Genomic DNA, 115,343 nt, shown 5'->3' with positions numbered 1-115,343 from the left:
AACGCAGTAACAGTTGCTCCAACTGCAACATTGACATTCGAGGACAGTTCTAATTTAATGCAGGGTAATAATTCTGATGCAGTCAATTCAGGTAGTATTAATTACGTGCGTAAAAGTCTGGATATTCGTCAGGCTGATTATGTTTATTGGTCTTCGCCTGTTAAGGGACAAACTTTGGGAGGTGTTTCGCCTCTTACAGCTAGTGATAAATATTTAGCTTTTAACGGTACAGGCTGGGTAGTAACTCCTAAAACTACTGTTATGGCTGTAGGCATAGGATATATTATTCGTGGTCCGGAAGGAACTTCGAATACAGTAAAAAGCCCATTTGCAGCCACTTTTAAAGGTACACCAAACAATGGAGACATTACGACCGCACAGGTATTTCCGTCTGGAAAATATTTTTTGCTTGGAAATCCGTATCCATCAGCGCTTGATGCAGATGAATTTATCTACCAAAATCGAGATGTACTACAAGGAACTCTTTATTTCTGGACACATAATACACCAGTAGTCCTGGGTGGTTATTACAGATATAGTACCGAAGATTATGCAAGTTACAATTTGAGTGGAATGGTTGGAACCGGTTCTGGTACAAAAGCCGGATCAGGAACTCCAAGCGAGAAACCATTGGGTAAAATAGCTGCAGGCCAATCTTTTATGGCAGGTTTTAGCTATCCTGGACAAATTAAGTATAACAATTCAATGCGTAGTGACGGTAATACTAATGGTCAGTTTTTTAAACCTGGTAAAACAGCAAAAACAACAGCCAGAGAAAAACATCGTGTATGGTTAAACATGACTAATACAGAAGGTGCCTTCAAACAAATGATGGTAGGATACATTGAAGGAGCTACCAATGATTATGACAGAGGATACGATGGAACTTCATTTGATGGAAACAAATACATTGATTTTTATAGTATAGAGGGTACGCGAAAATTTGTAATTCAGGGACGTGCATTGCCTTTTGTTGATACTGATGCAGTTCCGTTAGGTTATAAAAGTGCTATTGCAGGTGATTTTACTATCTCTATTGATCAGGTCGATGGTGTTTTTACAAAACAGCCCGTTTATCTGGAAGATAAGAAGACAGGTAAGATTAATGATTTGACAGCAGCAAATTATACCTTCACAACCGAGATAGGGACTTTTACAGATCGATTTGTATTACGTTATACCAACAAAACACTTGGAACAGGTGATTTTGAAAATGTCGAAAATGGACTTTTGGTTTCGGTAAAAGATAAAGTAATCAAAATAACTTCAGCAAAAGAAACTATTAAGGAAGTTACTATTTTTGACATAAACGGAAAATTGCTTTATAACAATATAAAGATAGGATCTGCCGAATTTCAGCTATCAAATCTACAAGCAGCCAATCAGGTTTTATTGGTAAAAATTATATTGGAAAATGGATTTACAACTACCAGAAAAATTATATTTCAATAAATAGAAATTTTTAATATACGGAAAAGAGGCGCATTATGCGCCTCTTTTTTTTGCACTATTTTATTTATTTAACATTAAAATAATCATAAAATATCACCAAAAAAGGGTATTGTACTTTTTTATAAAGCCACTTAAATTACGGTTAATTATTATAATTTATTTATTAACCAGATATTTTCAATTTTGATTAAATATTTAATTTTTTTATTTGTTCTACTTAATTTTATTGATAGAGCAGAAGTTTACGGGCAACAAGGGAAAGTGGACTTAACTTTTAATACGCTTGATGATGGCTTAATTGGTGATGGTTTTGATAATACAGTGCGTACCTTAACTTTGCAAGCAGATCAAAATTTAATTGTTGGTGGTGATTATTTAAATCTTAATGGAATTCCGTCTTCGTATTTAACTCGTTTAAAACCAGATGGGTCAATTGATGACACTTTCAACACAGGAAGTGGTTTCAATGGTAAAGTATATACTACTTATATTCAGCCTGATGATAAAATTATAGTTGGAGGTAGTTTTACCTCTTTTAATGGAATTAGTTGCGGAAGACTGGTTCGTTTAAATTCAGATGGCTCGTATGATATGTCATTCAATACTTCGATAGCTGCTACAACGGGAATTATTTATGAGATTTCGCCGCAATCTGATGGGAAAATTATAATTGTCGGGAGTTTTACAAGATACAATAATGTTACAGTCAATAGGGTTACCCGTATTCTTTCAAATGGCAATTTGGATACTTTTTTTATGACAGGTTCTGGTTCTTCATCAAATATTACTAATAGCAGTGTTTTATCAGATGGAAAAATTTTGCTAACGGGGAATTTTACTTCTTTTAATGGGACTCAAAGCAATAAAATTGTTCGTTTATATAATGATGGACGTGTCGATACGAGTTTTAATATCGGAACTGGTTTTGATGACGATGTAAGCGCTATGGCAGTTCAGTCCAATGGTAAAATTGTTTTAGGCGGAAAATTTACGAATTATAATGGAGTTGCTGCTAATAGAATTATTAGGTTGAATGATGATGGAAGTGTAGATGGTAGCTTTTCATCAGGTTCTGGTCTGAGTGCGGGTGCAGTTCAGAAAATTAAAATTGACACTTTTGATAATATTATGATCGGTGGTTCGTTCACAGGTTCTTATAATGGTAATGATGTCAACAGAGTTTGTCTTTTAAATTCCCATGGCGTATTAAAAACAGATGTAGATTTTGGTTCCGGACCAGCCTCAGCATCCGTTTTAGCATTGGTGAATGACCTGGAAGGTTCTTGGTATATTGGAGGTTCATTTTCCATTTTTGATGGACTGAATCAGGGTAGATTGGCTAAAATCAATTCAGATGGGGAATATGATACCGGATATTTATCAGCTGGAATCGGTTTTGATAATTCGGTTTTAAAGATTTTATCTTTAGAGAATAAGAAAACAATGGTATTTGGCAATTTTAAAAAATTTAATGGCGCTTTTGTTTCCAGAATTGCCCGTCTTTCAAACGAAGGGTTAGTAGATCTTAACTTTAATAATGGACAATTAGGGGCTAATAATTTAATTAAGACTGCAACATTACAATTGGATGGAAAAATTATTTTCGGAGGGAATTTTACAAAATACAATGAAAGCCTCACAAATAGGCTGATTCGGATTTTACCTGATGGAGCAGTTGACGATACATTTGGTATTGGTACAGGTTTTAATAACCAGGTTTATGCTATAGCAGTTCAATCTGATGATAAGATACTTATAGGTGGGAATTTTACCAAATATAATGATACGCCTTCAGGCAGGCTAATTCGGTTATTGCCAAATGGTTCTCGCGATCCAAGTTTTAATGTGGGTCTTGGCGCTGATGCAATTATAGAAATGATCTTAATTCAATCAGACAAGAAAATTTTGGTTGGCGGGCATTTTTCTAGTTTTAATGGTCAGTCAATTTCCCGCTTAGTTCGATTAAATCCGGACGGGAGTATAGATTCTGGATTTAATATCGGAAATGGATTTGATAAATACATATACACAATGGCATTACAGTCGGACGGGAAAATTATCATAGGAGGAAATTTTCTTAATTATAATGGAGTTTCACAAAAGAGAATAGCCCGATTAAATACTAATGGTAGTTTGGATACTACTTTTGAATCTGGTTCCGGTTTTAGTAAAGGTGATGTAAGGAGTATTCTGGTTCAGCCTGATAATCGAATTTTAGTTGGAGGTACTTTTTCCGGGACATACAAAAACTATAGTTCTATGCGACTTCTTCGTTTATTGAAGTCAGGTGATTTTGATCCCTCTTTTGATGCACGTCTCAATAATAAACTTTACACAATGAGTTTTACCGCAAATCAGCGACTGATGATTGGTGGAGATTTTAATTCGGTTTCGGGTATATCCAAACATCGAATAGCAAGGTTAAAACTTTGTCTGGAAGCTACAGTCTGGGATGGTACGAATTGGTCCAATGGTTTTCCATCAGGTGGAAAAGAAGTTACTTTTAAAGAAGATTATCCCTCTTTAATCTCCGCAAATGTATGCAGTTGTACTATAGATTATGGAAAAACAGTTACACTTTTAAGTAGTAATACTTTAGTTATAGAATTTTCTTATTTAGGTTTTGGAACATTAATTTTAGAAGATACAGCCAGTTTATATCAATCAGATGATGAAATGATTAATACAGGAATACTTCATCTTAAAAGGAAGACATCTCCAATTCTTAAATCTGATTATACCTATTGGTCATCACCCATAAACAACCAAAATTTACTTGATGTTTCTCCTAATACGGCATCAGACAGTTATTATTCTTTTTTAAATTATGCATGGAAAAGGGAAAGTCCTTCCAGTAATATGATTTTAGGTAAAGGATATATTATTCAGGGACCCAAAAATTTTTCTCCAACTATTCCTGATAAATATGAGGCTGTTTTTAAAGGCGTTCCTAATAATGGAATAATTAATATAAATGTTGGACCAGCAAACATTTATAATTTGATAGGAAACCCTTATCCGTCAACGCTCGATGCAGATATTTTTTTAAATGTAAATAGAAAAAATATCAAAGGAACCCTATATTTCTGGACTCATAATACGCCTTATGTTAATAATAAATATACACAGAATGATTATGCGGTGTATAATCGACTTGGAGGTGTTGGTACCCGGGCGGCATTGGCATCAGGGATTAATGAAACTGTTCCGGATGGAAAGATTGCTTCAGGACAAGCTTTTTTTGTAAGGAGTTTAAGCGAAGGTGTTATTGAATTTAATAATAGTATGAGGACTACCGAAAAAAACTCCATTTTTTTTAAGCCTGCAAAGATAAATGATGTAGACAGTAAACATGAGATGGAACGACATCGTATATGGCTGAATCTGAAAGGATCAGGAGGTATTTTTAAACAGATTTTAATTGGATATATCGACGGAGCAACCAATTTATATGATAGTGATTATGATGCAGAATCTTTTAATGCTAACCAATTTGTAGATTTTTATAGCATTCTGGATAATAAAAAATTAGCAATTCAGGGTAGAGCTGTGCCTTTTCAGGAAATTGATTCGATTTCATTAGGTTATATGAGTGCAATTGATGGTGAATTAAGTATTAGTATTGATCATAGAGATGGAATATTTGAAAATACTCCTGTTTTTATTGAAGATAAATTGTTGCATATTGTTTACAACCTGAATGAAGGTACTTACTTATTTACAACTCAAAAAGGAACTTTTAATGATCGTTTTGTACTTAGATATCTTGATACTAAATTAAATACAAAGGACTTTAATAAATCAGATCTTTCGGTCGTAATTTCAGTGAAAGATAAAATCATCAAAGTCACTTCTATTAAGGAAATTATTCATGAAGTTGGAGTTTTCGATATCTCCGGAAAACTTCTTTTTAATAAAAAGAATGTTAATGCTATTGAATTACATATTTCTAATTTGCAATGCCAGAATCAAATTTTAATTGTGAAAACAATTTTAGAAAATGGTTATAAGACCACAAATAAAATTCTGTTTTGAAAGTGCATTTTGCAAAATTTCAACATCCATTTGTCATTTGATAAGTGGATTTTTTTTACAATATTTTTTCTGAAAAATGTTTTTCTGAGACGTTTTTAAGAGTGTTTTTTTATTTGAAGGAGAAAATTCAGCTAAAAAAACACTGTTTTTAACAAAAAACATAATTTTTTGTGTAGATGATCAACATATTTTAAATGATGAACTACATGAAAAAAATATATTTATGCGAAATTACTTAAAAACGTAAGATTTTTAGCTTATAATAAGCTGTTTTTTAGGTGTTTATATAAAATTTTGTAAATTGATGTATCTTATTTTTATGGTATTTTGAGCTTGTAAAAAATCATTAAATGATCATTAGAATTATTAATAACAAGCCAAAAAAAATACTTTTTAGAATTCCCAAGTCTATTAAAAATATTGATTAGTTAAATTTAAATACCACTTTTAAGGAAAAGAAATATTTTTTAATCACTCTTTTTTAACATGTTTCTGGACTACATTTTTGTATGTTCCCGTGTCATTGCTATGGTATTTAAATAGTAAAAAATAATTTTCATTTGAGTTTGAATCTAATTTTCTAACGATTTAAAATACCATATTATGAAAAAAAAATTACTCATTTTATTGGTTTGTTTACCCTTACATTTTTACGGACAATCTACGACTTTTTCAAATCCTGGAAATTCAACATTCGTTAGTCCGGCCGGGATAACTACACTTACTGTGCAAGCTTGGGGAGCAGGAGGAGCAGGAGGAGGATCAACAACAAATTCTGATGGGGCGAGAGCGGGTGCCGGAGGCGGCGGAGGAGCTTTTGCAAGTGCTACATTAACAATACCCTCCGGAGCTAGTTTACCCATTATAGTGGGTGCAGGTGGTACAGGAGTTTTGGCTAATAATGGAAATGCGGGAGGGTTTTCTACAATTACAGGATACACGGGACTTATTTATGCTGCAGGTGGTTTTGGAGGTGCTGGAAATATCTCTGGAGGAACTCCTCTTGGCGGAAGTGGAGGAACAGTTGCAGGATCTCAGGGAACTACAAGAATTGCCGGAGGAAATGGAGGGAATGGAGCGACAGGTGCTTCTGATGATGACGGAACTCCTCTTAGTTCAGGTGTTGGTGGTGTTGGAGCAAATGGAGGAGGTGCAGGTGGTACACCAATAAATACTTTTTTGACAACAAATAATGGTAATCCGGGTACTGCTCCTGGAGGTGGGGGTAGTGGATCACGAACTTCTTTCTTTTTTGGTTCGAATAGAACAGGAGGAGCGGGGGGAGCAGGAAGAATTATAATATCTTATACTTGTCCTACTTATAGTTTGACCAGTACAGTGGCATCAGCTGTTAATGTTTGCTCAGGAACTTCTTCAGAAATTACATTGACAGGGATATTACCTGTTGGGCTCTATTCAGTATCTTATGAAATCCAAGGTGTTGCACAGACACCAGCTCCAATGAATGTTACAGTTTCCGGTACAGGAACCTTTGTTGCGACAGGTTTTACAACTGTGGGAAGCAGATTTATAACAATTACAGCATTAACTTCTGGATCAAGCGTAATAGCTTCTGAAAATTGTACTTCAGCTATTAACTCTAATAATTTGGCTACTGTTACTGTAAATTCATCAGGCACAGCTCCGATAGCTTTAGCAGGAACCGGTGCAACGTGTAATCAGATTACGGCTAATTGGCAAGCTGTAGCTGGTGCTACTTATTATGAGCTTGATGTATCTACGGTAAATACTTTTGCCACTTTTGTAACAGGTTATAGTGCTCGAAATGTTGGAAATGTACTAACATTTAATGTAACAGGTTTGGGTAATGCTACTTATTATTACAGAGTAAGAGCATTTAACGGTAACTGTGTTAGTGCTAATTCTAATACCATAACATATGCAACTGCAGTGGTTCCTGGCACGCCTACAGGAATTACTACTTCTGGAAATAGTTGTACACAGTTCACTTTAAATTGGAATATAGTTCCAGCGGCGACGAGTTACACTGTTGAAAGAGCCACTAATTCGGGTTTTACTACAGGGTTAATTACATTTACAGGAATTACAACTTCACCATATATAATAACAGGCTTAACTGCAAATACTCAATATTGGTATAGAATTAGATCTGTAAACGGTTGTGGTTCAAGTACAAATGCTACTGGAGCCAGTCCAACAGTTACTACTTTAAATACTGCTCCAAACGCTCCAACAGGTGTAGGTTCTGGTAGTATTCAGTGTTTACAGTTTAATGTAACATGGAATGCTGTTGCAGGTGCGTCTGGTTATGTGGTCGAACGAGCTACAAATGCTGGATTTACCACAGGTTTAGTTACATTTACTGGTATTACAACTTCACCTTACACAGTAACTGGCCTGACTCCTAATACAGATTATTGGTACAGGGTTCGAGCTGTAAATGGTTGCGGTAACAGCAGTTTTACTAATGGCTCTCCAGTTTCTATAAAAACTTCTAATTCAAATCCTTCAGTTCCTACGGGAGTTGGTGCTTCAACAACTACAGTTTTCTGTACAGAGTTTACAATGACCTGGACTGGTTCAGCATTAGCGATAGATTATACGGTACAAATATCTACAAATAGTGGTTTTCCTGCTACGGCAGCTACTCAAACTTTTAATGGAATAACAGCAAGCCCTTATACTTTTACTGGTTTGACAGCAGGAACGCAATATTATTATAGAGTTAGAGCTAATAATGGGTGTGGGTCTAGTGGTTATACTGCTGGGATTCCTTCTTCCAGAACAACGTCATCTTTACCTGTTGCACCAAGTATTTCTCCAACCCCATCCGTAATTTGTCAAACAGATGGTGTTACTCTAACTTCTAGTGCTTCTTCAGGTAATGTTTGGTCTACCGGAGAAACAACACAAAGTATTTATGTGACAGCTGCGGGGAATTATACTGTAAAAGTAGTTAATTCAGGAGGGTGTAGTAGTTCCAATTCGACACCGGCAACAGTTACAGTTCAGGGCTTGCCAACTGCGACCGCCGGTGGTAGTCAAACGATATGTTCTAATCAATCTGTAATGGTAAGTGGAGCGGCAGCAACTAACGGTACTATTAAGTGGACATTTAATGGTAGCGGGATATTAACTAATGATACAACATTAACACCTACTTATACCCCAACTTTAGGTGGAACTGCGAGAACTGTTGTTTTAACGATGACAGTTACAAGTATTAATTCATGTGCGCCACAAATTGCAACGGCTACTTATACTGTAAATATTCAGGGAGCACCAACTGTATCAGTATCAGGGTCTCAAAGTATATGTGCTAATGGAGCAATGACAATTGGTGTAGGTGAAGCTAATGCAACAAATGGGACTATTTTATGGACACATAATGGTGCAGGAACAATTTCGGGAGCGACAACATTAACGCCAACTTACACAGCTGCAGCAGCAGATGCCGGAAAACAAATTACACTAACAATTACTGTAACTGCTTCACCAGCTTGTTCTACAGTATACGCAGTTATAGATACTTATCCGGTTATAGTACGAGAAAATAATACAGTAGATGCTGCATCGTCATCACCAATAATTTGCAATAATGCAATCATGCCCAATATAATACATAACACAACTGGAGCAACCGGAATTGGTACACCGTCAAATTTACCGCCAGGGGTTACGGCGAGTTGGTCATCTGATGTTATCACTATCACAGGTCAACCAACAAATCCCGGTACATTTAATTATAGTATACCTTTAACAGGTGGTTGTGGAATAGTAAATGCTATTGGTACAATAAAGGTAAATTCGATATTAAGTACGCCAATTATTGATACAGTGCTACATCCAACATGTGTTAGTGCAACAGGAAGTATAGATTTAAGTGGATTACCTACTGCAGCATGGCAAATTACACAAAATAACGGTACAGTTTTTCAGAATTATTCTGGCTCAACAGCTAATTTTACCGTTCCTAATTTAGTTCCTGGGACTTATAGTTTTACGATACAGGAAGGTGCGAATTGTCCGTCACCACCAACGGTAAATATTGAGATAAAAGCACCAGAGACAAATATTTGGGATGGAACTTCTTGGTCAAAAGGTAGTACTCCTATAATTTCTGACATTATAGAGTTTGCAAGTAATTATGAATCAACAGGTGATTTATCGGGTTGTTCCTGTAAAGTAAATGCAGGGAAAGAAGTGACAATAAAGTCTGGTCATACATTATTTATCGATAATGAAGTAATAGTCGAATCTGGAACAAATGCGAAACTAATATTCGAAAATAATGCAAGTTTAATACAAAAAAACAATGTTGTTAATACTGGAAATATTACTTATAAGCGAACAAGTCCGCAAATTCGCCAGGCCGATTTTGTATATTGGTCCACCCCTGTTAGCCCACAAAAACTCATTGGTGTTTCACCATTAACGGAGTATAACAAGTATTTTAGATTTGATGGAACAGGTTGGGTGGCTACAGATAGAAATACAAATATGGTTGTTGGCAAAGGTTATATAATTCGTGGTCCGGAAAATTATTCTAATATCAACAGGGCAGATTACACAGCTTCTTTTAGTGGTGTGCCTAATAATGGAAATGTGACCACTGAAACATTTGATAGTGGTAAATATTACCTAATCGGAAACCCATATCCATCAGCATTAGATGCAGATCAATTTATTGAAGACAATCCAATTCTGGTGGGAACCTTGTATTTCTGGACACATAATACTCCGGTAACGTTAGGAGGCTATTATAGATATAACGTAAATGATTATGCAAGTTATAATTTAACTGGTGGTATTGTAGTCAAAAAGGCAGCATTAACCGGAACATCAGCTCCAGGAAACAATAATGACCCACCACATGGTAAAATAGCGGCTGGACAAGGTTTTTTCGCTGGTATGCGATTACCTGGTACAATAACGTTTACTAATTCAATGCGTTTTGGTGCAAACAACCAGTTTTTTAAACCAGCGAAAACTTCGAAACCAACGATTATAGAAAAAAATCGCTTATGGCTTAATCTCTCCAATACCGAAGGCGCTTTTAAGCAGACTCTTGTTGGATACATTGGAGGAGCAACTAATGACACTGATAGAGGATACGATGGTGTCACTTTTGATGCAAATAAATATTTGGATTTTTATAGTTTAAATAATGGTAGTAAATTAGTAATTCAGGGTCGTGCTGTGCCTTTTTTGGATACTGATACTGTACCATTAGGATACAGAAGTGCTATTGATGGAAATTTCACCATCTCTATCGATCAGGCTGATGGGAAGCTAACTAATCAGGCTATTTATTTAGAAGATAAAGTAACCAATTCTATTCATGATTTAAGAAGTAGCGATTACACCTTCGCAACAGCAATAGGAACTTTTAATGATCGCTTTGTATTGCGTTATACTAATAAATCATTGGGAACAGTTGATTTTGAAGATGTACAACAGGCTGTTTTGGTTTCTGTAAAAGATAAAACTATCAAAGTGACATCAACCATAGAAAATATTAGCGAAGTTTCCATTTTTGATGTCACAGGAAAGCTTCTTTACCATAAAAAGAAAATTAACGCAATGGAGTTGCAAATATCCAGTTTGCAATCTTCAAATCAGGTTTTATTGATTAAAACAATTTTAGAGAATGGTTTTGTGGTAGATACCAAAACCGTATTTTAGGTTTTAAATCCCAAAAAAAGCAGTTGAACCTTGATTTCAACTGCTTTTTTTATTTGAATTAAGCCGATTTTGCTAAATTCTCATTGGTATTCTGAATCGCTTTTTCATTTTTATAATCAATCCATTTTTGCCCTTTAAATTTTCGCATCATAATATCAAAATGGCGCATAATAAAAACATTATAAGCAGCTTTGGATAAATTGGTAATGTTTTTTGGAAAAGCGCGTAAACTCATGGAGAATCCCGGAGTCAAATATTTCATGTAATGCCAATATCCTTCGGGCATATACAACATCTCACCGTGTTTAAGATTGGTGATATAACCTTCAGCATTTTTTAAGGCAGGAAATTTTTCATAATCAGGATCATCAAAATCAATGTCTTCTCTCGAAATCAATGCATGAGGCACTTTATACATATACTTTGACTGATCAGGAGGAAAGATCATGCATTGTTTTTCCCCATGAAAATGAAAATGCAGTATATTAGAATAATCAATATCAAAGTGCATGAATACTTTTGAGTTTTGTCCGCCAAAAAACAACATTGGCATCTGCTTAACAAGTTTTAATCCAATGTCAGGCCATAAAAAGTCGTTTTTTAATGTTGGGACCTCCTTCATTAAATTATAAAGGAAAATACGATAGTTTGTAGGTTTGGATTGTAAAAGAGTGATATAATCGCTCATTTTCATTTTAGTATGCGCTTCGTTAAAACCATCTTCATGATTAACGGGTCTGTTATCGTATAATGGAACGACAGTATCACCGGCGATTTCATTGATGTAGGATAATTTCCATTTATGATAAGCTGGCCAATCTTCTGTCAGCTCTTCGATAACAACTGGTATTTGTTTTTTGACGTATTGGGAAATAAAATCAGCTTTTGAGATCTTTTTTACCCTTTCGATTTGTTTTAAATTCATCTCTATTAAATAAAAAAATTGCTTATAACGCAGGTTATAAGCAATTTAAAAATATTTTTCGAGATTTATTAACTCATTTAATTAAATTTTTGATTTAATCGAAGCTTCAAGATTTCTTTCAATCGTATGACCAGGTCTTGACCATTTTGGTTTTTCGCCTAATGGAGCAAACTGAGAATCGGCTGCTTCAACTGTTTGTGGTTGTGAAACCTTAACGAATGGTTTCTGCGGAATCAATCCTAACATTTCAAACATTTTCATGTCTTCGTGTACATCCGGATTTGGAGTTGTAAGTAGTTTATCGCCTGCAAAAATAGAATTGGCACCAGCGAAAAAGCACATTGCCTGTCCTTCACGACTCATATTAGTTCTTCCTGCTGATAAACGAACCTGAGTATCTGGCATTACAATTCTGGTTGTTGCTACCATACGAATCATTTCCCAGATTTCTACTGGTTTTTCTTCTTCCATCGGAGTTCCTTCAACAGCAACTAATGCATTAATAGGCACAGACTCTGGTTGAGGATTTAAAGTCGAAAGTGCAACAAGCATTCCGGCTCTGTCTTCAATACTTTCTCCCATTCCAATAATTCCTCCACTACAAACCGTAACATTCGTTTTACGAACATTCTCGATAGTTTGTAAACGATCTTCGAAACCGCGAGTAGAAATTACATCTTTATAATATTCTTCAGAAGTATCTAAATTATGATTGTAAGCATATAATCCTGCTTCTGCCAATCGTTGTGCCTGGTTTTCAGTAATCATCCCAAGTGTACAACAAACTTCCATATCAAGTTTATTAATGGTACGAACCATTTCTAAAACCTGATCGAATTCTTCACCATCTTTTACGTTTCTCCAGGCAGCTCCCATACAAACACGAGAAGATCCGCTTGATTTAGCGCGCAAAGCCTGAGCTTTTACCTGGCTAACACTCATTAAGTCATTTCCTTCAACGCCAGTGTTGTAACGTGCAGCTTGTGGGCAATAACCACAATCTTCAGGACAGCCTCCGGTTTTAATAGATAGTAAAGTAGATACCTGAACTACGTTAGGATCGTGTTTTGCTCTATGAATTGTGGCTGCTTCATATAGCAGGTCCATCATAGGTTTGTTATATATGGCGATTATTTCGTCTTTTGTCCAATTGTGTTTTGTAATGCTCATCGATGCAATTTTTTGATGCTTCAAAAGTAGTTAAATTGTTCTAATCAACCAATGTGTATTTCTGTAAATGAATATTTGACAGTTATTTTCAAAAAAGAAACACTCTAAAATCATAGAATTATACTTTTTCATGACTTTAGAGTGTTTAAATTGCCGATTTATTTAAAAAAATTAATCGGCTGCATATTTATTATTCCAGTATAACATCATCATTAGGGTGACAATTACTGATGATGCGACTCCTTCAAAAAGCAAACAGATACAATAAGTTGGTACAGAAGGATTTCCTCCAAACATAAATGTTTCTGATAAGCCTTGCACATAAGAATCTCCACCTCTTGCATAACTATAAACTAGTAATCCAAAAACACTCATGCATACACCAACTACAGAAGTTGTCATTGCTGACACTGCATTAGATACAAAGTTGGTCTCTCCTTCGCGAAGGTTCATTTGCATGGTTCTGTTTACCCCATAAAATATAAAAAACACATTTAGGGTACGCAGGTAAAACAAATCTGCAAGTCCTAATAAATTCATTAATAAAAAATAAATGCCTATTCCGAGGAAAATCAAAAAACCGTTGGTAATTTCTTTAGGTAAATTCATAGTGGTTATTTTTAAAGAAGTTAATAGTAAATGATTGACAAACAGAGTTGTATATCAAATTTACTAAAAAAATAACTACGATGATTTAAAATTGAAGAAAAGTATGTTCGAAAGCTTCCTAAAGCTCACAAATAAAAGCCAAAGCATCAGTCTTATCCTGATTTAATTGGGCTTTTAGTAAATCAACCGAACCAAATTTTTGTTCTTCACGAAGATAATGTAATAATGAAACTTCGATTTTTTCGCCATAAATATTAGCATCAAAATCAAAAAGATTCACTTCGATTGTTTGTTTTTCTCCGTTTACTGTCGGATTAAAACCAATATTCATCATTCCAAAAACTTCTTTTTGACCAATTAAGGCTTTTACGGCATAAACACCATTTTTCGGAATTAATTTATAATCTTCTTCAATGTGAATGTTTGCTGTGGGAAAACCTATAGTTCTTCCTAATTGTTTTCCTTTTACAACTTCACCGGTTAAAAAGTAATTATATCCCAAATAATCGTTGGCCAATTTCATATGTCCTTCATTTAGGGCTTTTCTGATTTTGGTAGAACTTACAGAAACATCCTGAATTTCCTGTGCAGAAATTTGCTCCACTTCAAAACCATATTCTGCACCAAAGGCAATTAAGTCATCAATATTGGCGGTTCTGTTTCTTCCAAAACGATGATCATGTCCAATAATTATTTTCTGAATATGAAATTGATCTACTAAAATGGAATGCACAAATTCTTCGGCAGTTAATCTTGAAAAACTTTCGTTAAAAGGATGAATGACAAGATTTTCAATTCCGGTTTGTTCTAAAAGTTTAGATTTTTCAGAAATGGTATTTAAAAGTTTAATTTCTGATTTTTCCTGTAAAACCATTCTTGGGTGCGGAAAAAATGTAAGAACTAAACTTTCGTATTTCCCGTTTTCAGTGTTTTGAGTAATTCGTTCCAGAATTTTTTTATGACCAATATGAACACCATCAAAGGTGCCAAGAGTTAAAATCGTTTTCTTAGTCGAATGGAAATCGTTTATAGAATGAAAGAGCTTCAAAACAAATAATTTAAGATGGTGCAAATTTATACTATCTATTTGAAATTTTACCAACGCATAATTGATTTTTGATACCATTTTGGTTCTTTTTAGTGAAAAACGGCTGACTGGTCGACTAAAAAGGATTAAATGTCGTTTATATGTAAGAAATTGATTTAATTCTCTTAATTTTGATTTTTCAAAATACCATTGAGTATGAAAAAACCACTACTTTTTTTATTTGTTATTTTTTGTTGTGTCAAGATTCACGCTCAAAATGATGATTTATGGCAAAAAACAACCTCAAACTCTACTTTAAATAAGAGGCTAAACTCATCTGATTCAGAAAAATTATACTATAAACTGAATTCTGATTTCTTAAAAAGCAAACTTGCCGCAACAACTGGAAAAGCTTCAAAAGCAATCACTTCTGAAATCACCGTCCCAAATTCTAATGGTGTTTTAGAGCGTTTTAAAGTTTGGGAATCGTCTAATTTCGAACCTGAGCTACAAGCAAAATATCCTGAAATAAGAGCGTATGAAGGAAGTGGTTTAGATGATAAATCGGCAAAAATACACTTTAGCGTTTCGCCTATTGGGCTGCAAACCATGATTCTGCGAGCAGATAAGCCAACAGAATATATAGAAGGGAATCCAGAAGATAAAACAGAATATGTTTTGTTTACGTCTACAAATACCGATAATTCCGGAAGACTTGTTTGCAAAACGACCGATTTAATTTCTGATAGAAATACTACTGCAAAAACGGTACAGGCGGCTTCAAATGCAAAAATATTTAAGACAATGCGTCTGGCATTGTCGTGTACGGCAGAATATACAACTTATTTTGGAGGGACAAAAGCAGGTGCATTGGCCGGAATGAATGCGACTTTGACGAGAGTAAATGGTGTTTTTAATAAAGATTTGGCCGTAAAAGTGGTTTTGATTGCAAATAATGATGCCGTAATTTATACAGATGCTACTACAGATCCTTATTCTAATGCTTCAACCGGAGCTGATGGTGACTGGAATCAGGAAGTGCAAACCACATTAACCAATGTAATTGGTAATGGGAATTATGATTTAGGGCATTTATTTGGCGCTTCGGGCGGTGGTGGAAATGCAGGTTGTATAGGTTGTGTTTGTACAAATCCAACAACAAATAATCCATTAGCAAAAGGAAGTGCCTATACGTCACCTTCAGACGGAAAACCGCAGGGCGATACTTTTGATATTGATTTTGTTGCCCACGAAATGGGGCATCAATTGGGAGCAAACCACACTTTTTCTTATGATGCTGCCGAAAGAACTAATGTAAATGTTGAGCCCGGAAGTGGTTCTACTATTATGGCTTATGCCGGTGTAACAGGCGATTATGATATTCAAAATGCTTCTGATGATTATTTTGCTTATGTAAGTATTTTACAAATTCAAAATACTCTTGCAGGGAAAAGTTGTCCGGTAAATACAGCTATTACTAATAATCCACCAGTAATTAGTGCCGGTCCTGACTATACGATTCCAATTAGTACTGCTTTTGTTTTAACAGGCACAGGATCTGATCCTGAAGGTAATTCGATAACCTATAATTGGGAAGAAAACGATAATGCCACAACAACCTCTGGCGGAAATAGTATTGCGTATCCAACAAAACCTGACGGACCTCTGTTTCGATCAGTCGTTCCAAATAGTTCAGCTGTTCGTTATATGCCAGCTTTCAGTTCAGTACTTCAAAATAAATTGACTACAACCTGGGAATCTGTTTCTTCTATTGGAAGAACGTTGCATTTTACCTTAACAGGAAGAGATAATGCTGCCGACGGAGCAGCGCAAACCTACACCGATGCTATGGTTGTAAATGTAGCTTCTTTTGCAGGACCATTTGCAGTAACTTCACACGTAAGTGATGGAGTTAGCTGGTGGCAGGGATTAAGCGAAACGGTAACATGGAGTGTAAATAGTACCAATACTTTAGAAGGTTCAACGGCAGTCAATATCAAATTGTCTACAGATGGTGGTTTGACCTTTCCGATAATTTTGGCGGCTAATACGCCAAATGACGGTTCTGAGACAATCACGCTTCCAACAAGTGTGCCTTCGTCTAAAAATTGCAGAATCCTTATAGAGCCAACAGCAAATATTTACTATGCAGTAAACAGCAAACCATTTGCGGTAGGTTTTACTTCAACAATAAATTGTAATTCGTATAGTTTTGGAAGTTCTTTTTCAATTCCGAATACCACAACTTTTGTAACCCGAACGATTACTGTTCCTGCATCTACAGCAACTGTTTCAGATGTAGATGTTGCGGTTAATGTGACACATGCAAAATTTTCGGATCTTGAAATTCAAATGGTAAGCCCACAAGGAACTATTGTGCGATTGTTTAATAAAAATTGCGGGTCGACAAATTCAACTTTAGCAATGCAATTTAATGATTCCGGTGCTGCTTTAGATTGCAACCAAACGACAGAACAAATTGTTATTCCGGTTGATTTATTAAGTGCTTTTAACGGGCAAAATGCTGCAGGAACATGGACTTTAAGAGTTCGTGATGCTGTTGTTGGAAATTTCGGAACTTTAAATTCTGCTTCTATAAATATTTGCGGACAAACCTATACTTTGAGTACGCCTGATTTTGAAAATATCGATTTTGTATTGTATCCAAATCCAAACAAAGGAAGTTTTAGCATTCAATTTGAAAGTAAATCCAATACCGGAGTTAAAGTTTTTGTACATGATATTTTAGGTAAGAAAGTTTATGAAAACACTTTTGAGAGTACATCAAACTTCAATCAGAATATTCAATTGCAAAATGTTTCTGCCGGAATTTATCTGGTAACCGTTGTTGACGGAGACAGAAGAACGGTTAAGAAAATTGTGGTGAATTAATTTTTGCCCGCAAATTTAGCGGATTTAAACGGGTTGACACAGATTAACAATTAATAAAACCTGTATAAATCTGTTTGAATCCGCTAAATCTGTGGCTAATCATTCCTAAGAATTCGCCATAGCCATGCAAACAATACTAATTTTCGTTCCCGGAATTTTTAGTAAGGCGCGGGAGCAGGCTTCAAGCGTAGCTCCGGTTGTCAGGACATCGTCGACAATTAGAAAATGTTTGTTTTGATTTTCTTCAGAAAAATGAGCGTCGAATATATTTTCGATGTTTTCTGATCTTCCTAACAGATTTTTTTTCGACTGCGTTTTGGAGTATTTCTTTCGGTATAAAACAGTATCATCAAAAGTAATGTTTAAACCTTCGGCTAAGGCTTTTCCAAAAGTGGTGACCTGATTATAACCGCGTTCCCTGAATTTCTTTTATGTAGCGGAACCGGAATTACAACATCAAAAGGAATTTCTAAATTCAATCCTTTTAAATCTTCTACATACCAATTTCCCAAAACAAAACCGATCTCTTCACGACCCTTGTATTTTAGATTGTGAATGAGTTCCTGTATCATTCCTTTTTTATTGAAATATAAAAAGGCAGAAGCATGCTGGATCTCAATTTTACCGTAGAATTTCTTTACAGCTTCATTTTTGGTGTCTAAATGATATTGAGTAAGAGGCATTTCATGACGGCAATGTGTACAGATTATATCTTCATTGGACATTAAAAGTGTATGGCATGCAGCACAAACTTTGGGGAAAAACAGGTTAATAAGGTAATTAAACACAAATAGAAAGAATTTAGTTACAAAACTAACGAAATCAATCCTTCAATCTTTATAATTTTTCTTTTTTTTAAACGTACTTTTTATATTTTTGCATCACTATGGCAAAACAAGAAGATTTATTTAAGAATGTGGTTTCGCACGCAAAAGAGTACGGATTTATATTTCCGTCAAGCGAAGTATACGATGGATTGAGTGCAGTGTATGATTACGCACAAAATGGTGTCGAGTTAAAAAAGAATATCCGTGAATATTGGTGGAAATCAATGGTTCAGATGAATGAAAATATTGTCGGCCTTGATGCTGCAATATTAATGCACCCAACAACCTGGAAAGCGTCAGGCCACGTTGATGCCTTCAATGATCCGTTAATTGATAATAAAGATTCTAAAAAAAGATATAGAGCTGATGTTTTAGTTGAAGATCATGCTGAAAAGATCAATCAAAAAGCTCAAAAAGAAATTGAAAAAGCAAGAGCTCGTTTTGGAGACGCTTTTAATGAAGAAGAATTTGTAACAACAAATGCGCGTGTAGTAGAATATCTTTCGAAGTATAAAGAAATTTTATCGAGGCTTGCAAAAGGAATGACTGATGATCTTCAGGACGTAAAAGCTTTAATAGAAGAATTAGAAATTGCTGATCCTGAAACAGGTTCTAAAAACTGGACAGACGTAAAGCAATTCAATTTAATGTTCGGAACTAAATTAGGAGCTTCTGCAGATTCTGCAATGGATTTATATTTACGTCCGGAAACGGCACAAGGTATCTTTGTCAATTTCCTGAATGTACAGAAATCAGGTCGTATGAAAGTTCCTTTTGGAATCGCTCAAACGGGTAAAGCGTTTAGAAACGAAATTGTTGCAAGACAATTCATTTTCCGTATGCGTGAATTCGAACAAATGGAAATGCAATTTTTTGTGCGTCCGGGAGAAGAAATGAAATGGTATCACTACTGGAAAGAAACACGTTTAAACTGGCATTTATCTTTAGGATTAGGAAAAGAAAATTACCGTTTTCACGATCACGAAAAATTAGCACACTACGCAAATGCGGCTGCTGATATTGAATTCAACTTCCCATTCGGATTTAAAGAATTAGAAGGAATTCACTCGCGTACCGATTTTGACTTAAAAGCGCACGAACAATATTCTGGTAGAAAACTACAATATTTTGATCCGGAATTGAATGAAAATTACGTTCCGTATGTTGTAGAGACCTCTGTAGGACTGGATCGTATGTTTTTAGCTGTTTTTGCAACATCGTTGCAAGAAGAAGTTTTAGAAGATGGATCTACAAGAACAGTACTAAAATTACCAGCTGTTTTAGCACCAACAAAAGCTGCCGTTTTACCGTTGGTTAAAAAAGATGGATTGCCTGATATCTCTAAAAAAATCATCGAAGATTTAAAATGGGATTTCAATGTGGCCTATGATGAAAAAGATGCTGTCGGTCGTCGTTACAGAAGACAAGACGCTCTTGGAACTCCATTTTGTATTACAGTAGATCACCAAACGATCGAAGATGAAACAGTTACTATTCGTCATAGAGATACAATGAAACAAGATCGTGTGAAAATTTCTGAATTGAGAGGTATTATTGAAAACGAAGTTTCGATGAAAAACTGGTTAATGAAAATGTAATTTTTTTTAATTAACACTATATAAATCCCAAATTCCTTAGCTGGAGTTTGGGATTTTTTTATTTTTGGAAAGTGCATTTCGTCGAACTTTTTTGCATTTCATCGCTAATATATTAACATTTTTATTTAATGTATTAACAATGAAATGTTTAGAAAACAGAAATGCGTAAATTTAATTGGCCGTAAAACATAAATTTAAACTTGAAAAAGTATTCTTATATCATAATTGATGATGCTGCTGAAAGTATTTTGAGAACCAAAACAATTGCAGAAGGTTTTTCAGAATTAACTTTTGTGGCATCGGCGACTAATTATCAAAATGGTTTGCACTTAGTTTTAGAACATAAACCTTCTTTCGTTTTTTTAGAAATTGACCCGGAAGACTTATCCAGCAATTTATCGCTTGCGTTCATCAATGAATTGTACAGATATTTGTCCGTAATACCTAAAATTATAATTACTACTACAAGAAAAGCGCTGGCTTTTGAAGCGATTCAATATGGTGTTTTTGATTATTTATTAAAACCTGTAACCTCTATTGACTTACTTAAAACGACTTTGAAATTAGAAAAGGCATTTTTAGAGGCTAATACTGTAGAAATCGTGAGTGAAATTGTTTCTGCTGTAATTCCTCAGTCAGAAGTTTTACATGTTGTCGAAAAGCCCTTAATTATATGTATTAAATCATATGGTGACTATCGTTATCTAAATGCAGCAGATATCGCCTATTTTCAGGCCGATAATAATTCGACAGATATTTATCTTAATTCAGGCGAAATGGTCACTGCTTTTAAAACTTTAAAGCATTTTGAGAGTATTTTATCCCATCCGTTTATCCGAATTCATAACAGTTATATCATTAATCAAAATTATATTGCGAGAATTCATAACGGGAACTCAGTTTGTTACATAAAAAACGCTAGCAAAAAGATTCCATTTTCTAAAACCTATAAATCAAATGTCGATATAATTATCGCCAATTTCGCAGCAGGAAATTATATAGAAGTCTAAAAATTAGACGTTTACATCGAATTAACGCCCATTGACTATCATTTGGGCATGTTCTACCATAAACCGCATTTTTCATATCTGTTTTTTTTGATTCCGTAACTAGTTTTACATCATCGATTCTACCCAAAGAATCGACTCCAAAAACAAACAATCAATAAAAATACCTCATGATTATGAAAAAGACAGCTTTAACATTCGGATTATTTTCTTTAGTAATGGTAGCAACTTCTTTTGCACCTCAATCTTTATCTATAAACGAAGATGCTTCAGTTCAGGACAATAAAACTACTATAGCTCAAGAAAATATCATTCCACCTGATGGAAGTATTGTTGGAGGAAACAAAAAGCGTGATTTTCACGGAGTAACAGAAAAATTAGACATTAACGGAAGTATCGTTAGAGGAAATAAAAAATTAGATTTGTAATAAATTTACATTATAAAAACAAAAAGGTTGTCAATCTATTGGCAACCTTTTTTTGTGTCAATAGTTTTGCTATTTTTGATGAAATTGTAAAACATCATTGAGAAAAAATTACTTCATATTGTTTTTTTCCATATTGTCTTTTCTTAGTTGCACTGAGAAAATAAACAAGAATGATGACTCTTCATCTGTAAAGGATAGTCTTAAAATTTATCTGTCATTAGCCCAAGATGATAAGCTACCACTGGATTATAAAATCAAATACAGTGAAAGGGCCTATGAATTAGTATCGAATCAGACTAATGATTCTTTAAATCGGGTAAATCTTTTTAAAGTTGCGAACCGGTTTTATAATAATAACCACTGGAATAGCTTTAAAAGAACAGTTCTTGTAGCCTTAAACAGATCGCAAGCAGCCAAAGATTCTGTTTTTATTGCAAAATCATATACGTATCTGGGCGATTATTATAGCAGTCGTGCAATTTCTGACAGCGCCTACATGTTTTACTTCAAAGCCGAAAAAATTTATTTTCAGTTACAAGATAATTCGAATTTGGCGACAACGCGCTTAAGCAAGGCGTATCTGCAATATGCAGAAGGGGATCTTTTAGGAAGCGAAAAAGCCGTTTTTAATGTGATGAAAGTTTTAGACACCCAGAAAAATGCTGAAATTGTGTACGAATCCTATAATTTGCTGGGTGCGATTTATAACGATTTGGAGGAATATGATAAAGCGCTGGAATTTCATAATAAAGCACTTTTAAGTGTTGATCGTAAAGTAATACCTGCTGAATTTCAATCAAAAGCAACTTCGTTAAATAATATTGGATATGTATATAATAATATTAAAAATTATAGAAAAGCCAAGTATTTTTATGAAAACGCTTTAAAAGAGAAGGATTTAAAAACAGATAAGCCATCTTTATATGCCATGCTAATTGATAATTTGGCGTACGCTAAATTCAAGCTCTTAGAAAAAAAAGATCTTCCAGACATGTTTTACAGATCGCTTAAATTTAGAGACAGTCTAAAACTTACTACTGGATTGATTTCTAATAAACTTCATCTTTCTGAATTCTATGCTTTTAATAAAGATACGGCCAATGCAATAAGATTTTCTATCGAATCTCTTCGGGAATCCAAAAAAATGAATAATTCGAGAAATGTTTTGCAGTCTTTGAAACAGCTGGCTTTGGTTGATCCAAAAAAAGCATCTCTCTATTCTGAGGAATATATTCGCATTAATGACAGTCTTCAGAAAGGAGAACGCCAAATGGGAGACAAGTTTACCCGAATCGAATATGAAACCAACGAAATAAAAGATCAAAATTCGAATCTACAGGAAAAAAACAGGGCTTTAGTATATGTTTTTAGTATTTGTACCTTGTTAGGTTTGTTTTTCTATGTTTATAAAACGCAGCAAGCAAAGAACAGGGAATTACTTTTTAAGCAACAACAACAAATTGCGAACGAAGATATTTATAATTTGATGATCTCTCAGCAAAATGATATTGAGATGACCCGAATTAAAGAAAAGAAAAGAGTTGCTCAGGAACTTCATGACGGAGTTTTGGGCAGAATGTTTGGTGTGAGAATTAGTCTGGATAGTTTAGATAAAATAGATGAAGTACAAGCGACTCAAAAAAGAAAAAAGTATTTAACAGAGCTAAAACATATTGAAGAAGACATTCGCGAAATTTCGCACGATTTAAATAGAGAAAAATCAGAATTAATTAATAATTTTATCGCGATTTTAAACAAATTGTTTGAAAATCAACAAAACATCTACGATTCTAAATTAATTACTTGTTTTGACCCTCATATAAAATGGGAGCTGGTAAGTAATATAGTTAAAATTAATTTATACAGAATTATTCAGGAAGCGCTTCAAAACTGTAATAAATATGCTGACGCTAATACCATTACAGTAGAGTTTAAAAGTGAAATTGATTATTTAATTTTGTCGATTTCAGATGATGGAAATGGTTTTAATACCAAAAGAACGAAAAACGGTATAGGATTACATAATATTCAATACCGGGCAAAAGAGTGTAAGGGCACAGTTACGATAAAATCTGCCAAAGGAGAAGGAACAATTCTCACCATTAAAGTCCCAATAGATCAAAAAATAAACTTACAAAAGAATGACATTTAACCTAACAACTCCGATTTCGCCTTTAATAAGCCGAAATATCTTAATTGTTGATGACCATCCTTTTATAATTGAGGGATATAAAAATGCAATTACACGATATAACCCGAAGGAATATGATTTTGCTATTTCTCAGGCGTATGATTGCAGGTCAGGATATGATATAATTGAAGACGAAGCAGCCCCAAATTTTGAAGTGGCTTTTTTAGATATAAGCATGCCGGCTTATGAAGAAAAGGATATCTTTTCAGGAGAAGATCTGGCTAAACTTATCATGAAAAAAATGCCTCATTGCAAGATTATTTTGCTAACGATGTATACAGAATTACTGAAAATAAAAACGATTATCAGAACTATAAACCCAAATGGTTTGATAATTAAAAATGACCTTACTTTTGATGAGTTGCTTTTTGCCTTTGATAAAGTAATGAAAAATGAAAAATATTACAGCCAGTCTGTTGTGAAAATGCTCAACCAGTCGGCACATAATTCAATAGAGATTGATGAATTCGATAAGCAGATTCTGTTTCATTTATCAAAACAAACTCCCGTTACAGAAATGCCGCAATATATTCCGATTTCTTTGAATGCGATTGAAAAACGAAAAGTGAATTTAAAAGAATTGCTTAAAATAAAATCGGGTTCTGATGAAGAATTAATCAAAGAAGCTAAAAGCAAAGGACTTTTTTGAAATTTTAGATTTTAGATTAAGAACTCTACTTAATAAAAAATATCCCAACGGGTTTCGTAAAATCTGTTGGGATATTTTTTATCATGCAGTTACCTGCGATTTAATGCTAAGATTATTCACTTAAAGCATCCCAACCGCGAGCTTTCAAAGCAATTTTAGTATTGGCGCGTGTTACCAAATGGATTCCTTCGCTTTCATCTGCCATATGTCCAATAATCGAAAAGTTTGGATTTCCTTTTATTTTGTCGAAATCGTTAATGTCAATTGTAAATAACAATTCGTAATCTTCTCCACCGTTTATAGCTACTGTTGTACTATCAATATTAAATTCTTCGCAAGTTGAAATAAACTGAGGATCTAAAGGCAATTTATCTTCATATAAATTGCAACCCACTTTTGATTGTTTGCACAAATGAATAATTTCTGATGACAATCCGTCAGAAATATCGATCATCGAAGTTGGTTTTATTTCGAGAGCGTGTAATAAGGTACGAACATCTTTTCGCGCTTCCGGTTTTAACTGACGTTCGATCAAATAACTGTACATATCTAAATCAGGCTGACTGTTAGGGTTTACCTGGAAAACCTGTTTTTCGCGTTCTAAAACCTGTAATCCCATATAAGCTGCACCAATATCACCGGTTACAACAAGTAAATCGGTTTGTTTAGCCCCATTTCTGTAAACGATCTCCTCTTCATTAGCTTCACCAATTGCAGTAATGCTTATAATTAATCCTTTTTGCGATGAGGTTGTGTCACCACCAATAACATCCACTTTATATTCTTTTGCAGCGTGTGTAATGCCTTCAAAAAGTTCTTCTAAGGCTTCTAGCGGAAAACGGTTAGAAACTGCCACAGAAACCGTAATTTGAGTTGGTCTGGCATTCATCGCACAAATGTCAGATAGATTTACTACTACTGATTTGTATCCTAAATGTTTTAAAGGCATGTATGCCAAATCAAAATGTACCCCTTCGATCAGTAAATCAGTCGAAACGACTACTTTTTTATCCTTAAAATCAAGGACAGCAGCGTCATCGCCAATACTTTTTAAAGTCGACTCCTGAGTAACATCAAAATTTTTGGTTAAATGTTCTATTAAACCAAACTCGCCTAATTGCGCTATACTGGTACGTTGTGGATTTTTATCTTCGATCATTTCTTTTAAGTTCCAAAGTTTCTAAGCCGCAAAGGTACAAAGGTTTTATGTATTAATCCCGATGAATAACACAACGACCAAATTATCTGTAGAAACGCAAAATCATCGTTTCATACTAAAATGTGCTTTGAAAACCTGATTTATTCCATCCTGGATATAAAAAACCTGAAACCAATAATCAGTAGAAGGAAGCGGATTTCCGTTGTAATAACCATCCCAGCCAGGACCTGCAGGACTTAGCCGTTTTAGGAATTTGCCATAACGGTCGAATATATTTATATAGGCATCAGGTTGAAAGGCGAGATCAGGAATATTCCAGGTATCATTGTAACCATCGTTATTTGGAGTGAAAAATTTGGGGTATTTGAGTACTTTGGCAATTAGAATCTGGTCATCACAGTTTCCCTTGATATCTTTTACAGTAATAACATGCTCTCCCGAATCGACATTAGAAAAGACATTGTTGGTTTGAAAATTACCATTATCCAATTGATATTCATAGATTCCAAAGCCGTTTGTGAGTGTTACAATAATGTCAATAGTGTCTTCAAAAGAATCAGTTACAGCAACAGTTGCAATTGCGGGACTGGATTTTGTGACCGTAACAATGGCGGAATTATAACCACAATCGTTACCAATATTGGGTGTTTTTTTAGTACTAACAACGGTGTACGTTCCTTCCTGAATTGCCGTATAATTGGGTCCCGTGCTTATTTTGTTTCCGTTTAAAAACCAGTCAATTGTGTAAATATCCGGATTAAGTCCTGAATTTAATTGGGCTGATCGAAGTACACTTCCTGTTTGATAATCGACACAGATTATTCTGTCTTCTAAGGTTAAATCTTTTAACGGATAAATGGTAATATTGAAATCATCTTGTGAATTGCAAGCAGGATTTGCCGGAGCTGCAGCATAAATATACATTTTTTGACTTGTGTTTATTTGTTGTCCGGCCAAATAGAGCGTTCCGGTTCCATTAGGACCGCTATAATAATTTCCAATTGATAAAGGAGGCAATGTATAGCTTTGACAAATGGCAATATCAGGGGTGCTGGCCAAGATAGGTGTTGGAGAAATGGTAACTGCAAAATTCTTTTCGCTGGAACAAGTCAGTCGATTTCCTGTAATGGCAAACACGTAGATGATTTGTGAGGCTCTTATAACAGTTCCAACCGGAATAATTGGCCCTTTTCCTCCCGGTTGTGAATAAAAATTACCTAGTTTTAATGGCGGTAGTGTGTAGCTGTCGCAGACATTTACATTATTAAAATTACCAACATCTAATCCATTAACACTAACTTTAAAAAGAGTTTCATTTTGACAATTTGTGAAATCTGCCCATTCGTTATAGATATAAATAGTTTGATTGGTAGTTATAGAAGTGCCTTCAGCAATTTGATTTCCCAAACCATGAGGGCCTCCGCTGGCGGTGTAATATTTTCCATTTTTTAATTTGGGTAATTTAAAATCAGTGCAGGTAACAACATCTGTAAAACTATCAACGGGAGGGCGCGGCCTGATTTCGACTACAAAACTATGCTCATTGGTGCAATCTGTTCCAACGGAATAAATATAAATAGTCTGTGTTTTAGTAATGACATCGCCTGCTTTTAATGGAAGTCCGCCACCATTGGTTTCGGTAAAGTAATTGCCATTTACTAAAGGCGGTAACAGGTAACTTTGACATTCCAGTCTGTTGCCGGGTTTATCTACTGACGGAAGTGGTTTTATAGTAATCTGGTATTTTAGATTATTGGTGCAATTTGGTGCGGTTGAGGTAGCAGCGTAATAGTATACCGTTTGCGAACTGGTAATATTTGTTCCCGCCGGAATGTTATTGCCCTGTCCGCCAGGACTGTCATAATATCCGCCAATAGAAACATTAGGTAAAGTGTAGCTTCCGCATTCAGTAATTGGAATATACGTCGCCGAATTAATAATATCGATTTTGAAGGAATGTTGATTGGTACATCTTCCATCATTGGCAAAAACAAATAGTGTTTGAGTTGCTGTTATAATTTCTCCGGAATTTAAACGAGTTCCTAAACCTCCTGATAATGTATAATAATTACCGTTTGTTAAAGAAGGAAGAACAAAAGAATCGCAAGTCACCACATTGGCAGGCTTATCAATTAGAGGTAAAGGATAAACGATAAAAGGTACGGGTTCATCACGACAAACAACACCATTGATTACGGCGTAATAGTAAATAGTCTGATCTGTTGTAAATGAAGTTCCAGCCGGAATAGGATTTCCACGTCCACCTGCTTCTGTAAAAAAACCGCCAGCGACTACTGTGGGAACAATGTATTGGCCACAAGCTTCTTTTGGAAAATCAAATTCGTAAATAAGGATTACGTTAAAGAAATTTTCATTGGTACAATTGTTTGTAGCATTTGGACCACTATAAATGTAATAGGCACCACCTTTGGTAATAACGTCTCCTGCATTCAATTTTGTTCCTGTTCCACCCGGACCCGTATAATAATTTCCGGCTATTATTGGTGGTAGTGTGTAACTGTTGCAGGCAATAACATCCGGAATATCGTCGACCGTAGGTAGTGAATTAATGGTTATATTGAAATCGACTGTCGTGTAACAAATCGAGCTTGAAATATGTTCTATTCTTACCCAGATTCTTTGCGGAGATTGAGATAAAGTAGTAATGAATTCCGTTGGGTCTTGTATTCGATTAGTCGCACTGCCGGCGTCTATTTGGCTTCTGTAATAACTAATTTTATAATCTGACGCATTTAATCCATTAAGGATTGCTGTTTCTTGTACCGTTAAATTTATTAAGACTCTTCCTGATCTCGTGTCACAAAAAGTCAAATCTGGTGGTTTTATAGCATTAATCGGATTTGTAACTAATAAATCAAACGGAAGTAAATTATTGCATAAAGAATTTGCGTTTGAAAAATGTACCGCTTTTATATAAATCGTTTGATTGCCAGTACTGGTATAGGTAGTCAATTGATTATTCGGAATTGCTGGCCCATTTGAATTAGCAGCAGCCAGAGAATCAAAATACAAGAGATAATATTCTGAGGAATTAAGTCCTAATGTGCTCAAATTATTCTGTGTTAAGTCATATTGATAAGTGGCGTTTCCGTTATAACAAGCGATTAAATTCTGTGGAGATTTAATTACTAAATCTGATATGACCACTTCATCTTTAATGACACAACCAGAAAGTGTAGCCGTTACCCCATAAGTTCCTGCTTTAGTAACAGTCAAAGAATTACTTGTTTGTCCTGCGATTATTGTACCATCCAAAGTCCAGACATAGTCATAATTACCTGTAAGCCCGGATTGGAGTATAATGTTTTCGCCTTCGCAAATAGTTCTGTCCGGACCTAAATCCATAGCAGTTATAAAACTGCCGCCTTTTATAAAAACTGCCGAATCGTAACCGCTGTCGTGATAATCGCCAATTGCCAGTTTGATGCTATAAGTTCTATTGGGAATTACAGTCGATGAGGCTGTTAAAATTTTAGTTTCGCCCCTCATATTTATGGCAGATTCTCCCGGATTGTTTACATTATAACGGTCAAACAAATTTGCATTGGCAGATAAACAAGAAGAATTATATTGTTCGTCCCGAATATTCTTGACAGAAACTGGCATAGTTGTTCCCGGAACCACGGCAAGATTGGTAGAAATTCCAGTTGTTAAATCAGTCAGTATAAAAGCAAAAACATCACTAAAGCCACATTGAAATTCTCCATATTCATTGGAAGCAAAAAGGAAGTCAAAACTAAAATTGGTAGAAAGAGGAGTAAAATCAAATTGAATAAAACTAACATCCGTTATAGGAACAACTTGTCCGTTTTCATCACTTATAGTTTGTAAATCACTATCATTGGCAGTGTTCAATTGACTACTTTCATTGGCTCCCGTATAGATTCCTTCGGTATATTTTGCAATTCCGTTCCGAATAATAATTCCGCTTGAAATGGGGAAGTTCGGATCAGTATTATTGAACTTACCAATACCCTGATGTGATGAGAATTTAAAGTTGCTTTCGTTTGCGCAGGCGTTCTGCATTAATTCTTCGCGAATCAGTTGGGGTATACTCAAGTTTGTAGTGTCGACTATGATTCCCTGCGATGTACCTATAGTCGAATAAAATAATAAAAGTAGAAATAGAGGTGTTCTCATAATTCTGATTTTATTAATTTGGGTTTCTAAAGATACGAATGATTTTACTTACAACACAATGAATTTCAATGTTTTATGTTCTTAAGGTAATTTTGATTTATTATTTTGAATATAATTAATACTATCTGTAAAAAATAATTTTTCCTGCTGACAAACTGTTGTCACCGACCCTCAATACTTTTGAAGTATTAAATAATTAAAACTTTAAAATTATGAAAACACTAGCAGCCCAAGTAATTACTCCTGAAGATTTATTGAAACACTGGCAAGGACATCGCGCCCTTACAAGACGTGTGATTGAAGCTTTTCCTGAAAAAGATTTCTTCGAATTTTCGATCGCGGGAATGCGTCCTTTTTCTAAATTAGCCGATGAACTTTTGGCGATTGGAGCTCCTGCATTAAAAGGAATTGTGAACAAAGACAGTAAGCCTTATACAGAAGGAACTGAAAAGTTGATTTTTAAAGCGCAATATCTTGAAAAATGGGATGAAGCAACAGCAGAAATCAATGAATATTGGCAGAAATTAAGTATTGAAGATTTTAATGAAACCTTTAATCTTTTTGGTCAGTATGAATTCCCGATTATTCAGAATATCTTATATTTTATTGATAATGAAGTGCATCACCGTGGACAAGGTTATGTGTATTTAAGAGCTTTAAATATTGAACCGCCTTTTTTCTGGGAAAGATAAATCAGTAAATTATTTCAAACTTAAATAACTCCATTCAAAGTATCATATAAATCAAACGTTATGAGTCTAAAAAAAATAATGACCAATTATGCCGCTTACAATTTATGGGTTAATCAACAATTTGTAAACTGGCTTTCGACAAAATCAGATGAATTGCTGAATACAGAAGTGGCTTCAAGCTATACAAATATTATTAAAACGCTTAATCATATTTGGAAAACAGAACAATATTGGTATTCAATAATAGCCGAAATTGTTCTGCCTGATAGAGAAGAAAATGTTGATTTAGATAAGAATGTGATATTTAATGGTTTGATAGACACCTCTACAAAATTGGCAACATTTATTGCATCATTATCAGAGGAACAATTGGCTAAAACAATCAAAATTGAAAATCCTTGGTTTCAATGTGAATTACCGCTTAGCGATTATTTACTGCAAGTAGTGAATCATGGTACTTATCACAGGGGACAGATTGTTACGATTGGTCGAAATGTTGGGATAACCGATGCATCCAACACGGATTACAATTTTTATAATGTTGTAAAAAACCAATAAACTAGCTAAAAAAAACTCCGAAAGAATTTAAGTTTTCTTTTGGAGTTTTTTTATAAAAGCCTTTTTCTGTTGATTTCAAGTAATTCCAAAGCCCGGGTTTTGAGCCTTTCAGGTTCCAGGATTTTAGCATAATCGCCAAACATTAAAAACCAGCGTGGAAAACCACTTTCGATGTCGCGACACATAAAAGTCATTTCTATTTGACCGTCTACTTCTTTCTCTGAAATATAACCATGATATTTTCGCTCCGTTTCCAGATATCGGGCTATTTTCTTTTCGATCAAAATTCTAACTTTTGTGGTAGGAATAGTTTCTGTTTTAGTCAAATAGGTTTCTAAAGAGTCATGTTCTATCGTAAAATCACATTCAGTTTTCTGAATTCCCTGAATTCTGTCGGTTCTAAATTGTCGGTAATCTTTTCTCAAATGACAATATCCTAAAAAATACCAATTGTTATGATCATGAAAAACACCCACAGGCTCAATGTTTCTTTGAGTTGTTTCGTCTCTTTCTACGGTTTTATAGGATAGTAAAATTTGTTTTTTCTCTGCAATACTTTCAAAAAGAACAGCCAAAGTATTAGGAGAATTATCATTAAACATAGGTTCTGCCGTTTGCATGACCACTTTCGATTCAATATTGGAAAGCCAGTCTTTATCTGTACTTCGTAAAACCGATTTTAACTTAAACATCGCCGATGCATAATGACTTCCTAAAGAAGGATCCGTAAATTTCTGCATCAGTTTTTCTGCTGCAATAAAACTGCTGACTTCTTCGCGTGTAAACATAACAGGAGGTAATCTGTAACCGTCCATTAAAGCATAACCGACACCAGCTTCGCTGTAAATTGGAACTCCGGATGCCTCCAAAGTTCGAATATCCCTGTAAATGGTTCGTAAACTAACTTCAAAGCGATTGGCCAATTCCTGTGCTTTTACAATTTTTTTTGATTGTAATTGAATGAGGATTGCGACAATTCGGTCAAAACGTTTTGGAGATTCGTCAAGCATTTTTTTTGAGGTACTAAGGTTCTGAGTTGCTGAGGTTCTAAGATTTTAAGATTCAAAGATACAAAGGTTAGTAAAATAAAAAACCCGACAACTAAAGTTATCGGGTTATAATTTCTTTGCGAACTTTGCGGTTAAACTTTCAAAGTAAGCGACCTGAATCAAATTAAAACTTGTATAATAATCCAAATTTAGGCTGTGCAAAGATGTTATTGAATAAATTGATATTTAATTCGAAACTGTTTGATGAGGATCCATTTTCCGGATTTGCATTATTGTAGGTTAAAATATCTGCCAAAACAAAGGTTGCAGCAAATTTCTGACTGAAAAAGTAATTTAATCCTATGGTAATGTTAGCTTTTATTCCGTTTGTAGTATTATCATATCGAACAGGATTGCCTACAATATTATATTCGGCTTTTGCATGGCTATAACCAAGGCCTGCATCGGCAAATGCTTTGAAACGTCTTGAGTCAGCTTCAAAAAAGTAATATCTGGCAAAAGCGCCAATGCCAAAAAAACTTGTTTTGCCATCATTTACATCAGTTTTCCCTCCTCCAAAATCTAAATCTCCTCCAACTGCAAAGTTATCGGCAATCAAATACCCAAATTTTGGATTGATAGAATATGCGTTGGCATCATCACTTGTACTGATTGAAATACCTCCTTCAATAAACATATCTCCTTTTTGAAATCTTACACCTTTTGCTGAGTGCATTTCTTCTTCAGCTTCTTGTTGCTGAGCATTGACAAATGAAAAAGTAAACAGTGTTGCCATAATTAAAAATCTCGTTTTCATAATATTTAGTTTTAAAGTTGTAAGATTAAAGTTATATTTTTTGTTGTAAAATTTATTTTAATCTCGACGAAATGCATTAAAAACCAGACGATTAAATATTTTTATAAGTATTTACTTATTTTTTGTAAAATAAAAATTCGGCATCGTAAGCAAATACGGGCTTTCCTGAAATGAGGAACCAAATCACACTTTTCTCAAAAAAATATTCATACTAATTAGATTGTTAATTTAATTATTTTGTTATTTTTAAATCCTTAAAAAATATCGAAAATGGATAACGAATTGTCATATTCTAAGCAAGAAGAGTTAAAAAATAAGCTAAGAAGAGGTGTTTTTGATGCAGAAACTGAAATCAATAATTTGATTGAATCAGGATTTGAAGAGGAAAAAGCAAAAGAAGTATTATTGAAAGTGGTTAAAAGCTATAAAGAAGATCTTTTTTATGAAGCTAAAGAAGCAAAAGAAAATGAAGAGAAAGGTAATATTGCTGTTTTTGCTGTCATTTTTTCTTCTCTCCTAATTGCAATGTTTGGGGGACAAAGCGGAATCATGGTTTTAGTTTCCTTATTGGTGGCTTGTTTAGCAGGATTCTACGGTTTTCCAAAAAATCCAATACCGGCGGTGGTTGGTTTTGCTGTGGGCGCTCTGCTTATGCCTTTTGCCGTTGGTTTTTATCTTAGAGGACGCGATACTTTTTTAAACCTAGAACTTTTTATTCCAATGATAATGGCTTTTGGTCCTGCTTTTTTGATAAAGTACATTTTGTCAAGATTGATACCAGCAAATGATTAATTTTTAAATTTTAAACCCCAAATAAAATGATTAGAAATTACACCTTTGATGAGGCTTATAAGAGATTTGAGCCTCACGATCACAAATGCACCTACTGTGGAGAAGCTGAAATGGAAAACATGAACGACTGTTATTTCGTACCTCTTTTTGTTGAGGGTGACAGAACTAATATAGTCGTTTACAGATCAGTAAAATATTCTAAAGTTTTAATCGGAATTCCTAGATGCCGCTCCTGCAAAGACATTCATTACGATGCAAAGAATAAGGCTGTTACAATTTCGGTTGTTTCGGTTATCTTATTATTAGGCCTTTTGCTTTATAATTTTATGAATTTAAATGCATTCGTATTTATACTTGGAATTTTTGCTACTATCTTCGGAGGCATTTACGGATCGTCAAAATTAGCAGAAAGATATGTTGCCAATAAAGGAATTTATACTTTACAAGACGGAGCTGAAACCAATGAAGTCGTTCGCGATTTGGTTATAGCAGGCTGGTCGTTTACCATGCCGACTGCTTAAAAATAAAAAACCCGATAACGAAAGTTATCGGGTTTTTTATTTTTATGGTTTAAGCTTTAAATTTACGGAAGGATTGAATCATTTCGTAAATTCCAAATGCGATAAAGATTTTTCCTAGAATAAAAATCAACCAACTCCACCCATTTTCTAAATATGTTCTGTCATTTTCCAGTGGATTATAAAAATCTGTTACCAGAAAAAATCTAAATGCACCAACAAAGAATTCATTTATTTTTTCACAATTAAAAGTAGCTGAGTTTTCAATTCTGTATAAAATTGTATACCATAACAATCCAGATAGTAATGTAAAACCCAACGACCAAAACCAATTTCCAAAATTTGAAGACCATTTTGTTGCCCAAAGAATGGATGTGTCTTTAAAGTTTGTAAATAAACTTAATTCTTCATAATGCGCTGACAGTTCATAATTTCTATAAGTATTAAAATCAATTTTGTTTTCAGTTTTTTGAAGCTCTTGTTTGATTCCTCTTAATGTTCTTTTCCATTCTAATATTTTAGATTTATCTTTTAAATAAGATTTGTCTAGAACTTTATTTATTTTCATTTCATCAAAATAAGCTCCTCCTCCAAATTTTACTTCATACAGTTTTAAAGTGTTAAATTCAGCATCCGTAAAAGAAGATGATTTATCGAAAGTGGATCTGTCAATATTCAAAAAATTTATTTTGGAGTTATTGAAAAGAGAAAATCCATTAAATTCACATGCAACAAATTTTAAATGTGAATTTGATAAATTTTCACATTCTTCAAACCATGTTGTACTTAAAAAATCACATTGATCAAATTCACATTTACCTATAAATGTGGATTTATCAAATTTTACTTTCTCAAAAGTGTTTTTAAAGAACCAATTATGCTTATATACTTCACTTGAAGACTTTAATTCATTGTGATTATATTTTATTGTACTATTTAAAAATGTAGTCAGATTATAAAATGTATTTTTTTTAAAGAAGATATTTGAGATAGTTGAATTGTTAAAAATAGTGTTTCCATATTCATTTAGTTCTATTCCAAAGGTGTTGTTATAAAAATGCAATCTTCCACTAACATGATTTATATGTTCGAATAAAAAGAATTTATTTATAGTCGTATTGTTTATTGAAAAATCAGTATTTAATTCTGTCTTCTTACTATTTGGGAAATTAGAAAACTTAAAAGTTTCAAATATTCCATTTTGACCATGTTTAGCATTTATATTTAATGATTTTATTAATATAGTATCGTTGAATAGTAATTTTTTTAAACTACAATTATTAAAATTAACTTCACAGTTAAAAGTACAATTATTGAATGTGATGCTTATTTTTGCATTTTGAATATTTTTAAAACTAATACTAATACAATTAAAAATACAATTACTAAAACTTATACCCTCAGGATGTATTTTTTCAATTACTAAATCGTATTCTTGTAAGTCAAAAATTTCATTATTGTAGATGTCAGTTTCTTCAAGTTTTTTATAAAATGCTTCTTCCATTTGGTTTATTTATAGAGTTATACCAAATCTAAACAAAAAACCCAACAACTTTCGTCATTGGGTTAAATCTATATTCTTTGCTCTTGCCTCTATTTTCTAAAACAATAATTAGTCGTTCAATTTCAAAACAGCCATAAAAGCTTCTTGTGGAATCTCAACGTTTCCAACTTGTCTCATACGTTTTTTACCTTTTTTCTGTTTTTCCAAAAGTTTACGCTTACGCGAAATATCTCCACCATAACATTTTGCGGTAACGTCTTTACGAAGTGCTTTAATTGTTTCACGAGCAATAATTTTGGCTCCAATTGCCGCCTGAATCGGAATGTCAAATTGTTGTCTCGGAATCAATTCGCGTAATTTCTCGGTCATTTTTTTACCGATGTTATAAGCGTTGTCTTCGTGAATCAAAGCTGAAAGTGCATCAACTGTTTGTGCGTTCAAAAGTACATCCAGTTTTACTAATTTAGAAGTTCTCATTCCGATAGGAGAGTAATCAAAAGAAGCATAACCTTTAGAAACTGTTTTTAAACGATCGTAAAAATCGAATACAATTTCCGCCAAAGGCATATCAAAATTCAATTCAACTCTTTCTGTAGTCAAATAGGTTTGGTTGGTAATTTGACCGCGTTTTTCGATACACAAACTCATTACGTTTCCAACGAAGTCAGCTTTTGTAATGATGGTAGCTTTTATAAAAGGTTCTTCAACTCTGTCTAAACGAGATGGTTCAGGCAAATCAGAAGGATTGTTTACAACAAATGCAGTTTCCGGATCTTTTTTGGTGTAAGCCAAATACGAAACGTTAGGAACTGTAGTAATTACAGTCATGTCGAACTCACGCTCTAAACGTTCCTGGATAATTTCCATGTGAAGCATTCCTAAAAATCCGCAACGGAAACCAAATCCTAAAGCAGCTGAACTTTCAGGAGTAAAAACTAACGAAGCATCATTCAATTGCAATTTCTCCATAGAAGAACGCAAATCTTCATAATCTTCAGTATCAACAGGATAAATTCCGGCAAATACCATTGGTTTTACATCCTCAAAACCAGTAATCATATTGGTTGTAGGTGTTTTAGCATCTGTTAGAGTATCTCCAACTTTTACTTCTTTGGCTTCTTTAATTCCAGAAATTAAATAACCAACATCACCAGCAGAAATTACATTTTTAGGAACCTGATTTAATTTTAAAGTTCCAATTTCGTCAGCAAAATATTCATTACCAGTGGCCATGAATTTAATTTTTTGCCCTTTTTTGATTTCTCCATTCACCACTCTGAAGATTACTTCAATTCCACGAAACGGATTGTAAACCGAGTCAAAAATCAAAGCTTGTAATGGTTCGTCTTTATTTCCTTTTGGAGCAGGAATTTTTTCGATAATGGCAGCTAAAATATTTTCAACACCAAAACCTGTTTTTCCGGAAGCATGAATAATATCTTCCAATTTACATCCAAGCAAATCGATAATATCATCACTAACTTCTTCCGGATTAGCACTTGGTAAATCAACTTTATTCAAAACCGGAATAATTTCCAGGTCATTTTCTAATGCTAAATATAAGTTCGAAATAGTTTGTGCCTGAATGCTTTGTGCAGCATCAACAATCAAAAGCGCCCCTTCACAGGCCGCAATAGATCGTGAAACTTCGTATGAAAAGTCAACGTGACCAGGAGTGTCAATTAAATTTAAAATATATTCCTCGCCTTTATAAGTGTATTCCATTTGTATGGCGTGACTTTTAATGGTGATTCCACGCTCGCGCTCCAGGTCCATGTTGTCAAGCAATTGTGCTTTTTCTTCACGAGCTGTAACGGTTTGTGTAGCGCCCAATAATCGGTCTGCCAGTGTACTTTTACCGTGGTCAATGTGTGCAATAATGCAAAAGTTACGTATCTTCTTCATTTTATTATTTCAATTCTCTTATGCGAGTTTTAGTAATTTCCGGATATAAATTTGCCCTGTAGCAATTGCAATAGAGCATGTTATTAAGGCGCAAAGATAGCGCAAAGTTTTGGATTCTGGAATGTAGTTGTCTGATTGTTGGATTCTCTAATTCAAAACAGTCTTTAAAACTCAAAATTAAATCCCTTTTGAGTCAGTTTCTTGTAAATATCAGGATCAAATTTGTATAATTTTGCAGCCCTGTGCGAGACATCTTGTTGTTTTTCATCTAAGGCAACCAACAGTTTCATATGCAGAATTTTTCTTCGGAAATTTGATTTTTCCAACTCAATTCCTAATATTTCTTCATACAAATGCATTAATTGCAATAAAGTAAATTTTTCGGGCAAAAGATTGAATCCAATTGGTGCCTGACGAACTCTGTTACGAAGTTGCATTAAGCTAAATTCAAGGATTTCATTGTGGTCAAATATTAGATTCGGAATTTCATTGATCCTACACCATTTTGCTTCCCTCACTGCTAAACTGGCTTTAACATCATAATCTTCTTGATTTACAAGAGTATAATATCCAATAGTTACAATACGACGATCTAAAACCCTTTTTGGATTTGTAAATGCTTTTAGCTGCTCCAGATAAATATTATCAAGACTGGTAAGCTCATAAAGAATTCTGTGTGCGGCATCATCGGCGCTTTCTTCTCTTTTCATCCAGCCGCCAAGCAATCCCCAGTTTCCTTCGCTTTCTCCTAAGGCGTGCTGTACTAAAAGGACTTCAAGGCTTCCTTTTTTAAAACCAAAAATTACGCAGTCAATTGAAATTCCATCAACTGCTGGTGTCGAGCTATTTAAAATAGTGTCGATTTTAGAAATTTCTTTAGGGGATAATGCTGCCATTCTTTGCTTGTATAAGCGTTATTAAAATTCAAAATTGAAACCTTTTTCAGTAAGCTTATTATAAATCTCCGGATCAAATTTATATAATTTTGCCGCTCTGTGCGAAACATCCTGTTGTTTTTCATCTAAAGCAACTAACAATTTCATATGCAGAATTTTTCGTCTGAAATTCGATTTGTCCATTTCGATTCCCAAAATCTCTTCATACAAATGCATTAACTGTAATAAAGTAAATTTTTCAGGCAAAAGATTAAACCCAATCGGTGCCTGACGCACTCTGTTTTGAAGATGTTTCAGACTGTAAGCCAGAATTTCGTTGTGATCATAAATTAAATCCGGAATGGAATCAATCTTATACCATTTGGCATCAGCTGCTGTAAAACCCGCTTTTATATTATAATCTTCTCGTTTTACTAAAGCATAATATCCGATAGTGATAACACGACGAAGCGGAAAACGATCCGGATCTCCAAATGCTTTTAATTGCTCCAGATAAATATTATCGAGACCCGTAAGCTCATTCAATAAACGATGCGCTGCATTGTCTGTACTTTCCTTTTTGTAAATCCAACCTCCGGGAAGTCCCCATTTTCCTTTACTAATTCCTTCGCCATGTTGCACCAAAAGAACTTCTAAACTTCCTTCATCAAAGCCAAATATAACACAGTCAATCGTGATCGCATTCATTGCGTTTTGTTCAGTTTTTATGACGGAATCGGCATCTACTTTTTTATCCATATACAACAGAAATTTTGACAAATTAAACAAATTAAATGCATAAGTGGCTTTATTGATTACTTAATATTTTTTTAACAAATTAAAAAATTGATAATCAGCAGCTTGGAATTTTTAAAAAAATGGATTCTAAAATTGTAATTCCTTAAATGATTGATTATCAAAATGCTACTTCGATATTTTTTCAATATTATTTATTTCATTTTTGATTAAAAACTTATCAAATCAATAAAATCGAATCTCTATAAATCCGAATTAGAAAAAAATATCCTTAATATTTTGCTAAAATAGAAAAAAAGTTTTACACTTGTAGTCAAATTTACCATAAGATAAGTTCAAAATGACTATAAGTTTTAAAAGAACAATTTTAGAAGTAATAAAATCAACTGAAAACAAGCTAAACAATAGTTGTTTTTGGTACCCTCTCAATGAAACTTACACTTTAATATATAACCATAACTAACTTAATTTAACCAACTTTTTTTATTATGAAAAGCAAATATTGTATGAAAACAACATTGTCCTCGTTTTGTACGGCGCTGTTGTTTAGCTTATTTATGATACAGTCGGGTTTTGCACAGGCGCAATCCCGATCTGTAAGTGGAAATGTAACATCGACCGTTGACGGAATGGGAATTCCGGGCGCCAGTGTTGCAGTGCAGGGAACTAAAATCGGTGCCACAACTGATTTTGACGGGAACTACAAAATAGAAGCAAAAACAGGCGATGTTCTGGTGTTTACTTTTATTGGATTCAAAAGCCAGAAAATAACGGTAGGAACGCAACAAGCGATTAACGTTAAATTGGAGGAAGAGACGGCAGAATTAAAAGAAGTAGTCGTAATAGGATACGGTTCGCAAAAGAAAACGCTGGTAACAAACGCTGTTACTCAGGTAAGTGGTGAAAATCTTGTGAAAACAAATACGACAAACGCGCTTCAGGCATTACAAGGACAGGCAGCCGGACTTCAGGTTACGTCTACTTCAGGACAACCGGGAGAAGGTTTGAATGTTGTGATCAGAGGTGCAGGTTCTACTTCAGGAACTAGTCCGCTTTATGTTGTTGACGGAATATTGACAGGTGATATTTCTTATTTGAATAATTCAGATATAGAATCTATTTCTGTTTTAAAAGATGCCGCTTCAGCTGCAATCTATGGCTCACAAGCTTCAAACGGAGTTATTTTGGTGACAACAAAAAAAGGAAAAAAAGGTGCAGGAGGACAAATTACATTTGATCAATATTACGGTATACAATCTGTAGCCCGAAAAGTAGATTTGCTAAACGCAACAGAATATGCTGTTATGTTAAACGAAGCCGCGGTAAACTCAGGGAAAAATCCTTATTTCACAAATGATCAAATTGCAGGATTAGGATCAGGAACAAACTGGATGGATCACATGCTTACTGATAATGCTGCTACTAAAAACTTCTCTTTTGGAGCATCAGGAGGTTCTGATACTTCTGTTTATTCTACTTCATTGTCTTATTTAGGACAAGAAGGAGTTGTAGGCGGAAAAGATTTATCAAACTACGAGCGTTACAATTTCAGATTCAACTCAGAACATAAATTGTACAAAGATGTAGTGACTTTAGGTGAAAACTTAAGTTTCGCATACGTTGATAAAAACGGAATTGGAGTTGGAAATCAATACAACAATTCATTAAGAAGCGCTTTTCAGGCAACACCATTAATGCCAATGTACGATGCTGATGGTAATTATTATGATACTACAAATGATACTGAGCCTTGGTTAGCAGGTGCGGCAAATCCGTATGCGTTAATGGTTTACAATAATCAAAATGAAAGTAACAACCAGAAATTATTAGGAAATGTTTATTTGCAAATTGAGCCAATAAAAAACCTAACATTAAAAACAACTTTAGGTCTTGATTATTACGCTGGAGAAGGACACTCGTATTCACCCGTGTATCAATTGTCAATTTATGCTAATAGCGCTTTTGACAGAGTGAATCAAAACATGAACAAAGGTAAAACCATCACATGGGATAATTTGTTGACTTATAAATTTGATGCTGCCGAAAATCATCACTTTGAAACTATGTTAGGTACATCTGCTATTAATTATGATGGAACAAGTGTATCTGCTACTAATTCAGATGTAATTTTTAATGATTTAGAACACGCATGGCTAAACAATACAACCAATAAAGATGGTGCAAAAATGTCAATGACGGGTTTGAAACAAGAGACTAAAAGAATGTCTTATTTTGGAAGGCTAAATTATAATTTTAAAGAAACTTATTTATTAAATGCAACTTTTAGAATGGACGGATCTTCTGTTTTTTCTAAAGAAAACGAATGGGGTTATTTCCCTTCAGTTTCTGCGGGATGGATTGTATCAAATGAAGAATTTTTGAAAGGTTCAAATGTGATCAACTTCCTTAAATTGAGAGGAAGCTGGGGACAAGTAGGAAATCAAAATGCAAGAGCTTTCCAATATCTTTCCACTATAAAATCAAACAATACCAATTATATTTTTGGAGATACAGAAGGTGTTCTTACGCCGGGGGCTTATCCTGACAGACTTTCAAATCTGGATTTAAAATGGGAAACTTCAGAGCAAATCGACTTTGGTTTTGATGCCAGATTTTTAGATAATGCCTTAAGTGTAACTTTTGATGTATACAACAAGAAAAGTAAAGACTGGTTGATTTTGGCTCCAATATTGGCAACTGCCGGTGCAGATGCTCCATTTATAAACGGAGGAGATGTCGTAAATAAAGGGGTTGAGCTAAGTCTGAACTATCAAAATAAAATAGGCGATTTTAATTATAGCATTAGTGCAAACGGTGCTTACAATAAAAATACAGTTGGAAAGATTCCGAATGCCGATGGTATTATTCACGGATTAAGCAATGAACTTTATGATAATGCAGGTGAATTCTACAGAGCACAAAACGGTTTACCGCTAGGTTATTTCTGGGGATATAAAACAGGAGGTGTTTTCCAAAATCAGGAACAAATCAATAATTACAAATCGGCAAGTGGTGTAGTTTTACAACCAAATGCAGCTCCCGGAGATCTTATTTATACGAACGTAAATGGAGATGATAAAATAGATGCTTCTGATAAAACCAATATCGGAAAACCAAATCCGGACTTTACTTTTGGTTTCTCTTTGTCAGCAAATTACAAAGCTTTTGATTTTTCATTGATGGCAAATGGTGTTGCAGGTAACCAAATTGTACAATCGTACAGAAATCAGGCAGGCGCTTACGGAAATTATACTGCAGCAATTTTAGATCGTTGGCATGGTGAAGGTTCATCAAACACAACGCCGCGAGTGACAGAAGATAACAGAAACTTTACCCAGTTTTCTGATTTATACATTCAGGATGGTGATTTCTTAAGAATCAGTACAGTAACATTAGGATTTGATTTTGCCAAAATGAAACAATCAAAACCATTTTTTGCAAGCCAGTTTAGACTTTACTTCTCGGTATTAAATCTATACACTTTTACGAAATACGATGGTATGGATCCTGAAATTGGATTTGGATCTTCAAATGATGACCAGAAATTTTCATCAGGTGTTGATGTGGGTTACTACCCAAGACCAAGAACATTCATGATGGGATTAAATGTTAAACTTTAATAAATAAAAAAATGAAAAATACATATTTATATATTTTCTGTTTTAGTTTATTGTCTCTGGGTTCTTGCAGTTTAGAAACAGAACCATTGACACAATTAACAGATACAAATTTTTACAAAACTACAGATGATGCTTATTCAGCACTTGTAGGTTGTTATGATGGTTTACAAGTTGCTACCGGAGCATCGGGCTTGGGTGTTCCGGTAATAAGCGAAGTAATGTCTGATGATTGTTTTGGCGGAACGGGTAATTCTGATGGCTTCAATTATGCTGCTATCGATGAGTTTGATATTACACGTTCTCCATCAGATGTTGATATGCTGAATGGCAACTGGATTGCGTACTACAAAGCACTTTATCGTTGTAATGTTTTCTTGTCAAAACTTGATCAGATTGACTGGAAAGGAAATACGACTTTAAGAAACACGTACGAGTCTGAAACCAAATTTATCAGAGCTTATCTTTATTTTGAAATGGTGCGTTTGTGGGGAAACGTACCATTATTAACAGCGCCTTCTTCTGAAAATGTTCCTCAGGCAAATCCGGATGAGGTGTATAAAGTCATAGCACAAGATTTGGTTTTTGCTGCAGAAAATTTACCTGCAACAGCATACAACGCAACAACTAGCGGACGTATTACAAAGTGGGCTGTAAAATCTTTACTGGGACGTGTTTATTTGTATTACACTGGTTATTATGGAAAAAGTGATTTAGTAGGTGTAGTTACTAAAGCTCAGGCTTTGGGTCATTTAGAAAATGTTATTGCCAATAGCGGACATGGTTTAGTGGCAGATTTCTCTACTTTATGGCCAGCAGCTTCTGTTGATAAATATGCAGGTGAAAGCAACAAAGAAATAGTATTTTCTATAAAATATACTTACACAAGTGATTATAACGGAAATACTGATGGTAACCATTGGCTCGTAATGTTTGGCATGAGAGAATTCTCGTCTTATCCATACGGTCGTGGATGGGGAGTTACAGTAAACTCTAAATTATACAAGGTTTACGATGCAAAAGATACCAGACGTGTAGCAACTGTGATTGGAATTGATGAAGAAAAAATTGCTTTTGATAAGAAAAACAATCAAAGAGAATATACAGGTTACTACAATAAGAAATATACACCAATGGTGGATAAAGACGGAAAAGATCTTCCGTTAACGATGGGTAGCCAGTTTTGGGATATTAGTCAATTTCAGGATTATGTGGTATTGAGATATGCTGATGTTTTATTAATGGCAGCAGAATTAGGAAGTGGAAATGCTCAGGCTTATTTTGATGAAGTAAGAAAAAGAGCTTACAAAGAGAATTTTACAACTTTACCGGTAAATGCTGATAATATTTTGAAAGAAAGACATTTAGAATTTGCTCTTGAAGGTGTTAGATATTGGGATTTACTCCGTCAGGGTATTGGAACTGCTTCTTCTACAATTGCTGAAACTACGACTTTATTAAATGGTGGAGTTGCCGGAACAAAAACAATTACGGCTGCTAAAATTCAGGCGACAAAAGGTTTGCAACAAATTCCGAATACTCAGATCACATTGTCAAATGGGGTTTTAAAACAAAATGCCGGTTGGTAATTTTAATTAAAAAATGAAACACAATGAAAAATATTAAAATATTAATTACATCATTTTTGATGTTAGCAGCGCTGGTACTAGTGTCATCTTGTTCGCCAGAGTCTTACTCATTAGACGCTGTTACCGATAAATCAGATATTAAATTTGAAATTACTCAGGATTTTGCTGTAGATCCGGGAGGAAATACTGTAATACTAAAAAACACAACTCCGGGAGTTATCCTGACATGGGATTATGTTACAGGAAAATCAAACAAAGCAACAGAAACGGTTAAATATGCTTTTAAAGGTAATTATACCATTAAAATTTCTGCTGTTACGGATGCAGGTATTGTTCAGTTAGATCCAGTAACAGTAACAGTTACTAAAGACAATTTGAATTATGTGAACGATCCTCTTTGGACGGCTTTATCAGGTGGAGTGGGTAAGAAAAAATCATGGGTAGCTGATAATGGTAAATATGGTTTAGCTCCAGGGGCAATGTCTTATGCAGATCCAAGCACAACAGTAGAATGGGGTAACTTTACGCCAAACTGGGAACCTGAAGGAAATGCTAATTCAAGTTCAGATGCTGATATGCATTGGGGTAGATATATGACATTTAGCCTTGATGGCGGACCTTTTATGACAGTGCATGAAAAAGACGGAACTGTTATTCAGAATGGAACTTATTTCTTAGACATTAACGCACATACTTTAACGACTACAGGAGCAACAATCCTAAGACCAGACAACTACATTACAAATGCAAGTAACTGGAATAACAATATTAAAGTATTGAAACTTACTGATAATCAGTTGAGAATTGCGATAATGAGAACCAACAGTGAAGGTCCATGGTGGTATATCTGGAATTTTGTTGCCAAAGAATATGCAGACAGCTATGTTCCGCCGGTTACCGTTCCGGTTGTTGACGAAGGTTTTAATCCAAAATTTGCTCCGGGCGAATTACTAACGATGCTTACTGGTGGTGTAGGTGCGGGAAGAGTTTGGAATTTAGACGGAAATGGGAATCCTGTAGACTGGATTGGAAAAGGAAAAGGCTGGACAACAGGCGCATCAAGCTCGTACAATTGGGGTTGGAATGATGATTGGGCAGCCGTAGCGGCTAATTCATGGATCCGTTTTGATCAATGGGGAGGTAAACTAAACTATACAAGAAGCCAAAATGGTGTAGTAACAACCGGACTATTTACTATTAATAGTGAAACCAATGAAATTAATTTAGGGACTAATACACTGATTCAAAACTCAACCAGTTGGATGAACCCAACTACCAATGTTATTAAAGTAGTTAAAGCATATAATACAAGTTACCTTCAAAAAGGTATCTGGTTAGGGACATCATATGATGCAGGCAAGGACGAATGGTTTGTTTTTCATTACATAATTCCTTAATTTTTAAGGGTTTATTGTTGCAAAACAAAACCATAATTACTTAAAAATATAAAACAACCGGTAGGTGATTGACACAGTCACCTATCGGTATGTTTATATTTGTTTTTCAAAATTATAACATCCATCAAAATGAAGAATAAAAGAAAATATTTAAGTAGTGGCCTGTCATTATTACTATTGGTTGGAATTTCATTATTCTCTTCCTGCAATAAAAAAGAAGCTTTCAGTAACCGAAAAGTTTCTTTTAATTCAGATTGGAGTTTTCATCTTAATGATAGCATCGTTGATAAAGATACTATTGGATCTTCAACAAAATGGAGAACCTTAAATGTTCCACATGATTGGAGTATTGAAGGCAAATTTGATGAAAAAAGTCCTGCCGGTTATGGTGGTGGATCGCTTAATGGAGGATTAGGATGGTATAAAAAAACATTTAAAATATATAAAGAAGATATAAATAAAATAATATCAATAACCTTTGATGGCGTTTACAAAAACAGCGAAGTCTGGATAAACGGACATTATTTAGGTAAACGTCCAAACGGATATATTGGTTTTCAATATGAGATTTCTCCCTATCTAAATTATGGAGACAAAAACAACGAAATAATTGTTAAGGTTGACAATTCAAAACAACCCAATTCACGCTGGTATTCTGGTTCCGGAATTTTTAGAAATGTCTGGTTAGAAACCACAGATAAATTACACGTTGCACAATGGGGTACGTATGTGACAACGCCAAAAGTTACGGCTGAAAAGGCTTCGGTTAATATTGAAACTACAATTCAAAACCAAAATAAGGAAGCGAAAAAAGCAACGATAACAACAACTATTTTTAAAGAAGAAACTAAAGTAACATCAGTTACTCAAGATATAACGATTGGTGCAAATGCCAATGCGACAATCAAACAAGCTACAGAAATTGAAGCGCCAGTTTTATGGTCTGTTGAAAAACCAGAATTGTATACAGCAGTTACTCAAATTTCGCTTGACGATAAAATGGTAGATCAATACAAAACCAATTTCGGAATCAGAGATTTTAAGTTTGACTTAGATAAAGGTTTTCTTTTAAACGGAAAACAGGTTAAAATAAAAGGAGTTTGTATGCACCATGATTTAGGACCGCTTGGTTCGGCAATCAATACGCGCGCCATCGAACGTCAATTAGAAATCTTAAAAGGAATGGGTGTGAACGGAATCAGAACTTCTCATAATCCACCTGCTCCGGAGCTTCTTGATCTTTGCGATAAAATGGGTTTCATTGTCATGGATGAAGCTTTTGACATGTGGAAACAATCCAAAACCAAATACGATTATGGCAATGACTGGGATCAATGGCACAAAAAAGATTTAACAGATCAACTACTTCGCGATCGAAATCATCCAAGTATTTTTATCTGGAGTATTGGAAATGAAATTCCACAACAGTGGGACGAAAGCGGTGTAAAAATTGCCAAAGAATTAGCCGAAATTGTACGTCAATATGATAAAACCCGACCACTAACTGCAGCGATGAATCCGCCGGTAAATATGAATATTGATGAAGTAACACTTCAATTTGAAAAAAAGAATGTTCAGATTAATCCAATTGCGGCTTCTGGAGCTTTAGATTTAATCGGATATAATTATGCGCATCAAACGTATGAACATCACAAGGAAAATTTCCCAAAAACACCTTTTATCGCAACAGAAACCACTTCAGGATTAGAGACTCGAGGTTATTATGATAATGTTTCTGATGTTGTAAAAAAATGGCCGGTAAGATGGGACCTTAAATTTACAGATGGAAATCCAGGAAATACCGTTTCAGCTTATGATCAGGTTCAGGCGCCTTGGGGTTCAACGCACGAAGCAACCTGGAAAGTGATTAAAAAACATGATTATCTATCCGGAATGTATATTTGGACCGGTTTCGATTATATCGGAGAACCAACTCCGTACGAATGGCCGTCGGTAAGTTCGTATTTCGGAATTGTAGATTTAGCCGGTTTCCCGAAAGATGTTTACTATATGTACCAAAGTGAATGGACAGACAAAACCGTTCTTCACATTTTCCCACATTGGAATTGGAAAGCCGGACAAACTGTTGATGTTTGGGCATATTATAATAAAGCGGATGAGGTTGAACTTTTCTTAAACGGAAAATCGGTCGGAATCAGAAGCAAAAAAGGAGATGATTTGCACGTAATGTGGAAAGTTCCTTTTCAGGCCGGAACATTAAAAGCAGTTTCGCGTAAAAACGGAAAAACTGTTTTAGAAACTGAAATCAAAACTGCCGGAAATTCTGAAAATTTAAAATTAACAGCAGATAGAAGTACCATTAAAGCCGATGGAAATGATTTGTCATTTGTGACTGTAGATATTTTAGATGAAAAAGGAATATTAGCGCCAAATGCAAACAACGAAATTAATTTCTCATTAAAAGGAAACGGAAAAATAGTAGGCGTTTGCAGTGGAGATCCTGTAAGTCATGAATCATATAAAGGTTCAAAACATACTGCTTTGAACGGAAAATGTTTAGTAATTGTTCAATCGGATATAAAATCTGGAAGATTGGAATTAACCGCTAAAGCGAATGGATTAAAACCCGCAACAATTGTAATTACAACAGAATAAATACAACTATATAATAAACACACAATGAAAAAAATACAAATAGCTTCCTTGTCTCTGTTTGCAAGTTTGCTGCTGACGCCAAAAGCATCGGCACAAATTCAAAATGCAGATGTGCTAAACGCTCCAATAGATATCAGTAAAGATTTCCAGAATTATCTGAACACTTTTTATTTTGCTGATGAATTGACAAATTTTGATCCTGCAAGCGGAAAAGGAACTATAAAGTATTTGAGATACAATTACAAAACGCGCCAGGCTTTCAATAATATGATGATGAAACCTGATGTGGAAAAACCAAACGAATTCCCAACTACAGAATATGAAGTTTCTCCGGAATTGCCATTCGAAATTCAGTTTGTTTCCGATAGAACTATCCGAATCAAAACGACTTCAGGCCCGCAATTTCATCCACAAAAAGAATCTTTGATGCTGATTAACGGTGTTGCGCCAAATCATCCGGAATTATGGAAATATTCTAAAATCGAAGGAGGTCACAGTTATACCAGCAAACATGGAAGGGTTGAAATTTTGATCAAACCATGGCACGTAAAAATCTACGATGAAAACGGGAAATTGTTAACCAGTACGCTTCACGATACTGATTTTAAAAACACTTATACGCCAACACTTCCGTTTTCTTATGTTCGCAGAAACAGCGATTATTCAAGAAGTATGGGCGCAGCTTTCAGCTTAGAACCAGACGAAAAAATATTTGGTTGTGGAGAATCATTCACACAATTCAACAAACGCGGTCAAAAAGTAGTTTTATGGACAGATGATGCAAACGGAATCCAGAATGAAACGATGTACAAACCGGTTCCATTTTATATGAGTAGCCGTGGTTACGGCGTTTTCATGCACCATTCAACACCAATTACAGTTGATTTTGGAAAATATTTTGGAAGTGCCAACGAAATGTACATCGGTGACGATGAAGCCGATTTGTTTTTCTTCATCGGAGAACCAAAAGATGTTTTAGATCAATATACAGATTTGACCGGAAAAGCGGCAATGCCACCGCTTTGGTCTTTCGGATTCTGGATGAGCCGAATCACTTATTTCTCTGAAAAAGAGGGAAGAGAAGTAGCAAAAGATTTACGCAAATACAAAATCCCAACCGATGTAATTCACTTTGATACCGGTTGGTTTGATGTAGATTGGAGAAACAATTATGAGTTTGCAAAAGCCCGTTTCCCGGATGCTCAAAAAATGATGTCTGATTTGAAAGATGACGGGTTCCATGTGTGTTTATGGCAATTGCCGTATTTCACACCAAAGAATACGTTGTTTAATGAAATCATGGATAAAAACTTAGCTGTTAGAGATCGCAAAGGAAACCTTCCTTACGAAGATGCTGTTTTAGACTTTTCAAATCCTGAAACTGTTACCTGGTATCAATCAAAATTGAAAAAATTATTTGATCAGGGCGTTTCTGTTTTCAAAGTTGATTTTGGAGAAGCTGCTCCGCCAGACGGAATTTACCATTCAGGAAGAACAGGTTTTTACGAACACAATTTATATCCATTAAGATACAATAAGGCTGTAGCCGAAATTACACAGAAAGAAAAAGGATATACTTTAATCTGGGCCAGAAGTACCTGGGCTGGATCTCAACGTTATCCATTACATTGGGGAGGAGACGCCGAAACTTCAAACGGTGCAATGTCTGCAGAACTTAGAGGCGGACTTTCATTAGGTTTAAGCGGATTCAGTTTCTGGAGTCATGATGTGGGAGGTTTTGCAACAAAATCGCCAGAGAATTTATACAGAAGATGGGCGCCGTTCGGAATGTTCACTTCACACGTAAGAAGCCACGGAGAACCTCCGCGCGAACCTTGGTTATATAGTAAAGACTTTTTGGAAGGATTTAGAAAAGCAGATAATATGCGTTATGAATTGATGCCCTATATCTACGCTCAGGCGAAAGAAAGTTCTCAAAAAGGTTTGCCAATGATGCGTGCCTTATTTGTAGAATATCCTAATGATCCGGGAGCTTGGTTGGTAGACAATGAATATTTATTTGGATCAAGTATTTTGGTTGCTCCACTTTTTGAAGAAGTAACAGAAAGAGATGTTTATCTTCCGGAAGGAACCTGGATCGATTACCAAACTAAAAAAGTATATCAATCGGGTTGGCATAAAATCAAAGCGGGCGAAGTGCCAATTGTAGTTTTAGTAAAAGACGGAACTGCTTTGCCTCACATCGCTTTAGCACAATCTACAAAAGATATGGATTGGAGCAAATTGACTTTAAAAGTTTATGCAAGTGATGCTACAACTTCGGCGAAAGCCAAAGTCTTTTTACCTGATGGAGATGCCGTTCAGGAAATCACAGTAACTAAAAAAGGGAATAATTTTGAAGTTGCAGCAAATGTATTAAACGGAAAAACCACTTTTAAAACGGAGTGGATAAAATAAAAAATAGTTGAGAGTAATTTTAACACATAGAAACATAGGTTTTTAATATCTAAAAGAAGATAAAAAGAAACTCGTTTCTTCACACATAGCTATGTTTGTTTAAACAAGTGAAACGCCTTTTATAAGTTCAGTAATCTATGTTTCTATGTGTTTAAAAATCGCATTACTATATTAAAAACAAGTTTTTGTTGAGTTTTTAAATCGGGCGAAAGTTTAAATTTTGCCCGATTTATTAAAAAATGAATTAAGAAAAATATCATGAAAAAACACCTGATTCTTCCCGCTTTATTACTTTCAGTTTCGATTGGATATAGTCAGAAAAATAAAAATGCTTACGAACTGGCTTCGCCAAACGGACAAAATAAAATCAAATTTGAGCTGGTAAAAAATGCGCCAAAATATGCTGTTTCTCACGGAAAAATCGAAGTGATTTCTCCATCAGATATGGGATTTGTATTGAAAGGAAATGAAAATTTGAGTTCAGATTTTGAAATTAAAAACGTAAAAAATACTTCTTTCGATGAAACTTGGGAACAAGTTTGGGGAGAAAAGAAAAATATCAGAAACCATTATAATCAGCTTGTAGTTGATTTACAGCAGAAAACAGGAAACAAAAGAAAATTACAAATTCAGTTTCGCGCTTTCGATGACGGAATCGCTTTTAGATATGTGTATCCAAAACAAAATGTAAAAGACAGTATTTTCATTATGGATGAAAAAACGACTTTTAATTTGAAAGAAGATGGAAAAGCATGGTGGATTCCGGCAAACAGAGAAAACCGCGACGAATATCTTTTTAAAGATGCGCCGGTAAGTACTTTAGATACCGTTTTGACACCACTTACAATTGAAAGTAAAAGCGGATTGGCGTTGAGTTTTCACGAAGCCAATTTGGTAGATTTTGCCAGTATGACTTTGGTGAATACAACCGGAACACAATTAAAATCGGATTTGGTGCCATGGTCTGATGGTGTAAAAGTGCGTGTAAAAGATACGTTTACTTCTTCCTGGAGAACACTTCAAATTGGAGAAACTCCGGCAGATTTAATTACTTCGTATCTGATTTTAAATCTGAATGAACCTAACAAATTAAAAAACACCAGTTATTTTAAACCGTATAAATACTTCGGAATTTGGTGGGGAATGCATATCGGGAAATATTCTTTTTGGGAAAGTGATATTCAAGGCGCAACAACCAAACATGCCGAAGAATATATTGATTTTACTGCCAAAGAAGGATTTCATCATTTATTGATCGAAGGCTGGAACAAAGGCTGGACGCCGGCTTGGTATCAAAATAAAATGCACATGTTTAGTTTTACAAAAAGTGCAGATAATTTCGATATTGATAAAGTGGTAGCATACGGAAAGGCAAAAGATGTGGAACTTATGGGTTACCACGAAACGGGTTCAAACTTGATTAATTATTTAAAAGAAGTTGACGAAGGTTTTGCTTTGTACAAAAAACTTGGAATTCATACGGTTAAAATTGGTCATGTAGGTTCAAAATTAAACATGAAAGAATGGCACTTTGGGCAATTTGGAGTGAATTATTTCAGATATATTTTAGAAAAAGCAGCACAATATGATTTGGCTGTTTTGTATCACGAATCAATAAAAGATACCGGAGAACGCAGAACTTTCCCAAACATGGTTTCGAGAGAAGCAGCGCGCGGGCAAGAATACAACGCCTGGAGCGAAGGAAATCCGCCAAACCATTTGACGATTATTCCGTTTACAAGATTGCTTTCGGGACCAATGGATTTTACTCCGGGAATTTTTGATGTTGAGGTAAAACAAGGATATCCGGGAAAAAGAGTTCATGGAACCGCCGCACAACAATTAGCACTATATGTAACGATTTATGCGCCAATCCAGATGATGGCCGATCTTCCTGAAAACTACGAAGGGAAACCGGCATTACAATTTTTAAAAGATGTTCCGACAGATTGGGAAGAAACAAAAGTATTAGAAGGAAAAATTGGAGAATACATTACTACAGTTCGTAAAGACAGAAATAGTGCCGATTGGTATTTAGGAACCATCACAAACGAAAACGCAAGAGAGGTAAATGTTTCGTTATCTTTCTTGGATCCAAAGGCAACATACGAAGCGCAGATTTATGCTGATGCCGAAGGAACTGATGAAACGCATAATCCGGCTGCAATTGCTATTTCTAAGAAAACGGTTAAAGCGTCAGATTCTCTAAAACTACATTTAGGAGGTGCTGGAGGAACAGCAATTCGATTTAAAAAACTATAATTATAAACATTTCAAATGAAAAATTTTTCAGCAATATTATTTCTCTCCTTTCTTCTGATCAATGTAAAATTGATTGGACAAAACACAACTGCTGAAAATAGAATCATAAAAGTAGATTATAACAAAACTTCAGGAGCATTAAATACTATGTTTAAAGAATGCGTTGGTGCCGGAAGAGCCAATGAAGGTTTGAGAGCCGATTGGCAACAACAATTGGCAATGACCAAAAAAGAATGCGATTTTAAATACATTCGAATGCATGGTTTATTGTCTGATGATATGGCGGTTTACCGTGAAGATTCAAAAGGGAATCCGGAATACAATTACCAATATATTGATGCTTTGTATGATTTTTTATTGAGCATTAAGATCAAACCTTTTGTTGAATTAGGTTTTATGCCGTCAGCTTTAGCAAGCGGAAATCAGACTATTTTCTGGTGGAAAGGAAATGTAACGCCTCCAAAAGATTATAAAAAATGGGAAGATTTAATTCGAAACCTAACACAACATTTCAAAGAACGTTATGGAGACGAAGAAGTAAAAACCTGGTATTTCGAAGTTTGGAACGAACCTAATTTATCGCCTGGTTTCTGGACAGGAACTCAGGATGAATATTTCAAATTATACGAATATGCAGCACGAGGAATAAAAAGTGTCAATCCAGCATATAAAGTTGGCGGACCAGCAACAGCCGGAGCAGCTTGGGTTCCGGAAACAATTGAATTTTGTGCTAAAAATAATGTGCCGCTAGATTTTATTTCGACACATACTTATGGAGTAAAACAAGGATTTCTGGATGAATTTGGAACTTCGGGAACGGTTTTAAATAAAGAAGAATCGAGTATTAGCGGTGATGTTATTAATTCGCATAAGCAAATTTCAAATTCGGCTAAGCCAAAATTAGAGTTGCATTATACAGAGTGGAGTACATCGTATACTCCGGCAGATCCTATTCATGACAGTTATCATTCGGCGGCGTATATACTCCAAAAATTAAAACAAGTTGGCAATGCGGCAAACTCCATGTCATATTGGGTTTTCACTGATATTTTTGAAGAAGCGGGTCCGAGATTTACACCTTTTCACGGAGGTTTCGGATTATTGAATACGCAGGGAATTAAAAAACCTGCTTATTTCTCGTATGCTTTCCTGAATAAATTGGGAGAAACAGAACTTCAAAATAAAGATACCTCTTCCTGGGCAACCAAAAATGCTAAAGGCGATGTTCAGTTATTGTTTTGGGATTTTACCAATACGCATCCGGGTGATAAGGTTTGGAATCAGACCTATTACATTCAGGATTTGCCTTCTCAATCAAAAGGGATTGTGAAAATTGAAGTGGAAGGACTTCAAAAAGGGAAATACAATCTGGAAATTTATAAAGTAGGGTATAAAATAAATGATGCTTACGCGGATTATTTAGCTATGAACAAACCAAATCAACTTACTATTGATCAGGTAAAGAAAATAAAAGAGCATAATAATGGTGCGCCAATTTTAACTGAAAAAGTAGCAATTGATTCAAAAGGAACCTACCGTAAAGATTTTAAAATTAACGAAAATGATGTTGTGTTATTCAATTTCGTCAAACAATAAACTATTAAAAAACCACAAAAAAATAAATAACAAGTATGAAAAAGAAAATGATATATCTACCGGTTTTTATGGCTTTTGCATTGCTTACTTCTTGTAAAAAAGACGCACAAAGTGAAAATTCAAATGTTGCTCAGACAGAAGAGCATCAGGGTAAAGAAATCAGTTCAGAGTTTGATGCAGAGATAGACAAATTGGTTTCTCAAATGACGTTGGAAGAAAAAATCGGAATGTTGCATGGAAACAGTATGTTCAGTACGGGAGCTGTAGAACGTTTAGGTATTCCCGAATTAAAAATGGCTGATGGACCTTTAGGTGTTCGTGAAGAAATTTCGCGTGATAATTGGGCTCCAGCCGGTTTAACCAATGATTTTGCCACTTATTATCCTGCAGGAGGAGCATTAGCTGCAACTTGGGATGCGGAAATGGCGTATACCTTCGGAAATAGTCTTGGACAGGAAATGCGCGCCAGAGATAAAGACATGTTGCTTTCTCCGGCAATCAATATGGTGAGAACGCCACTTGGAGGTCGAACTTATGAATACATGAGTGAAGATCCATTTTTGAATAAAAAAATTGCGGTGCCGTTAGTTGTTGGTTTACAGGATAATGATGTTATGGCGTGTGTAAAACATTTTGCAGCCAACAATCAGGAAACCAATCGTGATTTTGTTGATGTTCAAATTGACGAGCGCACACTTCGCGAAATTTATTTACCAGCTTTTGAAGCAGCTGTAAAAGAAGGGCATGCGTACGGTATTATGGGAGCCTACAATAAATTCAGAGGCGAATATTTATGTGAGAATGATTATATGCTGAATAAAATTCTTCGTGATGAATGGGGTTTTAAAGGAATTGTGGTTTCAGATTGGGCAGCGGTGCATTCTACAGTAAACTCTTTAAAAAGTGGTTTAGATATTGAAATGGGAACACCAAAACCTTTCAATGAGTTTTTCCTTGCGGATAAATTAGTTGCTGCAGCAAAAGCAGGCGAAGTATCTGAAACAGAAATTGATATTCATGTAAAAAGAATTTTACGCGCGTTGTTTCAGGTAAAAGCTATTGGCGCTGCCAATAAAAATCGTGTAAAAGGAAGCATTTCTACAGAAGCACATTATCAGGACGCTTACAAAATTGCAGCCGAAGCAATTGTTTTATTGAAAAACGATAATAACGCTTTGCCTTTAAAATTAGACGGAGTAAAATCTATTGCTGTAATTGGAAACAATGCTACAAAGAAAAACGCTTTAGGCGGATTTGGTGCAGGAGTTAAAACGAAAAGAGAAATTACGCCTTTAGAAGGTTTGAAAAACAGATTGCCATCATCAATCAAAATTAATTATGCCGAAGGATATTTGGAGCGTTATGATGAAAAGAATAAAGGAAAATTAGGTGATATTACATTAAACGGACCAGTAACAATCGACGAATTAGATCCGGCAAAAGTTCAGGAAGCGATTGAGGCTGCGAAAAAATCTGATGTTGCGATCATTTTTGCGGGTTCAAACCGTGATTATGAAACAGAAGCTTCTGACCGTAGAACTTTAAAATTACCTTTTGGACAAGAAGAATTAATCAAAAAAGTACAAGCCGTAAACCCGAGAACAATTGTCGTAATGATTGCCGGAGCTCCTTTTGATGTCGATGCAGTAAGTAAAAAATCTCAAGCTTTGGTTTGGAGCTGGTTCAATGGTTCTGAAGGAGGAAATGCTTTGGCAGATGTATTATTAGGAAAAGTAAATCCGTCAGGAAAATTGCCTTGGACAATGCCTAAAAACATTATGGATTCGCCGGCACACGCAACAAACAGTTTCCCAGGCGGAAAAACAGTAAACTATGCTGAAGGAATTTTAATAGGATACCGTTGGTTTGATACTAAAAACATTGAACCGTTATATCCTTTCGGATACGGATTATCATACACAACTTTTGCCTTTGAAAATGCTAAAGCGGATAAAACTTCTTATGCTGAAAATGAAACTATTTCTGTTTCTGTCGAAGTAAAAAACACAGGAAAAATGGATGGAAAAGAAGTGGTACAATTATATACGTCTAAATCAGATTCAAAAGTAACCCGCGCTTCCAAAGAATTAAAAGGTTTCAAAAAAGTGTTGGTAAAAGCTGGAAATTCTGAAACAGTAACCATACAACTTCCGGTTAAAGAATTGGCGTATTACGATGTGGCTTCTAAAAAATGGGTTGTAGAAACCGGAAAATACACTTTGAAAGTTGGAAATTCTTCAAGAGATATTAAAAAAGAAATTGCGATAACTGTCAAATAAATAGATTGTTACATTAATTGTGTGGGTTTTAATAGCTTAATGGCAAGTGGTACTTGAAAAGTTATTTTCTCAAATGCATTTAATGATTTTAGAATAATAATTAGAAATCACTTAACTAACTATAAAAACCAAATAAAATGAGCAAAATAATAAAACGTTACCTGTTAAACGCAATTTTGTGTTTGTCCTGGGTAAGTATTTTAGCTTGTAGTTCTGATAAAGAAGCTACTCCTGATGATCCAAAACCAGCCGCTAAAACACTTACCGTTGATCTCAATAAAATTGATTTTCAAAGCCCGGCAAGTACTTCAGAATTTATCGTTACAACAAATAGCACGAATTGGTCAGTTGCTGCATCAGAGGCAAGCTGGTTGAAATTTACTCCGGTTACAGGCGTGTCGGGCAGAACTACAATTACTGTTACAGCTTCTGAAAATACAACTTCTGTAGCACGAACAGCTGTTCTGACAATTAGTTCAAGTGAAGTAGCATCAATACAAGTCGCTATTTCTCAGGCAGGCAAAACAGGTATTTATCCAAGTTATAATACAAATCCAATTGCTGCTGACGGAACCGGAATGAGTAGTACTGCTGTTCAATTGGCTGCAAAAATAAAACTGGGCTGGAATATCGGAAATACGATGGAAGCCACTGGCGGTGAAACTGCCTGGGGAAATCCAAAAATAACAAAGGCTTTGATTGATGCCGTGAAAGCAAAAGGTTTTAATGCCATCCGAATTCCGTGTTCTTGGAATCAATATCTGGAAAATACAGCAACTGCTAAAATAAAAACCGATTGGTTAAACCGAGTGAAAGAAGTGGTGCAATATTGTGTAGACAACGATATGTATGTTGTGGTGAATATTCACTGGGACGGCGGTTGGCTTGAAAATAATATTACCGAAACTAAAAAAGAAGAAAATAATGCCAAACAAAAAGCTTTTTGGGAACAAATTGCAACAAGTTTACGCGGATTTGATGAGCATTTATTATTCGCCAGCGCCAATGAACCTGCCGTTGAAGACGCTGCTCAAATGGCAGTTTTAACATCTTATCATCAAACATTTATTGATGCTGTTCGTTCGACTGGGGGAAAAAATGCCAATCGTGTGTTGGTAATTCAAGGACCTACAACCGATATTGAAAAAACCAATAAACTAATGCTGACTTTGCCTACAGATAAAGTGGCGAATAAAATGATGGTTGAGGTTCATTATTACACACCTTGGAATTTTGCCGGTTTAACCAAAGACGAATCCTGGGGTAAAATGTTTTACTATTGGGGAACTGGTTTTCATTCAGCAACAGATACAGAACGAAATGCAAATTGGGGTGAAGAAGCAGATTTAGAGAAAAATTTCAAATTAATGAAGACTCAATTTGTTGATAAGGGAATTCCAGTTTTGTTAGGAGAATTTGGAGCCATTCGTCGCACAACACTTACAGGAGATGCTTTAACCTTGCATTTAGCGTCAAGAGCCTATTATCTAAAAACAGTCGTAAAACAAGCCAAAGCAAATGGTCTATTGCCATTTTATTGGGACGAAGGAAATACTGGAGACGGCGGTTTTGGTCTTTTTAAAAGAGCTGATAACACCGTTTCAGACACGCAAGCGCTAAACGCAATGATTGAAGGATTGCAATAAATAGCATATATTTGATTTACAATTTTTACCGAAAAGTTCGCAAAGCAAGCGCAATAACCGCAATGCTTTGCGAACTTTGCGTAATTCCTGGCGAACCTTGCGGTTAATTTTAAAGTTAAAAAAAATGAAAAAATATACAACCTTTATTTTAGTACTGGTAAGCATAATAGCAAACGCCAATGTAAAAATGCCGTTATTATTTTCTGATGGAATGGTACTGCAACGCAATAAGGAAATTCCGGTTTGGGGTTGGGCCGATGCCAATGAAAAAGTCGAAGTTCATTTCAACAAACAAACCAAAACCATAATTGCCGACAAAAACGGAAAATGGATGATTCGGTTAGCTGCAGAAAAAGCCGGCGGACCTTTTGAATTGACCATTACAGGAAAAAATAGAATCGTTATAAAAGATATATTGGTCGGAGAAGTATGGATTTGCAGCGGACAATCTAATATGGAATTTCAAGTTTCGAAAACGGTAAATGCCGAAAAAGAAATAGCCGATTCTGATTATCCAATGATTCGTCATTTTGGTGTAGCGCAAGATCTAAGCGGATTACCAAAAGACGATTTAAAAGCCGGAAAATGGCAGGTTTCTAACAAAGAAAATGTTGGCAATTTTACAGCCGTTGGATATTATTTTGCTAAAAAATTATACGCCGAATTAAAAATCCCAATCGGAATTATAAATACTTCCTGGGGCGGAACCAATGTAGAAACCTGGACAAGTCGTGAAGCTTTTCAAAAAAGTGAAGATTTCAAAGCCATGATTGCCGATGTTCCAACATTGAATGTCGATTCTATTTCAAAATTGTACGCCAGACAAATGAAAGAAAGAGTTGAAAAAATTCAGGGAACTCCGGTAAGTACAAAAAATGAAAATTCCTTCAAGGAAGCAGCATTCAATGATTCTAATTGGAGTGAATTAAACACACCGGCTTTATGGGAAAACCAGCCTTTGGGTGATTTAGACGGCATTGTCTGGATGCGAAAAACAATAACGCTTTCAGCAGAAGATATTAAAAATAAAGCCGTTTTAAGCCTTTCGAAAATAGATGACGAAGATATAACCTATGTAAACGGAATCGAAGTGGGCAAAAACACCCAATGGGATTTCAAACGTGTTTATTCAGTTCCGGCAAATGTTTTAAAAGAAGGGCAAAATGTTATTGCCGTAAGAATTGTCGATAATAGTGGAGGTGGCGGAATCTACGGAGATGCATCTGATTTAAAACTGACTTTAGGAAGTAAAACAATTCCGCTTGACGGGAAATGGAAATTTAAAGTTATTGTCGTAAAAACGTCATTATCACCAAACAGCTATCCATCCTTATTATATAATGCGATGGTAAATCCGTTGGTGCCGTATGCAATTCAAGGCGTTTTATGGTATCAGGGCGAAGCCAATGTTTGGAGAGCAAAACAATACAAAAAAGCGTTTCCGTTAATGATTACAGATTGGAGAACAAAATTCAAACAAGGCGATTTTCCTTTTTATTTCGTTCAATTGTCCACTTTTGACGAGTACAAAGGCAACAGTAAAGTCGGAAGCCGTTGGGCAGAACTTCGCGAAGCACAATCTGAAACTTTAAAATTGAAAAACACCGGAATGGCCGTAACCACAGATATTGGTAACGCAAAAGACATTCATCCAACCAATAAACAAGATGTCGGATTGCGTTTGGCAGCAATTGCGTTGAACAATGTTTATGGTAAAAAAAGAGTTTACAGCGGACCAACTTTTAAATCTCAGGAAATAAAAGGAAACCAAATTATCCTGACTTTCGATAATATTGGCAGTGGATTGTCAACTTCAGACAATTCCCAAGACGTAAAAGGATTCGAAATCGCAGGTACCGACAAAGTTTTTCATTCCGCGAAAGCGATAATTAAAGACAATAAAATAATCGTTTCAGGCGAAAATGTTCCAAATCCCGTTGTTGTTCATTACGGATGGGCAGACGATGATACCGAAATCAATCTTTTTAACAAAGAAAAATTCCCGGCATCGCCTTTCAGAACCGATAATTGGGAAATGATTACGGCTAATGAGAAATATAAGGTTAGTAAATAGTGAATAGTAAATAGTGAATAGTAAATAGTGAATAGTGAATAGTGAATAGTGAATAGTGAATAGTGAATAGTGAATAGTTTATCTCTATATACATCAAAAAAAACAATAAAACGTAACTAAAAATGTTCCATCGGAACAATTCATTGGTAGAAACGAAACGGATGAAATCCAATTAATAATAATATCAAGATAATGTTCCGTAGGAACATAGGATCGGTAACATTAAAACGCAGCAAAATGAATTCAAGCCTCATAAAAAAAACATTTCTCATTTTACTTTTTACCTCTTGTTACATAAACATGTCGGCACAATCCAATCATGTTTTGTGGTACAATCAACCCGCTGAATTTTTTGAAGAAAGTCTCGTTTTAGGAAACGGAAAACTTGGTGCAACTGTTTTTGGAGGCGCCAATTCAGATAAAATCTATCTGAACGATGCTACACTTTGGTCTGGTGAGCCCGTAAATGCGAATATGAATCCGGAAGCTTACAAAAATATTCCGGCAATTCGTGAAGCTTTAAAGAATGAAAATTACAAACTTGCCGATGAATTAAATAAAAAAATAGAAGGTAAAAACTCAGAATCTTACGCGCCTTTAGGAACGTTGGAAATCAATAATTCTGAAAAAGGAAAAGCTGTAAATTATCATCGGGAACTTGATCTTTCGAATGCAATATCAAAAGTTAGTTACGAAATGGCGGGTATAAAGTATACGCGTGAATATTTTGTATCAGCTCCGGATCAAATTATGATAATCAAACTCACAGCCGATCAAAAAGGAGCTTTAAATCTTGATGTTAGTTTAAAAAGCCTTTTAAAATCAAATACCGAAGTGCGAAATAATATTTTGGTAATGACGGGTGCTACGCCAATTCACGAAAATCCCGGATATACTGTTTTACCAAAATACCTTAAGATAAATGAACGAGGAACAAGATTTACAACTTTAATTCAGATAAAAAAAACAGACGGGAAAATTACAAGTTCCAGAGAATCTCTAATTTTAAAAGATGCGACAGAAGCCATTATTTATGTTTCTGTTGCAACAAGTTTTAATGGTTTTGACAAAAATCCTGCAACAGAAGGTTTAGACGACGTAACCATTGCATTGCAAAATATGAATAAAGCACTTGCAAAACCGTTCGATAAACTAAAAGAATCTCATATCGCAGATTATCAAAAATTCTTCAATAGAGTGAATTTGGATTTAGGAAAAACCACTGCGCCAGATTTACCAACAGACGAACGTTTACTGCGTTATGCAGATGGAAAAGAAGATAAAAACCTCGAAATTCTTTATTTCAATTTTGGACGTTATTTGTTAATTAGCTCTTCGCGAACTTTGGGCGTTCCGGCAAATTTGCAGGGAATTTGGAATCCTTATTTAAATCCGCCTTGGAGCAGCAATTACACGATGAATATCAATCTCGAAGAGAATTACTGGTTGGCAGAAAACACCAATCTTTCTGAAATGCATTTGCCGCTTTTGAGTTTTATAAAAAACCTTTCGGTAACCGGAAAAGTTACGGCAAAGACATTTTATGGTGTAAACGAAGGCTGGGCTTCAGCACACAACTCTGATATTTGGGCAATGACAAATCCGGTTGGAACTTTTGGAAACGATGATCCAAGCTGGGCTTGCTGGCCATTATCCGGTGCTTGGCTAAGTACGCATATTTGGGAACATTATGTTTTTACCCAGGATAAAAATTATTTAAAAAACGAAGGATATCCGATCATGAAAGGTGCATCTGAATTCTTTCTAGGCTGGATGATGACGGATAAAAATGGAAATTTAATAACATCGCCATCAACTTCGCCTGAAAACAAATTCATCGCACCAGATGGTTTCATTGGCGCAACGATGTATGGCGGAACAGCTGATTTAGCAATGATCAGAGAATGTTTTGATAAAACGATCAAAGCATCAAAAGTTTTAAATACAGATGCAGACTTCAGAGCAAAATTAGAAACAGCACTTGCTAAATTACATCCATACCAAATTGGTAAAAAAGGAAATTTACAGGAATGGTATTTTGACTGGAATGATGAAGATCCTAAACATCGTCATCAATCGCAGTTATTCGGACTTTTTCCGGGTCATCAAATTACGCCAGAGAAAACACCTGATTTGGCTGCAGCTTCAAAGAAAACATTAGAAATTAAAGGCGATGAAACCACCGGTTGGTCAAAAGGTTGGCGAATCAATCTTTGGGCGAGACTTTGGGACGGAAACCGTGCTTATAAAATGTTGAGAGAATTGCTTCGTTACGTAGATCCAGACAAAAAGAAAACGGAAAAACCGAGACGAGGAGGAGGAACATATCCGAATTTATTTGATGCACATCCGCCTTTTCAAATTGATGGTAATTTTGGAGGTGCAGCAGCGGTTGCAGAAATGCTGGTGCAATCTGATGAAAACGAAATCAGATTATTGCCTGCCTTGCCAGACGCCTGGGAAACCGGATCTGTAAAAGGAATCTGTGCTCGAGGCGGATTCGAAATTGCCATGGAATGGGAAAATAAATTGCTTAAGAAAATTACAATATTTTCTAAATATGAAGGGAAAACAACTTTAATTAACGGTGATAAAAAGCAAAATATCACATTGAAGAAAGGACAAAAATTGGAAATAAACTGGTAGATATTCTAAAGCATTTTAAACCCGACAGATTTTAGAAACCTGTCGGGTTTAATTGTTAATAGAGAGCAAAACATCTCATTTACATTACAATAAGTTTGCTAAATTTTGTTTCAAATTTATTTTAAGTAACTTTGGTAAAATAATAATTTTAAGATTATGACTTATAATCCAACAACAGTCGCTAATTATTTTATTGATAAATATTCAAAAACCGGTAATCTTACGCCCATGAAGATAATCAAGTTAACTTACATTGCGTATGGCTGGTATTTGGCTTTAACAGATAAGAAAGAAAGATTATTGGATGAGAATCCGATCGCGTGGGATTTTGGACCTGTTTTTCCGTCTTTGTATTACAGTATAAAGCAGTATAAAAAAGAAAAGATAACAGAGAAGATCCCGAATGCTGTAAAAGATGAAAAAATAAGTAGCGAAGACGAAAAATTTTTAGATAAAATATGGGAAGTTTACGGGAGGTTTGATGGTATTTATCTAAGTGCTTTAACACACAATGAAGGTACTCCCTGGAATAAAGTATATCGAAAAGATTCTAATGCCGTTATTTCAGATGATGACATTTTTGAACATTATAAAACGAAGTTAAAACCAATTTAAACTTGATATGGCGTCCCTAAATCTAAATCAAATTTCAATTGCAAACAGTTCTTCTTTAACTCCTGAAGACCTTAGCAGCGCACGCTTACAAAATCAAATCCTTGAAGACAGGTTAGGAAGCGCTAAAGTGGGAAGGTTTTTAGAAGATACCCGATTAAGAAGACATTTAACCTATATTTTTGCTGCTATTATCTTTCTTTGGCTAGCTTCCGTTATATCTATTTTGTATTTCAACGGTAATGTTTTGAATCTGAATCTTTCAGAAAATGTGCTAATTACGTTATTGACAACTACGTCTGTAAATGTGATAGGTATGATGTTAATTATTCTGAAAAATTTATTTCCGAAACCGCTTAATGACGAGGAATAGAACTATTCTTTTTCAGTTTTAGAAGTCTCTTCTGGCTTTTCGGTATGATTTTCTTTAAAAGATTCATACCATTTTTCAATGGATGGATACACAAAAGCAGCGACTTTTTTTACCGGATTATAGAAAATAGATTTGTCTAAAGTTTCTTTTTTGGCAAATGTATTGTTAAAGTTTATTTTCTCAAAAAGAGCGATAAAAATACTCATAATCAGAATGGTTTTTAAAACTCTGAAAAAGCCGCCACCCAATTTATTCGCCCATCCCAAAAAAGCAAAATCAGCAATTCCGGTGAGGATTTTTGCTAAGAAATAGACTCCGATCACCACTAAAATAAAAGTCAGTATAAAAGCAGTAACCTGAATTGTATTTGGATTCCAGGAAACGTGTGGTGTAATTATTCCCTTCATCAAAGAAGAAAATTTAATCGCAAGATAGATTCCCAATAATAAAGAAACAAAAGAAGCAATTTCTACAAAAAGACCATTTTTAAAACCTTTATATAAACTAAAAGCCAAAAGTGCTCCAAAAATCATATCGAAAAAACTCATATTTGCGGGTGTTTTATTGAAGCGCAAATATATATCTTTTTTTAGGTTCAAAGGTTCAGAGTTGCAAAGGAACAGAGGTTTTTTTAAGTCAAAAACGTAGTCCTGTAGCCTCGGGATAGTTCCTTAGCATTTCAGCAACTTTTCTATCTGATTATTTTTTTAAGGTCTTTGGATTTGAAGTCCGTATCTTTGCAGCTAAATTTTATGGTTTTTGAATTCACAATTCACAATTCATAATTTACAATTATAAAAAATGTCCAGAGATACACAATTAAAAGAGCGTTGGGAAAAGCTCGTCGATATACTTTCAAATCAGTTTTCGCAAGGAGAAGATTTAGATTTAGATGCCATAATTTATTTAATAGGAGTTCAGGAACTCGGAAAAGTGCATCGTGAATTCAAAAAAGATGAAAAGTTAAACTTAATGCACATCGCCATTTGCCGATTATTAGAGCCTTACGGATTCTATGAATTCGAATATTTTGATGAAGAAGGATGGCCGCATTACAGAGTAAAAGAAGAATTGCCGCCATTAAAAGCAGGCGAACAATCGGTTTTGATGAAAGAAGCGATTGTGAATTATTTTTTAGAAAGAGAACTTATTGAGTAAATTTTAGATTTTGGGTTGAAAATATAACAGAACTTGTTACTTCTCACTCCTAACATCTCACTTTTTTACTTAAATTTGTATTCTCAATTATTGAAGGAAAATGATAGACAAGATAAAACAACATATAGAGGAAGCAAAAGCCTTTAATGATAAAAATAAAGAATCTTTAGAGCAGTTCCGAATTAAATATTTAGGGAGCAAAGGGTTGCTAAAAGAACTTTTTACAGAGTTCAAAAATATTCCGAATGACCAGAAAAAAGATTTTGGACAAGTAATAAATACTTTAAAATCCGTTGCCGAAGAAAAAGTAAGAGTTATTCAGGAGGAGCTAGAAAGCAAACAGGAAGTTAAAGGCATATTTGGTGACTTAACACGATCTGCTGAGCCTGTAATTATTGGTTCGCGTCATCCTATTTCTATTGTAAAAAATCAAATTATAGATATTTTTGCCAATATTGGTTTCAATGTTTCTGAAGGTCCGGAAATCGAAGACGATTGGCATAATTTTACTGCATTAAACTTGCCAGAATATCATCCGGCGCGTGATATGCAGGATACTTTTTTCATTCAAACGAATCCAGATGTGTTGTTGCGTACGCATACATCATCTGTTCAGGTGCGTTATATGGAAAACAATAAACCGCCAATTCGTACTATTTCTCCGGGGCGTGTGTTTCGTAACGAAGCTATTTCATCACGTTCACATTGTATTTTCCATCAGGTGGAAGGTTTGTATATTGACAAAGATGTTTCTTTTGCCGATTTGAAACAAACGTTACTTTATTTTACTAAAGAGATGTTCGGAAAATCAAAGATTCGTCTTCGTCCATCTTATTTTCCATTTACAGAACCAAGTGCCGAAATTGATATTTATTGGGGACTAAAAACGGAAACCGATTACCGTATCACAAAAGGAACCGGTTGGTTAGAAATTGGAGGTTGCGGAATGGTAGATCCAAACGTTCTTAAAAACTGCGATATCAATCCTGATGAATTCAATGGTTTTGCTTTCGGAATGGGAGTAGAGCGTATCGCGATGTTACTGTATCAAATTGGTGATATTCGTATGTTTTACGAAAATGACGTTCGTTTCTTAGAGCAATTTAAAGCAAATATTTAATTTTAAGTCGAAAGTCATAAAGTCGAAGGTCGAAAGTCTCAAAGTAATGACTTTTGGTTTTCGACTTTATGACTTTCGGCTTTTAAACTTTTGACTCAATATGAAAAAAGATATAACAATTCCAGAAGTTGAAAACGTGTTCCTTGCTGCTGTTCAGGAATGGAGCGATGATTTTATGGAAAAAGTATGGTATGCTTACCTTGTAAATGACAGCGATTTTAATTTAGACAGCGTTATGGTTGTTTCAAAAGCATTTGGAACCATTGATGGCGAAATGAAAAAAACATCTGTTTTACGTCACGCTTTTGTTGAAGTTCCAGCTGTTTCTGTAGTAAAAATTGAAATGATAGAGAAAAGTCTTTTGGTTTTAAATAATGAATTCATGGTGACTTTCTTTATTGGCAACACCTTGTACGACAAGAAATTTATTTTTAAATCGAACTTAATCGACGAAAATAAAACGGAAGAAGTGCCGATTTTGTTTGTTGAGGGGGTTATGGTGAAATAGTGTTCAGTGATCAGTTTTTTAGTGTTCAGTCACAGTCTCATTATTCAGCTAAAATTTGAAGTCTGAAGATGATGTAAAATAAAAAAGTCCGAAAAAATATTTTTCGGACTTTTTTATTTACACGAACTGATCACTAAAAACTAAAAACTGAACACTGAATACTTAATCTAAGGACTCAGTCAATTTCTTAAATACTGTCTTAGCATCTTTTCCTTCGTATAAAACAGCATAAACAGCGTCTATAATTGGCGTTTTAGCACCGTAACCCTGATTTAGTTTGTAAGCACTTTTAGTGGCGTAATAACCTTCTGCAACCATGCTCATTTCCATCATCGCACTTTTTACGGTATAACCTTTACCGATCATATTTCCGAACATTCTGTTTCTGGAGAAAACGGAATATCCTGTAACCAATAAATCGCCTAAATAAGCCGAATCATTGATGTTGCGTTTCATTTTATGAACCTTTCTGATGAATTTTTTCATTTCACGGATTCCGTTACTCATCATAACCGATTGAAAATTATCTCCATAACCTAAACCGTGCGCAATTCCGGCTGCGATGGCATAAATGTTTTTAAGCATTGCTGCATATTCGGTACCGATAATATCATCTGAAATTTTCGCTTTGATATAATTTCCTGAAAGTGATTTTGCAACAATACACGCTTTGTCAGGATCTCCGCAGGCAATTGTTAAATAGGAAAGTCTTTCTAAGGCTACTTCTTCAGCGTGACAAGGACCTGTAATAACTCCAATATTGTAATATGGAATGTCGTATTGAATATGGAAATGTTCTCCCACAATTAAACTTGTTTCAGGAACAATTCCTTTAATTGCTGAGAAAATGATTTTATCAGACAAAGAAACAGTCATGTTTTTCAATTCCGCATCTAAAAAAGCAGAAGGAATAGCAAAAATTACATAATCTGCATATTCGATTGCTTCGTTGATATTGTTAGTCAATTTAAGTTTCGTGGTGTCAAATTCTACCGAACTTAAATAGTTAGGATTGTGTTTGTATTTTTGAATGTGCTCTATTGCAGCGTCATTACGCATATACCATGCAATTTCGGAAAGATTCACACACAACATTTTTGCAATTGCCGTTGCCCAACTACCTCCTCCAATTACTGCAAATTTTAAATTTTGGCTCATTATTTTAATAATTTAAAGCAAAAGTACTTAATAAAGTAGTAATAATACAAAATCTCAATTAAGAAATTTAAAAAGGTCCTTTAAATGCAAGGGTTTTCAGTGGATTTAAAAAAAATAATATTTTTTTTCTAAAGTGTGTACAATAAAGTATAAACTATTACGTTATAAGTATTTATAAATTAGAATTTTAATGAGTTTAGCAAAAAACGAGTTAGTTAGTTTTGTTTTAGTATTTTAAAAGGCGCTCTTAACAGTTTAAGAACGCCTTTTTTGGTTTTACAATTTTTGCAATTTATTTCTTAGTAACTCATTTCAACAATAGATTTCACTTTGTCTAAAGTCACCAGTTGATTTTCGCCTAAACCTTTCCAGTTTCTTTCATCGAAACGTTTTACAATAAAATCAGCGGTTTCATTATAATCGTCTGTATATTGTGAGAGTTTGGTATCCATTCCCATTGTATGGAAAAATTCGACTGTTTTATTGATGGCTTCTTTAGCAACATCTTCATCAGAACCGCTTAAGTTGAAGATTCTTCTTCCGTATTGCGCTAATTTTCCTTTTTTAGTATCAAACATCACATTGTATAAATTTGGGCCAATAATAGCCAAAGTTCTGGCGTGATCAATACCATATAAAGCGGTTAATTCATGTCCGATCATATGTGTCGCCCAATCTGAAGGAACGCCTTTCTGAATTAATCCGTTTAAGGCCATAGTACAACTCCACATAAAGTTGGAAGCCAAAGCATAATCACCCGGATTTTCAACAACTTTAGGTCCAACTTCAATTAGAGTTTGCAAAATTCCTTCTGCAATTCTGTCTTGTAAAAAACCTTCATGCGGATACGTTAAATATTGCTCCATTACGTGTGTATAAGCATCAACAACTCCATTTTGTAATTGTCTTTTTGGTAAAGAGACAATCACGGTTGGATCGCAGATTGAAAATTTTGGGAACAATGCGCTACCGCCAAAAGCTAGTTTTTCCTGAGTTGCCGCAATAGTAACAACAGAACCGGAATTCATTTCACTTCCTGTTGCCGGTAAAGTCAAAACGGTTCCAAATGGGACTGCGTTTTCTTTAATCAATATTCGTTTTTGTAAAATGTCTATCGGATTTCCATCAAAATTTACGGCTGCCGAAATAAATTTTACACCGTCAATTACAGATCCGCCACCAACAGCCAGAATAAAATCAATATTTTCGGCTTTGATAATTTCAACAGCTTTCATCAAAGTTTCAAAATGTGGGTTGGGTTCTATTCCGCCAAATTCTACAATATCAAAACCTTTTAGGTTGTTGATTACTTGTTCGTGAACGCCATTTTTAAAAATACTTCCACCACCATAAGCCAATAATATTTTAGCGCCTTTTGGAACTAAAGTCGAAAGTTTTTCAATTTGTCCTTTTCCGAAGATTAAATTCGTCGGATTGTATAATTCAAAGTTTAGCATTTTTTTTATTTTTAAGGTTCTGAAGTGCTAAGGTTCTGAGGTTCTAAGTTTTTTTAGCCTTAGCAACTTAGTATCTTAGAACCTTAGAGCCTTTTTTTATTTTAATTTCTCTAATAATTTTCCAGCTACCAATTTAGATGATGCTGGATTTTGTCCGGTAATTAAAAGTCCGTCTTCAACCGCATAAGGTTGCCAGTTTGGTCCTTTTGAAAAAATCCCTCCATTTGATGCTAAGGCATCTTCCAGTAAGAATGGAACAACTTTAGTTAAGCCAACTGCTTCCTCTTCTTCATTTGTAAAACCGGTTATTTTTTTGCCTTTTACTAAATAATCACCGTTTACTTTTACATTTTTCAAAACTGCAGGAGCGTGACAAACAAAAGCAACAGGTTTTTTATGGGAGTAAAATGATTCGATTAAGTCAATTGAGTTTTGATCTTCAACTAAATCCCAAAGCGGACCATGGCCTCCAGGATAAAATACGGCATCGTAATCTTTTTGATTTACAGTCGAAAGTTTTAAAGTGTGTTTTAGTTTTTCCTGTAAAGCTTTATCGGCATCAAAACGTTTGGTGTCTTCTGTAGCAGAAGCCGGATCAGCACTTTTTGGATCAATTGGCGGTTGCCCTCCAAGTGGAGAAGCAATTGTAATTTCTACTCCCTGATCTAATAATTCGTAATACGGTGCAGCAAGTTCTTCTGACCAAAATCCGGTTTTTTCTCCTGTGTTGCCCAGTTTATCGTTACTGGTCACAACAAATAATACTTTTTTCATACCTTTTTTATTTGATTTTTGTGCAGTGGCTGTTATACTACTGACAGTGAATGCTATAATTGCGAGTAATGCTATTTTTTTCATAGTTTTAAATTTTCATCAAATTTACGGCTTAAGTGATATTAGTAAAAATAAAATAAACTATGTTTGTAATAAATATATTTATATCATGGTAAATCTAGAATGGTACAGAACCTTTAAGTCGGTTTATAAAAACGGTAATTTTTCAGTCGCTGCAAAAGAGTTGTTTATTAGTCAACCAGCAGTAAGTCAGCAGATATCAATGCTAGAAGCGCATGTAGGTTATAAATTATTCAATCGGAAGTCAAAAGGGGTTGAAGCAACCGAATACGCTAAGTTACTCAATAATTTAATTATTGACGCACTCGACAGATTAGAAAATGTTGAAAGCGGTTTTAGAGCTAAAGCGGAAGATTCTAAACGATTAATTTCGGTAGGCGTTTCCAAAGATTTGTTTAATAGTTTTGGAAGCACTTTAATTTCCAAATTTGATTTAATCGATTTTACTTTCGCTGAAGATGATGTTCTTTTTTCTCTGATCGATGCTAAGAAACTTGATTTTGCGGTTGTAACTAAAAAGTTTGATACGTTTGACACGATTTATGAAATCATCGGAAAAATTAAATTAGTAGTTGTCGGATCAACAAATTTAGATGTAACTGATTTTCGTCAAAAACTAAAATCAGATAATGCTACAGAAATAGAGCAGTGGCTCAACGATCAAAAATGGTACAGTCATGATGCCCGAATTCCGCATGTGAAATTATTTTGGCTACATGCTTTCAATAAAAAAAGACCAGCAATAGTACCTAATTATATCATTCCGTCAGAATCTGAGATGTTGGAAATGTTATCCAGAAATACTGGAATTGCCATAACATGGAATTGTAATTCAAGAAAATATATTAAAGAGAATAAATTGCAATTGCTGTGGAATAGTTTTCACGTTCCGGAGGAATATGTGTATTTATTGAGTGCTAAAAACAATAATCTAAATTCGTTCTTCGAAACTATTTCTAAAGAGTTAAAGTTATTTTTTGGAAATAGGATGTAGTCGTTTTTTTATACGAAAATTCTTTTTTTTTGGCCTTTTGATTTTTAATTTTTCAATATCTTTGACTAATATACGTAAAATCAAATAGTTATGAAAAAGATTGTAATGATTTCAACCGTTATTATTGTATTTTTTGTGGGGTTTTCTTGCAGTAAAAATGAAGCCAAAAATGAAGTAGATTGTTTTGGAGATTCTATTCTCACAGAGCTTAAACATTCTGTAGATGGTACAAATTCTAAAATAATTAATTATTCGATCCAATATGGTGGTTCTAATACCGTAACCTCTGTAAAATGGACTTTTGGTGATGGAACTCCGGCTCAAACTGTGAGTGGTGCAACAGGATCTGTATCACACACTTATACTACAGCTGGTACATTTGAAGTTAAGGCCGATGTCACTTTTTCTAAAAGTGGCGGCAGTTGTACTGTAAGTCCTAAGAAAAATGTTACGGTTAATTAATTTAAAATAAAAGAGCCTGATTGTAATTTCAACAATCAGGCTCTTTTTATTTCTTATAAAAATTATTGTGATCAATATATTCCCAAACCTTTGGAGGTAAAAGTGGTTGGATGTTTTTACCTTTTTTAATATTATTTCTAATAAAAGTTGAAGAAATTTCTACAACTGGCGCATCTATAATATGAACTTTTGGATGTGATTTTAGTTCGATATTTTCTGGTTCTTCAGAAATGCGAGGATAAACATAGATTTCATAATGATCTAAAATCACTTGGTAATTTTTCCATTTATGAAGTGTTTTCAAATTGTCTTCGCCCATAATCAATGAAAATTCATTATTTGGATATTTCTCCTGCAAATGAACCAAAGTATTCACTGTGTAATTCGGCTGAGGCAATTTAAACTCGATATCTGAAGGTTTTATTTTCGGATAATCTTCTGTTGCCAGATAAACCATTTCAAGCCGTTGATGATCGTCTAATAAAGTCGCTTTCTTTTTTAGCGGATTATGAGGCGTAACCACCATCCAAACCTGATCTAAATCGGCAAATTCAGCCATGTGATTGGCAATAATCAAATGACCAACATGAATGGGATTATACGTTCCGAAATAAAGGCCTATTTTCATATCTGAAGTAACTAGTAATTAGTTAAAAGTGATTAGTCTTTTAGTGTCTTAGAAAAAGCGTTAATCATTTTTGATTCTTCTTCAATTTGATTTAAAATTTCTTCGTAAAGAGTTTGGCTAGTTATAAAACCAAGATCATTTGCAATTAGTAATTGAGTTTCAATTTCGAACAATGACCCTCTGGAAATATTTAAAAAATGACTAAAAGATTTATCTGTATTTCTACCATAACCTTCTGCTATATTTGATGGAATCGACACAGAAGCTCTTTTTAATTGACTAGTTAAAGCAAATAATTCTTCTTTAGGGAATGATTTTACTAACTGATAAATCAGAGAGACAATTTTAATTCCTTTCTGCCAAATCAATAAATCTTTATAAGATCTTATTTCACTCATTTTTATACTAATTACTAATTACTCTTCACTAATTACTATTTAGAAACAAAATCTTTAACCAATTGATAAGCTTCTTCTTTAGCAGTATCTAAATCGTAGTTTTTAATAATCGTATCAAATTGTGGCGCAGTTGCCAATTCTACAGAAGCTTTTGCGATTCGCATATTGATTTTGTCATCACTTTCGGTTGAACGTTGTTTTAAGCGACGTTTTAGTTCATCAACACTTGGTGGCTTTACGAAAACGGCTAAAGTTTGTTCCGGGAATTTGTGTTTGATCCGTAATCCGCCGGCAACATCAATATCAAAAATCACATTTTTTCCTAAAGCCCAGATTCGCTCAATTTCTGCTTTTAATGTACCGTAAAAGTTGTCACGATATACTTCTTCCCATTCCAGGAAATCTTCTGCTTTAATGTGTTTTTTGAATTGCTCTAACGAAATAAAATAATAATCTTTTCCGTGTTCTTCTTCTCCGCGTGGGTCGCGTGAAGCCGCTGAGATCGAAAATTCTAAATTTAAATCTTCTTTCCCAAGTAAGTGTCTTACTATAGTTGTTTTTCCTGATCCTGACGGTGCTGAAAAAACAATTAATTTTCCTTTATTCATTATTGTTATGCTTTAAGCTTTAGGCTTTAGGCCTTAGGCTTTAATTTGATTTCGTTTTTAGCTTATTGCCTATAGCTTAAAGCTTACAGCATTTTTACAAAACATTCAAAACCTGTTCCTTAATCTTCTCCAATTCATCTTTCATCATCACAACCAATTTCTGCATTTGAGCATGATTTGATTTTGAACCCATCGTATTAATTTCACGACCCATTTCCTGAGTAATAAAACCTAATTTACGACCATTAGCTTCAGTTCCTTTAATGGTTTCTAAGAAATAATCTAAGTGATTTGTTAGGCGTACTTTTTCTTCTGTAATATCAAGTTTTTCCAGATAATAAATCAATTCTTGTTCGAAACGATTTTCATCAACATTCACTTTCAATTCAGAAATCGCAGTTTGCAAACGATCTTTGATGGCCTGAACACGTTCCGGATCAAGTGCCAAAGCGTCGTTCATGTATTGACGGATATTTCCAATTCGAAGATTGAATTCTTTTTCAAGCGATTCGCCTTCGTCTTTTCTAAAACTTAAGATGTTTTGTAAAGCTTCCTCAATGATAACCTGAATCTGATCCCAATCGTTTTCATCGATTTCTTCGCGCTCTGTTTTTAGGGTATCTGGCATACGAACGGCCATTTTCATTAGTTCCGTTTCATCTGCATCAGGGTAAACTTCTCTAAGTTGTGCGATGTAATTTTTTACAACAGGAACATTTACTTTCGTCGAAGTTTGTTCAGAAGTACTTTCAATGTAAATTCCGAAATCAATTTTTCCTCTTTCCAATTTTGTAGAGATTTGCGTTCGTAATCCTAGTTCCATCTCGCGATAAAGAGAAGGCATTCTTACATTTAAATCTAAACCTTTGCTATTTAAGGATTTTACTTCGACTGTAATTTTTTTTGTAGGCAATTGCAAAGAAGCTTTGCCAAACCCTGTCATAGATTGTATCATATAATTGAGTATAAAGGCGCAAAGATAATTAAAAGTTTGCTGTGTTTTGTTGTAATTGAGTAAACTGTGAACTGTGAAATGTTGTAAGGGTCTTTTCGCTACGAATTTTACAAATAAATAAGAAGTTTTTCAGTTTTAAAAATATAATTTGGGCGTGACCGTCCCGAGATAAGAAGGCAAATATACTTTGCGTAAATACGCCTTCTTATCTCGGGACGGTCGGGCTATCCACGCTACTTCGGTAGCTAGCTCCTATCCCTCACGCGGGTAACCGTAATGAAATTTCGTAACATTTAAATTATACGATTTAATTTAACTCAAGGCTTTCATTACCTGCAATGTGACAGGTTGAGTATTGCCAATATAAATTTTCTCATCGATAATAAAAACCGGACGACTTATAAAAGTATAATGTTCCAAAATATATTTCTTATAATCAACTTCTGTCAGTGCTTTATCTTTTAAATTCATCGACTTGTATAATTGTGCTTTTTTGCTGAATAAAGCCTCATAACTTCCTGCAAGTTTATGCATTTCTTCCAGTTCAGCTTCTGTAATCGGATTTTGTTTAATATCGTGAAAAACCAAGTTGTTATCTTTCGGTAAACTTTTAATGATTTTACGGCAAGTGTCGCAAGAGGCTAAATAATATATTTTGTTCATGATTTTTAAATTTAGTGACTACAAAGAAAATTCATTTGAAACTGAAAAATGCCTAATTTTAGAAAAAAAATTATAATTATGAATTCAGTTTTTGAAGTGCAAAAAACCATTAGAGAAATTCTTTTGAAATTATTAGACAGTCATTCATTAGAACAGCTAAACAAAATCCCAACAGGATTTGGTAATAATTTAATTTGGAATATAGCACATTGTGTGTCTACACAACAAATTTTAGTCTATAAATTATCAGGTTTGCCAATGATGGTTTCTGAAGATTTTATAAATAAATACAAAAAAGGAACCAGGCCGGAAGGTGATGTTTCGCAAGCAGAAGTAGATGAAATCAGAACGTTGCTTTCAACAACCTTAGAGCAGGTTCAGAAAGATTTTGACAATGAGATTTTTCAAAATTATACCGAATATACCACTAGTATGGGTTACACATTAAAAAATATCAATGGAGCTTTAGAATTCAATAATTACCACGAAGGCATTCATACCGGAATAATAATGAGCATTAGAAAGTTTGTGTAAAAAGAAATCCCGCTCTAAAGCGGGATTTTTTTATTCTACTATAGTCTCAATAGTGACTTTTAATGCGCCATAGCCTCTGCTTCCGCTAATGTCCATAAAAGCTCTTTTTGAGAGGTCTAATTCACGTGTTTTTACAAACGGACCTCTGTCTGTCACTTTCACAATAACAAACTTTCCATTTGCTTCATTTGTGACTTTAATTTTGGTTCCAAAAGGAAGTTTTTTGTGTGCAGCAGTGTATTTGCTGTTGTTAAATCTGCTTCCGTCAGCTGTTTTTTTACCATTAAATCGGTCCGCATAGTAGGAGGCGTGTGCCGCTTTTTTGTATGGTTTTAATTTTAAGTTTTTGTCAGTAAAAACAGAATCGTTTACTGGGAGTGCCTGATTTTTTGTTCCTGTTTTTAACGTGTCCTGAACAATTTTAGGCTCTGTTGGCCTGACTTGCTGACTCATGACGTAAGTAACGCAACTTAAAAAAGTTATAGTAAATGCGCTGAGTAAAATGTTTTTTTTAATTCTCATGGGTTATTCTTTTTCAGACTTGGGGAGTTTGTACAAATAATATGCCGAGATAAAAAAAGCCCTATTTTTAGGGCTTTAATTGGTTTTTTAGAACCATAGGTTCCACGGGATTCTACTTAATATAAGTAATAATCCTAATCCGTAAAAAATAGCAAATGTTTTAAACTTAGCTTCGCTATTAATTAATTTTTTATGTTTTGACCATCCAATAGTGATTAGGATAATAGCTATGATGTTAATTAAAGGGTGCTCTAATGATGTTAAACGAAGTTCAGCATTAGACATTTCTCCAAAAGCTGCTTTTCCAAGCGGAGATACAAAATAAAGAATCAAACCAATCAATAATTGCGTGTGTGTTCCAATTAAGGCAAATAGGGCAATCTTGCGGTCTTTGGCTGTAAAATCTTTTTTAGAAGTTAATCCGATAATGGCATTTACAACGGCAATTAATAAAAGTAATAATGCCAGATAAGCCCATCCAGAATGGAATTTTTGTAGAAAATAATACATAAAACAGTTTTTTTGTTCAAAACAAATATAACAAAAAAGGCTATAAAAAAACGGCATCAAACTTAAAAGTCGATGCCGTTTATGATATTTATTTAGATTCTAAATATTAGAAATCGTAACGTAGTCCAAAGTTCCACGTTCTACCAAATCCAAAGTATACTTGGTTTGTTGTAGCTAAACCTCTGTATGTTGGAACAGTTGGCACGTCAGCAGCAAATATGTTTGTTTTTGCCTCTGCGATGTAAACTGTATCAAAAACGTTGTTTACGTTTAATCTGAAACCAACTGAATTGCTTTTAGTTTTTCCAACTAACCATTTGTATGATAAACCAGCATCAACTAAACCAAATGAAGGTAATTCTAAAGATCCTCTGTTATCTTCTTTTGTAAAGTTTCCTGGAGAAATTGCAGCATATAATTTGTCAGTATAGTTGTAGTTTGCATCTACGCTAAAACGAGGCAATATTTCGTATGTTGCTCCTAAAGCAGCAGTTAATTGCGCAGCATCACCAACTTTTACACCATCAAGGAAAAGAATAGTAGTTGTTCCTCCGCCAATTGGATTGTTTGCAGAATCGTAACGGTTACTTGTACTTGTTCCTTCATATTTCCAGTCTCCAATAGAGAACATTCCAGTAATGTTAAGTTTATCTGTAACTCTTGCTCTACCATCAAATTCTAAACCTGAGTGAATTTCAGTAATTCCTGAGAAGTCATAATATCCTCCAGGATTTGATGTGTCATTATCATTAGATCTTTGGTATCTGTCTTTCCATGATGTACGGTAAACGTTTACGTTTGCAGTAAAGATTCTAGAACGGAAACCGTAACCAGCTTCTAATCCAAAGATTTTCTCGTTAGTTAAGTTACCATTAACTAATGAAGCGTTGTTTGGATAAACTGCATTAAAGAATGGTTGTTTTGAGTAATAACCAGTATTAAAGTAAACATTATGGTTTTCATTAATATTGTAGTTAGCACCACCTTTTACGTTACCACCAAGAATGTTTTCGTAATCTGTGCTTGACAATGGATTTGAAGATAAATATTTAAAATAATCAACTCTTTTAAATCCTTGTTGAGAAAGTGCTCCTTGTACAAAAACAGTTAAGTTGTCGTTAGAGTACTCTAATTGTGTAAAACCTCCATACCATCTTACATCTCCATCATTATAGAAGTTGATTTTTTGCTCATCATCTGTGCTTTTGAAAACGTTCCAGGCTGGGTAAGTAGAATAAGTTTCAGTTAATATTCTGTTAGGATTATTAACATCAAAGTTGTCAGCGAATGCATCTCCACCTAATAAGTTATTTACGTTTTGGTAGTGAATACCTTTGTAGCCTCTAACATCGATACCAAGATCCCAAGTTAAGTGATCAGTAAATTTTTTGTTAAAGTTAACGATTGCTCCATACCAGTTGTGTGAGTTAACTGATGAAATTTGAGAAATACCGTTTGTTGCATTGTTTCCGGTAAGCGCAGTATTTTGGTATAGACCACTTGTACCAGTAGTTGCACGAGTAGAAGCAATTCCATTAATATTTACTGTTTGGCCTGAGTTGTAAGCAACAATTTTGTCATAATCAATTAAACCATCTGCAGTTCTAAAAGCACTATTAACATAGTTTAAGCCTTTAATAAAACCTGCTCCTCTTGAACCTCCTCCACGTCCGAAAGAAACGTAACCTACAGTAGATAATTTTGAAGTTTCATTGATTTGGTAATCATAGTTTAATGAAATAACTGGCTTGTGGTAGTAATTTCTTACCATGTTAAATTCTTTTCCATCTTTATATCCCCAGTCTGAGTTATATTTGATGTTTGGATCAGTAGCTGTACCGTATTGTTGATACTGAGCAATAGTGATGAACGTTGATCTTTGATCATGCCATTGTGGAGCACCAGTTACAGTAAGCTGGAAATCGTGTTTGTTGTTTTTTGTAGCATAACCAAGACCAATATAGTAATTGTCTCCGCTAAATTTTGTTGCATCTACGTAACCATCACCCTGAGTGTGGCTATATAATACAGATGCAGAGAAGCCGCTGTCTAATTTTCCTGTGTTGTAAGCAACGTTTGTTTTGAAGAAATTGTCATTACCAAAAGAAGTACCTATTGTACCACCTTGTTTCAAGTCAGATGCTTTAGTTACGTAGTTCATCGTTCCTCCAACAGAAGCAATTGCTAATTTTGAAGAACCTAAACCTCTTTGTACTTGAATTGCAGATGTAACATCTGATAAACCAGACCAGTTACTCCAGTAAACAGATCCATTTTCCATATCGTTAACCGGCATACCGTTAACCATTACGGCAATATTATTTTGGCTAAATCCACGAATAGTGATTCTTGAATCTCCATAACCACCACCTGATTTACTAACATATACTGAAGGTGTGCTTTTTAAAATTTCAGGAAGCTCTTGGTTTCCTAATTTTTCCTGAATTTCAGCAGCTCTAATTGTAGAAACTGCAACAGGAGTTTTTCTGTCTTTTGCAATATCTACTGTAGTACTTTTTACTACAATTTCGCTTAGTTCGTTTGAGTTAGAAGCTAAAGCGATTGTACCTAAATTAACAGTAGCGCCATTAGATACTGAAAATTTTACAGTTTGGTTTTGATAACCTAAAAAAGAAATAACGATTTCTCCTGTACTACTTGTTGCATTAAGAGTAAATTTTCCGTCAAAATCTGTAGAAGTAGCTGTTGTAGAGCCTTTAATTACTACGTTTGCTCCCGGCAAAGAACCTGAACCATCGGTAATTGTACCAGTAATTTTTCCCTGAGAAAATGCGGTTGAAACTATCATGAACAATAGTCCAGTGAGTAACCAATTTTTCATTGTCTTCATTTGTTATTTAGTTTATTGTTTTTGGCAAAATTATAACAAATAACTCAGATAGTGTTATCAAAATGTTAAGAAAAACAAGTTTTATCTATTGTGTTGCGCATTAAAATGATTTTTTCTTTTTTCATTAAATAAAATAATGATTTTTTGAATTTCGGCACTTGTTTTTTGTTAAAATCATATTAATGTGAACAGTGCTGTAGGTGTAAACTTGCAATAGTATGCCCTTTGTATGCTTTATATGACTTCTTTATACGAAAAAACGCCTTAATTTGTGTTAAATCAAGGCGTTTCAGTTTGTTATGAAAAAGTCTTAAAAGACTCCTCTATTTGTTTTTCAAAAAATGATTCAACAAAAATGAAGTTGAACTATCGTGACTTTTTACTGTTTTTGAGTTTATTTCATCTAAAATTGAATTGGCCAATTGTTTTCCTAATTCAACTCCCCATTGATCGAAGCTAAAAATGTTCCAAATAACACCCTGAACAAAAATCTTGTGTTCGTATAAAGCAATTAACGAACCTAAAGATTTAGGTGTTAATTTTTGAATCAAAATGGTATTGGTTGGTTTGTTTCCTGTAAAAACTTTAAATGGTAATAAATAAGATGCTTTTTCTGCAGAAAGTCCTTGTTTGTCAAATTCAGCCTGAACTTGTGCCGGAGTTTTTCCGTTTAATAAAGCTTCTGTCTGAGCAAAAAAGTTTGACATTAATTTATCGTGATGGTCTTCGTTTCCGTATAAGGGTTTTACGAATCCAATAAAATCAGTCGGAATTATTTTTGTTCCCTGATGAATTAACTGAAAAAAGGCGTGTTGCGAATTCGTTCCCGGTTCTCCCCAGATAATTGTTCCGGTTTGATAATTAACCGGTTTTCCGTCACGACCAACGCTTTTTCCGTTGCTTTCCATTGTTGCTTGTTGCAAGTAAGGAGCTAATTTTGATAAATACTGTGTGTACGGAATCAAAGCTTCACTTTCGGCACCAAAGAAATTATTGTACCAAACGCTTAACAAAGCTAAAATTACCGGAATATTTTCGTCTAATTCTGTAGATTTGAAATGTTCATCCATTTCATTGGCTCCTTTCAATAATTCATTATAATTATCAAAACCAACTGCTAAAGCAATGCTTAAGCCAACCGCACTCCATAATGAAAATCGTCCTCCAACCCAATCCCACATCGGGAAAACGTTGTTTGGATTAATTCCGAATTCTGTTACTTTTTGAATATTGGTTGAAACAGCAACAAAATGCTTTGCAATATCTTCCTGAGAACCCGATTTCAAAAACCATTCTTTGATCGTTTCAGAATTTGATAGCGTTTCCTGAGTAGTAAATGTTTTAGAAACAATAAGGAAAAGTGTTGTTTCAGGATTTAATTTTTTGATTATTTCATTTACGTGATCACCGTCGACATTTGAAACAAAATGCGTTTTCAGGTGATTTTTATAAAATTGTAAAGCTTCAACAGCCATTACCGGACCAAGATCAGAACCTCCAATACCAATATTTACAATATCAGTAAAAGCTTTTCCTGTAAAACCTTTTCTTTCTCCCGAAATAATTTCGTTTGTAAAGTTTCTGATTTTATTCTTTACTTCATAAACTTCCGGAATTACATTTTCGCCGTCTACTTTTATTACTGACGATTCCGGCGCACGCAAAGCAGTATGCAAAACGGCTCTGTTTTCAGTTTGGTTAATGATTTCTCCACCAAAATATTGAGAGATAGCATTTTTTAATCCAATTGAATTTGCCAATTCTAATAATAAAGAAATAGTTTCCTGGCTAATATTATTTTTAGAATAATCAACTAAAAAATCATTCCATTGTAAATTGAATTTTTCAACACGAGCATTATCTTGTTGAAACAATTCTTGTATCGTAGTTTCGTGAATTGCATTATAGTGGTTTTGCAGATTTTTCCACGCTTCAGTCCCGGTTGGGTTTGTTGTGTTTAAAGCCATTTTTTATTTTAATTGAGAAAGTGGTTATAAGTGGTTTTTAAAACACAAAAATACTGAAATTACTTGTAATTGCTCAAAGCTTTGCAATTATATAACAATTAGTTACGAAAACGTTTGATGTTGTTTTCGTTTAATAGTGTTTGAGGTTCTTTAGCTTTAGTTAGGGATGGGAAATTCGAAATGAGGTAAAGTTTTAAGAAATATCGTTAGATTAAAGAATTTAAGATTTAGTTATTCGGCAATGTTTTTCTGATTTAATATTACCAAATCTTCCACCATGGTTTTGTATTAATTTCGATTTTTTTCTCCGCTTTATTGATTTCAATTATTTTTGGTTCTTCAGCTTTTATAGTAGAATCATCAAAAAATAATTCACCATTATCAGTCATTCCAATTGGAGATTTTGTTCTTTCTTTCCAATTCTCTGTTTGTAATTCAGGAATTAAAGCCGAATTGATTTTGCTAATAAATTTTTGTCTCGCTTTTTCAGTGATTTCTTCTTCCAGATTTGAAGTTGAATTTTTAAAAAGAGGAAGAGAGTTTCCGGGAATATTTAAAAGAAAAATCTGCGTTTTATTTCCGATTGTATGGATGTCTAATACTTTGAAAAAGGAATTATCGTCTAAAAGAGCATGACCGTTTTTGACTGAATCAGGATTAAATTTAGATAGATCTCTGGCATCAGAACTTGCAATTAAATACCTGCAATTTCCTAAAAGACCTCCTCCGATAAAACTCATATCGGTAAAACCTTTTTCTTTTAATATTTGTCCAATTTTATATTTTGATAGTAAATCCTCAGGAAGATCGGTGTCCCTGTAAAATAGTTTTAAATCTGAAAAAGTTTCATCAAGAATGTCTTTAATGCGTTTGTTTTCCATCTTTTTCTATTTAATAATAAAGGTCCTTACAAGTTTCCAATACTGTCCAATTCTCTTTTCAAAGGTTCAATTTGTTTTGCAAAACGAGTTTTGTCATTTCCGGTTAAAGATTCTCCAGTTGGCAAATTCAATCGAAGTGCATCAACCTGAACTCCATTTTTCCAGAAACGGTAACAAACGTGTGGTCCTGAAGCTAGACCAGTACTTCCAACTAAACCAATCGTTTGGCCTTGTGTTACACGCTGTCCGCGACGAACTAAAATTCTGGACATATGTAAATATTGAGTAGAGTAGGTTCCGTTGTGTTTTACTTTAACAAAATTTCCGTTTCCTGCAGTATAACCCGTCGCTTCTACAATTCCGGAAGCAGTTGTCGAAATTGGTGTTCCGGTTGGAGCGGCATAATCTGTTCCTTTATGCGCTTTCCACGTATGTTGAACCGGATGAAACCTGTTCATGGTAAATCGTGAAGTAATTCGGCTGAATTTAATTGGCGTTTTTAAGAAAAAGTTTTTAAGCGTTCTTCCCTGATCGTCGTAATATTCAATTTTCCCCGAAAGGGTATCTTTTTCAAACGGGAAAGCATAAACGATTTTTCCTTTGTATTCAAAAAAGGCAGCTTCAAGATCTTCAACGCCATCGTATGTTTTACCATTAATAAAACGTTCGGTAAAAATTAAACCGTAACGATCTCCTTTTTTAAGTTTAAAGAAGTCGATTGACCATGAAAAAACTTTGGTAATTTTGCTAGCCAAAGCTGTTTCTACACTCGCATTTCCTAAAGTTTCAGATAATGAACTTTTTAAAACGCCACCTATTATTTTACGTTTAAAAGTAACAGGTTTTATTTTTTTGTAAGCTTTTGCAATACTATCTCTTAAGTCAACAACATAATATGTTAATGCGTCCGGCTGATAAATAAAAACTTGTAATTTGTTAGTTTTATTTTTAGCACGAAGAAGTGTGTAAGGTTTGTTATATCGAATTGATCTAACATTAAAAGAATCTTTTACCTGTTCGACAATATCGTAAACTTGTTTATCCCCAATATTTTGATTTTGGATGATTGATCCAAAGGAATCTCCTTTTGATATGGTATCATTAACAACATTGAAGTCGGCGTAATTAAAACCAAATTCTACCTTTTTAGTTTTTGGTTTGGTAATTTTAGTTTCAACTTTTTCATCAGTTTTATTGCATGAAAATATTGATAATAAAACGATTATAATTACGAATGCTTTTTTCAAACTTTTAATTTTTTTTGGGAAATTAAATGGTTTCTTCATTTCCCCAATTGGACAATTCATCTTCGGTCCACAATTTAGGAAAAAAGATGCGTCTTTGGTATTTTGGATGCATATATTTTTGCCAGTCACTTCCACCAGTAGCTTCTCCATTACCTTTACCGCTTTCCAAAATATACTTTCTCGCAGTGTTCAAGTGCTGCATAACCCAGGTAATATTAACGGTTTTGTCATAATGACGCATTGCGTTTATTAATTCTTCGTTTTGCTGATCTTTTTCTGGTAATTGAGTAAATTTTTGCCAAATATTTTTAGTCTTAAAAGTAGACATTTGTCTTAAAAACTGAATTTTATATTTGTTTTCGAATTCCTGAAGTAAATATGATTTTTCTCCTGTTTGGTAATCTTTACCAGCTGCTTGCCAGTACAAATGTTCAAAACTAGTTTCTAAGTCCGTATTTTCGTCAAAGTTTGCTTTGTATCTGCGGTCTGTTAAATTGATTACATCAGTAGAAGCAAATTCAATCAATCTGTATTGTGCACTCTGAAAACCGCTTGCAGGAGTAAGTGTATTTCTGAATTTCATGTATTGATCTACATCCATTCCGTTCTCCATAATACTGAACGAATTGGTTAGCATATCAAAATAACGGGTGATTCTTGATAATCTTTCGCTGAAAAAATCAACCTGAATATTTTCGGTATTGGCAATCTGATCAATTTCCCACAAAATCATCTTGAAAATTAATTCATTTACCTGATGATACATGATGAAAACCATTTCGTCAGGAAGCGTGGTACGTTGTGTTTGTAAACTTAAAAGGGCGTCAGTTTGGATATAATCCCAATATGTAATTGGTTTTGACCAAAGTAAACCTTCAAGCTGTACGTCTGTTTTTTGATTTATAGCTTGAAATTTAAGGTCAATTTCGTTTAAGATTGATTCTGAATGATCAGTAAGGTTCATTATTTTTTTGCTTTAAATGGATTTTTTAATCCTTTATATTCATCAAGATCGGCTTTAAGTGATCCTACCGCAAGATCGGCTTTAATTCTAATGGGAACTTTGTTGTCGTCGTCTGTTATCCAGAGTGTTACGCTCTCTTTTTCTTTGAAAACTCTTCCTGTTTGTACCAGTGGTTTAAATACCATTGTAGAAACGGTTCCAAATTTAGTTGTAATATCCTGACGGCCTATATATTTTAACTTAAATTTTGTGATTTCTTCGTCAAAAAACATATCTATCGTAATGGCTTCTCCTGATTTCAGCTTGTCAATGTTTGGATGATTTCTTAAGTAATAAAAAGAAGAAATAATATCCTGAACATTATCCGTTGTAATTATGGTTTTCTCAGACTTTCGTTTGTAATCTTTTACTAAAACCCGATTTTCTGCCTGATTAAAAAAACCTTCCTGATTTTTAGTGTAGCCTCCTTCATCAATTTTTCGAACATATCTATAAGGACTACCGGTTTCTTTGTCGAAATAACTTTCGTATAAATCTTCTACTTTAAAAAAGAATTTTGACATCCCGGTTGTATAACCTTTACCCACCGCGTGATGAACTTTTTTGTTATTTATTGTGGCATCTTTAATTTCGAGTGTGGCATAACCGGCGTTGACAATTCCGTAATGGATTCTGAATTTGAAGTATTCGCCCGTCCCGAAAGCATCTTCTTTTTGAGTATCAAAAGAGAGGGAAGTGAGAATTAATATGATGAGAACTAGCTTTTTCATAGTACAATCTTTACATTTCATTATAAAGGTAATTAAATGCAAATTCTATTCCAAATGTACCAAAACAAAAAAACTCAGTCAAGGAATGACTGAGTTTTTATGCTATTAACTAACCAAAAAACTATAAATTATGAAATTTATATCAATTCAGAAGGAAACCACCCCTTCTTGATTTGCGAGTGCAAAGATATATAGAAAGTTCAAAAAAGAAATAGCAAAAGGCAAGTTTAACATAATATTTGCATAAAAATCAACGTTTTACAGAGAATTTTTCTACATAATGTAAAAATATTGCGTTTTTACAAAGTTCCTCTCAATTCCTGTTCTCTCTCAATCGACTCGAAAAGGGCTTTAAAGTTCCCTGCACCAAACCCTTTTGCACCCATTCTTTGAATAATTTCGAAGAAAAGCGTTGGTCTGTCCTGAACTGGCTTGGTAAATATTTGTAATAAGTAACCATCTTCATCGGCGTCAACCATGATGGCAAGTTTTTCAATTTCGTTTAAATCTTCTTTCATCATATCCATGTGAACGCCTAATCTTTCAGGGATTGCCTGGTAATAAGTATGCGGCGGAGCAGATAAAAACTCAACACCTCTTGCTTTAAGTTGCGATACGGTTTTGATAATGTCATCCGTAGCAATAGCAATATGTTGAATTCCAGGGCCTCCATAAAAATCCAAATATTCTTCAATTTGAGATTTTTTCTTTCCTTCTGCTGGTTCGTTGATTGGGAATTTAATTCTTCCGTTTCCGTTCGACATTACTTTACTCATCAAAGCCGAATATTCAGTGTTGATTTGTTTGTCATCAAAAGAAAGGAAATTCACGAATCCCATAACGTCTTCGTAGAATTTTACCCATGTATTCATTTCGTTCCATCCTACATTTCCAACCATATGGTCAATGTATTTTAATCCGGTTGGTTCTGGATTATAGTCTGATTTCCATTCTTTATAGCCTGGTAAGAAAACACCATTGTAGTTTTTTCTCTCCACAAAAATATGAACGGTTTCTCCATAGGTGTAAATTCCGGAACGAACGACTTCACCAAATTCATCTGATTCTACAGTTGGTTCCATAAAAGAGCGAGCGCCACGTTTTATGGTTTCTTCATAAGCACTTCTGGCATCTTCAACCCAAAGAGCAGCCACTTTAACACCGTCTCCATGTTTTTGAAGATGTGCATGAATTGGCGAATCCTGTGTTAAAGGCGTAGTCAAAACAATTCTGATTTTGTCTTGTTTCAAAACATAAGATGCTTTGTCTTTTACTCCGGTTTCTAATCCGGCGTAAGCCAATGACTGATATCCAAAAGCAGTTTTATAATAATGTGCCGATTGTTTTGCATTTCCTACGTAGAATTCTACATAATCTGTTCCTAATAGTGGAAGGAAATCTTGTGCTCCTTCAAAGATTTTTTCTAATCCGTATTCTACTGATTTAATTTCTTTGCTCATGATAATTAGATAATTTGATAATGAGAAAATGAGATAATTTTTGAAATGTAGATAATTAAAATAATTTTCTAATTGACACATTTTCTAATTTTCTAATTCCTCTTTGATGTTGATATTATTTTGTTTAAAATTTTTAAAATTTCTGATAATTCATTTAATAAGTCTTTGCAATCTGGATAAGCTTTATGCGCGTCACACAAAAACAACCAATATTCTGTTTCATCTGCCTCTTTGATTGCAATTTTTAGTTTATGATAAAATCTGCTTTGCTTTCTGCATTTTGTGATTCTTTTGAATTCGCTCCAATTGATGTTCCGCTTTTTAATAATTGATTAGCGATTACAAATTTCTTTTGATCTTGAAGTTCGGTCGTGTAGTCTATAATTTTTAATGCGAAATTGAAAGTTTTATTAAAAGTGCGTTGTCTTTATTTTTTTCGTTAAAAATCATTTTTTTAATTAGATAATTAGTAAAGTGCGAATTAGATAGTATTTTTTGTGGGTTTAAAACTATAAATTAATTTTCTCATTTTCTAATTGACACATTTTCTAATTAAAGAAATTATCTAATTATCTAATTGACACATTGCCACATTAAAAAATTACTCCGTCCAGGATTTATAGTATTGACCATCATCCAGTCCCATAGCTTCTTCAGTAACCATTAAAGGTCTGAAAGTATCAACCATAACGGCTAATTCCTGAGTTTCTTTATGACCAATACTGCGTTCCATTGCGCCAGGTGCCGGACCGTGTGGAATTCCTTTTGGGTGTAAAGTGATGTGACCCTGCTCTATATTATTACGGCTCATAAAATCGCCATCAACATAATAAAGTACTTCGTCAGAATCTATATTGCTGTGATTGTATGGCGCCGGAATTGCTTTTGGATGATAATCGTAAAGTCTAGGGCAGAAGGAACAAACGACAAAAGTTGCCGTTTCGAAAGTTTGATGTACCGGAGGCGGTTGGTGAACACGTCCCGTTATAGGTTCGAAATTGTGAATTGAAAATCCGTATGGGAAATTATAACCGTCCCAACCGACAACGTCAAAAGGATGAGTGGCATAAACCACTTCGTGAATCATGCCTTCTTTTTTGATTTTAATTAAAAAATCACCTTTTTCATCATGCGTTTCCAATTCGTTTGGCAAAATAAAATCACGCTCGCAAAACGGAGAATGTTCTAAATGCTGACCCGATTGGTTTTTATATCGTTTTGGAGTATAAAAAGGAGAATAAGATTCAACGTAAAAAAGTCGGTTTTCTTCAGTCTCAAATTCTATTTGGTAAATAATGCCTCTCGGAATAATCAAATAATCACCATATTCAAAAGGAATATTTCCTAACATGGTTCTTAATTTTCCTTTTCCTTTATGGATGAAAAGCATTTCATCGGCATCGGCATTTTTGTAGAAATAATTTCGAAGCGATTCTTTCGGCGCTGCCAATCCAATAATACAGTCTTTATTGACCAACATTGGTTTGCGGCTGTTTAAAAAGTCATTCTCCGGTTTTAATTCAAAACCTTTAAAAAGTAATGATTTTATGTTTTTTCCGATTGCAATTTTTGGTTCAACCGAATAAGAGTTTAAAATTTCTTTAACCTGAGTTGGTCTGTGAACATGGTACGATAATGACGAATGTCCATGAAAACCTTCGGTTCCAAACAATTGCTCGTAGTAAAAACCTCCGTTAGGTTTTTCGAATTGGGTGTGTCTTTTTTGAGGGAAATCTCCAAGTTTATGATATAATGGCATGGCTTTTCAATTAGATAATTTGTAAATTAGATAATTCGAAAAATTTGAATTGTGTGAACAGATAATCAGCTCAACTTTTGTGTTGACCAATTATCTCAATTCGATAGCTTCATTCAGGATTTCTCTTGATGAGGAATTGAAGATATTCTAATAAACCTGTCCATTTTGTTTTCATTATAACAAATGTCGTAATTTTTATCGAGTAAAATTATAAATAATATCAGTTATAAACATTAATTCTTTCGGTTTTTTTGAAATAAATTTTAGATAGCAAAAAAATAGTACGATTTTTTTGAACTATTATTGAATAGAATATTAAAACATAAAGCCGATACTAAACCAGGTAAAGCTTTTTGACAATTCAGGCGACCATGATTGTTTAATTTCGATTGGTCCAATAATAGTTTCTAATCCGTAACCAACCGCATATCCTGAATATTTAGGCATCGACACCCAATCAACAGTGGAGAAAATGTCATCACCCAAATTAGCATAATTCGCAGAAAAGTTGACATGATTCTTTTTGAAAATTTCATAATCGAATGTAATTCCCGCTTTAATAAAACTGTTTCCGGCAATACTTAAGAAATCATAACCATAGAAATAATTGAAATTGTTAATCTTATTATAACCATAACCACCTAAAATATAATCGAAGTACGGAATACTGTCATTGCCAAAAGTCATTCCTGCATCTGCTTCAAATTTGAAAGTTGCTTTTCTGAATAAAGTATTGGCTACAGCAATTTCAGCTTTTGCCATAGAATACGGCTTGAATGTATTAGTATAATCTGAAGATCCTAAATAAGTCTGTACATCTGTAGAAAAAAACAATCCGGAATGTGGAAAGCTTTTATTGTCAAACGAGTCGTATTTTAAGTAACCAAAAACACTAAAATAACTGCTTTTATCAATAACATTATCTTGATTAGAAAGTGTTGGCGAATTGATTTTTAAGTATTTATATTCTAAACCACCTCCCATTAAAAATTTCTGTACAAAAATGGTCTGAAAGTAAGCCTGATTACTAACATCCATAAAATCGACATTAATTAAATTGACATCTGGACTTGGAGAAGTTAAATTACCAATACTGCTGGTTACATTTCGGTTAAACTGATTTAATCTCGAACGAAATCCGAAACTGATATTAAAACCATTTTCTATATAATAATTTAAATCATATCTGAAATTATCTCCTAAAATGATGTCTAGTGAAGTTATGTCATTTTTCAGAAATGTTTTTTTATGGGTAAGATTTAATAAAATCGCACTTTTATAAAGTCCGTCATAATGTAATCCCAATTTCAAATAGGTTTGAGTTGGATTTTCTTTCAGTACAAGATCCAGATCATCCTTGTTGCCGTCTGGTTGCAGACAATAGGAGATAGTGCTAAAGTTTTGAGTCGCATTTAAATTGTTGATACCGGTTTTCAGATCATGATAAGTTATAGTGCTTCCAGGCTTAAAACGAAGTTTACCATTGATGTATTCTTTGGTGTAATTATCTAAGTTTTCGCTGTTTATTTTTTTGATCTGAATAGTATCTGAGCTTACTTTTAATTTTGGTTTTTTATAAAAATTATCTTCGTTGACCAACGATTTAATTTTTTCATAAACGGCAAATGTAGCTTCTTCTCCTTTTCTGATAATTTCTTCACCTCTATCAAATGAAATTACACCAAAATCACGTATGTCTGGTTTGACATAAATATCAGTGTCTTTTATTTTGCTTTTCATTTTATCAATCGATTGGAGATTGGTAATCTGAACTAAGATCCGGGTTGCATTTTTAAGACTTTTTCTTTTTAATAAATCGTCCTGAACATCAACACCAATGATGATATCAGCACCAAGATTTCGAACTTCATTTATTGGATAATTGTTGACAACTCCACCGTCGACTAATAAATTCCCATCAATTTCGACTGGAGTAAATAAGGAAGGAAATGCCGAACTCGCCATCATGGCCTGAACCAGATTTCCTTTGTTTAGTAAAACCTCTTCGCCAGTTTCTATATTGGTTGCAATACATAAAAACGGAATTGGCAGTTTGTTGAAGTCGCGTATATGACGCACATTTCTGGTCAAACTACTTAGCAAATTATAATTGTACATTCCTTTTGAAAGCGCCTCAGGAATTCCAACTCTAAAATTACTAAAAGGCAACACTATGGCATATAATTCATCATTTTTTTTGCCGTAGAAGTTTTTAGAAGATCTTGGAATATAATCGTTAATCAATTCGTCGAAATTGGTTTGTTTGAAGATGGAATCGATTTGTGAAGCATTGTATCCGGAAGCATAAAGTCCGCCAATAACCGCTCCCATACTGGTTCCTCCAATATAATCGATTTTTATTCCGGCTTCTTCCAGAACTTTTAAAACACCAATATGTGCAAAACCTTTAGCACCACCACCACTTAAAACCAAACCAATTTTTGGTCTTTTTACACTGTCTTTTTTTTGTTCTTGTGAAAATGATTTATTGGGATTGAATAATAGTATTGTCAGTAAAACTATTATGCTCCAGAAGCTTCCGATAATTGTCGGGATGGAAGAAAATCCTTTTGACCGGGTATTTAAAATGGAAAGCTGAATTTGGCGCATAAAAATATACTAGTTGGTTTTGTAAAAGTCGACAATTTTTTTTGCTTTTGATACTCCTATAACGTCAGATATTTCTTTTTCTGAAGCTAATTTTAATCTTTTAACACTTTTAAAATGTTGTATTAAAGTTAGCATGGTTTTTTCTCCAATTCCAGGAATGCTTTCTACAGATGAATTAAGTGCTGCTTTACTACGTTTGTCACGGTGAAATGTAATTCCGAAACGGTGTGCTTCATTACGTAATTGCTGAATCACTTTCAATGTTTCTGATTTTTTATCCAAATATAACGGAATAGAATCTCCGGGATAAAAAAGCTCTTCAAGACGTTTTGCTATCCCGATAATGGCAATTTTTCCGCGTAAACCTAAATCATCAATACTTTTTAGCGCTGCTGATAATTGTCCTTTTCCACCGTCAATAATAATTAATTGCGGCAAAGGTTCATTTTCATCCAATAATCTTTTGTAACGGCGGTATACAATTTCGGTCATCGAAGCAAAATCGTCCGGGCCTTCAACTGTTTTTACATTGAAATGGCGATAATCTTTTTTACTCGGTTTTCCATCTTTAAAAACGACACAAGCGGCAACAGGATTTGTTCCCTGAATATTCGAGTTGTCAAAACATTCAATATGTCTTGGTTCAGTTGGCAAACGTAAATCTTTTTGCATTTGTGCCATAATACGATTCACGTGGCGATCCGGATCTACAATCTGTAATTGTTTTAATTGTTCAATTCGGTAGAATTTGGCATTTCTGATTGATAAATCCAGAATCTGTTTTTTATCTCCAAGTTGCGGAACCGTTGTTTTGATTTTTTCTCCTAAATCAACTTCAAACGGAACAATAACTTCTTTTGATAATAAATGAAAGCGTTCCCGAAGTTCGATGATGGCTAATTCTAATAATTCTTCATCACTTTCGTCTAGCTTTTTCTTAATTTCTAAAGTATGCGAACGAATAATTGATCCGTGCGAAATTTGCAGAAAATTGACATACGCCGCACTTTCATCAGAAACAATTGAGAAAACATCAATATTGGTAATTTTCGGATTTACAATCGTTGATCTTGATTGGTAATTTTCGAGAATTTCTATTTTTTCTTTGATTTTTTGAGCTTCTTCAAAACGTAAATCCTGCGCATATTGATTCATTAAGCGTTTGAAATCCTTCATGCTTTCTTTGAAATTTCCTTTCAAAATTTCGCGAATAGCATCAACTTGTCGCTGATAATCTTCTAAAGATTCTATTCCTTCGCAAGGGCCTTTGCAATTTCCAATATGATATTCCAGGCAAACCTTAAATTTACCAGAATTGATGTTCGATTCGCTCAAATCATAATTACAGGTTCTTAATGGATATAATTCTTTGATTAAATCTAAAATCGTATACACCATTTTGAAATTAGTATACGGACCAAAATATTCAGAGCCGTCCTTGACCATTCTTCTGGTTAGAAATATTCTTGAAAAAGGTTCTTTTTTGATGCAAATCCAAGGATAACTTTTATCATCGCGAAGCAACACATTATATCGTGGTTGCAGGGTTTTGATTAAGTTATTTTCTAATAAAAGCGCATCAGTTTCAGTAGGAACAACAATGTGTTTTATGGTTACAATTTTTCGAACCAGAACATTTGTTTTTCTTGTATCATGAATCTTATTGAAGTAGGAGGAAACCCTTTTTTTTAAATTTTTGGCTTTTCCAACGTACAATATTTTTTCGTCCTTATCGTAATATTGATACACGCCGGGATTGTCCGGCAAGGTTTGTATTTGAAGTTCTAAAGACGGTTTTTGCATTCTGTTTTGTTTCTGAAGATGGTCGAAAAGCATTCTAAAAAATCATTCTTTTTTTCATGAGAAGCTTAACGTGGATTTAGATTCAAATTTACGAAATCAAAAGAATAATTTCTATATTTAGATTTTATAATTCTATATGAAAAATAACAAACCCATGATTATTTTTGGCGAACCGGTTTTGCCAGGAGAAAATAGAACAATAAACGTTGAAATTGCCCGATTGCATACGACTACAAAGCTTAATATTCCGGTTATTGTACGTCGTTCTAAAATAGATGGTCCGGTAGTTTTGTTTTCGGCCGGAATTCACGGCGACGAAATAAACGGAGTTGAAGTAGTACGCCAGTTGATCAGTAAAAAAATAAACAGGCCAACACGAGGAACCATAATTTGTATCCCAATTATAAATATGTATGGTTTCGTAAATAAATCAAGAGAATTTCCTGACGGACGTGATTTAAATCGTGTTTTTCCGGGAAGTAAAAAAGGTTCTCTGGCGAGTCGTTTTGCATTTCATATCGTAGCCGAAATTTTGCCGGTCATTGATTATGCAGTTGATTTTCATGCCGGAGGTGCGAGCAGATTTAATGCTCCACAAATCAGAATAACTGAAAATAATCCGGAATTAAGACTTTTGGCAGATGTTTTTAATGCGCCATTTACCTTATATTCCAAGAACATTGCTGGATCCTTTAGAAATACTTCTGAAAAAGCCAATGTAAAAATGCTTCTTTTTGAAGGAGGGAAATCATTAGACATTAATAACGTAATTGCAAATGAAGGTGTAATGGGAGTGAAGCGTTTACTGAATTATCTCAATATGCTCGATCCAAAACAAATTGTAGAAGATGCTGTTCATCCTTCTATTTATATCAAATATTCAGTTTGGCTGCGTGCTAAATGTTCAGGCTTGTTGCATGATTATAATTTGATTGGGAAATTTGTAACCAAAGGAACTATTTTAGCCATTATTACAGATCCGTTTGGTAAGTTTGAGCAAAAAGTAAAAGCACCGCACGACGGATACATCATCAACGCGAATCATTCGCCAATTGTTTATGAAGGCGATGCCATTTATCATATTTCTAAAACCCTTCCTGATGGCGACGAATAAAAAAGAATTACGATTGCATTATAAAAATCTTCGAAAAGAATTTTCAATAGATGATATCGAAGAAAAGAGTTTGGCTATAGCCAATGAAGTACTGCAATTACCGATTTGGGAGAAAACCTACTATCATGTTTTTCTACCAATTGAAGAACAAAAAGAAGTCAATACCGAATATATTTTGCATTTACTTTCTGGAAAAGATAAAGAAATTGTGATTTCGAAAAGTGATTTTGAAACACGAAAAATGTCTCATTTTTTATTGACGGATAATACCAAAATCAAAAAAAACGAATACAATATTCCGGAGCCGGTAAATGGTTTACCAGTTCCTTCTGAAACTATTGAAGTAGTTTTTGTTCCGCTTCTGGCTTTTGATGTTTTTGGAAATCGTATTGGGTACGGAAAAGGTTTTTATGATAAATTCTTAGCCGAATGTAAACCGGAAACCATCAAAATCGGTTTGTCTTTTTTTGAAGCCGTAAACCAAATTGATGATGTTTTTGAATCTGATGTAAAATTAGATTATTGTGTGACGCCCGATAAAACATATACCTTTTAAATTTCACACAACATATATTTTCACAATCAAAATCGTAGAGGCGCACAGCAGTGTGTCTACATCCAGCATAACGACAAACATTGTGTAGACGCACTGCTGTGCGCCTCTACGATATACATTGGTGTAAATTTGTTATAAATATAAATTGAACAGATTATGGACTTGATTTATATTTACTTATATCACTTATATGGTTTTTTAAAAAATAAACTCCAAAAAATAAAAAATTCCAAATTCCAACTTTAAATTGGAATTTGGAATTTTTTATTTGATATTTTTAAAATCTTATTTCACTTCCTTAATAGTCGAAGCATCAATCCAGCCTTCAGTTCCGTCTGTTAATTCTATTTTTTTCCAGTTTAAAAGTGTTTCAGTAACGTATACTTTTGCACCTTCATGCAATAAGAAAATAGCCGATCCTGCTTTTTGAGGTTCACTTCTAACTTCGCTAACTTCTGAAAAAACAATTGCCGGGCGATCATTATCATAATGATCCTTTTCTGACATTGCAGCTGCAACGCTTAGAAGTACACCAACCAGCAATACAAACATTCCAATAAAATACAACCTTTTTGAAAGTGTAAGTTGTGAAAAATAATATCCAATAAAACTCAATAAGAATAGAAAAGCAATCCCAACCGCAATTTTAGCCCAGGTATTGTAATCGAAAATTCCCGTAAAGTTCTGAATCAATTTTGCAAAACCTACTTTCGGAACTTCCTTAATTTCATCAATAGTTAGTTTTTTGGCGAATTTTAAGTTGTTCAAAGTCTGTTCATCATGCGGTTTTAAAACCAATGCCTTTTCATAATTATAAATCGAAGGCGCCACTTTATTGAGTTTGTAATAACAGTTGGCTAAATTAAAATACAACTCAGCAGAATGTTCTTTATTTTCCTTAAGGACATTTTCATACTCCTGCGCGGCCTGCTCAAACTTGTTATCCTGATACAAAGCGTTTCCTTTTTCAAAGCTGCTCTGAGCAAAGAAAACCTGAGTAATTAATAAAAAGAGATATACTATATTTTTCATTCTTATTTTATTTACCTGAAAAGTATTAGAAACCTATCAGGTTTATTTTTTAAACTTTGCGAACTTAAATCAACACAATCCAAATCACTTTTCTTAGCGCACTTTGCGGTAAAATAGCCTTTGAAGTTAAACGATCTGTTTTTCTAATTCTGAAATAATCAAAACAGCCTTATCATAATCTTGCTGAATCGAAGCACTTGAAGCCGGAGCATAACGTGCAAACTCACAGTTTTCTGTCAAATTAATGAAATTTTGAACCGATTCCGGATTCGCATTTCTGGACAATAATAATTCGCGAATATTGTCTTTGCTCATTTCTGAGGTTTCAATATGCAGTTTGGCTTTCAGGAAATTATGCATCGCTTTTTCCAGTGCAATATAAAATGGCTCTTTATTATTAAGCTGTTTTTTGGCTTCAGACAGATATTTCTTAGCCAGCTTATTGTTCATTTTAATTCGGTTTCCGGTAACATCGCTGTCAATTGCCTCTTTCTTCTTCTTAGCTAAAACAATAATTGGCAAAATGAGGAAAGGCGCTAGTAACAATCCATAGTACAAATTCGAACCATAAAAATCGTTTTTAGCCATTGAGACTAAAGTAGTTTTTAGTTTGATGTATTTGAATTGTTCTGTTTTTGTAATCACATTTTTAGCTGCACTTGCTGTTGCTTCTGCTTGCATTGGTCCGTCTAAAACATCAACCGTAATTTCCTGAGAAGTTATGGTTTTGTATGATCCGGAACTCAAATCAAAATAAGAAAACTGCATTGGTTTTATAACATACTTCCCTTTGTATTGTGGAATTATAGTATACTTATCCGATATTTTTCCTGACATTCCAGACAATGAAGTTGTTACTTTTTCGTCATGAACAGGATCGTACATTTCAAGGGCATTTGGCACAATTGGTTTTGGAAGTGTGAATAATTTCATGTTTCCGCTTCCTGCCGCACTAACAACCAAATCAAGACTTTCGCCATTTTTTAAAGTCGTTTTTGAAGGTGTAACCGTAAAATTAAACTTACCAACAGCTCCTGTAAAGCCTTCTGGTTTACCAGCTTCCGGAAGTGGTCTCACATTTATAGTTTTAGCTCCCGCCGAAACAACTTTATTGTCCTCAGACAGAATCATTTGGCCAAACATGTCACGTCGATTTGTGGGTAATTGCACCCCAATATCGAGTGAAAGAGGTTCAATTGTAAGTTTTCCTGATTTTTGCGGATATAAAATGGTCTTTTTCAATACCACAAAATAACATCTTTGTCCTCTGTAACTTCCTTCTTCAATAGCTAACTGTTTGATTTCTATATTCTGATTCCAGAAATCATTGTATTTTGGTTTTCCAAGTTCTTTAAAACCGGTAACATTAATATTGTTGAAGTATAATTTATAAACCACCGTAATTGGTTCATTCAAATACGGATTTGTTTTTGAAATTTCAGCAACCAAATTCAAAGTTTCACTTCCTGCGCCGCCTTGTTGTCTAGGATCATTTGGGTCTCTTTCTTCAGCAACAGCATTGGTTACAACAATTTTTTGGGGAGTTGTTTTGTATTTCTGACCATTAAACTCAATTGCAGCCTGTTTAATCGTTAAAGTTCCTTTTTGAGCTGGCTGTAATATATAAGAATATATTTTTTGAAAAGAGCTTCTTCCGTTAACCCAGGATTGACTTATTTGCTGACTTGGTCCTGCTACAATTCTAAATCCATCAAATGAAGGCTGTTCGAAGTTATCCCCGTCAACATTCATGATGAAGTCAATACGAAGTCTCTCGTTTATACCAAGCGAGTTCTTGCTTACTCTGGCTTCAAATTGAACTTGAGCCATAAGCCCTTGAAAAGTGAATAGTAATAGAATTAAATATCTTTTCATTAATTGTTTCAGTTTTGTTTAACTGTTTAATTGTTATTTGTTTAATCGGTTTTTTTAAAGTTTTATTGTCTATTCGAATAAACAGTTAAACGAATAAACGATTTACCAAAAAAATCTACCAGTCTTTTTCTGTTTTCTTAGGACTTCCTTTTACTTTTTGAGCATTTACTTTGTCCTGAATTTTCTTTTCTTCATTGTTAACGGCATCTAATAAATTCTGAACACGTTCTTTTGAAATTCCGCCGGGCTGTGGTTTAGGTTCTCCTTTATTGTCTGATTTATCATCTTTCTTAGGATCATTTTTACCATCTTTTTTATCCTTGTCTTTGTCGCCTTTGTCGTCTTTTTTGTCTTTATCCTTGTTCTGATCTTTATTTTTGTCTTTGTCCTTGTCCTTGTCCTTATCTTTGTTTTTATCCTTGTCTTTATCTTTATTCTTATCCTTGTTTTTATCGTTTTTTGGAGGATTTTCTTTTAATTTTTGTTTGGCTAAAGCATAATTATAACGCGTTTCGTCATCTGTGGGATCATTGCGCAAAGCTTGTTTATAAGCCTCAACGGCTTGGGTGTAATCTTTCTCTTTCATAAAAACATTTCCAAGATTATGAAATGCCTTATGTTTTTCAGGTCTTGTTTTTGCGTTTTTAATGGCGCTTCCATAAGCGAATTTTGCTTCAGAAACCTGGTTTTGTTTGTAAATGGTATTTCCTAAATTATAAGAAGCAGTCGCTTTCTTTGGAAATTTTGAATGCGAAATCCTGTAATTTGCCTCAGCATCAACAAATTTATTCTGCTTATATTCTTCATTGGCATCAGGCAATGTCTTGTCTTTTTCCTGAGCCGAAACAGCTAAAGAAAACGTTAGTAAAATATAAAGAAGTAAATTTTTCATTCTAATTTTTTTAATTTTTTGTTCCGAAATAAATTCCAAAACAATTATTTCTTTTCGTTAAATAAATTCAATTCTTTTATCCAGTTTGTTTTTCTTTCCAAAAGGAAAATATCTACAAACAATAATAAGAATGCAAAGCCAAGAAACCACTGAAATTGCGATTGAAAATCGGCCATTTGTGTCGCTTCAAATTCTGTTTTCTGAATATTATTTAAGGCATTTTTTACGTAATCTAAAACTTCTTTGGTGCTTCCGCCGTACACATAACCACCTTTTGTAGCTTTTGCTATTGCTTTTAGTCCGTCCTGGTTTAGTTTTGTAATAACAACTTCTCCGTTTTGATCTCTTTGAAAGCTTTTTACTACTCCATTTTCTTTTAACGGAATAGTGCCTCCTTTTTCTGTTCCGATACCAATGGTGATGATTTTCATCCCCAATTTATTGGCTTCTTCGGCTGCTGCAGAAGCGCCTTCAGAATGATCTTCTCCATCAGAAATCAAAATCAATAACTTACTTGTTTTGCTTTTTTCATCAAAATAAGTCGATGATAATCGGATTGCTTCGTCAAGTGAAGTTCCCTGAGAGGAAACCATATCCGGACTCATGCTTTGCAGGAACATTTTGGCTACACTATAATCTGTTGTAATTGGTAAAACCGGAAAGGCGCTTCCTGCATAGGCTACAATTCCAATTCGGTCACTTCCTAAATTATTAATGATTTGTGAAACCAATTGTTTACTTTTTTCTAAACGACTTGGTGCCACATCTTCGGCCAACATACTTTTAGAAACGTCGACAGCAAAAACTATATCAATACCTTCACGTTTTACAGTTTCCATTTTGGTTCCAATCTTCGGATTTACTAATCCGATAATCAAACACGCAAGTGCTAAGAGAAGTATAGATAATTTTAATACAGGTTTAAAAACAGAACGTTCCGGGCTCAGTTTTTTCACCATTTCCAAATCACCAAATTCGCGTTGTTTTTTTCTTTTCCAATACATATTGAAAAGGAAAATACACACCACAATTGGGAGTAAGAATAAAAGGTATAAATATTTTTTTTCGTCTAATTCCATTATAAATTTTAGATTTCTGTCCCGAAACTTCGGGATTAGATTTTAGATTTTTTTAATCTAAATCAAATAAAGCTTCTGTAAACTGTATTTCTTAAACCAACTTCCAACAATAATAAAAAGGCTGCCAATAAAACAAACATTCTGTATTTCTCGTCATAATCATAGAATTTTAATTCCTGAATTTCTGTTGTTTCTAACTTATTGATCGCGCTGTAAATTTGAGCTAACCTGTCGTTGCTTGTTGCTCTAAAATAGGTTCCTTCGGTTTTTCGGGCGATGCTTTTCATTAATTGTTCATCAATTTCAACTTTCTGCATTTTGAACAAGAAACCTCCGTTTGGAGCATATGCATAAGGAGATGGTGCCATTCCGTTGGTTCCAATTCCAATTGTGTATACTTTTATTCCGTATTGTTTCGCAATATCTGCAGCTGTTTCAGGTTCGATAAAACCGGCGTTATTTACACCGTCTGTCATCAAAATAATTACACGGCTTTTTGCTTTACTGTCTTTTAGTCTGTTTACAGCAGTTGCCAATCCCATTCCAATTCCGGTTCCGTCTTGTAAAGCGGTATCGTACTTAATATCTTTTATCGCTTCGAGAATAATAGCTTTATCACTGGTAACAGGAGTTTTGGTATAAGCTTCAGAAGCATATAAAACCAATCCTATTCTGTCATTTGGTCTTTCTTCAACAAATTCTCCGGCAACTCTTTTTAAAGCTTCCATACGATTTGGCTTTAAATCTTTTGCCAGCATACTTCCTGAAACGTCAATTGCCATTACAATATCAATTCCTTTAGTAGTTTTGGTTTGATTGCTAATATCAACGGTTCTCGGTCTTGCCAATGCAATAATCAAAGAACTTAACGCAATAATCCTGAATACATATAAACAAGGTTTTAATTTGGTTAATAATGATTCGCTATTTTTAAAACCCTGAGTTGAACTCATTTTTAAAGTAGGCGATTGCTGATTGCGTTTCCAGAAAAACCAAGCGATAGCAATTGGAATTAAAAGAAACAACCAAAAAAATTCTGGATTTAAAAAAGTTATCTTTTCCATTAATTGCTCGCTTTTTGAAGTTCAACAGAATTTAAAATTCGGTTTGTAATGTCATTTGCATACGTGTCGCCTTCCTGATGTAAAATCATAATTTGTTGTAATCCCTGATCTTGTTTAAAAAGCAAAATTTCATAATAAGCTTTTGTGCTTGTCTTGTTAACAGGATTTAAGACGGTCATTGTGCCATATCCTTTTAATCCCTGAATACCGGCGTTAGTCTGGAAATCTTCTTGTTTTACAATAATATTTTGTCCGCCCTGAGCTTCAATTACTTTTAATGTACCTTCTAAAGTTTTTGCTAAATCTAGTTCAACAGGGTTTTTAAATTTACTGGTTGAAACTGCAACATAGAAATTGTCGATCATACTTCCGTATGCGAAAAGCTGCATTTCTTTAATAAGAGCCATCGTTTCTTTTGGAAGTACTTTCTGCGTATCCATTCGTTTTAAAACCTTTGGAGTTTCAATTAGAACAGCAGGATTTCCGTAAGCACTTTTTACCCATTCACCTTCTAATAATTCTTTAGATGGATGACCAATAACATTATCTTTTACATAAGCGAAGCCTTTTGTTACAACGAAAAATGTTGTTGTTGCAGTTAATAAGAATACAACAGTTGCCACCGCAAGAGTAATTCGTTTATTGCGTTTTTTTCTTAATTGAAGCTGAATTTGCTTTTGTTTTTGCGCTTCATTCAATAATTGATCTTCTTCTTCAGCCGGAACTTCAGTCGGGATTGCATTGTCAAGCGTTAGAATTACTTTCTGAATTTTATTTCTATCATCCGTAATTTCAAAATCCAACGGCTTAGATTTCGCAAACTTTACTAAATCCGCCTGACGTAAAACGCGCTCTAGATTCTCAACGGTTTCAGGAGTTAACGTCATTTTCTTTTTGGTAGAAGCCAGTCTTATTGCCTGAATTAATTCAGAAGTGGTACTTTCCATTGCCGGAATATGAATCGCTTCTTCGATATAATTACGGGCAATATCAGTCAGTTCACTATAATATTCTTTGATTTCACCTTTTTGAACCAATTCTTTTTGCTCCAGGTTATTCAGTAAACTTGTCGCTTTTTCGATCGGAGTTTTATAAACTTCTTCTTCGATTTTTTTCTTCTGATGTTTTTTTACATACCAATATACAAAAGCACCAATCGCAATAATTACGATTAAAATCAAAACATAAATCCACCAGTCGTTATTGCTTTCAGCGCCTGAAATGTCTTTGATGTCGTACATTTTTTGTTGTAAAGTATCCACTTTTACATTGGCGACTTCAACACGAATAGAATCGGATAAATAAGGTTTTTTATCAATTAAAATTTTGATACCCGGAATGGTATATTTTCCGGAGTCAAATTGGGTTAAGCCGTATTTTTTGATCAACTCGTAAGTGTCATTTTTCTTAATCGTGTCAATTGGGTACGATTGAATTACTTCTAAAGGACCAATGTTTTTTAGTTTAGGAAAAACAACTTTCGATTTTGAGCTTACAACCGTTTTAAGTGTTAACTTAAACTCGGCTCCAATTTTATTTTTTGTAGTATCAATACTCGTTTCAACTTGTTTTTGTTGCGCAAAAACAGTTGAAGTAAGCAAAAATAGAAATATGTAAAATTTTAATTTCATTTGATTAACGATTGAAGATTAACGATTTTTGATTTCAGATTTTTAGCTGAAATGGAATGATTTACTATTTCCTCAAATTCGAATCTTATATTTTTATGAATTATTTTTTGATGTTTTAATGCTTGAAACAAATATTGATATTAATTCATTGACTTCTATTTTAGCCTTTGTTAGATTTTCTAAATCTGTTGATAAGTTTGCCTTTTCAATGATTTTCAAACAAACAAAAGTTTCTCTTAACTCCTTTAAACAAATTCCCATTTTATGAATAAAGTCTTTTTTACTTTCTGCGCTTTGTGCTTCTCCATAGTTTAGAGCTGGCGATGTACTAGATCTCGTGATTTGCCCTAATAAATGATTTCCAGCGTAGTTTTTTTCAAATTTTATAGTTAATCTTATAATGCTTGCTGCAAAATCTATTAATCTATTTTCTAATTCTTGTTTAGTCATTTTCTAAATCTTAATCATCGCCTTCCATCATAAATCAAAAATCGTTACTCAAAAATCAAAAATCATCATCTTGATTTAAAATAACCGAGTAATTTTGTCACGTAATTTTCATCGACTCTTGTGTTTACAACACCAGCTCCTGATTTACTGAAAATATCTTTGAAATAATTAACTCTTTCCTGATAATGTTTTTCGTAATTCATTCGCACCGTTTTTGAGCCTGTATTGACCAGTTGTATTTTTCCCGTTTCAGCATCAAGCATACTTACCATTCCTAAATTGGGGATTTTTTCTTCACGAATATCGTATACACGAACACCTGTAATATCATGCTTTTTAGAAGCAATTTTTAAGGTCTGCTCATAATTTTCGGACATGAAATCAGAAATCATAAAAACGATTGCTTTCTTTTTTTGTGTTCCTGATAAAAACTTTAAAGCTTGTGAAATATCCGTTTTATGGCTTTTTGGTTCGAATTCGATTAGTTCACGAATGATTCTCAAAACGTGTGAACGACCTTTTTTTGGCGGAATATACAATTCGACATTATCAGAAAATAATATTAATCCGATTTTGTCATTGTTTTGTGTAGCTGAAAAAGCCATCGTTGCCGCAATTTCGGTGACGATGTCTTTTTTGAATTGACTTTTTGAACCAAAACCTTCAGAGCCCGAAATATCAACCATTAAAACCATGGTTAATTCACGCTCTTCTTCAAAAACTTTTACGTGGGCTTCGTTGTAGCGTGCGGTTACATTCCAATCGATGTTACGAATATCATCGCCATATTGGTATTGACGCACTTCGCTAAAAGTCATCCCGCGCCCTTTAAATGAAGAATGGTATTCTCCCGAAAAGATATGATTACTCAGTCTTTTGGTTTTGATTTCTATTTTCCGTACTTTTTTTAAAAGCTCTTTTGTATCCATTTTTTAATTTGGTTTATGGTTTATGGTTGTTGGTTGATGGCATATGTACCATCAACAAAAAACTATCAACCATCAACTTTTTAAGGTACTTCAATCTCGTTTACGATTTTGTTGATAATGTCTACAGAAGTAATGTTTTCGGCTTCAGCCTCATACGTTATTCCAACTCTGTGACGTAAAACATCATGTACAACTGCACGAACGTCTTCTGGAATTACATAACCACGACGTTTGATGAAAGCGTAACATTTTGCTGCATTGGCTAAATTGATACTTCCACGTGGTGATGCTCCAAAACTAATAAGAGGTTTTAAGTCCGCAAGTTTGTATTTCTCTGGATAACGAGTAGCAAAGATGATATCTAAGATATATTTTTCGATTTTTTCGTCCATGTAAACTTCACGAACAGCTTCTTGCGCACGCAAAATTTGTTCTACAGAAACTACCGGATTTACTTTTTCGTAACTTCCTTTTAAGTTTTGACGAATTACAAAACGTTCTTCATCGATTTTTGGGTAATCAATTACCGTTTTCAACATGAAACGGTCAACTTGCGCTTCAGGAAGCTGGTATGTTCCTTCTTGCTCAACAGGGTTTTGAGTTGCTAGTACTAAAAACGGACGATCCAATTTGAAAGTCGTGTCGCCAATAGTAACTTGTTTTTCCTGCATTGCCTCTAAAAGTGCTGACTGAACTTTTGCAGGAGCACGGTTAATCTCATCGGCAAGTACGAAGTTGGCAAAAATTGGCCCTTTTTTAATAGAGAATTCGTTTGCTTTGATATTGTAAATCATCGTCCCGACAACATCGGCAGGTAATAAATCTGGAGTAAACTGGATACGGCTGAAAGAACCCTGTACCGCTTGCGACAAAGTATTTATCGCTAAAGTTTTGGCTAATCCCGGAACTCCTTCAAGTAAAATATGCCCTTGTCCTAAAAGCCCGATTAATAAACGCTCGACCATATGTTTCTGGCCCACAATAACTTTGTTCATTTCCATTGTAAGAAGGTCTATAAAAGCACTTTCTCTCTCAATTTTTTCATTTATCGCTCTAATGTCTAAAGTCGTTGTATTTTCTTCCATATAAATATTTTTAAAACCTTTTTAAAACGTTGATTTTTATGCCTAACTTTTGAGAGTGCAAATTGAATATTTTTTGAGAAGTAAGATGTTAAAGAATGGTTAAAACTTCGACCAATCAACTAATTTTAAGGACGAATTGTGATTCTATTTTTATATTTTTAAGAACTTTGATGATTATGCTTTAGAAATGCATATTTATTACCAAAAATAACGCAATAAAACCATGAGCAAAACAACGTTATCGCCCATAATTTCGGGTACTATGAATTGGGGAGTTTGGGATAAAAACCTTACAACTAAAGAAATGGAAAATATGATACAAATCTGTATCGAAAACAAAATTACCACTTTTGATCACGCCGATATTTACGGATCTTATACCACAGAAGCAGATTTTGGAAAAGCTTTCCACGCAAGTAAAATTTCAAGAGAAAAATTACAGTTAATTACCAAGTGCGGCATTCAGATGATTGCTGAAAAACGTCCGGAGAATAAAATCAAACATTATGAATATTCAAAAGAATACATTATTTGGTCTGTTGAAGAATCGCTGAGAAAATTAAAAACAGATTTTATTGATGTTTTTTTATTGCACAGACCAAGTCCGTTAATGCAGGCTGATGAAATTGCTGAAGCGGTGGAGAAATTAAAATCGGAAGGAAAAATTGTAGATTTCGGACTTTCGAATTTTACCAGTTCTCAAACCGAATTAATTCGTTCAAAAACAGAAGTAAGTTTTAATCAGGTGCAATTTTCGGCGACACATTATGAAGCCATGATCGACGGAAGCTTAGATTATATGCAAACACACGGAATTAGACCATTGTCATGGAATCCGCTTGGAACTGTTTTTAGAGAAGATACGAAGAAGACACGTCGTTTGAAAAAATTGCTTGCCGATTTAGTTCAAAAATACAGTTTTGGTTCTGATACACTTTTATTAGCCTGGATTTTAAAGCATCCGGCAGGCGTTATTCCGATTGCAGGAACAGTGAATATTGCAAGAATTCAGTCGCTAATGAAAGCGGTTGAATTAAAAATGGATAAAGAAGACTGGTTTGCGATCTGGACAGAAAGTATGGGCGACGATGTGCCTTAATTTTTAGTGTTCAGTTTACAGTTTTTAGTGTTCAGCTAAAATGCTATTAAAAAAAATTGGTCACAGATTACGCAGAATAAACGGATTTCCACGGTGTTTTAATCTTTTTAATCCGTGTAATCTGTGGCAAAACAAAAATATAAAATGAAGAAAACAGTTTTAATTACTGGAGCGACAAGCGGAATTGGAAAAGCAACCGCACAAATAATGGCAAAAAATGATTATAAAATTATTCTTTGCGGAAGACGTAAAGAACGTTTAACGGAACTTGAAAAAGAACTTTCAGCCTTTACAGAAGTTCATTCACTTTCTTTTGATGTTCGTGATAAAGAAGCTGTTTTTTCAAGTATCAATTCTTTGCCAGCAGAATTTTCGCAAATTGACGTTTTAATTAATAATGCGGGAAATGCACACGGTTTAGATCCGATTCAAAATGGAGATATTGACGATTGGGATGCCATGATTGATATCAATGTAAAAGGACTTTTGTATGTTTCAAAAGCAATTATTCCACAGATGATTGAAAGAAAGTCGGGGCATATTATTAATATTGGATCCATTGCAGGTAAAGAAGTTTATCCAAACGGAAATGTTTATTGTGCTTCAAAACATGCTGTTGATGCGATTAACAACGGAATGCGAATGGATTTGAATCCTTACGGAATCAGAGTCGGAGCAATTCATCCGGGAATGGTTGAAACCGAATTTAGCGAAGTGCGTTTTAAAGGCGATGCTGACAGAGCTTCGAATGTCTATAAAGGTTTAGATGCATTGCAAGCGGAAGATATTGCTGATATTATTCATTTTGTAGTTTCAAGAAAATACCACGTCAATATTGCTGATTTAATTGTTTTCCCGACGGCACAAGCCTCAGCAACAATTGTCAAGAAAAATATTTAATAAAAATTTTTATTGTAGAGACGCACAGTAGTGCGTCTTTTTTACGTTTTAATGTTATGGATTGAAATTAAAATGATTAAGAGTTTTAATTAGTGTAAATTAGTGCAGTTAGTGGCAGAAAAAAATTAGACCATGATCAACAAACGCCTTTTGATAAAGAATTTACTCGCGCACAACGACGAAAGCAGTTTTTATGACAAAAAAAGGCAGTTGAATTTGCATTCGCGTGAAGGCAAGGGAAAGTTTCTGAAACATATTTGCGCACTTTCAAATTCAAATCCAACCAATAATTCTTATATCGTTGTTGGAGTTGAAGATCAGGATAATGAAATTGTAGGTGATGATTTTTTTGATGATAGCCGAATTCAGAATCTTGTTAATGCTTTTTTAGAAAATCCACCTAAGATTCAATACGAAAATATACCATTTCCTAATCTTCCAAAAGATAAAGTAATAGGATTGGTTACGATTAAGCCGAAAAGCAAAATTTCTTATTTTAAAAAAGGAATTCATACTATACTTGCAAACAGTATTTTTGTTAGACGTGGAAGTAATTCGATCCCTGTAGAAATTGGTGAAGAAGTTGAAAAAAATTATCAAAATACAGAAACGGTAATTGGTATCGAAAACAGTTCCCGAAACAGTATTCAGTATACTTTAGACGGTGTTATCGATTTTATGAATTTCAGGCACAAGGACATGTCTCCGAAATATCATGTTTTCAAAGAATTATTTGTGATTTGTTGGGCAGGAGTTCCTAAAAAATCCCGTGATAAAACCTTTCTTTCCAGAGTTGATATTGAATTGATTAACGAACAAATTAAACTTTTTTATTCGGCGCAAGATGTTGTTACGATTGTTTTTGATGATGATAGTTTCACGATTACCGAATATGTTCCGTTAGGATTAAACGACAAAACAAGTTATTATCCGTTAGAGGAACAAACCATTCGTTTTTTTGATAATGGTTATTACAAAATTGATCGGAAAATGCTTTTTCAACCACCTGAATTCAATCGAAAAATGCTGTATCATATTTATAATTCAAATATGGCATTACTTCAAAAACTACAAAAAGGTTTTACATTGTCACAACGCGAAATGGTTGACCTTGAAAATCTTCCTTCTACTTTTATGATTTGTTATTTGAATGGTTTTGATGAAGCCAAACAAAAGCTTATTGATTCAAAATTGCTTTTAAAACCTTTTTCGCAGGTGTATTTGTCTTTTAAAGAAGCCTTAAGAATCTTGAGGAAAATGAAATATGATTTTCAGGAAGGTGCAAAGTAGCAGAGGTACAAAGTGACAAAGGTTTTTTGTAGGGGAGAACAACTCAAAGTGTATTTTTTGAATTGGCTCCAGCTTTAGCTGGAGATAAAAATTTGTCTGGTAACTCGGCTTTAGCCAAATGTTTTTGCAAAATCACTGATACAATAAATATTTACTTACGTTATCATACGGAAATAAAAGTTCTTTTGGGCCATCGGCGTAAGATGCGGCTTCGTATGAGTTATAATATAGGAGTAAACCTTCTTCTGTATAAAAAATATTCTGTGGCAACTGGAATTTGTCATTTTCAAACATTAAACCTGTTGCGTTAATGTTTGCTTTTGCTGGGATCTTATATTTGGCCCGAAATGTTTTTTCGGCGAAAGCCTTAAACTCTTTTTCATTTTTAAAAATCTGATCTGAAAAAATGGTTTTCCCTGTTTTAGGATTAAATAATAGAGAACGATATCCCTGATAACCATGTGCGCCGCCGGTAAAAGTGTAATGATCAATTTTTATATTAATGATTTGGCTTGATTCAAATTCTACATTCCCTTTAATTTTGCCTTCCCAGCCAAAAGTTTCATTTGGAAATTTTTTATGCATTTCTTCAAAAGAATCAATAAAAGAAGTGGTTAGTATATCGTAGTCGTTTGATTTTATTGGTTTTTCTCCAAAATAAACAATTTCTTTTACGACCGAAAAGATTTTTTTGTTGATACTATCCGCAACAATAGGAATATTTTTTGCAATTGGAATGTCAATTGTTATTATAGGACAATCTTTTTTGCACGGAAGGGTAGATTTTTTTTCAAATGTTTCATTCTTAAATGAAAGCTCTTTGTTACAACTAGTGAAAATTAAAAACAAAAAGACTAAAAAAGTATACTGTTTCATATCTCAAAGTGTTAATTATATACAAAGGTAAGAAGTTGTATCAGGATTAAAATAAATTAAACGGTAAATTTGTAGTCTAAAATAGCGTTTTAAAAACATAACTATATGAAATTCAATACTAAAGTGATTCATGGTGGTCAACATCACGACCCAAGTACCGGAGCAGTAATGCCTCCAGTGTATCAAACTTCAACTTATATTCAAACAAGTCCGGGACAGCCTTTAGGTGATTACGAATACAGCAGAGCTTCAAATCCTACTCGTACAGCCTTAGAAAATGCTTTGGCCAGTATCGAAAATGGTACTCGCGGATTGGCTTTTTCATCTGGATTAGCAGCGACCGATTGTATTTTGAGAGGATTCAAAGCTGGAGATGAAGTCATTGCAATGGATGATTTATATGGCGGAACTTATAGAATGTTCTCCAGAATTTATAAAGATTCCGGAATTAAGTTTCACTTTGTGGATATGACTGATATCGCAAAATTGAAATCATTAATCAATGAAAACACAAAGTTGATTTGGGTGGAAACACCAACAAATCCACTAATGAAATTGGCTGATATTGAAGAAATTTCAAAAATTACGAAAGAAAAGAAAATTTGGCTTGCTGTAGATAACACTTTTGCAACACCATATTTGCAAAAACCGCTTGATTTGGGTGCTGATATCGTTATGCATTCTGCAACAAAATATTTAGGAGGACATTCTGATGTTATCGCCGGAGCTTTAATTGTAAAAGATGAAGCTTTGGGAGATCAATTGCATTTTCAACAATTTGCAACTGGCGCGACTTTAGGCCCAATGGATAGTTTTTTGGTTTTAAGAGGAATTAAAACGCTTTCGTTAAGAGTACAAAGACATTGTGAAAACGGAGAAAAAGTGGTGGAATACTTAACTAAACACCCAAAAATAAAAACAGTTTATTATCCGGGATTGCCTATCCATCCATTTCATGAAATTGCCAAAAAGCAAATGAAAGCTTTTGGAGGAATGGTTTCATTTACCTTCGTTTCTGGTAAAAAGGAAGATTCAATTGCTTTTTTAGAAAAACTAAAAGTATTCACTTTGGCAGAATCATTAGGTGGAGTTGAATCATTAGCCAATCATCCGGCTTTGATGACACATGCTTCTATTCCGGCAGATAAAAGAGCTGAAGTAGGTATTACTGATGATTTGGTTCGATTAAGTGTTGGTATTGAAGATGCCGAAGATTTAATCGCCGATTTAGAACAGGCATTAGCATAAAAATAAAAACCCCCAACTCGAGAGAATTGGGGGTTTTATTTTTATTTTATTTTTTTAGAATTCTAAGTAATAAATATATCCTACGTTGAACCAAACTTGCGAATCGTTCGATTTGTTTTCTTTATAAAGATCTTTATTTGGGTTTAAACCATCAACCCAATCAGAACTGAATCCTTGATAACGAGCTTCAAACATAAGATCGCTCATTGTTGTTAATTTGTAATGAACTCCTATACCCGCTGTTACAGAAGCAACTATTCCATTTTCACTCGAAAAACCATATGGACGACCATCTGAAGGAGTTAAGTATTTTGGGAAAGTAGTTTGAGGAAGACCTAATGTTCCTAATCTCGAATCAACTTTGGTAGAATAGTAACTAACCTGAAATCCTAAACTTAAGTAAGGGCTAAAACCACCTATTGTATTTTCAAAATCATGAATTTTCATGAACGGAGAATATTCCAATTGAGCTCCAAGGTTTACTAATGTAGAACTACCGTGCATTGCTCTAAGGTGCTGAACCAAATTTTTTAGTTTTTCTCTTTCTACCCATTCACCAAAATGTTCCAGTTTAGTGGTGTTGAAAGATAGCTCTGATCTTACTTTGAAATGTTCTGAAAAAAAACTTTCATGGTTATTATTGGCAGAAAAGTTGATAAAGTGCACAATTCCAACTCCGATTCCAGAATTTCCAACATTCGTTTTAAAATCATGTCTTTGTCCATAATCAGATTGAAAAGTAACGGGGCCGAATACTATTCCTACTTCTTGTGCAATACCTTGTGCGTTTGATACTGATGAAATTCCGATAAAGGCGAATAATGTGAGTATTATAGGTTTAAGCATGTTTTTTTGGCTTTCAAATAATGGCAAATATATAAAAAACATGTACGATTCAAAATAATATATTCGTCTATTAAAAAATAAGTAACAAAATACTTAATTTGTTAACTTTAAGTAGGTTGTTTCGGTGTAAAATTAATAGTGTAAAATGCTATTTTTGGTAAAGTTTGAAAAATACACAATTCAGTTCTGTAAAATAAAAAAAATCACATTACATCCGCATTTTGTTATATCTTTGTACGTTGAAACGAAAACGTTTTCTTAAACGTATTTTCTTATTTAATTGAGCGAAAATTAAAATAATTTATCTGAATAATTTATTTAAAAATGGAACAAAAAATAAATGAATTTATGGCTCTTGTAGAGTCAAAAAATCCAAACGAGCCAGAGTTTCTTCAAGCCGTTAGAGAATTTGCAGAAACGGTAATTCCATTTATTGCAGAGCGTAAAAAATACGATGGAAAAAACTTACTTCTTAGAATTGCTGAACCAGAACGTTCTATAATATTTAGAGTTCCCTGGGTTGATGATAGAGGAGAAATCATTGTAAACAGAGGTTTTAGAATTCAGATGAATTCTGCAATCGGACCTTATAAAGGAGGAATTAGATTCCATCACTCTGTAAACCTATCAGTTTTAAAATTCCTTGCTTTCGAACAAGTATTTAAAAATAGTCTGACTACACTGCCAATGGGTGGTGGTAAAGGAGGATCTGATTTTGATCCGGAAGGAAAATCAGATGCTGAAGTAATGCGTTTTTGTCAATCTTTCATGACGGAATTATGTCGTCATATTGGTCCTGATTTAGATGTACCAGCAGGAGATATTGGTGTTGGAGCAAGAGAAATTGGATATTTATTTGGTCAATATAAAAGAATAAGAAATGAATTTACAGGTGTTTTAACCGGTAAAGGAATTGCTTACGGAGGATCATTAATCAGACCTGAAGCTACTGGATACGGAGTTGTTTATTTTACAGATCAAATGCTTAAAACTATTGGGCATGACATTAAAGGTAAAAGAGTAGCAATTTCTGGATTCGGAAATGTGGCTTGGGGTGTTGCTTTGAAAATAAATGAATTAGGAGGAAAAGTATTGACTATTTCTGGTCCTGATGGATATATTTATGATGAAGACGGAATCTCTGGTGAGAAAATCGATCATATGCTTGAAATGAGAGCCACTGGTGATAACAGAGCAGAAGTTTATCTTAAGAAATATCCAAACGCAGTTTTTCATAAAGGAAAAAGTCCATGGGAAGTAAAAGTTGATATTGCAATTCCATGTGCTACTCAAAATGAATTAAATGGCGAAGATGCTCAAAAACTAATTGATAATGGTGTTTTATGTGTTACTGAAGCTGCAAACATGCCTTCTACATTAGATGCTATTAAATTATTTTTAGATAATAAAGTATTGTTTGCTCCAGGAAAAGCGGCTAACGCTGGTGGTGTTGCTGCATCTGGATTAGAAATGACGCAAAACTCAATTCGTCTAAACTGGACTAGTGAGGAAGTTGATTTGAGATTAAAAGATATTATGGTTGGAATTCACAACCAGTGTAAAAAATACGGCGTTGGTGAAGATGGTTATGTAAACTACGTAAAAGGAGCGAACATTGCCGGATTTGTTAAAGTTGCCGATGCTATGCTTGCGCAAGGTGTAGTATAAGTTTTGTTTTAGTTCTAAAGTGCCTTCATTTATCGAAAGATAAATCGGAGGCATTTTTTATTTGTATAAGAACAAAATTCAAATACTTTCGTTTGTATTATATTTGTCTATCTGAATATATCAAAAATGAAGAAAAGATTTCTCTATATTTTGTTACTGCTTTTTATGCAATTAAATTTTGCACAGAATAATTTGTCGTGGCAAGGTTATTTTTCATTTAATGAAATAAAAGATATTTCAGAGTCTGCAACAACCGTTTATGCGGCTTCAGAAAACGCTTTGTTTTCTAAAAATGCGGCAACAAATTCAGTAAAAACAACTACTACTGTTGACGGACTTTCTGGTCAGACCATTTCTGCAGTATATTATAGTGAAGCTTTCAAAAAAACGATTGTGGGTTACGAAAATGGCTTAATGATCGTGATCAATGAAACAGATGGTAGCATGCTTAAAGTAGTTGATATTATAAATAAGCAATTAGCTCCAAATCTCAAGAAAATTAATCATTTTATGGAACATAACGGTTTGGTTTATGTTTCTTGTGATTTCGGAATTGTGCAGTTTAATTTAACAACTTTACAATTTGGAGATACTTATTTTATTGGAGATAACGGAGCGGAAATAAGCGTAAAGCAAACTGCTTTTTTTAACGGATTTATTTACGCCGCAACTTCAAGCGGTATTAGAAAGGCAAATAGTACAAGTCCGAATTTAAATGATTTTAGTCAATGGACAGTTGTAAATTCAGGGGATTGGTCGAGTGTAGAAACTTTAGATACAGAACTTATCGCGATTAATACTGTTGGGTATATTCATAGATTTAATTCGGTTACTTTTGTTGGTTTTTTGCAGCTTCCGCAGCCATCTACAGATATGAGGGCAAAGAATCACAATTTGTTTATTACGACTCCAGGTACGGTTTATATTTATAATAATCAAATGATTTTGAACCGACAAATTACTAATAATCAGGTTTTAGATAATACTGTGACTTTAACCTGTGCAACAGCTGTTGGAGATGCAATGTACATCGGCACAAAAGAAAAAGGTTTGTTTTCTACCTCTCTTTCAAGTAATGGCAGCTTTGAGAATATTACACCAACTGGTCCTTCACGGAACAATATTTTTTCATTAGATGTAACTCCAAACGTTCTTTGGACGGTTTATGGTGATTATGATTCATTTTATAATCCGTATCCCTTAGATAGTTATGGAATAAGCAAATACAATACTTCAGGTTGGTTAAATATTCCATATTCTGAAGTGTATGACGCCAAATCGATCACCAGAATTATTGTAAATCCTACTAATGAAAAACAGGTTTATGCGAGTTCATTTTTCTCCGGATTATTAAAAATTGAAGATGATGTTCCGCAATTTTTATACAATGAAAAAAATAGTGGTTTAGAATCGATTACTACTGAAGGCCCAAATTATATAGATGTCCGCATAAACGGAACTGCTTTTGATAAAACGGGAAATCTTTGGGTAACCAATAGCCGAATCAAAAACGGATTGAAAGTTTTGAGAACTAATGGTCAATGGGGAAGTTATGCGATGACTTCGATTATAGACAATTCTGAGGCTAGTAGTTATGCGAATATCGTAATTGATAGAAATAATGTAAAATGGATTGCAACTAATAGAGATGGTGTTGTTGGTTTTAACGAGGCTACTAATACATTCAGGAAAATGACATTTGGTGCCGATGCCGGGAACCTTCCAATAGCAGACGTAAGATCGATTGCAATTGATGCCAAAAATCAACTTTGGATTGGAACTACAAAAGGATTGAGGGTGTTGTCGAATATAAGTAGTTTTCAAAATGATAGCCAGTTAAAAGCAAATCCGATTATTATTATGGAAGATAATTTGGCTCAGGAATTACTTTACGAGCAATTTATTACTTCGATCGCAGTTGACGGAGCCAATAATAAATGGATTGGAACTTCAGATTCTGGTGTTTTTATGGTGTCGCCAAATGGTCAGGAAACAAAATATCATTTTACTATAAGTAATTCGCCTTTGCCAAGTAATGCTGTAAACGACATCAAAATTAACAGCACAACCGGAGAAGTTTTTATTGCAACCAATAAAGGAATGATTTCTTTTAAAGGAATTGCAACTGGTGCCAACGATGATTTAACTAATGTTTATGTCTATCCTAATCCGGTTCGTCCAACCTATTCCGGAACCGTAAAAGTGGCTGGATTAATTGATAAAGCCAATATTAAAATTACAGATATAGAAGGGAATTTGGTTTACGAAACAACTTCTGAAGGGGGAACGATTGAATGGGATACAACTGCTTTTGGAAGATATAAAGTAGCTTCAGGAGTTTATATGATTTTTATTTCTGCTCAGGATGGGGGTGAAACTAAAGTTAAAAAAGTAATGATTATTCGATAGAGAGATTTAAGTAAATAAAAACAATTAATCAAACATAAAACTATAAACCAACAGAATGCTTTTTAATTCCATAGACTTTGCAATATTTTTACCAATTGTGTTTCTTCTCTATTGGTTTGCGACAAATAAA

Annotated in this window: 87 protein-coding genes and 1 pseudogene (2 of these 88 only partly in view); 41 read left to right on the top strand and 47 right to left on the bottom strand. The window is 34.2% G+C overall.

Translation table 11 applies throughout. The annotated features are described in order from the left end of the window. From AC1RRN_RS16040 to AC1RRN_RS16030, 3 genes are all read left to right on the top strand, one after another. The coding region annotated (locus AC1RRN_RS16040) for a DUF8693 domain-containing protein (protein ID WP_492968259.1) crosses the window boundary (this coding region is incomplete at its 5' end): on the top strand, positions 1-1,452 show 1,452 of its 2,640 nt. 1,188 nt of the annotated region lie to the left of the window's left edge. Positions 1,453-1,635: 183 nt separating this feature from the next. Continuing rightward, complete coding sequence (locus AC1RRN_RS16035; RefSeq protein WP_492968257.1) at positions 1,636-5,487, top strand: DUF8693 domain-containing protein; 3,852 nt, start codon at positions 1,636-1,638, stop codon at positions 5,485-5,487. Positions 5,488-6,090: 603 nt separating this feature from the next. Continuing rightward, positions 6,091-11,154, top strand: coding sequence for a DUF8693 domain-containing protein (locus AC1RRN_RS16030; RefSeq protein WP_492968256.1), 5,064 nt, complete (start codon positions 6,091-6,093; stop codon positions 11,152-11,154). A 58-nt stretch (positions 11,155-11,212) separates the two neighbouring features. Here AC1RRN_RS16030 and AC1RRN_RS16025 read toward each other — a convergent pair whose 3' ends face one another. The 4 genes from AC1RRN_RS16025 to AC1RRN_RS16010 form a co-directional block, all read right to left on the bottom strand. Continuing rightward, positions 11,213-12,079, bottom strand: a complete 867-nt coding sequence (locus AC1RRN_RS16025) for a cupin-like domain-containing protein (RefSeq protein ID WP_492968255.1) — start codon at positions 12,077-12,079, stop codon at positions 11,213-11,215. Positions 12,080-12,160: 81 nt separating this feature from the next. Then, on the bottom strand, positions 12,161-13,249 hold the full coding sequence (bioB, locus tag AC1RRN_RS16020; RefSeq protein WP_492968254.1) for a biotin synthase BioB: 1,089 nt from the start codon (positions 13,247-13,249) through the stop codon (positions 12,161-12,163). A 171-nt stretch (positions 13,250-13,420) separates the two neighbouring features. Next, on the bottom strand, positions 13,421-13,858 hold the full coding sequence (locus AC1RRN_RS16015) for a hypothetical protein (RefSeq protein WP_492968253.1): 438 nt from the start codon (positions 13,856-13,858) through the stop codon (positions 13,421-13,423). A 118-nt stretch (positions 13,859-13,976) separates the two neighbouring features. Beyond that, positions 13,977-14,906, bottom strand: coding sequence for a bifunctional riboflavin kinase/FAD synthetase (locus tag AC1RRN_RS16010; protein WP_492968266.1), 930 nt, complete (start codon positions 14,904-14,906; stop codon positions 13,977-13,979). A 195-nt stretch (positions 14,907-15,101) separates the two neighbouring features. Between AC1RRN_RS16010 and AC1RRN_RS16005 the strand changes: the two genes are divergently transcribed. Then, positions 15,102-17,777: a zinc-dependent metalloprotease gene (locus AC1RRN_RS16005; RefSeq protein ID WP_492968252.1), complete on the top strand. Its 2,676-nt coding sequence runs from the start codon at positions 15,102-15,104 to the stop codon at positions 17,775-17,777. A gap of 105 nt (positions 17,778-17,882) precedes the next feature. Here the strand turns inward: AC1RRN_RS16005 and AC1RRN_RS16000 are convergent, their stop codons facing one another. Both AC1RRN_RS16000 and AC1RRN_RS15995 read right to left on the bottom strand, forming a co-directional pair. After that, complete coding sequence (locus AC1RRN_RS16000) at positions 17,883-18,137, bottom strand: ComF family protein (protein ID WP_492968264.1); 255 nt, start codon at positions 18,135-18,137, stop codon at positions 17,883-17,885. A gap of 14 nt (positions 18,138-18,151) precedes the next feature. Next, positions 18,152-18,502: a ComF family protein gene (locus AC1RRN_RS15995; RefSeq protein ID WP_492968251.1), complete on the bottom strand. Its 351-nt coding sequence runs from the start codon at positions 18,500-18,502 to the stop codon at positions 18,152-18,154. A 161-nt stretch (positions 18,503-18,663) separates the two neighbouring features. On the opposite strand from AC1RRN_RS15995, the gene AC1RRN_RS15990 reads away from it, so the two are divergent. The 5 genes from AC1RRN_RS15990 to AC1RRN_RS15970 all read left to right on the top strand — a co-directional run bounded on the left by AC1RRN_RS15990 (position 18,664) and on the right by AC1RRN_RS15970 (position 24,477). Then, a complete protein-coding gene (locus tag AC1RRN_RS15990; RefSeq protein WP_492968250.1) occupies positions 18,664-20,202 on the top strand; it encodes a glycine--tRNA ligase in 1,539 nt (512 codons plus the stop codon). A 200-nt stretch (positions 20,203-20,402) separates the two neighbouring features. Next, a complete protein-coding gene (locus tag AC1RRN_RS15985; RefSeq protein ID WP_492968249.1) occupies positions 20,403-21,212 on the top strand; it encodes a LytR/AlgR family response regulator transcription factor in 810 nt (269 codons plus the stop codon). Positions 21,213-21,385: 173 nt separating this feature from the next. Continuing rightward, the gene (locus tag AC1RRN_RS15980) at positions 21,386-21,637 is read left to right on the top strand and encodes a hypothetical protein (protein WP_492968248.1); all 252 of its coding nucleotides are present in this window, start codon (positions 21,386-21,388) and stop codon (positions 21,635-21,637) included. A 118-nt stretch (positions 21,638-21,755) separates the two neighbouring features. Continuing rightward, positions 21,756-23,789, top strand: a complete 2,034-nt coding sequence (locus AC1RRN_RS15975; protein WP_492968247.1) for an ATP-binding protein — start codon at positions 21,756-21,758, stop codon at positions 23,787-23,789. Further along, the gene (locus AC1RRN_RS15970) at positions 23,779-24,477 is read left to right on the top strand and encodes a response regulator (RefSeq protein ID WP_492968246.1); all 699 of its coding nucleotides are present in this window, start codon (positions 23,779-23,781) and stop codon (positions 24,475-24,477) included. The genes AC1RRN_RS15975 and AC1RRN_RS15970 overlap by 11 nt, the downstream gene beginning before the upstream one ends. A gap of 112 nt (positions 24,478-24,589) precedes the next feature. On the opposite strand, the gene thiL is transcribed toward AC1RRN_RS15970, so the two are convergent. Both thiL and AC1RRN_RS15960 read right to left on the bottom strand, forming a co-directional pair. Next, entirely contained in the window at positions 24,590-25,636 is a 1,047-nt protein-coding gene (thiL, locus tag AC1RRN_RS15965; RefSeq protein ID WP_492968245.1) for a thiamine-phosphate kinase, read from the bottom strand. Between the two features lie 102 nt (positions 25,637-25,738). Then, complete coding sequence (locus AC1RRN_RS15960) at positions 25,739-29,797, bottom strand: T9SS type B sorting domain-containing protein (protein ID WP_492968244.1); 4,059 nt, start codon at positions 29,795-29,797, stop codon at positions 25,739-25,741. A 212-nt stretch (positions 29,798-30,009) separates the two neighbouring features. Here AC1RRN_RS15960 and AC1RRN_RS15955 point away from each other — a divergent pair, with 212 nt between their 5' ends. Beyond that, positions 30,010-30,489 carry a DinB family protein gene (locus AC1RRN_RS15955; protein ID WP_492968243.1) on the top strand — a complete coding sequence of 160 codons (480 nt, stop codon included), beginning with the start codon at positions 30,010-30,012 and terminating at the stop codon, positions 30,487-30,489. A 60-nt stretch (positions 30,490-30,549) separates the two neighbouring features. After that, positions 30,550-31,047, top strand: a complete 498-nt coding sequence (locus AC1RRN_RS15950; RefSeq protein WP_492968242.1) for a DinB family protein — start codon at positions 30,550-30,552, stop codon at positions 31,045-31,047. Between the two features lie 50 nt (positions 31,048-31,097). Here AC1RRN_RS15950 and AC1RRN_RS15945 read toward each other — a convergent pair whose 3' ends face one another. Both AC1RRN_RS15945 and AC1RRN_RS15940 read right to left on the bottom strand, forming a co-directional pair. Then, on the bottom strand, positions 31,098-32,057 hold the full coding sequence (locus AC1RRN_RS15945; protein ID WP_492968241.1) for a helix-turn-helix transcriptional regulator: 960 nt from the start codon (positions 32,055-32,057) through the stop codon (positions 31,098-31,100). 163 nt (positions 32,058-32,220) lie between these two features. Then, positions 32,221-32,853, bottom strand: a complete 633-nt coding sequence (locus AC1RRN_RS15940) for an outer membrane beta-barrel protein (protein ID WP_492968240.1) — start codon at positions 32,851-32,853, stop codon at positions 32,221-32,223. Between the two features lie 270 nt (positions 32,854-33,123). Between AC1RRN_RS15940 and AC1RRN_RS15935 the strand changes: the two genes are divergently transcribed. Both AC1RRN_RS15935 and AC1RRN_RS15930 read left to right on the top strand, forming a co-directional pair. Next, positions 33,124-33,645, top strand: a complete 522-nt coding sequence (locus AC1RRN_RS15935) for a hypothetical protein (RefSeq protein ID WP_492968239.1) — start codon at positions 33,124-33,126, stop codon at positions 33,643-33,645. Positions 33,646-33,671: 26 nt separating this feature from the next. Further along, positions 33,672-34,166, top strand: a complete 495-nt coding sequence (locus AC1RRN_RS15930) for a hypothetical protein (RefSeq protein ID WP_492968238.1) — start codon at positions 33,672-33,674, stop codon at positions 34,164-34,166. 49 nt (positions 34,167-34,215) lie between these two features. Here the strand turns inward: AC1RRN_RS15930 and AC1RRN_RS15925 are convergent, their stop codons facing one another. From AC1RRN_RS15925 to AC1RRN_RS15910, 4 genes are all read right to left on the bottom strand, one after another. Continuing rightward, on the bottom strand, positions 34,216-35,667 hold the full coding sequence (locus AC1RRN_RS15925) for a hypothetical protein (protein WP_492968237.1): 1,452 nt from the start codon (positions 35,665-35,667) through the stop codon (positions 34,216-34,218). Positions 35,668-35,775: 108 nt separating this feature from the next. Further along, positions 35,776-37,572 carry a translation elongation factor 4 gene (lepA, locus tag AC1RRN_RS15920; RefSeq protein ID WP_035681367.1) on the bottom strand — a complete coding sequence of 599 codons (1,797 nt, stop codon included), beginning with the start codon at positions 37,570-37,572 and terminating at the stop codon, positions 35,776-35,778. Positions 37,573-37,736: 164 nt separating this feature from the next. After that, complete coding sequence (locus AC1RRN_RS15915; protein WP_492968236.1) at positions 37,737-38,468, bottom strand: NUDIX hydrolase; 732 nt, start codon at positions 38,466-38,468, stop codon at positions 37,737-37,739. A 21-nt stretch (positions 38,469-38,489) separates the two neighbouring features. After that, entirely contained in the window at positions 38,490-39,206 is a 717-nt protein-coding gene (locus tag AC1RRN_RS15910) for an NUDIX hydrolase (RefSeq protein WP_492968235.1), read from the bottom strand. 503 nt (positions 39,207-39,709) lie between these two features. Between AC1RRN_RS15910 and AC1RRN_RS15905 the strand changes: the two genes are divergently transcribed. The 13 genes from AC1RRN_RS15905 (at position 39,710) to AC1RRN_RS15845 (ending at position 64,328) form a co-directional block, all read left to right on the top strand. Beyond that, positions 39,710-42,823, top strand: a complete 3,114-nt coding sequence (locus AC1RRN_RS15905; protein ID WP_492968234.1) for a SusC/RagA family TonB-linked outer membrane protein — start codon at positions 39,710-39,712, stop codon at positions 42,821-42,823. A gap of 11 nt (positions 42,824-42,834) precedes the next feature. Beyond that, positions 42,835-44,409 carry a RagB/SusD family nutrient uptake outer membrane protein gene (locus tag AC1RRN_RS15900; protein ID WP_492968233.1) on the top strand — a complete coding sequence of 525 codons (1,575 nt, stop codon included), beginning with the start codon at positions 42,835-42,837 and terminating at the stop codon, positions 44,407-44,409. Between the two features lie 23 nt (positions 44,410-44,432). Next, the gene (locus AC1RRN_RS15895; RefSeq protein WP_492968232.1) at positions 44,433-45,806 is read left to right on the top strand and encodes a hypothetical protein; all 1,374 of its coding nucleotides are present in this window, start codon (positions 44,433-44,435) and stop codon (positions 45,804-45,806) included. Positions 45,807-45,935: 129 nt separating this feature from the next. After that, positions 45,936-48,422 (top strand): glycoside hydrolase family 2 TIM barrel-domain containing protein, encoded by a 2,487-nt coding sequence (locus tag AC1RRN_RS15890; RefSeq protein ID WP_492968231.1) that lies wholly within the window; start codon positions 45,936-45,938, stop codon positions 48,420-48,422. A 24-nt stretch (positions 48,423-48,446) separates the two neighbouring features. Then, positions 48,447-50,840, top strand: a complete 2,394-nt coding sequence (locus AC1RRN_RS15885) for a glycoside hydrolase family 31 protein (RefSeq protein ID WP_492968230.1) — start codon at positions 48,447-48,449, stop codon at positions 50,838-50,840. 258 nt (positions 50,841-51,098) lie between these two features. Further along, the gene (locus AC1RRN_RS15880; protein ID WP_492968229.1) at positions 51,099-53,102 is read left to right on the top strand and encodes a glycoside hydrolase family 97 protein; all 2,004 of its coding nucleotides are present in this window, start codon (positions 51,099-51,101) and stop codon (positions 53,100-53,102) included. 15 nt (positions 53,103-53,117) lie between these two features. Then, the gene (locus tag AC1RRN_RS15875; RefSeq protein WP_492968228.1) at positions 53,118-54,698 is read left to right on the top strand and encodes a GH39 family glycosyl hydrolase; all 1,581 of its coding nucleotides are present in this window, start codon (positions 53,118-53,120) and stop codon (positions 54,696-54,698) included. 35 nt (positions 54,699-54,733) lie between these two features. Continuing rightward, complete coding sequence (locus AC1RRN_RS15870; protein ID WP_492968227.1) at positions 54,734-56,977, top strand: glycoside hydrolase family 3 C-terminal domain-containing protein; 2,244 nt, start codon at positions 54,734-54,736, stop codon at positions 56,975-56,977. 137 nt (positions 56,978-57,114) lie between these two features. Continuing rightward, positions 57,115-58,623, top strand: a complete 1,509-nt coding sequence (locus tag AC1RRN_RS15865; protein ID WP_492968226.1) for a cellulase family glycosylhydrolase — start codon at positions 57,115-57,117, stop codon at positions 58,621-58,623. Positions 58,624-58,747: 124 nt separating this feature from the next. Then, the gene (locus AC1RRN_RS15860) at positions 58,748-60,697 is read left to right on the top strand and encodes a sialate O-acetylesterase (RefSeq protein WP_492968225.1); all 1,950 of its coding nucleotides are present in this window, start codon (positions 58,748-58,750) and stop codon (positions 60,695-60,697) included. A 237-nt stretch (positions 60,698-60,934) separates the two neighbouring features. Next, positions 60,935-63,343: a glycoside hydrolase family 95 protein gene (locus AC1RRN_RS15855; protein WP_492968224.1), complete on the top strand. Its 2,409-nt coding sequence runs from the start codon at positions 60,935-60,937 to the stop codon at positions 63,341-63,343. Between the two features lie 156 nt (positions 63,344-63,499). Next, the gene (locus AC1RRN_RS15850) at positions 63,500-63,958 is read left to right on the top strand and encodes a Panacea domain-containing protein (protein WP_492968223.1); all 459 of its coding nucleotides are present in this window, start codon (positions 63,500-63,502) and stop codon (positions 63,956-63,958) included. 7 nt (positions 63,959-63,965) lie between these two features. Continuing rightward, positions 63,966-64,328, top strand: a complete 363-nt coding sequence (locus AC1RRN_RS15845; protein WP_492968222.1) for a hypothetical protein — start codon at positions 63,966-63,968, stop codon at positions 64,326-64,328. 2 nt (positions 64,329-64,330) lie between these two features. On the opposite strand, the gene AC1RRN_RS15840 is transcribed toward AC1RRN_RS15845, so the two are convergent. Then, positions 64,331-64,876, bottom strand: coding sequence for a CvpA family protein (locus AC1RRN_RS15840; protein ID WP_492968221.1), 546 nt, complete (start codon positions 64,874-64,876; stop codon positions 64,331-64,333). Positions 64,877-65,129: 253 nt separating this feature from the next. Here AC1RRN_RS15840 and AC1RRN_RS15835 point away from each other — a divergent pair, with 253 nt between their 5' ends. The 3 genes from AC1RRN_RS15835 (at position 65,130) to AC1RRN_RS15825 (ending at position 67,114) form a co-directional block, all read left to right on the top strand. Next, the gene (locus AC1RRN_RS15835; RefSeq protein ID WP_492968220.1) at positions 65,130-65,486 is read left to right on the top strand and encodes a hypothetical protein; all 357 of its coding nucleotides are present in this window, start codon (positions 65,130-65,132) and stop codon (positions 65,484-65,486) included. 100 nt (positions 65,487-65,586) lie between these two features. Next, on the top strand, positions 65,587-66,606 hold the full coding sequence (gene pheS / locus AC1RRN_RS15830) for a phenylalanine--tRNA ligase subunit alpha (RefSeq protein ID WP_492968219.1): 1,020 nt from the start codon (positions 65,587-65,589) through the stop codon (positions 66,604-66,606). Positions 66,607-66,706: 100 nt separating this feature from the next. Further along, complete coding sequence (locus tag AC1RRN_RS15825) at positions 66,707-67,114, top strand: hypothetical protein (protein ID WP_492968218.1); 408 nt, start codon at positions 66,707-66,709, stop codon at positions 67,112-67,114. Between the two features lie 162 nt (positions 67,115-67,276). Here the strand turns inward: AC1RRN_RS15825 and AC1RRN_RS15820 are convergent, their stop codons facing one another. The 3 genes from AC1RRN_RS15820 to AC1RRN_RS15810 form a co-directional block, all read right to left on the bottom strand. Beyond that, positions 67,277-68,272 carry an NAD(P)H-dependent glycerol-3-phosphate dehydrogenase gene (locus tag AC1RRN_RS15820; RefSeq protein ID WP_492968217.1) on the bottom strand — a complete coding sequence of 332 codons (996 nt, stop codon included), beginning with the start codon at positions 68,270-68,272 and terminating at the stop codon, positions 67,277-67,279. Between the two features lie 299 nt (positions 68,273-68,571). Then, positions 68,572-69,729, bottom strand: coding sequence for an iron-containing alcohol dehydrogenase (locus AC1RRN_RS15815; protein WP_492968216.1), 1,158 nt, complete (start codon positions 69,727-69,729; stop codon positions 68,572-68,574). 96 nt (positions 69,730-69,825) lie between these two features. After that, the gene (locus AC1RRN_RS15810) at positions 69,826-70,587 is read right to left on the bottom strand and encodes a type 1 glutamine amidotransferase domain-containing protein (protein WP_492968215.1); all 762 of its coding nucleotides are present in this window, start codon (positions 70,585-70,587) and stop codon (positions 69,826-69,828) included. An 85-nt stretch (positions 70,588-70,672) separates the two neighbouring features. On the opposite strand from AC1RRN_RS15810, the gene AC1RRN_RS15805 reads away from it, so the two are divergent. Together AC1RRN_RS15805 and AC1RRN_RS15800 are read left to right on the top strand one after the other, a co-directional pair. Continuing rightward, positions 70,673-71,578: a LysR family transcriptional regulator gene (locus AC1RRN_RS15805; protein ID WP_492968214.1), complete on the top strand. Its 906-nt coding sequence runs from the start codon at positions 70,673-70,675 to the stop codon at positions 71,576-71,578. Between the two features lie 90 nt (positions 71,579-71,668). After that, positions 71,669-72,040, top strand: coding sequence for a PKD domain-containing protein (locus AC1RRN_RS15800; RefSeq protein WP_492968213.1), 372 nt, complete (start codon positions 71,669-71,671; stop codon positions 72,038-72,040). 46 nt (positions 72,041-72,086) lie between these two features. On the opposite strand, the gene nadD is transcribed toward AC1RRN_RS15800, so the two are convergent. The 5 genes from nadD to AC1RRN_RS15775 form a co-directional block, all read right to left on the bottom strand. After that, complete coding sequence (nadD, locus tag AC1RRN_RS15795; RefSeq protein ID WP_492968212.1) at positions 72,087-72,668, bottom strand: nicotinate (nicotinamide) nucleotide adenylyltransferase; 582 nt, start codon at positions 72,666-72,668, stop codon at positions 72,087-72,089. A gap of 32 nt (positions 72,669-72,700) precedes the next feature. Continuing rightward, positions 72,701-73,066: a four helix bundle protein gene (locus AC1RRN_RS15790; protein ID WP_492968211.1), complete on the bottom strand. Its 366-nt coding sequence runs from the start codon at positions 73,064-73,066 to the stop codon at positions 72,701-72,703. A 35-nt stretch (positions 73,067-73,101) separates the two neighbouring features. Next, positions 73,102-73,674: a guanylate kinase gene (gene gmk, locus AC1RRN_RS15785; RefSeq protein WP_072969820.1), complete on the bottom strand. Its 573-nt coding sequence runs from the start codon at positions 73,672-73,674 to the stop codon at positions 73,102-73,104. A gap of 94 nt (positions 73,675-73,768) precedes the next feature. Beyond that, complete coding sequence (locus tag AC1RRN_RS15780) at positions 73,769-74,629, bottom strand: YicC/YloC family endoribonuclease (protein ID WP_492968210.1); 861 nt, start codon at positions 74,627-74,629, stop codon at positions 73,769-73,771. A 312-nt stretch (positions 74,630-74,941) separates the two neighbouring features. After that, complete coding sequence (locus AC1RRN_RS15775) at positions 74,942-75,292, bottom strand: arsenate reductase family protein (RefSeq protein ID WP_492968209.1); 351 nt, start codon at positions 75,290-75,292, stop codon at positions 74,942-74,944. 78 nt (positions 75,293-75,370) lie between these two features. Between AC1RRN_RS15775 and AC1RRN_RS15770 the strand changes: the two genes are divergently transcribed. Next, a complete protein-coding gene (locus tag AC1RRN_RS15770; RefSeq protein ID WP_492968208.1) occupies positions 75,371-75,826 on the top strand; it encodes a DinB family protein in 456 nt (151 codons plus the stop codon). A gap of 30 nt (positions 75,827-75,856) precedes the next feature. Here AC1RRN_RS15770 and AC1RRN_RS15765 read toward each other — a convergent pair whose 3' ends face one another. The 13 genes and pseudogenes from AC1RRN_RS15765 to uvrC form a co-directional block, all read right to left on the bottom strand. Further along, on the bottom strand, positions 75,857-76,348 hold the full coding sequence (locus AC1RRN_RS15765) for a septal ring lytic transglycosylase RlpA family protein (protein ID WP_492968207.1): 492 nt from the start codon (positions 76,346-76,348) through the stop codon (positions 75,857-75,859). Between the two features lie 87 nt (positions 76,349-76,435). Beyond that, positions 76,436-76,858 (bottom strand): hypothetical protein, encoded by a 423-nt coding sequence (locus tag AC1RRN_RS15760; RefSeq protein ID WP_492968206.1) that lies wholly within the window; start codon positions 76,856-76,858, stop codon positions 76,436-76,438. Between the two features lie 106 nt (positions 76,859-76,964). After that, entirely contained in the window at positions 76,965-79,709 is a 2,745-nt protein-coding gene (locus tag AC1RRN_RS15755) for a TonB-dependent receptor (protein ID WP_492968205.1), read from the bottom strand. Positions 79,710-80,032: 323 nt separating this feature from the next. Further along, the gene (gene pgi / locus AC1RRN_RS15750; RefSeq protein ID WP_492968204.1) at positions 80,033-81,676 is read right to left on the bottom strand and encodes a glucose-6-phosphate isomerase; all 1,644 of its coding nucleotides are present in this window, start codon (positions 81,674-81,676) and stop codon (positions 80,033-80,035) included. Positions 81,677-81,936: 260 nt separating this feature from the next. Then, the gene (locus AC1RRN_RS15745; protein WP_492968203.1) at positions 81,937-82,557 is read right to left on the bottom strand and encodes a hypothetical protein; all 621 of its coding nucleotides are present in this window, start codon (positions 82,555-82,557) and stop codon (positions 81,937-81,939) included. A gap of 26 nt (positions 82,558-82,583) precedes the next feature. Then, a complete protein-coding gene (locus AC1RRN_RS15740) occupies positions 82,584-83,804 on the bottom strand; it encodes a M23 family metallopeptidase (RefSeq protein WP_492968202.1) in 1,221 nt (406 codons plus the stop codon). Between the two features lie 22 nt (positions 83,805-83,826). Beyond that, positions 83,827-84,768, bottom strand: coding sequence for a tryptophan 2,3-dioxygenase family protein (locus tag AC1RRN_RS15735; RefSeq protein ID WP_492968201.1), 942 nt, complete (start codon positions 84,766-84,768; stop codon positions 83,827-83,829). Next, positions 84,768-85,538: a DUF3108 domain-containing protein gene (locus AC1RRN_RS15730; RefSeq protein ID WP_492968200.1), complete on the bottom strand. Its 771-nt coding sequence runs from the start codon at positions 85,536-85,538 to the stop codon at positions 84,768-84,770. The genes AC1RRN_RS15735 and AC1RRN_RS15730 overlap by 1 nt, the downstream gene beginning before the upstream one ends. Positions 85,539-85,837: 299 nt before the next feature. After that, positions 85,838-86,998, bottom strand: a complete 1,161-nt coding sequence (gene hppD / locus AC1RRN_RS15725) for a 4-hydroxyphenylpyruvate dioxygenase (protein WP_492968199.1) — start codon at positions 86,996-86,998, stop codon at positions 85,838-85,840. Between the two features lie 164 nt (positions 86,999-87,162). Further along, positions 87,163-87,380 (bottom strand): annotated as a pseudogene (locus AC1RRN_RS15720) (four helix bundle protein); the annotation flags it as partial. A 219-nt stretch (positions 87,381-87,599) separates the two neighbouring features. Next, complete coding sequence (locus AC1RRN_RS15715) at positions 87,600-88,757, bottom strand: homogentisate 1,2-dioxygenase (protein WP_492968198.1); 1,158 nt, start codon at positions 88,755-88,757, stop codon at positions 87,600-87,602. 315 nt (positions 88,758-89,072) lie between these two features. Further along, positions 89,073-91,367, bottom strand: a complete 2,295-nt coding sequence (locus AC1RRN_RS15710) for a patatin-like phospholipase family protein (RefSeq protein ID WP_492968197.1) — start codon at positions 91,365-91,367, stop codon at positions 89,073-89,075. A gap of 9 nt (positions 91,368-91,376) precedes the next feature. Then, positions 91,377-93,170, bottom strand: coding sequence for an excinuclease ABC subunit UvrC (gene uvrC / locus AC1RRN_RS15705; protein WP_492968196.1), 1,794 nt, complete (start codon positions 93,168-93,170; stop codon positions 91,377-91,379). 136 nt (positions 93,171-93,306) lie between these two features. On the opposite strand from uvrC, the gene AC1RRN_RS15700 reads away from it, so the two are divergent. Together AC1RRN_RS15700 and AC1RRN_RS15695 are read left to right on the top strand one after the other, a co-directional pair. Further along, complete coding sequence (locus tag AC1RRN_RS15700; protein WP_492968195.1) at positions 93,307-94,284, top strand: succinylglutamate desuccinylase/aspartoacylase family protein; 978 nt, start codon at positions 93,307-93,309, stop codon at positions 94,282-94,284. After that, on the top strand, positions 94,271-94,840 hold the full coding sequence (locus AC1RRN_RS15695) for a 5-formyltetrahydrofolate cyclo-ligase (protein WP_492968194.1): 570 nt from the start codon (positions 94,271-94,273) through the stop codon (positions 94,838-94,840). Before AC1RRN_RS15700 ends, AC1RRN_RS15695 begins: the two co-directional genes overlap by 14 nt. A 285-nt stretch (positions 94,841-95,125) precedes the next feature. Here AC1RRN_RS15695 and AC1RRN_RS15690 read toward each other — a convergent pair whose 3' ends face one another. From AC1RRN_RS15690 to AC1RRN_RS15650, 9 genes are all read right to left on the bottom strand, one after another. Then, positions 95,126-95,872, bottom strand: a complete 747-nt coding sequence (locus tag AC1RRN_RS15690; RefSeq protein ID WP_492968193.1) for a tetratricopeptide repeat protein — start codon at positions 95,870-95,872, stop codon at positions 95,126-95,128. 126 nt (positions 95,873-95,998) lie between these two features. Then, a complete protein-coding gene (locus AC1RRN_RS15685) occupies positions 95,999-97,747 on the bottom strand; it encodes a BatD family protein (protein WP_492968192.1) in 1,749 nt (582 codons plus the stop codon). Between the two features lie 115 nt (positions 97,748-97,862). Then, positions 97,863-98,639, bottom strand: a complete 777-nt coding sequence (locus AC1RRN_RS15680) for a tetratricopeptide repeat protein (protein ID WP_492968191.1) — start codon at positions 98,637-98,639, stop codon at positions 97,863-97,865. Positions 98,640-98,683: 44 nt separating this feature from the next. Next, a complete protein-coding gene (locus tag AC1RRN_RS15675; RefSeq protein ID WP_492968190.1) occupies positions 98,684-99,718 on the bottom strand; it encodes a VWA domain-containing protein in 1,035 nt (344 codons plus the stop codon). Between the two features lie 62 nt (positions 99,719-99,780). Next, positions 99,781-100,782, bottom strand: a complete 1,002-nt coding sequence (locus AC1RRN_RS15670; protein WP_492968189.1) for a vWA domain-containing protein — start codon at positions 100,780-100,782, stop codon at positions 99,781-99,783. Then, positions 100,782-102,413 carry a hypothetical protein gene (locus AC1RRN_RS15665; protein ID WP_492968188.1) on the bottom strand — a complete coding sequence of 544 codons (1,632 nt, stop codon included), beginning with the start codon at positions 102,411-102,413 and terminating at the stop codon, positions 100,782-100,784. The genes AC1RRN_RS15670 and AC1RRN_RS15665 overlap by 1 nt, the downstream gene beginning before the upstream one ends. Before the next feature lie 93 nt (positions 102,414-102,506). Continuing rightward, on the bottom strand, positions 102,507-102,863 hold the full coding sequence (locus AC1RRN_RS15660; RefSeq protein ID WP_456313480.1) for a four helix bundle protein: 357 nt from the start codon (positions 102,861-102,863) through the stop codon (positions 102,507-102,509). Between the two features lie 65 nt (positions 102,864-102,928). After that, positions 102,929-103,792, bottom strand: a complete 864-nt coding sequence (locus tag AC1RRN_RS15655) for a DUF58 domain-containing protein (RefSeq protein ID WP_492968187.1) — start codon at positions 103,790-103,792, stop codon at positions 102,929-102,931. Between the two features lie 80 nt (positions 103,793-103,872). Beyond that, positions 103,873-104,877, bottom strand: a complete 1,005-nt coding sequence (locus AC1RRN_RS15650) for an AAA family ATPase (RefSeq protein WP_007807095.1) — start codon at positions 104,875-104,877, stop codon at positions 103,873-103,875. A gap of 223 nt (positions 104,878-105,100) precedes the next feature. Between AC1RRN_RS15650 and AC1RRN_RS15645 the strand changes: the two genes are divergently transcribed. The 3 genes from AC1RRN_RS15645 (at position 105,101) to AC1RRN_RS15635 (ending at position 108,166) form a co-directional block, all read left to right on the top strand. Next, positions 105,101-105,976 (top strand): aldo/keto reductase, encoded by an 876-nt coding sequence (locus AC1RRN_RS15645; protein WP_492968186.1) that lies wholly within the window; start codon positions 105,101-105,103, stop codon positions 105,974-105,976. A 144-nt stretch (positions 105,977-106,120) separates the two neighbouring features. Then, positions 106,121-106,876 carry an SDR family NAD(P)-dependent oxidoreductase gene (locus tag AC1RRN_RS15640; protein ID WP_492968185.1) on the top strand — a complete coding sequence of 252 codons (756 nt, stop codon included), beginning with the start codon at positions 106,121-106,123 and terminating at the stop codon, positions 106,874-106,876. A gap of 132 nt (positions 106,877-107,008) precedes the next feature. Continuing rightward, positions 107,009-108,166: an ATP-binding protein gene (locus tag AC1RRN_RS15635; RefSeq protein ID WP_492968184.1), complete on the top strand. Its 1,158-nt coding sequence runs from the start codon at positions 107,009-107,011 to the stop codon at positions 108,164-108,166. Between the two features lie 132 nt (positions 108,167-108,298). On the opposite strand, the gene AC1RRN_RS15630 is transcribed toward AC1RRN_RS15635, so the two are convergent. Further along, complete coding sequence (locus tag AC1RRN_RS15630) at positions 108,299-109,042, bottom strand: DUF3298 and DUF4163 domain-containing protein (RefSeq protein ID WP_492968183.1); 744 nt, start codon at positions 109,040-109,042, stop codon at positions 108,299-108,301. A gap of 105 nt (positions 109,043-109,147) precedes the next feature. Here AC1RRN_RS15630 and AC1RRN_RS15625 point away from each other — a divergent pair, with 105 nt between their 5' ends. Continuing rightward, entirely contained in the window at positions 109,148-110,290 is a 1,143-nt protein-coding gene (locus tag AC1RRN_RS15625) for a cystathionine gamma-synthase (protein WP_492968182.1), read from the top strand. 54 nt (positions 110,291-110,344) lie between these two features. Here the strand turns inward: AC1RRN_RS15625 and AC1RRN_RS15620 are convergent, their stop codons facing one another. Beyond that, entirely contained in the window at positions 110,345-111,136 is a 792-nt protein-coding gene (locus AC1RRN_RS15620) for a THC0290_0291 family protein (protein ID WP_492968181.1), read from the bottom strand. Between the two features lie 324 nt (positions 111,137-111,460). Here AC1RRN_RS15620 and gdhA point away from each other — a divergent pair, with 324 nt between their 5' ends. From gdhA to AC1RRN_RS15605, 3 genes are all read left to right on the top strand, one after another. Then, on the top strand, positions 111,461-112,804 hold the full coding sequence (gene gdhA, locus AC1RRN_RS15615; protein WP_492968180.1) for an NADP-specific glutamate dehydrogenase: 1,344 nt from the start codon (positions 111,461-111,463) through the stop codon (positions 112,802-112,804). 126 nt (positions 112,805-112,930) lie between these two features. Continuing rightward, positions 112,931-115,213, top strand: coding sequence for a type IX secretion system anionic LPS delivery protein PorZ (gene porZ / locus AC1RRN_RS15610; protein ID WP_492968179.1), 2,283 nt, complete (start codon positions 112,931-112,933; stop codon positions 115,211-115,213). Between the two features lie 55 nt (positions 115,214-115,268). Then, positions 115,269-115,343: the 5' end (the start) of an MBOAT family O-acyltransferase gene (locus tag AC1RRN_RS15605; RefSeq protein WP_492968178.1), read on the top strand. The gene runs 1,362 nt beyond the window's last position; the window shows 75 of its 1,437 coding nt (coding positions 1-75); the start codon lies at positions 115,269-115,271; the stop codon falls past the right edge of the window.

This window comes from Flavobacterium sp. GW821-FHT11G01 (assembly GCF_058808175.1).
This window is presented reverse-complemented; position numbering and strand designations above follow the sequence as displayed.

What these genes read in the sequence shown, in the direction of transcription:
- AC1RRN_RS16030 (WP_492968256.1), top strand. Translation starts at nt 6,091, where the DNA reads ATGAAAAAAAAATTACTCATTTTATTGGTTTGTTTACCCTTACATTTT.
- AC1RRN_RS16025 (WP_492968255.1), bottom strand. Translation starts at nt 12,079, where the DNA reads ATGAATTTAAAACAAATCGAAAGGGTAAAAAAGATCTCAAAAGCTGAT.
- bioB (WP_492968254.1), bottom strand. Translation starts at nt 13,249, where the DNA reads ATGAGCATTACAAAACACAATTGGACAAAAGACGAAATAATCGCCATA.
- AC1RRN_RS16015 (WP_492968253.1), bottom strand. Translation starts at nt 13,858, where the DNA reads ATGAATTTACCTAAAGAAATTACCAACGGTTTTTTGATTTTCCTCGGA.
- AC1RRN_RS16005 (WP_492968252.1), top strand. Translation starts at nt 15,102, where the DNA reads ATGAAAAAACCACTACTTTTTTTATTTGTTATTTTTTGTTGTGTCAAG.
- AC1RRN_RS15995 (WP_492968251.1), bottom strand. Translation starts at nt 18,502, where the DNA reads ATGTCCAATGAAGATATAATCTGTACACATTGCCGTCATGAAATGCCT.
- AC1RRN_RS15990 (WP_492968250.1), top strand. Translation starts at nt 18,664, where the DNA reads ATGGCAAAACAAGAAGATTTATTTAAGAATGTGGTTTCGCACGCAAAA.
- AC1RRN_RS15980 (WP_492968248.1), top strand. Translation starts at nt 21,386, where the DNA reads ATGAAAAAGACAGCTTTAACATTCGGATTATTTTCTTTAGTAATGGTA.
- AC1RRN_RS15970 (WP_492968246.1), top strand. Translation starts at nt 23,779, where the DNA reads ATGACATTTAACCTAACAACTCCGATTTCGCCTTTAATAAGCCGAAAT.
- thiL (WP_492968245.1), bottom strand. Translation starts at nt 25,636, where the DNA reads ATGATCGAAGATAAAAATCCACAACGTACCAGTATAGCGCAATTAGGC.
- AC1RRN_RS15960 (WP_492968244.1), bottom strand. Translation starts at nt 29,797, where the DNA reads ATGAGAACACCTCTATTTCTACTTTTATTATTTTATTCGACTATAGGT.
- AC1RRN_RS15955 (WP_492968243.1), top strand. Translation starts at nt 30,010, where the DNA reads ATGAAAACACTAGCAGCCCAAGTAATTACTCCTGAAGATTTATTGAAA.
- AC1RRN_RS15950 (WP_492968242.1), top strand. Translation starts at nt 30,550, where the DNA reads ATGAGTCTAAAAAAAATAATGACCAATTATGCCGCTTACAATTTATGG.
- AC1RRN_RS15945 (WP_492968241.1), bottom strand. Translation starts at nt 32,057, where the DNA reads ATGCTTGACGAATCTCCAAAACGTTTTGACCGAATTGTCGCAATCCTC.
- AC1RRN_RS15940 (WP_492968240.1), bottom strand. Translation starts at nt 32,853, where the DNA reads ATGAAAACGAGATTTTTAATTATGGCAACACTGTTTACTTTTTCATTT.
- AC1RRN_RS15935 (WP_492968239.1), top strand. Translation starts at nt 33,124, where the DNA reads ATGGATAACGAATTGTCATATTCTAAGCAAGAAGAGTTAAAAAATAAG.
- AC1RRN_RS15930 (WP_492968238.1), top strand. Translation starts at nt 33,672, where the DNA reads ATGATTAGAAATTACACCTTTGATGAGGCTTATAAGAGATTTGAGCCT.
- AC1RRN_RS15925 (WP_492968237.1), bottom strand. Translation starts at nt 35,667, where the DNA reads ATGGAAGAAGCATTTTATAAAAAACTTGAAGAAACTGACATCTACAAT.
- lepA (WP_035681367.1), bottom strand. Translation starts at nt 37,572, where the DNA reads ATGAAGAAGATACGTAACTTTTGCATTATTGCACACATTGACCACGGT.
- AC1RRN_RS15915 (WP_492968236.1), bottom strand. Translation starts at nt 38,468, where the DNA reads ATGGCAGCATTATCCCCTAAAGAAATTTCTAAAATCGACACTATTTTA.
- AC1RRN_RS15910 (WP_492968235.1), bottom strand. Translation starts at nt 39,206, where the DNA reads ATGGATAAAAAAGTAGATGCCGATTCCGTCATAAAAACTGAACAAAAC.
- AC1RRN_RS15905 (WP_492968234.1), top strand. Translation starts at nt 39,710, where the DNA reads ATGAAAACAACATTGTCCTCGTTTTGTACGGCGCTGTTGTTTAGCTTA.
- AC1RRN_RS15900 (WP_492968233.1), top strand. Translation starts at nt 42,835, where the DNA reads ATGAAAAATACATATTTATATATTTTCTGTTTTAGTTTATTGTCTCTG.
- AC1RRN_RS15895 (WP_492968232.1), top strand. Translation starts at nt 44,433, where the DNA reads ATGAAAAATATTAAAATATTAATTACATCATTTTTGATGTTAGCAGCG.
- AC1RRN_RS15890 (WP_492968231.1), top strand. Translation starts at nt 45,936, where the DNA reads ATGAAGAATAAAAGAAAATATTTAAGTAGTGGCCTGTCATTATTACTA.
- AC1RRN_RS15885 (WP_492968230.1), top strand. Translation starts at nt 48,447, where the DNA reads ATGAAAAAAATACAAATAGCTTCCTTGTCTCTGTTTGCAAGTTTGCTG.
- AC1RRN_RS15880 (WP_492968229.1), top strand. Translation starts at nt 51,099, where the DNA reads ATGAAAAAACACCTGATTCTTCCCGCTTTATTACTTTCAGTTTCGATT.
- AC1RRN_RS15875 (WP_492968228.1), top strand. Translation starts at nt 53,118, where the DNA reads ATGAAAAATTTTTCAGCAATATTATTTCTCTCCTTTCTTCTGATCAAT.
- AC1RRN_RS15870 (WP_492968227.1), top strand. Translation starts at nt 54,734, where the DNA reads ATGAAAAAGAAAATGATATATCTACCGGTTTTTATGGCTTTTGCATTG.
- AC1RRN_RS15865 (WP_492968226.1), top strand. Translation starts at nt 57,115, where the DNA reads ATGAGCAAAATAATAAAACGTTACCTGTTAAACGCAATTTTGTGTTTG.
- AC1RRN_RS15860 (WP_492968225.1), top strand. Translation starts at nt 58,748, where the DNA reads ATGAAAAAATATACAACCTTTATTTTAGTACTGGTAAGCATAATAGCA.
- AC1RRN_RS15855 (WP_492968224.1), top strand. Translation starts at nt 60,935, where the DNA reads ATGAATTCAAGCCTCATAAAAAAAACATTTCTCATTTTACTTTTTACC.
- AC1RRN_RS15850 (WP_492968223.1), top strand. Translation starts at nt 63,500, where the DNA reads ATGACTTATAATCCAACAACAGTCGCTAATTATTTTATTGATAAATAT.
- AC1RRN_RS15845 (WP_492968222.1), top strand. Translation starts at nt 63,966, where the DNA reads ATGGCGTCCCTAAATCTAAATCAAATTTCAATTGCAAACAGTTCTTCT.
- AC1RRN_RS15840 (WP_492968221.1), bottom strand. Translation starts at nt 64,876, where the DNA reads ATGAGTTTTTTCGATATGATTTTTGGAGCACTTTTGGCTTTTAGTTTA.
- AC1RRN_RS15835 (WP_492968220.1), top strand. Translation starts at nt 65,130, where the DNA reads ATGTCCAGAGATACACAATTAAAAGAGCGTTGGGAAAAGCTCGTCGAT.
- pheS (WP_492968219.1), top strand. Translation starts at nt 65,587, where the DNA reads ATGATAGACAAGATAAAACAACATATAGAGGAAGCAAAAGCCTTTAAT.
- AC1RRN_RS15825 (WP_492968218.1), top strand. Translation starts at nt 66,707, where the DNA reads ATGAAAAAAGATATAACAATTCCAGAAGTTGAAAACGTGTTCCTTGCT.
- AC1RRN_RS15820 (WP_492968217.1), bottom strand. Translation starts at nt 68,272, where the DNA reads ATGAGCCAAAATTTAAAATTTGCAGTAATTGGAGGAGGTAGTTGGGCA.
- AC1RRN_RS15815 (WP_492968216.1), bottom strand. Translation starts at nt 69,729, where the DNA reads ATGCTAAACTTTGAATTATACAATCCGACGAATTTAATCTTCGGAAAA.
- AC1RRN_RS15810 (WP_492968215.1), bottom strand. Translation starts at nt 70,587, where the DNA reads ATGAAAAAAATAGCATTACTCGCAATTATAGCATTCACTGTCAGTAGT.
- AC1RRN_RS15805 (WP_492968214.1), top strand. Translation starts at nt 70,673, where the DNA reads ATGGTAAATCTAGAATGGTACAGAACCTTTAAGTCGGTTTATAAAAAC.
- AC1RRN_RS15800 (WP_492968213.1), top strand. Translation starts at nt 71,669, where the DNA reads ATGAAAAAGATTGTAATGATTTCAACCGTTATTATTGTATTTTTTGTG.
- nadD (WP_492968212.1), bottom strand. Translation starts at nt 72,668, where the DNA reads ATGAAAATAGGCCTTTATTTCGGAACGTATAATCCCATTCATGTTGGT.
- AC1RRN_RS15790 (WP_492968211.1), bottom strand. Translation starts at nt 73,066, where the DNA reads ATGAGTGAAATAAGATCTTATAAAGATTTATTGATTTGGCAGAAAGGA.
- gmk (WP_072969820.1), bottom strand. Translation starts at nt 73,674, where the DNA reads ATGAATAAAGGAAAATTAATTGTTTTTTCAGCACCGTCAGGATCAGGA.
- AC1RRN_RS15780 (WP_492968210.1), bottom strand. Translation starts at nt 74,629, where the DNA reads ATGATACAATCTATGACAGGGTTTGGCAAAGCTTCTTTGCAATTGCCT.
- AC1RRN_RS15775 (WP_492968209.1), bottom strand. Translation starts at nt 75,292, where the DNA reads ATGAACAAAATATATTATTTAGCCTCTTGCGACACTTGCCGTAAAATC.
- AC1RRN_RS15770 (WP_492968208.1), top strand. Translation starts at nt 75,371, where the DNA reads ATGAATTCAGTTTTTGAAGTGCAAAAAACCATTAGAGAAATTCTTTTG.
- AC1RRN_RS15765 (WP_492968207.1), bottom strand. Translation starts at nt 76,348, where the DNA reads ATGAGAATTAAAAAAAACATTTTACTCAGCGCATTTACTATAACTTTT.
- AC1RRN_RS15760 (WP_492968206.1), bottom strand. Translation starts at nt 76,858, where the DNA reads ATGTATTATTTTCTACAAAAATTCCATTCTGGATGGGCTTATCTGGCA.
- AC1RRN_RS15755 (WP_492968205.1), bottom strand. Translation starts at nt 79,709, where the DNA reads ATGAAGACAATGAAAAATTGGTTACTCACTGGACTATTGTTCATGATA.
- pgi (WP_492968204.1), bottom strand. Translation starts at nt 81,676, where the DNA reads ATGGCTTTAAACACAACAAACCCAACCGGGACTGAAGCGTGGAAAAAT.
- AC1RRN_RS15745 (WP_492968203.1), bottom strand. Translation starts at nt 82,557, where the DNA reads ATGGAAAACAAACGCATTAAAGACATTCTTGATGAAACTTTTTCAGAT.
- AC1RRN_RS15735 (WP_492968201.1), bottom strand. Translation starts at nt 84,768, where the DNA reads ATGAACCTTACTGATCATTCAGAATCAATCTTAAACGAAATTGACCTT.
- AC1RRN_RS15730 (WP_492968200.1), bottom strand. Translation starts at nt 85,538, where the DNA reads ATGAAAAAGCTAGTTCTCATCATATTAATTCTCACTTCCCTCTCTTTT.
- hppD (WP_492968199.1), bottom strand. Translation starts at nt 86,998, where the DNA reads ATGAGCAAAGAAATTAAATCAGTAGAATACGGATTAGAAAAAATCTTT.
- AC1RRN_RS15715 (WP_492968198.1), bottom strand. Translation starts at nt 88,757, where the DNA reads ATGCCATTATATCATAAACTTGGAGATTTCCCTCAAAAAAGACACACC.
- AC1RRN_RS15710 (WP_492968197.1), bottom strand. Translation starts at nt 91,367, where the DNA reads ATGCGCCAAATTCAGCTTTCCATTTTAAATACCCGGTCAAAAGGATTT.
- uvrC (WP_492968196.1), bottom strand. Translation starts at nt 93,170, where the DNA reads ATGCAAAAACCGTCTTTAGAACTTCAAATACAAACCTTGCCGGACAAT.
- AC1RRN_RS15700 (WP_492968195.1), top strand. Translation starts at nt 93,307, where the DNA reads ATGAAAAATAACAAACCCATGATTATTTTTGGCGAACCGGTTTTGCCA.
- AC1RRN_RS15695 (WP_492968194.1), top strand. Translation starts at nt 94,271, where the DNA reads ATGGCGACGAATAAAAAAGAATTACGATTGCATTATAAAAATCTTCGA.
- AC1RRN_RS15690 (WP_492968193.1), bottom strand. Translation starts at nt 95,872, where the DNA reads ATGAAAAATATAGTATATCTCTTTTTATTAATTACTCAGGTTTTCTTT.
- AC1RRN_RS15685 (WP_492968192.1), bottom strand. Translation starts at nt 97,747, where the DNA reads ATGAAAAGATATTTAATTCTATTACTATTCACTTTTCAAGGGCTTATG.
- AC1RRN_RS15680 (WP_492968191.1), bottom strand. Translation starts at nt 98,639, where the DNA reads ATGAAAAATTTACTTCTTTATATTTTACTAACGTTTTCTTTAGCTGTT.
- AC1RRN_RS15675 (WP_492968190.1), bottom strand. Translation starts at nt 99,718, where the DNA reads ATGGAATTAGACGAAAAAAAATATTTATACCTTTTATTCTTACTCCCA.
- AC1RRN_RS15670 (WP_492968189.1), bottom strand. Translation starts at nt 100,782, where the DNA reads ATGGAAAAGATAACTTTTTTAAATCCAGAATTTTTTTGGTTGTTTCTT.
- AC1RRN_RS15665 (WP_492968188.1), bottom strand. Translation starts at nt 102,413, where the DNA reads ATGAAATTAAAATTTTACATATTTCTATTTTTGCTTACTTCAACTGTT.
- AC1RRN_RS15660 (WP_456313480.1), bottom strand. Translation starts at nt 102,863, where the DNA reads ATGACTAAACAAGAATTAGAAAATAGATTAATAGATTTTGCAGCAAGC.
- AC1RRN_RS15655 (WP_492968187.1), bottom strand. Translation starts at nt 103,792, where the DNA reads ATGGATACAAAAGAGCTTTTAAAAAAAGTACGGAAAATAGAAATCAAA.
- AC1RRN_RS15650 (WP_007807095.1), bottom strand. Translation starts at nt 104,877, where the DNA reads ATGGAAGAAAATACAACGACTTTAGACATTAGAGCGATAAATGAAAAA.
- AC1RRN_RS15645 (WP_492968186.1), top strand. Translation starts at nt 105,101, where the DNA reads ATGAGCAAAACAACGTTATCGCCCATAATTTCGGGTACTATGAATTGG.
- AC1RRN_RS15640 (WP_492968185.1), top strand. Translation starts at nt 106,121, where the DNA reads ATGAAGAAAACAGTTTTAATTACTGGAGCGACAAGCGGAATTGGAAAA.
- AC1RRN_RS15635 (WP_492968184.1), top strand. Translation starts at nt 107,009, where the DNA reads ATGATCAACAAACGCCTTTTGATAAAGAATTTACTCGCGCACAACGAC.
- AC1RRN_RS15630 (WP_492968183.1), bottom strand. Translation starts at nt 109,042, where the DNA reads ATGAAACAGTATACTTTTTTAGTCTTTTTGTTTTTAATTTTCACTAGT.
- AC1RRN_RS15625 (WP_492968182.1), top strand. Translation starts at nt 109,148, where the DNA reads ATGAAATTCAATACTAAAGTGATTCATGGTGGTCAACATCACGACCCA.
- AC1RRN_RS15620 (WP_492968181.1), bottom strand. Translation starts at nt 111,136, where the DNA reads ATGCTTAAACCTATAATACTCACATTATTCGCCTTTATCGGAATTTCA.
- gdhA (WP_492968180.1), top strand. Translation starts at nt 111,461, where the DNA reads ATGGAACAAAAAATAAATGAATTTATGGCTCTTGTAGAGTCAAAAAAT.
- porZ (WP_492968179.1), top strand. Translation starts at nt 112,931, where the DNA reads ATGAAGAAAAGATTTCTCTATATTTTGTTACTGCTTTTTATGCAATTA.